This window comes from Lentzea sp. DG1S-22, from assembly GCF_036321065.1.
In the GTDB taxonomy this organism is placed as follows: Bacteria; Actinomycetota; Actinomycetes; order Mycobacteriales; family Pseudonocardiaceae; genus Lentzea; species Lentzea jiangxiensis.
Genome location: NZ_CP143276.1, coordinates 2,857,494 through 2,969,802 on the forward strand (window position 1 = coordinate 2,857,494; position 112,309 = coordinate 2,969,802).

A 112,309-nucleotide genomic window follows, 5' to 3' on the forward strand; every position below is an offset into this window, starting at 1 on the left:
GCAGCACGACGAGCTGCGCGGCCTCGTTGTCGTTGGGCGCCGGGATCACCGGTGACGCCTGGAAGCCCTCGGCCTGCTCGGCGAGGTACTTCCTGTCGTCCTCGGTCAGCCCGCCGGAGCGTTCCACCACGACGATCGCCGGGATGGCCTCCTCGCGCTGGAACTTCTTCTGCAGCTCGGCGACCTGGGTGGACTCGGCGGAGTTGGGCAGGAACGCACTGCTGTCGTTCTCCGCCACCTCCGACAACTTGCCCGCGTACGGGCCGGTGAAGCCGCCCAGGGCCAGCCAGACCACGAGCAGGACGCCGGCGAGGACTCGCATCAGATGTTCCTTCGATCGTCGAACGTTTCGATGGCCGAAACAGTAAGCTGTCCCCGTGAGCGATGCAACCGACTACGACCTGAGCATGATGTTGCGCGCGCTGGTGATGGAGTCGAACCGGTTCCTCGAGATCTTCAGCGCCGCTCACGAGCTGCACCCCACCGACATGACAGCGCTGAACCTCATCATGACCACTCCGATGACACCCGGCACGCTGGCGAGGGCGCTGAACCTCAGCGCCTCGGCCACGACGTCCGTCCTCGACCGCCTGGAAAGGGCGGGCCACGTCGTCCGCGACCGCGATCCCGGCGACCGCCGCCGCGTCGAGCTGCGGGTGCTCGACACGGCGACGGCGCTGGCGGCCACGTTCTTCCAGCCGCTGGCGCGGGAGTACTCCTCGGCCTGGTCGGGCATGAGCCCGGACGAGCGCGGGGTGGTGGCGAGGTTCCTCGCGTCGACGATCGAGGCGACCTCGCGGGTGCGGGAAGAGGTCAGCGGGACGGGCTGAGCCGCGGGACGCTCCGAAGCGACTCCCGGCGTTGTGGGGCCCGCTCGTGCGCGAGGAGGGCATCTGCCACGAAGGCGCTTTCGCACCAGCGAGCGGCGGGTGCACCGGACCGACGCCCGGCCCGGTCACCCCCGACGTCCTGTGCCCCGGCTACCGCTGACCCGGCAGCCGCCGCCCGCACACCAGCAGCAACAGGTTCTGCGCCTCGTCCCTGACCGGCCGCCCCTGCCCGAACGCCCACTCCAGGTCCGTGGCCTCCAGCCGCTTGTCCCGCAGGTCCGCGCCGAAGTACTTGACGTTGGCGGGTTTCATGCCGTCGAGGACCATCCGCAACCGCTCGGGGGGCACCTTGCGGTCCAGGCCGAGCGCCACCGTGATGTCCAGCCCGTGGATCACGTCGTGCGACAGCGCGCCCACCGCGCCTCCGCCGGGCGGCGTCCACGGGTGGTCGACGTTGGCCTTCAGCGTTCGCAGCAGGTCGTCCGTGGACAGTGCCGCCGCGTCCTGGCGGGCCATGCGGTCGGAGGCGTGGTTGAAGCGGCCCGCCGACTTGAGCAGCTCCCACAGCACGCGCCTGCCCGGCGAGCGGTACGGCAGCGTCGTGTGGGCGACGACGTGCTTGACGGCCCAGCCCTCGCAGAGGCTGGGGGCGTTCCACTGGTCCTCGGTCAGGCCGCTGAGGAGCTCGGCCTGCTCACGTCGTTCGGCCGCCACCGCGGCCCGGATGTCCTGCGTCATGGTCGTGTGTACGGATCGTCCGGCCCGGACTCATCGGTCCGCGTAGGGTCGGTGCGTGATCGACGCGCTGGAGCCGTTCCGGATCGAGCTGACCGGCTACTGCTACCGCATGCTCGGCTCGGGCTTCGAGGCCGAGGACGCCGTGCAGGAAACACTCGTGCGCGCATGGAAGGCGTACGACAGCTACGACCCGTCACGCGCGTCGCTGCGCACGTGGCTCTACCGCATCGCCACGAACATCTGCATCGACATGCAACGGTCGGCTCAGCGGCGTGCTCTGGCCGTTGACCTCGGGCCGTCGGGCGGGGAGATCGGCGCTCCCCTGCCCGAACGCCTCTTCGTGCAGCCGGTGCCGGACGCGGTGGTGCTGCCCGAGGACCTGGCGATCCGCCGCGAGACCGTGCGGCTGGCTTTCGTGGCGGCCCTGCAGCACCTGCCGGCCCGGCAGCGCGCGGTGCTGATCCTGCGTGACGTGCTGGCCTGGCAGGCCGCCGAGGTCGCCGCCCTGCTGGACATCTCCGTCGCCGCGGTCAACAGCGCGTTGCAGCGGGCTCGGGCGTCTCTGCGCGACGTCGACCCCGGGGAGCCGCTGGACCCGGCGGATCCTGTGCAGAAGTCGCTGCTCAGCCGGTACTGCGAGGCGTTCGAGCGGCACGACGTGCAGACGTTGGTCGCGTTGCTGCACGAGGACGCCACGATGTCGATGCCGCCGTTCAGCTGGTGGCTGCGCGGGCGTGAGGCGATCTCCCTGGCGTTGAGCGATCCGAACGCCTCGTGCGACGGTGCTTGGCTCGTACCCGTCGAAGCGAACGGGTCGCCCGCCTACTGGCAGATGCGGCCGGGGATGGAGCAGCCGTTCGGGCTGGTGTTCCTCGACGTGCGGGGCGGGTTGGTGACGGGGACGACGACGTACCTGAACGTCGACGGGTTGCTGCCGTTGTTCGGCGCACCGATGAGTTCCGGACGGCCGTCCCGTACCACCGTGGACGACTAGGAGGCGTTAATGGGGATCCAGCCCATCATCATCACCCCGGACCTGCCGGCCGTGCAGGCGTTCTACGAGCAGGTCTTCGGCGCGACCGAGGTCTTCCGGTACCCGGAGCAGGGCGAGGTGTTCTACAAGGCCCTGCGGATCGACGAGTCCGAGCTCGGCCTCGTCGCGGAGGACGCCGACCTCTCGGCGACGCCGCGGATCGCGCTGGACATCGCCGTGGCGGACGTCGACGCGGTGCTGCCGCTGGTCGAACCCGCGGGCGGGCGGGTGCGGGGACCGGCGAACGACATGCCGTGGGGGCGCCGGGTCGCGCACGTGTTCGACCCCGACGGAAACCCCGTGAACCTCACGCAGCAGCTCTAGGGTGGCCGGGTGATCCGGATCGCGCCGTCGGACGAGGTGCCCCGGGAGGACGTCGGCGCGGTCTTCGACGGTCCGAGCCCTCGAAGTGCCCACTGCCAGCGGTATGGCGGAGGCAGGTGTTCGAGCCGCTAGACCGCCCCGACCAGATCACGGCGCTCCGGTCGCGCGGCCGAGCGGATCCGGCCCCAGGGCTTGAACACCGACAGGAAGTAGGCGAACAGCAGCAGCGTCGGCGCCACCACGACCGGGTGCGCCAGGCCGGACGGCAGCACCGCGGACGGGTCGCCCGCCAGCATCCGCTCGCCGATCCGCGCCGCCTCCGCCACGCCCGGCCGCAGCGCGAAGGCGATCAGCAGCGACATGCCGACGTTCAGGAACAGCTTGAGAGCGACCCACCAGTACCGCACGAGCCCGTACTTGCTGCCCAGACCGAGAACGACGCCGGAGATCATGCACACGGCGCTGGCCCCGAACATCGGCCAGATCGCGAAGAGGTCCACGGCCCCGACTGCGATGCCCGCCACCGCAGTGTCCGCCGTGGACAGCGCGACCACGACGAGGATCCCGAACGCGAGGTCGATGCCGAGCCACGCCGCCGCCGACAGGACGTGCACGAGCAGCACCGCCTTGCGGGGCCGGCCACTGAGCTTGCGGGTGGAAGTCATCGCGGTGCGCTCCTTCTCTCGTGGTGTCGCGTCCCACTCTCGCCACCACGAGCGCCCGCATCATCCGCTCACGCAGGGATCCCGCGTACGTCAGTCTGCGTACGAGCCTCAGCCGCCCGGCGTCACGATCCCGCGCTCGTAGGCGAACACGACGGCGTGGGTGCGGTCGCGCAGGCCCAGCTTGGTCAGCACGCGCGATACGTGCGTCTTCACCGTGGTCTCCCCCAGGAACAGCGTGGCGGCGATCTCGGCGTTCGAGGCGCCCTTCGCGAGCTCCACCAGCACCTCGAACTCGCGGTCGGTGAGCTCCGGCGGACGGGTGCGCTCCCGCGCGGAGGTGCTGAAGCGCGCGATGACCCGGCGCGTCACCTCGGGTGACAGGAGGGCGTCTCCGCGGGCGACGACGCGGACGGACTCCACCAGGTCCTCCGGTGAGGCGTTCTTGAGCAGGAAGCCGCTCGCGCCCGCCTGCAGCGCCTCGAAGAGGTAGTCCTCGCGGTCGAACGTCGTCAGGATGACCACGCGGGTGCCGTGATCCGCGGAAAGGATCCGGCGGGTGGCCTCCAGGCCGTCCATGCGCGGCATCTGGACGTCCATCAGCACGACGTCCGGCTTCAGCTCCGCGACCAGCTCGACGGCCTGGGCGCCGTCGCCCGCCTCGCCGACCACCTCGATGCCGGGCTCGGTGCCGAGGATGACCCGGAAGCCGGCTCGGACCAGGTCCTGGTCGTCGGCCAGCACGACTCGCAAGCTCACGCCTTCTCCTCCGCAACCGTCGGCAGCGACGCACGGACCAGATAGCCCGCGTCACGCCGTGGTCCTGCTTCCAGCGAACCGCCGTGCACGGCCAGACGTTCGCGCATGCCGACGAGCCCGAAGCCCGGTCCGGACGGGGCGGAACGGCCGCGGCCGTCGTCGGTGATCTCCAGTTCCAGGGCGCTGTCGAGGAACCGCATCCGGACGTCGACGTGCTTGGCGTCGGCGTGCTTCACCACGTTCGTCAGCGCTTCCTGCACGACCCGATACGCCGACAAGGCGACACCGGGCGGTACGTCCCGAGGTGCTCCGTACACCCCGTGCGAGACGTTGAGGCCGGTTGCGCGGGCGTTCTCGAGCAGCTCCGGCAGGTCGTCGAGTCCCGGAGCGGCCTTCAGGTCGGATTCGGCGTCGGCGCGCAGAACGCCGAGCAGGCCGCGCAGCTCGCTGATCGCGGTCCGGGCTGTCTGCTCGACGGTCTGCAGCGCGTCGCGGGCCAGGGCCGGGTCGGAGTCCAGGACGCGGCGGGCGGCGCCTGCCTGGATGCCCATCACGGACACGTGGTGCGCCACGACGTCGTGGAGGTCGCGGGCGATGCGCATGCGTTCGGCCGCGATGGCGCCCTGGGTGTTCTGCTCCTGCGAACGCCGCAGCTCCTCCTGCTGGAACTCCAACTGGGCCAGGCGGCGGGCTCCCAGCCACGCCATCTCGCCGACGACGTAGGCGAACAGGAAGAAGAAGACGTTGAACTCGAGTCCGTAGAGGACGGACGCGAGCACGGGGTCGATCGGCCCCGCCGCGTTCTCGAAGTCGCCCCTCGGCCCGAGCAGCGCGCGGACCAGGTTGAACCCCAGCCACAGGAACATCGAGACGATGACGCCGACGCGCGACCACCGCGCCACGACGCGGTTCCTCTCCCACGCGCCGACGGTGAAGATCGCGAGGAAGAGGATCGCGGACGGCACCAGGTTGTCGCCGACGCGGTTCATCTGCGCCGCGATGAAGATCACGGACACCACGACCATCACCGCGAGCGGGTACCGGCGGCGCACCACCAGCGGCACGGACAGCGCGACCATCCACACGAGCTGCACGGCGAGGCTCGGCGGGTTCCTGAAGGTGAAGGCGCCCATGCTGTTGACCAGCGTCGTGACCTCGATCGCGCACAGCAGCACGATCACGGCGATGCCGATGTCACGCCGTCGTTGCGCGGGCGTCGGTCCGGGCCGCCGCCACTCGTTCCAGTCGGGCTCTTCCACGGGCTCAACGTACCTGCCGCCGGAGCCCGTTGATCTACGCTCTGCGGATGGACCTCAGCGTGACGGTGCTCGGCTGCGCGACGCCCTACCCGAGCGTGGACAACCCCTGCTCCGGCTACCTCGTGTCGCACGGCAGCACGCGCCTGTGGGTGGACGCGGGCACCGGCACGCTCGGCCCGCTGCAACGGCACACGCGCCTGCAGGACCTCGACGCGATCTGGATCTCGCACCTGCACGCCGACCACAGCGCGGACCTGCTCACCGCCTACTACGCCCTGTTGTTCGCGGACGTCGAGCGCGACCCGGTGCCGCTGTACGGGCCGCCCGGCATCGCGGACCGCCTCGCCGCGTTCCTCACCAACGGGCCGGAGCGCAGCCCGGTCGAGTCGGCGTTCGCGATCACCGAACTGCACGACGGCCACCAGGTCACCGTCGGCTCGGCCACCCTCACGACGGCCGCCGTCGAGCACGGCATCCCGGCGTTCGGCCTGCGCGTCGAGGCGGGCGGCAGGTCGCTCACCTACTCCGGCGACACCGCGCCCTGCGCGAGCCTCGTCGAGCTGGCGCGCGGCACCGACGTGCTGCTGTGTGAGAGCGAAAGCGCGGAACAGACCGCGGACATGGCCCACCACACGCCGGAACACGCGGGTCAGACGGCATCCGAAGCCGGTGCGGGCCGCTTGGTCGTCACGCACGTGGGCCGCTTCCTGACCCCGCGGGAAGCGGTCACCCGTGCCTCGTCGCGGTACTCGGGCGAGGTGTCCTACGCCGAGCCCGGCACGACGATCACAGCTGGTTGATGCGGACCAGGTTCCCGGCCGGGTCGCGGAACGAGCAGTCGCGCACGCCCCACGGCTGGTCCTCGGGCTCCTGCAGCACCTCGCCGGCACCGGACGACTCGACCCACGCCCGCGCGCGGTCGAACGTGCCCTGCAGGTCCTTCGAGGCGAGCGAGATGGCCGTGTAGACGCCCTTGGCCATGAGGACGGCGATCGTGCGGCGCTCCTCGTCGCTCACGCCGGGGTCGGCGGCGGGCGGGTGCAGGACGATGCCGGTCTCGGGCTGGCCGGGCGGACCGACGGTGATCCAGCGCATGGTGCCCTGGCCGACGTCCTGGCGGACCTCGAAGCCGAGGGCGTCGCGGAAGAAGCCGAGGGACTTCTCGGGGTCGTCTGCCGGCAGGAACGCCGAGGCGATGATGACTGACATGGCGGTCAACCTAATCCGCGGGCCCAGCGGCCGCTTCTCGATTCCTGATCGGCCGCATCACGGCCTTGGCCAGGCAGTTCGGGATGCCCTGGCCGTCGGTCGCGGCGACCTTGCGGTACTGGCTGGGTGACATGCCCACGAGTTCGGAGAACCTCGTGCTGAACGTGCCGAGCGAGGTGCAGCCGACCTCGAAGCAGACGTCGGTGACGGACATGTCGCCGCGGCGCAGCAGCGTCATGGCCCGCTCGATGCGGCGGGTCATGAGGTAGCTGTACGGCGACTCGCCGAACGCGGCGCGGAACGCGCGCGAGAGGTGGCCCGCCGACAGGTGGACGCCGCGCGCGAGTGCCGCCACGTCGAGCGGCTGGCGGTACTCGCGGTCGATCCGGTCGCGGACCTTGCGGAGCAGGACCAACTCCTGCAGGCGCGGGTCTTGGGCGGTCACGTTCGACAGCCTAGGGCCCGCGCCTGACAGGTCGCTGACGTTCGGGGACTAGCAGGCGCCCTGGTCGCGCCAGACGCCCCACTCACCGGTGGTGCCGGGCTCCTCGCCCTGCGTCCACCACTGGGCCCGCCACTTGCGGCCCTTGTGCGACACCTCGTTGCCTCCGTTGTAGACCTTCGCCCTGTCCCACGCCGGCAGCGAGCAGACCGGCGGGTTCGTGGTCGTGGTGGTGGTCGTGGTGGTGGTCGTGGTCGTCGTCGTGGTGGACGTGGTCGTGGAGGTCGGCGGGGTACCGCCACCGATGCGCGGGTAGTCCGCCGAGATCGCGTACGACTGGCCGCCGAACGTGAACACGAAGTTCGACGGCGTCGAGATCGGCAGCTGGTAGCTGACGGTCAGCTCGATCGACGCGCCCGGTGCGAGCGACTGCCACGACGGCAGCGCGAGCTCCACCTTCTGGAAGTCGCCCTTCAGGCCGCCGACGTTCGGCCCGGTGTGTCCCTTCGAGACGACCTTCAACCCGAAGCCGGACTGGTCGGCCATGCTGCCGGGGGCACTGGTGCCGTAGTCGAACGAGATCTTCGTGCCGCCGGGGATCGTGACGTTCGACCGGTTGGTGAACTTGATCTTCGGCGTGATCGGGTAGTTGTTGTCGCCCAGCGCGTAGCCGTGGATGTCGACGTCCACGGCCAGCGACTGCGTCTGCTGCGTGGTGGCCTTCAGCGCGCCGTAGGGCGCGGCGCCGTTCAGGCCGGTGTTGATGGTCGACAGCAGGGTGTCACCGATGAAGTACTCGTTCTTGGCGGAGTCGAACCGGTAGTCACCGGCGAGCTCCCAGATCATGATGCCGCCGAGACCCTTGTCCCGCACGTACTTCGCCTTCTCCGCGATCGACTGCTCGGTCTCGGTGGAGAGGAACACCTTCTTGTCGTTGTTCCACAGCCACGGCGACTTCAGCGTCGAGTCGTAGTGCGGCGTGTAGGTGCCGGTGAGGCGGTCGGTCGGGTCGTTGACCGGGTCGAGACCGTACTGCGGACCGTACGAGCCGGCGATCTTGGCTTCGAGGTTCTTGGTGTGCCACAACGGGTTCACGCCGGACGGGACCTCGGCGCCACCGGCGGTGACGTCGTGCCAGATGTTGTCGATGCCGGACGCGCCGTTGCCGCACGGCGTGGTCGAGCCGACCGCGGACCCGGTGCCGGGCGGGCACTGCGACTGGTTCGGCAACGCCGCCTTGCCCCACAACCCGTTCGTGCCACCGGTGACGCCCTGCCAGCCGCGCGAGTAGAACGGCACGCCGATGTTGATGCGTCCGGCCTGCATGGCGCCGCGGTAGTAGTGGTACGCCCAGTCGGTGTTGAGGTAACCCATGCCCTCGTACTGCGGGGCCGTGTAGACGCCACCGGCCGAGAGCTCGCCGTCCTTGCCGTCGTCGTAGAGAGCGGCGTTCGGGCCGACGAAGTGGTTCCACGAGCCGTGCAGGTCGTAGCTCATGACGTTGAGGTAGTCGAGGTACTTGACGACCTGGTACGCCTCCTGGCCGCGCAGCAGCCAGCCCGAGGCGGGCACGGCGGCGGTCAGCAGGTAGTGCTTGCCGTCGGCGGCACCGGCGCGGTCGAGCTTCTCGCGCAGGGTCTTCATGATCGCCTGGTAGCCGGCCCACAGCGTGCCGCGGTTGGCGTTGGAGATCCAGAAGTCGTCGGGGTTGCCGGCGTGGTTGTTCGACGTCGCGTACTCGTAGTCGATGTCAGCGCCGTTGAAGCCGTACTGGCGCAGGAAGGCCACGACGCTGTCCGCGAACGTGTCGATCGCCGCCTGGCTCTGGCCGAGCTTGTAGAAGCCGCCCGAGGCGGTGCGGGTGCCGTCGGCGTTGAAGAAACCGCCGGTCTCCGCCCAGCCGCCGACCGAGATCAGCGTCTTGACGTCCGGGTGCTGCTTCTTGAACTTCGTCAGCTGGTTGAAGTGCCCCTTGTAGGGCAGCGACGGGTCCATCTCGGAGCCCGCGACACCCGGCCACTCCATGCCGATCGACGAGTTGGCCGGGCTGTTCGCGCCGACCGAGATCTTGTTCTGCGCGTCGATGTGCGCGAACGCGTAGTTGAGGTGCGTGACCTTGTTCCAGGGGATGTCCTTCGCGAGGTACCCCGGCTGACCGTTCTTGCCGGTGCGCCAGCTCGTGAAGTACCCGATGACCCTCCGGGACTTGTCCCCCATGGTCTCGCGCCCGGCGGTGTCGTAGACCGTGCAGTACGGCGACTCGACACCCGGCGTCTTGTACAGCCCGTCCGGCCGGCAGTCCTCGTGGGCTGCGGCTGCGGTCGGCGCGGTGGTCACAGCTATCACGGTCCCGGCTAGCAGGGCTAGCACCGGAACCACTCTGGCGAGCAGTCGCAAGGGAAAGGACCTCCTGGCTAGGGCGGCGGCCACTGCCGGGAACCGTAAAATGGTCCAGACCTTTAGGTCAATACTCGATCACTGTCATTCCGTGTCAGTGAATCGGTTTAGCGTCCGTTTCCATGAGCGAGAACGATTTCGACTTCCTCCACGGCCGGTGGCACGTGGCCAACCGCAAGATCGCCGACATCCCTGGCCGCGGCACCGAGTGGGTCGAGTTCGACGCGACGGCCGAGGCGAGACCGCTGCTCGGCGGCGCCGCGATCATCGACGGCTTCTTCGCCGACGGCTGGGAGGGCATGACGCTGCGCCAGTACGACCCGGCTCACGACGTGTGGCGCATCTGGTGGGCTTCCACCCGCGCTCCCGGCCGGCTGGACCCGCCGCTGGAGGGGTGGTTCGCCGGGGAGCGCGGGGTGTTCCTCGGGGACGACGTGGTCGGTGGGCATCCGGTGAGGCTGCGGTTCGACTGGACAGCGGGGTCGGAGCCCGTCTGGCAGCAGGCGTTCTCGTACGACGGCGGGGAGACCTGGGAGACGAACTGGGTCATGCGGTTCACGCGCGCCTGATGGTGGCGGGCAGCAGGAGGAGACCGCCGAGAGGAAGGCGCTCCTCGGCTGACCGGTCCCGGTCAGCCGATCTGCGTCAGCGCGAGGCCGCCCGCCATCAGCACGGCGCACGCCAGCGCGTGCACGACGGGGTTGCGCACCAGCAGCGCCACGAACTCCCGCAGGAACGCGCTCGGCACGAAGTACCAGGCCGTGGGCGCGCCGATGACCTGCAGCCGCAGGCCCTGGTTGCGGGAGAGCACCGCGGTGCGGAACACGTGGTAGTTGTTCGTGACCGCGACGACCCGGCCGTTGAGACCCCGCTCGGCGAGCAACGCCTTGCTGTAGCGGAGGTTCTCCTCGGTCGTGGTCGCCCGGTCCTCCAGCACCACGTCGTCGGCGGGCACCTCGCGCTCGAGCAGGTACTCGCGCATGGCGAAGGCCTCGGACACGTCCTCGTCCGCGCCCTGCCCGCCCGACACCACGATCACGGGTGACCGCCCCGCCTCGCGGTCGCGCCGGTACAGCCGCAACGCGCGGTCCAGCCGGTTCGCGAGCAGGGGCGGCACCCGGGACCCGACCAGGCCGGCGCCGAGGACGACGATGCCGTCGAAGCCGTGGCGGCGGCCCGTCCGGCCGTAGATCACGGAGTACAGCAGCAGGCTCACGAACAGGAACGCGATGTACGCCGACACCAGGAACAACCCGATGGCGGAGCCGCGGATCCAGTCGTTGGGCTGGGAGATCCCCCAGAAGAAGTAGAGCATCTCGCCGATCAGGGCGAGGCCCGCGAGCAACGACAGCAGGTTGCCCAGCGATCGGCCCTCACGGCGCAGCATCACGACGCCGTTGGCCAGCAACGCGAGCGGGAGCAGCAACAGGCCGAGGACCGCCAGGACGAAGCCGAGCAGCAACGGCAGGCTCACCGCCGGGTTGTCCTGCCCGGCACCCGCGAGCCACAGCAGCAGCATCAGCAGCGCGATGCCGAGCCAGACCGCGTTGCTCAGGCGTCGGCGGTCGCGCGCCACCCCGACTAGGAAGAACGAGGCGGGGATGAGGAAGAGCAGGCCGGCGAGCACCGGCCAAGGATAGTGCCGGTGATCACTCGTCGCTCTCGGGTGCCGGAACGGGCTTCGGGCGCGGCCTCAAGCGGACCGCGCCCGAAGTCAGGTCGAGCGGACCGGTCTCCTCGTAGTCCTCACCCGTGCCCGCGTCCGTCGCCTCGCTGCGGAGCTTGCGGCCGGGGAACAACTCACCCAACTGTCCCATGTCCGCGAGGTTACCCTCAGAACAGGGCGATGAGCAGCAGGATCAGGGCGATCGCGATGACGATCAAGATCCACGTGCTGCCGGCCGGCCTGCGGTAGTGGCTGCGGACCGTGGTCGTGCGGAACCAGCTGTACGGGGCGCTGCGGCGGTGCCGGCGAACCCAGGGCATCTCGTCCTCCTGACAAGTCGCTGTTAGTGCGGGGATACCCCGTCTCCGAGCCGTTGCAGTACTCCAGCCAGCCCAACCTCCGCCAGCTCGCGATCACCGGTGGCGTTGCCGTGCAGCACCTCGTGCCACGGCCCCAGCCGGTGCCAGGTCAACGCACGCTCGCGCAGCTCCGCGGTCACGCCGTAGGTCTCGGCGAACGCGGCCGCGAACTCGGGCGGCGTGCAGTGCAGCGCCCACGCCAGGTCGATCGCCGCGTCACCGATGTGCAGGTCGCCGAAGTCGATCACGCCCGTCAGCACGCCGCCGCGGCCCAGCACGTGCTCGGGCCCCAGGTCGCCGTGCACGACCGTGTCCGCGGGCAGGCCGTCGAGCTTCGCCAGCAGCTCCTCGCCGCCGGGCACGTCGACCTCGGCGCGGAACCGCTCCACGGGGAGCGGCCTGGGGCCGACGCCCCGCCGCACGGCCTCGGCGACGGGTGCCGCGTGCAGCGCCCGCAGGAACTCCCCGAGCTGTCTGCCCTGCACGGCGCCGGGCGACGCCACCTCCCCGCCCGGCACCAGGTCGTGGCGCACCACCACCGGGTCCTCCGACACGACCACCGGAACCGGGACGGGCAACGGCAGCAGGGGCGCGAGCCACGGCATCACGACCGCCTCGCGCAGGAGCTGCGGCCCGATCTCCGGGCGGCGCGGCCGCCGTTCCACCCACCGCCCGCCGACCAGGACGGCGGTGCTGTCCCAGCCCTCACCGAGGTACGTCATGCGCCCAGTGTCGACGGCAGCGTCCGCGCGGCCGAAACGACTTTCCCCCTGCCCGCGCAGCTCGGCGAAGGCGAGCGCCTGGTGCGGGGCACGCAGCCCCTTCCCCCGGTGTCGCGGCCACCCGCCCGATCACGGGGGCGGCCGGTCCGGCGTGGAGCGTGCAGAATCTGCGGGTGGCCGCCACCGTCTCCTCCAAGCTGCTGTCACTGCTCGGCACGTTCGACGCCGGCCACCGCCGCCAGACCCTGAGCGGCATCGCGCGGCGCAGCGGGTTGCCGGTCAGCACCACGCACCGGTTGCTGGCCGAGCTCGCCGAGTGGGGCGCGGTGCGGCGGCTGGAGTCAGGTGAATACGTCATCGGGCGGCGGATCTGGCGGCTCGGCCTCCTCGCGGCGGGCGAGGTCGACCTGAGCCGGGTCGCGGAGCCGTTCCTGCACGACCTCCACGCGGCGACGCGGGCCGTGGTGCACCTGGCCGTGCGGGAGGGCACCGAGGTGCTCTACCTCGACCGGGTGTCGGGGCACGCGTCGGTGCCGATCGTGAGCTCGACCGGCAGCCGGTTGCCGCTGCACTCGACCGGGGTCGGCAAGGTGCTGCTCGCGCACGCGCCCGCGGAGGTCCAGGACGAGGTGCTGGAGCACGGGCTGACGCGCCTCACGGCCTACACGGTCACGGAGCCGGCGCGGATGCGGGCGCAGCTGCACCGCATCCGGCGGGACGGGTACGCGCAGACGTTCGAGGAGATGACGCTCGGGGCGTGCAGCGTGGCGGTGCCCGTCGAGGTGCAGGGGCACGTCGTCGCGGCGCTCGGGATCGTGGTGCCGGACCTGCGCAACGTCCGGGTGCGGCTGGTCGCGGCCCTGCAGGTGGCGGCGCGGGGCATCGCGCGGACGTTGGAGCCGAGTTTCCACCCACCGGAAGCCGGGCTTGGATGACCCACCGCCTGCCGCTTGAATCTCCGGTCGTGGCACGCGAAGAGCACCAGCTCCTGATCGGCGGCGACAGCGTTCCGGCGCTGGACGGCCGCACCACCGACGACCTCAACCCCTTCACCGGCGAGGTCCACGCCGTGGTCGCCGCCGCCTCACCGGCCGACGTCACGCGGGCCGTCGACGCGGCCGAGAAGGCCTCCGCGGAGTGGGCGGCCACCACGCCGTCCACGCGCCGCGCGGTCCTGCTGAAGGCCGCGGACCTGCTGGAGGAGAGGACGCCCGACATCGTCGCGCTGATGGCCGCCGAGGTCGGCGGTGTCGCCGGGTGGGCGGGGTTCAACGTGGCGCTCGCCGCCAACGTCCTGCGCGAGGCGGCCGCGGCGGTCACCCAGCCCGTCGGCGAGGTGCTGACGACGGAGACGCCCGGTCAGCTGTCGCTGGCGGTCCGGGAACCGCTGGGCGTGGTGGCGGCGTTCGCGCCGTGGAACGCGCCGGTCATCCTCAGCACGCGGGCCGTCGCCGCGCCGATCGCCGCCGGGAACACCGTGGTGCTCAAGCCGAGCGAGGACGCGCCGATCGCGGCCGGGCTGCTGATCGCCGGCGTGCTGCACGAGGCCGGGCTGCCGGCGGGCGTGCTCAACGTCGTGACGAACGCGCCCGCCGACGCGGCCGCCGTCGCCGAGGCCCTGATCACCGACCCGCGGGTGCGGGCCGTGAACTTCACCGGGTCCACGGAGGTGGGCCGGATCGTCGGAACGCTTGCGGCACAACACCTCAAGCCCGCCTTGCTGGAGCTCGGCGGCAAGAACTCGCTGCTGGTGCTCGACGACGCCGACCTCGCCCACGCCGTGAACGCGGCCACGTTCGGCGCCTTCCACAACGCGGGCCAGATCTGCATGTCGACCGACCGCGTCCTGGTGCACCGGTCGGTGGCCGAGGAGTTCACCGCGAAGCTCGCCGCCAAGGTGGGGTCGCTCCCGCACGGCGACCCCGCCGACCCCGGCACGGTCATCGGCCCGGTGATCAACCCGCGGTCCGCCGAGCGCGTCGCCGCCCTGGTCGCCGACGCGGTCGAGAAGGGTGCTCGCGTCCGCGCCGGTGGTGGTGGTGGTGGTGGCGCGACCGTGCTGGACGAGGTGACACCGCAGATGCGCATCTTCCGGGAGGAGATCTTCGGACCGGCCGTCGTCGTCGTTCCGGTCGACGGCGACGACGAGGCCGTGGCCATCGCGAACGACACCGAGCACGGGCTGACAGCGGGCATCATCACCGAAGACACACGGCGCGGGCTCTCTCTCGCGCGGCGCATCCGCACCGGGATCGTGCACGTCGGCAACCAGACAGTGGACGACGAGCCGCAGGCGCCGTTCGGTGGCGTGAAGGCCAGCGGCTACGGCAGGTTCGGCGGCCGGTGGGGCGTCGAGGCGTTCTCGGCGACGCGCTGGGTGACCGTGGCGAGCGAGCACGGCCACTTCCCGTTCTAGGCCGGTGATCGGCGCACCGGCGGAGTCGTGGCCGTGGCCCTGGACGGCGATCACCTGGTCCCCTTGGTGATCGCGACGGACCCGAAAGGCGGAGCGGCCCCCGACCGCGGAGGTCGAGGGCCGCTTGCACACCCGGTCAGTGACCGGCGGCCATCTCCGCCGCCAGCCGGTCGTCACCGCTCGTCTCCTTGAGCGGCTTCTCCTTGATGAACAGCACCGCCAGCAGCGCCAGCACCGCGAACGGCACGCCCACCAGGAAGATCTCCGCCGTCGCCGTCGCGTAGATCTCGGCGATCACGGCCTTGACCTCGGGCGGCAGGACCGAGAGGTCCGGCACCGCGTGGGCGGACGCCTCGGCGCCGGGGATCGCGCCGAACTTCTCCTCGGTCAGCGACGAGACCTTGTTGGCGAGCACGGCGCCCAGCGCCGAGACGCCGATCGCGCCGCCCAGCGAGCGGAAGAACGTCAGGGTCGACGTGGTGGCGCCCAGGTCGCGGGCCGGGACGTCGTTCTGGGCGGCCAGGACGAGGTTCTGCATCAGCATGCCGACGCCGACGCCGAGCACGAACATGTGCACGGACACCATGAACACCGACGTCTTGGCGGTGATCGTGGACAGCAGCAGCATGCCGCCGACCATGACCACGGCGCCGGAGACCAGGAAGGCCTTCCACCTGCCGAACTTCGTGATCAGCTGACCGGCCACTGTGGACGAGATCAGCAGACCGAAGATCAGCGGCAGGCCCAGCAGGCCCGCCTGCGTCGGGGTCTTGCCGAGCGAGAGCTGGAAGTACTGCGAGAGGAACACCGTGCCACCGAACATCGCGACGCCGACGAGGGCGCTGGCGACGGTGGTCAGCGAGACGGTGCGGTTGCGGAAGATCGACAGCGGCACGATCGGGTCGTGGGCGGTGGCCTCGACGCGCACGGCGGCGACGAGCAGCAGCACCCCGAGCGAGACCAGGCCGGCGGTCCAGCCGGACGCCCACTCGAACTTCTGGCCGGCGAGCGAGGACCAGATCAGCAGCGTCGAGACGCCGGACACGATCAGGAACGCGCCCAGGTAGTCGATCTTCGTCTCCTCCTTGCGCACGACCGGCAGGTTCAGGGTGCGCTGGAGCATGTAGATCGCGGCGAGGGTGAACGGGATGCCGATGAAGAAGCACCAGCGCCAGCCGAGCCACGAGGTGTCGACGAGCAGGCCGCCGATCAGCGGGCCCGCGACGGTGCCGACGCCGAACACCGCGCCGAACATGCCGGAGTACTTGCCGAGCTCGCGCGGCGGGATCATCGCGGCCATCACGATGGTCGCGAGCGCCGTGACGCCACCGGCGCCGAGGCCCTGCACGACGCGGCTGACGATGAGCATCTCGACGTTCTGCGAGAAGCCCGCGATCAGCGAGCCGACGACGAACAGGCTGAGCGACGCCTGGATCAGCAGCTTGCGGCTGTAGAGGTCGGCGAGCTTGCCCCACAGCGGCACGGTCGCGGTCATCGCGAGCAGCTCGGCCGTCACGATCCACGCGAAGATCGACTGCGAGCCCTTGAGCTCGGCGACGATGCGCGGCAGCGCGTTCGACACGATGGTGCTGGCGAGGATCGAGACGAACATGCCCATCATCAGGCCCCACATGGCCTGGACGACTTCGCGTCTGCCGTGCACTGGTGTCACTTCTGCGTCGGTGGTCATGAGGTTCCCCCTTCGTGGTGGTGCGGCGGTACGTGAGCCAGTCCGGCGCCGAACAGGTCGAGGGCCTCGCCGACGACGTCACCGAGCGCGAGGCTGTCGTCCGCGGCCCAGCGGGTCACGGCACAGCGGAACGCGGCGCTGCCGGCGGAGACCAGCAGGCGCGGGTACAGGTGGGACTCGGGCAGCCCCGCTCGCGCCGCCACCGCGCTCGCGAGCAGCTGTTCGGACTCCGCGCTGCTCGCGAACGCCCTGACCAGCAGGTCCGGCCGCTGCATCACGACGTCCTTGCGCAGCAGCCACAGGTCGCGGGCGTTGTTCAGCTCGTCGGTGATCTCCGCGAGGACCGAGCGCCGGTACGCGTCGAACGGCGTCACGTCGCCGGGGAAGGCGAGGATGCGCTCGGCCATGCGCGGGCCCACCTCGGGGTCCGCGCCGATGAGCGCCTCGTCCTTGCTCGCGAAGTAGTTGAAGAACGTGCGCACCGAGACGTCGGCCTCGGCGGCGATCTCCTCCACGGTCACGTTGTCGTAGCCACGCTCGGCGGCGAGCCGCACGGTCGCGCGCTCGAGCGCGGTGCGCGTCTGGCGCTTCTTGCGGTCGCGCAGGCTCTCCCCCGGCTGGTTCACGGGGTCAGCGTACGGATCTTTTTGCAGTCACTGCAAGTTTGCAGTGTGTGAACTAGGACTCTCTGCCGGCAGCTACGACCAGGGCGTGTTCGGCCGCTCCTGGAGCACGCCGTCGAGGAAGAGGTCGACCTTCTCACTGAAGAAGCAGGCCGTTCCAGCGATTTTCTGGCTCTCGGGCAGCGGCTCCCGGTAGATCCACACGAGGTCCTCGTGCAGCACGCCGTTCACTAGCACCGACCAGTAGGAAGCCGTTCCCTTGTACGGGCACCGCGTCCGCGTGCCCGACGGCCTCAGCAGATCGAACCGGACGTCGCTCAACGGCAGGTAGTAGCGCGGCGGGAGGCTCGTCTCGAACAGGATCCGCGGCTGCCCCGACGCCGCCAGCGTCACGCCGTCCAGCGCCACCCGCACGTGCCGCGAGCTGCTCAGGACGTCGACCCGCTTGTACGGGTCGCGCGGGTGGACGTAGATCGGCTCGTCCTCCTCGAGCCACTCGTCCATGGCCGCGAACTCGACCCGCACGAGGTCCCGCAGCTCCGGCGAGTCCGGACGGGTCAGCGCGGCGCCTTCGGCCGTGCCGCCCCGCGTGACGACGTCGTGGACCACGCCGTCGCCCTTGGTCTCCCCCGTCGGCTCCAGCTCGACGCGCACCGAGGACAGGGGCAGGTAGTAGGCCGGGTGGTGCGGGACCTCCCAGACCAGCCGCGGCTCGGTCGTGTCCGCGACCAGCTCGCCACCGAAGTACGCGCGGACCCGCTTCGCGGATCTTTCCACTCGCATGTCGCCCATGCCTCATGGCAGCACGGGACGCGCCACCGTGCTAGGCGTTGCCGTCGAACAGGCTCGTCACCGAGCCGTCCTCGAAGACCTCCTGGATCGCCCGCGCGATCAACGGCGCGATGCTCAGCACCGTCAGCCCCGGGAAGCGCTTGTCGTGCGGGATCGGCAACGTGTCGGTGAGGATCACCTCGCGCGCCTTGCTCTCCGTGAGCCGCTCGTACGCCTCGCCGGACAGCACGCCGTGCGTGGCGACGAGGACGACGTCCTTCGCGCCCTGCTCCAGCAGCTGGCGCGCGGCCGTCGTGCTCGTCATCGCCGTGTCGATCATGTCGTCGACCACGACGCACGTGCGGCCCTCCACGTCGCCGACGACTCGGTTGGCCACGACCTCGTTGGGGCGCAACGGGTCGCGCGTCTTGTGGATGAACGCGATCGGGCAGCCGCCGAGCAGGTCCGCCCACTTCTCGGCGAGCCTCGTGCGGCCGGCGTCCGGGGAGACGATCGTGAGGTGCTCGCCCCGGTAGCGGGCGCCGACGTGGTCGCAGAGCAGCCACATCGCGTGCAGGTGGTCGACCGGTCCGTCGAAGAAGCCCTGGGCCTGCGCGGTGTGCAGGTCGACCGTCATGATCCGGTCCGCGCCCGCCGTCTTGAACATGTCCGCGACGAGCCGCGCCGAGACGGGCTCGCGACCGGTGTACTTGCGGTCCTGGCGCGCGTACGGGTACGACGGCACGACCGCGGTGATGCGCTTGGCCGAGGCCCGCTTGAGCGCGTCGACCATCAGCAGCTGCTCCACCAGCCAGTCGTTGACGGGCGCGCTGTGGCTCTGCATGACGAACGCGTCCGCGCCGCGCACGCTCTCCTCGAAGCGGACGAAGATCTCGCCGTTCGCGAAGTCGTAGGCGGCCTGCGGGGTGATGGCCACGCCCAGGTCCTTGGCGACCGCCTCCGCGAGCTCCGGGTGCGCCCTGCCCGTGAGCAGGATGAGCTGCCGCTTGGCGACGCCGGGCTTGCCGCTGACCATGAGCACGCTCCACGTTCGTCCGCCGTTGAACCCGATCGTTCAGCATCGTCGCGAGATCGCGCAAACACCGTGTCCGTCCGATGAGATTCCATGTTGCTGCGCACTTCGGGTTAACCCCATCGAGGGCACCCACAGGGGTCTTATAGCAGGTCCGGACCCCAACGCTGGGTAGAGATCGGGGCGGCCGCTTTCACCTCTTGGGGTACGTCTCGTGTGATTCCTCGATCGGTGTGCTCGAGGGGTCGTTGACCATCCCTACGCTCCTCGCATGCCGGAAACCCAGGACGCACCTGGCACACCACCGCAGGCGCCCCCCGCGAACCCGGTCGTGATGGGCACGCCCATCCACGACCAGATCGCCGATCACCTGGGAGTTCGCCAAAAGCATCGACGGCCGGACTGAGGGCCGTTATGAACGCCGCATGCGTCTCTTCGTGCTCGGCGCCGTGGCGGCGCTCGTGGTCCCGCTCGTCCCGGTGGCTCACGCCGCTCCCCCGCCGCTCGCCTGGGGTGCGTGCGCGCCCGAACGGCCCGGTTTCGAGTGCGCCGTCCTCGACGTGCCGCTCGACCACGACGACCCGGACGGCCCGAAGACCTCGGTCGCGCTGACCAGGAAGCCGGCGACGGACCGAGCGCACCGCGTCGGGTCGCTGGTGTTCAACCCCGGCGGTCCCGGCGCATCGGGGATCGACTACGTCTGGGCGTGGGGCGAGCGCATGTCGGCCGGAGTGCGGGGGCGGTTCGACGTCGTCGGGTTCGACCCGCGCGGCGTCGGCCGGTCGAACCCGTTGCGCTGCTTCGCCTCCGAACAGGACCGCGCCGAGTTCCTGGCGCGTGGCCCGATCTTCCCCTACGAACGGGCGCAGGAGCGGCCGTTCTTCAACCGCTACCGCTCGCTCGCGTCCCGCTGCGACCAGCCGATCGCCCGGCACATGAGCACCGCCGACGTCGTGCGCGACCTCGACCTGCTGCGCCAGGCCCTAGGCGACCGCGAGCTGACCTACTTCGGCACCTCGTACGGCTCGTACATCGGCACGACCTACGCGAACATGTTCCCCCGCAACATCCGCGCGCTCGCGATCGACGGCGTGCTCGACCCCGTGCTCTGGTCCGGCGGCCGGCAGATCTCCTCGGACCGCAGGGCCACCGCCGAGGTGCTCGACGAGTTCTTCCGGCTCTGCGACGAGGCCGCGTGCGCGTTCGGCCCGGACTCGGAGAAGCGGTGGCAGGCCCTGCTCACCTCGGTGCGGGCCCGGCCGATCGTGCTGGGCGGGCAGACGTGGACCTACGACCGGGTGGTCGAGCAGGCGCTGTTCGCCGGGTTCGCCTCGGAGGCGTGGACGGACGTCGCGGCGGTGCTGGACCAGCTGTCGGACGCGGCCGCGGCTGCCTCATCGCCACCCGGGGCGTTCGAGGCGCCTGGGCCGTACGACAACTTCTTCGACGCCAACCTCGGCACCATGTGCGCGGACACCGAGTACCCGCGCACGTTCGAGGCGTACCGGGCGATCTCCCGCTACGCCGAGGCCGGGTCTGAGTTCGGCCCGTACTGGTGGTGGAGCACCAGCGCGTGCGCGGACTGGCCCACGAGTCCCGACCGCTACACCGGACCGTGGCGTGCCCGCACGTCGGCACCGGTCCTGGTGGTGGGCACCCGCTTCGACGGCTCCACCGACCTGCGCGGCGCCCTGGCCGTCGCGCGGCTGCTGCCGAACAGCCGGTTGCTGGAGTACGCGGGCTGGGGCCACATCGCCTACCGGCGCAGCCGGTGCGCGGCCGACCACCTCCACGAGTACCTGCTCTCCGGTGCGCTGCCCGCCGCCGGGACCGTGTGCCCCGCCAACCCCAACCCGTTCCTCGGCACGGGGTCCGAACACGACGTTCGGCGGTCGACGGCACCGGCCGGGAGCCGGTAGGAAGAGCGCTTCCGCGGACAAGAGGGGAGCTTGTCGATGCGTTCCACCGTCCTGGCCGCCGCGGCCGCGCTCATGATCACCGGCGCGCCCGCGGTGCAGGCCACACCGGGTCCCGCCGTCCCGAAGATCGCGTGGACGGCCTGCGGACCCGAACACCCCGGTTTCGAGTGCGCCTCCGTCGAGGTGCCGCTGGACTACGACGACCCGCGCGGCGCCACCACCTCGGTGGCCCTGGCGCGCAAGCCCGCGACCGACGGTGCCCGCCGGATCGGGTCGCTGTTCCTGAACCCCGGCGGTCCCGGCGGGTCAGGCGTGAACTTCGCGCTCGGTGCCGGCGACACGCTGTCGGCCAACCTGCAGGGCCGGTTCGACATCGTCGAGTTCGACCCGCGCGGCGTCGGCAGGTCCGACCCGCTGCACTGCTTCGCGAGCGAGGAGGACCTCGGGAAGTTCTTCGAGGGCATCCCCGGCTTCCCGTACCGGGCGGAGCAGGAGCGGCCGTTCTTCGACCGGTACCGCTCGCTCGGCCCCGAGTGCCGCGACGACCAGGAAATCGCACGGCACATGAGCACCGCCGACGTGGCACGGGACATGGACCTGCTGCGCCGCGCCGTCGGTGACGCCAAGATCAGCTACTTGGGGTTCTCGTACGGCTCGTTCCTGGGCGCCACCTACGCGAACCTGTTCCCGCGCAACATCCGCGCGCTCGTGATCGACGGTGTGCTGGACCCCGAGCTGTGGTCGAGCGGCCGCCAGGTCGAGTCGGACCGGATCGCCACGAAGGAGGAGTTCCGCGAGTTCCTGCGCACCTGCGACGAGGCGCGGTGCGCCTTCGGTCCGCAGTCGGAGAAGCGCTGGGACGCGTTGCTGGCCTCGGTGCGCGCCAAGCCGATCGAGCTCGGCGGCCAGGTGTTCACCTACGACGCGGTGATCAACGCCGCGATCGGCGCCATGTACTCGCCGAGCGACTGGCCGGACGCGGCCGCGTTCTTCGACCAGCTCTCGGACGCCTCGCTCGGCCTGTCGGTCACCGCGGAACCGGACTACCCGAACGGTTTCGACTCCTACAACGGCAACGTGTGCGCGGACATCGAGTTCCCGCGCTCGTTCGGCGCCTACCAGGCGGTTTCCCGTTACGCCGCAACGGGTTCGGAGTTCGGCCCGGCGTGGTGGTGGGGCAACGCGGCGTGCGCGAACTGGCCCACCAACCCGGACCGCTACACCGGGCCGTGGCGCACCCGCACGTCCGCGCCGGTCCTCGTGGTGGGCAACCACTTCGACGGCATCACGGACTTCCGCGGCGCGCAGGCGGCGAACCGCCAGCTCGCCGGAAGCCGTTTGCTGGCTTACGCGGGCTGGGGACACACGGCGTACGGGGTCAGCAAGTGCGCCACCGACCACACGAACGCCTACCTGCTGAACGGGACGTTGCCGGCTGCCGGAACCGTCTGCCCGGCGAACCCGAACCCGTTCCTGCCCTCGGCCGCGTCCGCCGAGCCGCTGTTCGAGCCCACGCGGAGGTAGAGAGGGTCCGGTGCGCCCGCGTCCCCGCGACGCGGGCGCGTCACCTCCGCGCCGAGTCGCGGTTCAGTTCCTGGGCCAGCTCCACCGCCGCCCGTGCGGGATCGCCCGCGAACCGGCTGCCGAACGCGTCGTGCACCCGCCATCCGGCGTGGCCGAGCGCGCGCCACCGGGCCAGGTGCGCCGCGGCGCCCTCGGGGTGCGGGCGCGTCTCGACCGCGACGGCGTCGTCCTTCTCCCCCACCACGAGGTCCACCCGCCACCGCCCCACCGGGTAGCCGGTCCGCACGGTCAGCCCGGCGGTCCGCAGCTCCCTCGCGAGGCTCGCGGTCCAGTCGTCGCCGGGCTCGGTCCCGGCGGTCTCGGTCGGCGCGATGTCCGCGTGCCGCAGGTACTCGCCGATCAGGCCGGGCGGTTCGGGCGCCGAGGTGATCACGTGCACCTTGCGGCGCGCGCGGGTCGTGAGGACGGCGAGCAGGTTGCGGTCGTTCACGAACCGCCAGCCGCCCGGCTTCCCGTCGGCGGCCAGGCTGATCACGACCTCGTCGAACTCGCTGCCCTGCACGCCGTGCACGGTGCCGACGCGCACACCACCGGTCGTGATCTCGTCCAGCGACAGCTCCCGCAGCAACGCGGCTTCCAGCGCGTCGGCCTGGGCGCGGAACGGCGTCACGACGCCGATCGACCGCACCCCCGCCGCGACCCGTTTGCGGACGTGGGCCAGGACGGCGTCCACCTCGGTGGAGTTGACGCCCTTCGCCGTGCGTTCACCGAGGACGCGTTCGGTGTCGATGCAGTCGACGTCGGCGATGGACGGGTGCGTGGTCAGCAGCGCGATCCTGCCGTCGTAGAACCTCGCCGCCGCGAACCCGATGAGGTGCGGCGCGCAGCGGTGGTGCTCGTCGAGCCAGTGCACGCCCGCGGTCGCCGCGCCCGCGTCGAACAGGCTCACCTTCGGCACGTCGAGCCGGTCGCGCAGGTCCTGCGTGCCCTCGGCGTCCAAGGCCGCCCGCACGGCCTGGTCGCTCACGAACGACACGTGCCGCAGCTGCCGGGGATCGCCGCCGATGACCGCGGACCGGCCGCGCAGCAGCGCCGGAGCGGCGAGCGGCTGGTCGGCGTGGCTCGCCTCGTCGATGACCACCAGGTCGAACATGCCCGGCACCGGCGGCAGGATGTCCTCGACGTCGGAGAGCGTGCCGACCCACAGCGGCAGTGCCGCCACCAGGTCCGCGCTGTCGATCTCGGCGAGGCCGCGGCGCCGGGCCGCGCGTCCCGACCGCAGCGCCTTCGCCAGCGCCGCGACGGCCCGGCGCGCGCCCGGTCCCCTGCGGCTCACGGAGTACTCCCCGAGCCACTCGGCCGTGGCCGTCCGGCTCAGCGCGTCCTGCTCGGCCAGCAACGGCCGGAGCTCACCGAACGCCGTGCCGCCACCGGCGCCGATCCGGACGGCCGCCGCGGTCTGCTCGGCCGCGTCGACCGCCGCGGACAGGTCTTCCGGCGACGCGTCTCCCGCCCCCGCCAGCCGCCGCGCCTTCCTCAGCGCCCAGCCCGTGCGCGGTCCACTGAGGAATCCTGTGCGCGGCCGCAGAAGTCCGCGCAGCACAGTGAAGTCCACGCCGGCTTCGAACGCGGCGGGCGCCACGGACCGATGTGCCGGCATCAGCGCCTGGTGCTTCTTCGCCAGCGTCGCCAGCTCCTCGTCCGCGAGCGCACCGCCGACCGCGCGTTCGACCCGGGCGACCGCCGCGGCCGCCGCGCGCCGGGCACCGTCGAGCCCGGCGAGGCGTCCGGGGTCGCTCTCGGCGGTCAGCCCGTCGCTGAGCTCGCGCGCCATCTCCTGCCGCAGCTCGGAGTCGCCGAACAGCACCGGCACCGGGCCGCCCGCCCGGCGCAGCGCGGCCCCGAGCACGTCGGCGGCGTTGCGCGTGCGGCTGGCGAGGAGCACGGACCTGCCCGCCGCCACGGCGTCGAGCGCCAGCGCGGCTAGCGTGTGGGTCTTGCCGGCACCGGGAGGCCCGCCGACGACCGTGATCCGGGCGCGCCGGGCGTGCTCGACGGCGCGCATCTGGCTGTGCGACAGGGGCAACGCCGAACTGATCGGCTCGTCGTGGTCCGCCGTCGTGGCACCGGCGCCGTAGAGGGCCGCGAACGCCGTGTCGTCGATGCCGCGCTTGACCGACCAGTCGTAGAGCGCCGTGCCGTGCTCGGTCTTCACGACCGGCTCGCCCGCGTGCAGCCCGGCACCCATCGCGACGACGAGCTCGTTGCCGGAAATCAGCTCCTTGGGGTCGTCGTGCACGACCGGCACGTTCTCGAAGCCGGCCAGGCGCAGCGTCTCCGCGATCCACTCCCCGGTCGGCGCGAGCGCGGCCTCCCGCTCCGCGCTCTTCGCCCAGTCGTCGATCAGCGGGAACACCCCGGCGTCACCGGCGACGTGGTAGGCGTAGCCCAGCCCGATGCCGTGGTGCAGCCGCACCGGCCGGGACACGAGCGGCAGGCAGACCCGCCGCCGCTGCCCGCCGATCTCCGCGGGCCCCGCGAGGAACGCCCAGCCCAGCCGCAGCAACCGGTCCTCCTGGTGCAGCGCGTCGAACGCCGCCAGGTGCGCGATTTCCTGCCGCGACCGCTTCGGCGCTGTCCACGGCACCGGCGTCCAGTGCGGGCCCTCCTGCACGAGCGTGATCGCCCGCCACGACGGCTCGTGGTCGCCCAGCCACAGCAGGCCGGCCGCCTTGCTGAGGTCGAGCTGGAGCTTCCGCGGCTGCTCGGCGGCGCTCAGGCGGGCCAGGGTGCGCAGGACGGCGGGCACGTTCACGCCGACATCCTCGCACCCGGACCGGTAGCTTCACGGGTCGTGGAGGATCTTCCGGCTGGACTGCCCGAGCACGAGCTGCGCGACGGACTCGCCCGGTTCGGCATCACCGGCAAACCGGTCCACGCCCCCGTCGGCTTCGGCGACCACCACTGGACCGTCTACGACCGGTGGTTCACCTCGGTCTCGGACCTGACGACCAAGCCGCTGTCGCGGCTGCGGCGGGCGATGGACACCGCGGCGGCCCTGGGCGAGCAGCTGCCGTTCGTGGTGGCACCGGTGCGATCGGACGACGGCGACACCGTGGTCCTGCTCAACGACCGGTACGCGCTGAGCGTTTTCCCCTACCGGGCGGGCAAAGCGGGGAACTTCGGCGATCCGGTCCACGAGGGTGTCGCCGAGCTGCTGACCGCGCTGCACCGCTGCGAGCCGCCGGAGAGCACCCCGGTCGCGCCGGTCGAGGTGCCGGGCACGGTCGCGCTGGCGGCGTTGCTCGACGAGCCCGGCGAGTGGTTCTCGCGGCAGGCGCGGGAGGTGTTCGTGGCGCACGCCGACGCCCTCCGCGCCGCACTGGCCGAACTGGACCGGCTCGCCGCGGAGCTGCCCGGCGAGCGGGTGGTCACGCACGGGGAACCCCACGCGTGCAACGTGATCCGGACGCCCGCGGGGCTGTGCCTGGTCGACTGGGACACCGTCGGACTGGCGCCGCCGGAACGCGATCTGTGGTTCCTCGGCGGGGGAACCGGCTTCTACGCGCTGCGCTGGGCCGTGGACGACATCGCGGGCTTCGCGGCGGAGCTCCGCGCCCCGCACGAGAAGTCACGGGACGCGGAGCTCGCGTTGCACTACTTCACCGAGACGCTGCGGAGCCTTTAGAGCGTCAGCGTCCAGGTGTCGATGCTGCCGACGTCGGCGGTGGCGGCGTCGCGGACCCGGAGCGTCCACGTGCCGTTGCGCGTCTCCGACGACAGGTTGACCGTGTAGGTCTGGTCGATGTTGTCGGCGCTGCCACCCGCGCGGTTGTGCAGGTTGTAGACCGAACCGTCCGGCGCGACCAGGTCGACGACGAGGTCACCCTTGTAGGTGTGCTTGATGTGCACCTCGACCGAGCTGCTCGCCGACGCCGTGCCGGTGCAGCCGCTGAACACGACCGTCGACGTCACCGTGGTGTTGTCGCGGATCGCGACGTCGGTGCCGTTGGTCTGCGGGGCGCAGGTGGCCGAGCCGACCGCCCACGTGAACGACGTGCTGCCCGAGCCGCCCGCCGACGCGGTGGCCGTGACGGTCACGTTGTAGGTGCCCGCGACCGTCGCGGTGCCCGAGACCACACCGGACGACGACCCGATCGACAGGCCGGTCGGCAGACCGGTCGCCGACCACGTGTACGGCGCGGTGCCGCCGGACGCGGACAGGGTGAGGTTCGCCGTGCCGCCGAGCGCGGTGCTCTGGTTGCCCGGGTTGGTCACGGAGACGCCGGGAACGCCGCCGGTGCCGGTGCGCAGCAGGCGGTTCGCCGAGTTGGCACCGGGGTTGGTGACCTTGTTCGGGGTGGCCTGGGCGATGATCGCCGCCTGCACCTCCGCCGGGGTCTTGGCCGGGTTGTCCGCGAGGTACAGCGCCGCCGCGCCCGCCACGTGCGGGGACGCCATCGACGTGCCGCTCATCGTGGCCGAACCGGTGTTGTTGCTGTAGGACGCGGAGACGATGTCCTGGCCGGGCGCGAACAGGTCGCTGCAGGTGCCGTAGGAGGAGAACGACGCGCGGGCGTCGGTGCGGGCCGTCGCCATGACGTTGATCGTCTCGGTGACCCGCTGCGGCGAGTACTTGCAGGAGTCGTCGTTGAAGTTGCCCGCCGCCACGACGTACGTGATGCCACGGGCGATCGACGCGCGCACGGCGTCGTCGAGCACGCGGCTCGGCTCGTTCGCCACGCCGGTGTAGAGGCTCATGTTCGCGACGGCCGGCAGGACGGCGTTCGCGGTGACCCAGTCGACACCCGCCGCCTCGGTCGAGACGGAGCCGCCGCCGGAGCAGTTGAGCACGCGGACGGCCTTGAGCTTGACCTGCTTCGCCACGCCGTAGGTCGAACCGCCGACGGTGCCCGCGACGTGCGTGCCGTGGCCCTGGCAGTCCTTGCCGTTGCGGCCGTCGGTGAACGCGTCGAACCCGAACGTCGCCCGGCCGCCGAAGTCGGCGTGGTCGTAGTTGATGCCCGTGTCGATCACGTAGGCGGTCACGTTGGAGGCACCGGTGCTGTAGCTGTACCTGCTGTCGAGCGGCAGGTCCGCCTGGTCGACGCGGTCCAGGCCCCACGACGGCGGGTTCAGCTGGTCCGCGAGCACCTGCACGGTCCGGTCCTGCTCCACGTAGGCCACCGACGGGTCCGCGGCGAGGCGCTTGGCCTGCTGCTTCGACATCGTGGCCGAGAAGCCCTTGAACGCGGCCTTGTAGGTGAAGCCCTTCTTGCCGCCGTAACGCGCGGCCAGGTCGTCGGCGCGGCCGCTGACCTCCGAGCGCGCGACGGCGTTGTCCTTCAGCACGACGATGTAGCTGTCCTGGACCGCGTTCGGCGCGCTTTCCGCGACGATCGGCCCCTCCGGCTGTGCGGCGACTGCCTGGGGGAGCGCCAGCACGGTGCCGGCGACGGCGATAGCCGCCACCCCGAGCGTGCGCAGGGTGCGTCGTCTCATCACTGCTCCTCATTCGCAGGGAACCGCGTGTGAACGCGGGCCGGCCCTCGACGGCCCAAGATGCGTTCACACGCGGTTGCGAAACAGCGTTAGTCCGTTGTCGGACGTGATGAGTCTTTAGTTGCGACAAGCCCGGGAACAAGCGACTTTCGTCGTGTTGTCAGCCGGCCAGTGCGAAAAGATCGTCCCGGTCACCCGACTGCTTGAGCTGGGCGAGCGACTGCTTCTCGAGCTGGCGGATGCGCTCACGGGTGAGGCCGAGCTCCTCGGCGACCTCCTGCAGGGTGCGGGCACGCCCGTCCTCCAGGCCGTAGCGCAGGCGCATGATCCGGCCCTGCCGTTCGGGGAGGACGTCCAACAGGGACCGCACGCCCTCGGTGAACTCCTGCTGCTCCACCAGGTCCGGCGCCGACACCCCGTCGGTGTCCTGGATCAGGTCGCCCAGCACCGAGTCGCCCTCGCCGCCGACCGGCGTCTCCAGCGACACGCACGTGCGGGCCGCGTCGCGCATGTCCTGCACGCGCTGCGGTGAGCACTTGGCCTCGGCGGCGATCTCCTCGGCCGTCGCCTCGCGGCCGAGCGACGCGGACAGCTTCTGCCCGATCTTCTTGAGCTTGTTGACCTCTTCGACCACGTGCACCGGCAGGCGGACGGTGCGGGTCTGCTCGGCGAGACCGCGCTCGATCGCCTGGCGGATCCACCACATGGCGTAGGTCGAGAACTTGTAGCCCTTGGCGTAGTCGAACTTCTCGACCGCGCGGATCAGGCCGAGGTTGCCCTCCTGGACCACGTCGCCGAACGGCAGGCCGCGGAACGAGTGCTTCTTCGCGACCGACACGACCAGGCGCAGGTTCGCGCGGATCATGTGGTCCTTGGCGCGCTCGCCCTCGGCCACGACGCGGCGCAGCAGCCGCGGTTCGCGATTTCCGGTGTCCCCGCTCTCCAGCAGCTGGGCCGCGTAGACACCGGCCTCGATGCGCCGGGACAGCTCGACCTCTTCCGAGGCGGTGAGCAGCGGCGTGCGGCCGACATCGCGCAGGTACTGGCCGACCGAGTCGCCGTCCTGCTGCCCGGATGCGCGGTTCTTCAGATCTGCAGGCATGACAAATCCCCCCGTTTCCGTTGGCAGGAGTGGGAGCCGAAGTGGCTCCACTGGTGTGTAACGGTTCAGAGGCCCGTCTCATTCCGCGGTTTCCGCTGTGACCTCTCCCTCATCTCGCTTCCGGTGCTTCAACCGCACCTGGGTGATCGCGTGGTGTTCGACCTCCAGCACCTCGATCGACCAGCCGGACACCTCCACCACGTCGCCCGGTTCTTCGGGGATGCGGCCGAGGAGCACCAGCACGAGGCCCGCGACCGTCGAATAGGGGCCCGCGGGCGGGTCCCGCAGCTCGACGCCGACGTCCACCAGGTCGTGGACCGGGAACGTGCCCAGCAGCTCGATCGATCCGTCGGGTTCGGCCTTCACCGCCACCACGTCGGAGTCGGTCTCGTCGTAGATCTCACCGACGATCTCCTCCAGCAGGTCCTCCAGCGTCACGATGCCGTCGACGGCGCCGTGTTCGTCGACCACGAGCGCCATCTGCTCGTGCTCGGCCTTCATGCGCCGCAACGCGTCCGTGACGCGCACCGAGTCCGGGAGCACCATCGGCGCCCTCGCCACGTCCGCGAGGGCCACCTCGTCGTCGAGCAGGTCGCGCAGGTTGGCCACGCCGACCACGTCGTCCAGGTGACCGTCCTTGGTCACCGGTGCCCGTGAATGTCCGGACTTCGCCAAGATTTCCCGCGCCACCGCCGTGTCCAAACCTGCGTCGAGAACGGTCACCTGCCTCCGGGGCACGAGGACCTCGCGCAGGCGCCGCTCGTGGATCTCCAGCGCACCGGTCATGATCGTGCGCTGCTCGGGGTTCAGGTGTTGTTGCACCTCAACGAGATCGCGCAGTTCCTCCGCCGACATCTGCTCCTCGTCGCGGTTCGGGTCACCGCCGAAGACGCGCACCACCAGGTCGGTCGACCTGCTCAGCAGCCACACCGCCGGCCGCGAGATCGTCGAGAGCAGGTCGAGCACGCGTGCGACGATCTTCGCCCAGCGCACCGCGTACTGCATCGCGAGGCGCTTGGGCGCCAGCTCCCCGAAGACCAGCGTGACGAACGTCAGCACGACGGTCACGAGCGCGATCGCGACTCCGTTGGCGGCGCCTCCCAGGAAGCTCAGCAGGGGCACCACCGGCGCCGCGAGCGAGACCGCCGCCGTGGCCGATGCCAGGAAGCCCGAGAGGGTGATGCCGATCTGCACGGTCGCGAAGTACCGGTTCGGGTCTCGTGCCAGTTTGACCAGCCTGCGGTGCCCCTCCCTCTCCAGGGAGCGCAGCTGGCCCTCCCGCAGCGACACGAACGCCATCTCGCTGCCCGCGAAGGCGGCGTTGAGCAACACCAGCAGCGCGACCAGCGCGAGGTCCAAGCCATACCCGTCCACACGTTTGGGGTAGCACGCACAGTGGTATTTCGCACTCTGACGGCCATCTTGAGCAGCCAGGAGGGCCTCAGCCGAACGAGGTGGGATGGATATGGACACCCCAGAGGTGCTGAGCATCTCCGCGAGGACCGTGCACACCCTGCCGGAGGGAACGCCCGACCTCGCCGCCGTGCGCGCGTGGGTGGGGGCGCTCTTGCAGGACCTGTCGGAAGACACCCGGCTCGACGTCCTGCTGGTGTGCACTGAACTGGCCAGCAACGCCTATGAACACGCGCAGGGACCTCGGGTCGTGCGTGTGCAACGCCACACTGACTTCGTGCGGGTCGAGGTCGACGACCACACACCCGCCGAACTGCCTCAGCTCGGCCAGTCCAGGCTCGGCGACTCCCGGGGACGCGGGTTGATCCTGATCGCCCAGATCTCCCGGTGCTGGGGCACGCGCGAGTTCACCGGCGGGAAGACCATCTGGGCCGAGATCGACGCATAGATCTTCTGTGCGTTTCGCACAGGCAGGTCATGACATCGCGCGGATGGGGCTTGTCCCCGATCTTCCCGATGCTCGGTGCATGACAACAACGGTCTCTCCCGCGGTTCGGCCGCTGGTGCGCCACGGAGCCGAGATGCTCGTGGCGATGCTCGTCGGGATGGCCCTGCTCGGGCCGCTGTGGACGCCGGAGCGCGTCGAGCTCGCCGCCCTGTGGATGGCGGTGGCGATGTCGGTGCCGATGGCGTTGTGGATGTCGTACCGGGGTCACGGCCGGATCGCCGAGATGTGCGCGGCGATGTTCGTGCCGTACCTGGTGGTGCTCGTGCCGTACTGGTTCGGGCTGCTCGACGGTCACGCCGTCGAGGTGGGCGGGCATCTGCTGATGCTGCCCGCGATGGCGTTCGTGCTGGTCAGGCACCGACACGACGTGCACGGGACGCCCAGTGCGAACCCGGTGGTCAAGGCGCTGGGCTCGCGCTGGCCCACCGTGGTCGCGCTCGCGGTGACGTTCGACTTCTGGCAGTCGCCGCTCGTGCCTCCCGTGTGGACGCTGCTGCTGTGCCAGGCCGTGTACCTGTTCTGGGGCCGGCGGGCGCCGGGAGTGCAGCTCGGGGTGTTCGGCCTCTACGCGGTGCTCGCCGCCGCGGTGGTCCTGGTGTCGCCCCCGGCCGGGGTCCTGCTGATCGCGTCCGGCTGGGGCGCGCACGCCGTCTGGGACCTCGTCCACCACGTGCGCAACGCGGTCGTGCCGCGCTGGTGGTCGGAGTTCTGCGGCGTGTTCGACCTGGTCATCGCGGTCACGATCCTGATGGTGTGGTTCTAGTCTGATGGCGATGACCGATCTTCCGCACACCGCTCTGCGCGGCACCCTGCACCTGCTGTGGGTGGCGTCGCTCGCCGTGCCGCTGGTCGCGGTGCTGCGCGAGCCGTCCGGGACGCGCTGGCTCGGCGTGCTGGGTCTGCTGGTGCTGGCCGTCGCGTACGCGGTGACGCTGCGCGGCGGTCCGCTGCGGGTGCTCGTGGCCGCGACCCTCGCGACGGTCCCGCTGGTCGCGCCGGTCGGCTCCGACGAGCTGCACACGTGGGCGTGGATCGGCGGCGCGGCGGCCGGCTTCGCGCCGTTGCTGCTGACCGGTCCCTGGCGGTGGCTCGCCGCGGTCGGCTCCGTCGTGCTGGCCGGGGTCGTCGGCTTCTTCGTCAGCCGCGACCACACGGCGTACCAGATGATCGCGGCCTCCGTCGGCGCGACGATCATCGCGATGGGCGGCCTGCCGATGTGGTTCGCCGGACTGCTCGGCGAGGCCCGCGCCGGCCGCGAGGCGCAGGCCGAGCTCGCCGTGAGCGAGGAACGCCTGCGGTTCGCCCGCGACGTGCACGACCTGCTGGGCCACCGCCTGACCGTCATCGCCCTGAAGTCCGAACTGGCCGGGCGCCTGGCCGCGACCGACCCCGAGCGCTCGGCCGCGGAGGCGTTCGAGGCGCAACGACTGGCGTCCACGGCCCTGGAGGAGGTGCGTGACGCCGTGCACGGCTATCGCGCCGTGAACCTGCCGGAGCAGTTGGAGGCAGTGCGCAACGTCCTGACGGAGGCGGGCATCCGCTGCACGGTCGCGGACGCCGACGTGCACGGCGAGCCGGCCACGCAACTCGCGCTGGCGTTGCGCGAGGCGTGCACCAACGTGCTGCGCCACAGCCACGCCACGTGGTGCATGATCGACGTCGCTGTGGCCGACGAGGAGGTGCGGATGACCGTGACGAACGACGGCACCGAGAAGCCTTCTCTGGAGGGCAACGGCCTGCGGGGCATCCGCGAACGCCTCGCGGCCGTGGGCGGCCGGGTGTCCGCCGAGAAGTCCGGCGACGTCTTCACGCTGCAGGTCGTGGTGCCCGCGTGATCAGGGTGCTGCTGGCCGACGACGAGGAGCTGATCCGCGACGCCCTCGCGGCCCTGCTGGACCTGGAACCGGACCTCGGGGTGGTGGCCCGCGCCGGTGACGGCAGGGCCGCTGTCGAGGCCGCGCGGGCCCACCGGCCGGACGTGGCCGTGGTGGACCTGCAGATGCCCTTCCTGGACGGCCTGGAGGTCACCGAGGAGCTGGGGCGGGTGCTGCCCTCGTGCGCGGTCGTGATCCTCACCGGCCGCGGCCGGCCACCGCACCTGCAGCAGGCCCTGCACGCCGGCGCTCGTGGCTTCCTGCCCAAGGGGTCCCCCGGCGGCACGCTCGCCGACGTGATCCGCCGCGTGCACTCGGGCGGGCGCTGGGTGGACCCGGCGCTGGCCGCCGACGCGCTGGCCGCCCCTCCCTGCCCGCTGACGCAGCGGGAGCTGGAGGTGTTGCGGCTCAGCGAGTTCGGGACGCCGGTGGCGCAGATCGCCTCCCGCACCTCGCTGTCCGCCGGGACCGTGCGCAACCACCTGTCGGCCGCGGTGGCGAAGCTCGGCGTGGCCAACCGGTCCGAGGCCTTCCAGCGGGCCGTCGAGCACGGGTGGCTCTAGCTTCCGCCTCCGGTTCGCGTCCGATGTGGACCGCGGCTCACGCCTCGGAGGCGAGCACGTCGAAGGCGTGCTTGCGGTGCACCGCGAACAGCTCCACCGCCGCCTCGACGTTCCGCGCCCGCAACGCCGCCACCAGCATGTCGTGCTCCAGCCGCACGTGGTCGAGGTAGCCGGCCGTGCTCGAGTTGATGCGCATGATCAGGAACAGGAACACCTGCGAGCGGATCCCGTACCAGGCCTCCAGCAACCGCGAGTGCTTGGCCGCCACGTACACCGCGTCGTGGAACTGGATGTCGCAGCGCACCATCCCGTAGGGGTCCTCGGCCCGCTCCATCGCCTTCGCGGCCATGGCGATCGCGACGAGGGCCGAGTCGCTGGCGTGCTCGACCACGCGGCGCACGGCCAACTCCTCCAAGGCACCGCGCAAGCTGTTCAGCTCGGCCACGTCCTCGTCCGACAACACCGTCACCGTGGCGCCCCGGTGCCACTCGCTGCGCACGATCCCCTCGCGCTCGAGCAACTGCAGCGCGTCCCGCACGGGACCCCGGCTGACCTGCAGCGCCTTCGACAACTCGACCTCGCGCAACGGGTCACCGGGCCGGAACATGCCGGTGAAGATCGTCGACCGGATCGTGTCCGCGACCTCGTTGCCCAGGCCCCGGCGACGGGCGGGCGCGAGGGTGAGCGGCTTGTCGTCCTTACCCATGTCCGAATGTTAACAACCGCACAATCCCGTCGATTGTAGGAATGTTAACATTCCTACATGCCGAACATCCCCCGCTTCCACCTCGCCATGCCCGTCGACGACCTCGCCGCCGCCCGCCGCTTCTACGGCGAGACGCTCGGCCTGGAGCAGGGCCGCAGCTCCGACACGTGGATCGACTGGAACCTGCACGGCCACCAGTTCGTCACCCACCTGGCGCCGAAGACCGAGCGCGTCAGCAACCCCGTCGACGGCCACGACGTGCCGGTCCCCCACTTCGGGCTGGTGCTGGAGGTCGACGAGTTCCAGGCGCTCGCCGCGCGGCTCACCGAGGCGGGCACGAAGTTCGTGATCGAGCCGTACGTGCGGTTCAAGGGCGAGGCCGGCGAGCAGTGGACGATGTTCCTGCTGGACCCGGCGGGCAACGCGCTGGAGTTCAAGGCTTTCGCGGACGACTCGCAGGTGTTCGCCGTCTGAAACCGGCTCACGACCGCGAGCGAGCCGGTGCCGGTTCACAGCCCGGGGCAAGCGCGGCTCCCATTTCCTCTCTCCCGGCCAAAGACACCGCAAAATCTTGCACGACGCGCAAGTTTGAGTAGCGTGGAGGTGACGCCGAGCCACGGCCCGATCACACCGGGTCAGACAGGGAGAGGCCATGACCACGGCCGAGCGGCAGCGCAACGCGGCACAGCTCCTCCGCCCGCAGTTGCCCGCCGAACTCACCGACAAGCGCGCAGGGTGCCCGTTCGACCCGGCCACGGGACTCACCGAGCTGAGCGGGCGCGGAGGGATCCACCGCGTCGAGCACAACGGGGACTCCGTCTGGCTCGTGACCGGGCACGACGAGGCGCGGGCCGTGCTGGCCGCGCCGCAGATGAGCTCGGACCGGATCAACAGCCCTCGTGCGAAGGCCCTGATCTCGCCCGAGCTGCACGCCGAGATGTTCCCGCCGGAGCGGCGGGCCGGGTCGTTCATCTTTATGGACGCGCCCGAGCACACGCGCTTCCGGCGGCTGCTGACCGGGCAGTTCACCGTGCGCCGGATGCGCGACCTCACGCCGCGGGTGCACGAGATCGTCACCGGCTGTCTCGACGCGATGGTCGAGAAGGGGCCACCGGCCGATCTGGTGCACGACTTCGCGCTGCCCGTGCCGTCACTGGTGATCTGCGAGCTGCTGGGCGTCGACTACGGCGACCGCGACGAGTTCCAGCGCCGCACGTCGAAGCTGCTCAGCCTGAACACCACCGTCGACGAGCAGATCAAGAACGCGACCGAGATGCGCCTGTTCATGCGCCAGCTCGTCGAGGAGAAGCAGCGCGACCCCGGTGACGACCTGCTGTCGGGGCTCGTGCGCGACACCGACCTCACCGCGGACGAGCTCGTCGGCATCGCGAACCTGCTGCTGATCGCGGGCCACGAGACGACGGCGAACATGCTGGCGCTCGGCACGTTCGCGTTGCTGGAGCACCCCGCGGAGCTCGAGAAGCTGCGCGCGGACCCCGGGCTGGTCGAGAACGCGGTCGAGGAGCTGCTGCGCTACCTGTCGATCATCAGCGCGGGCGTCTCACGCCACGCCAGGGAGGACGTCGAGATCGGCGGCGTCACCGTGCGGGCCGGGGAGACGGTCGTGGTGTCGGTGCCCGCGGTCAACCGCGACGAGCGCCAGTACGACGACCCGCACGCGCTCCTGCTCGACCGGCCGCGCGGGCACCACGTGGCGTTCGGGCACGGCATCCACCAGTGCCTCGGCCAGCAGCTCGCGCGCGTCGAGATGGCGGTGGGCTTCACCGAGCTGCTGCGCAGGCTGCCGTCGCTGGAACTCGCCGTGCCTGCACACGAGGTGCCGTTGCGCACCGACATGTCGATCTACGGCGTGCACAGGCTGCCGGTCACCTGGTGAACCCGGTGCCGAGCTGGTCGATCATCCGGCCGACCAGCTCGGCCGCCGTGTAGCGCTCCGAAGCCTGGGGCGTGTCGAGCCACCACTGCACCACGGCGCGCATCGACGCGAGGATCGTCGACGCCGTCACGGCCGGATAGGGGTCCACGGACGGATCGACGCCGCAACGCTCGGCGATCGCCGCCGTGAGGGCCTGTTCGCGGGCCGAGTAGGCGGCGAACACGTGCGGCAGCAGCGACGGGTGGCGGCGCAGCTCGCGCAGCTGGCGGAGCCGTTCGAGGTCGACGTGCTGCGGGTAGATCGAGTGCAGGGCCTCCCGCAGCGCGACCAGCACCGGTTCGCCGGGTGGGCGGGCGGCGAACTCCTCGACGAACGCGAGCGCGGTGGCCGTGTCGCCGGCGACGACCGCTTCCTCCTTGGAGGAGAAGTAGTTGAAGAACGTCCGCAGCGACACCCCGGCCGCCCGCGCGATCTGGTCCACCGTCACCCGGTCGAGGCCGTGCCGCACGCACAGGCTCCAGGCCGCGTCCCCCAGCGCCTCCCTGGTGGCGGCCTTCTTGCGTTCCCGCAGCCCCGTCATGGCGCAAAGATTAAAGCGTGCCGAAAATTGGTGTAGACCTTGTCACCCGAGTGAGCACCTCACTACGGTCCGTGGGATCGCTCTCACAGACCCACGGAGGACCGGGTGCGCCTACTCGGAGTCGTCGTCCTGACCGGTGCCCTGCTCACCGCCGCCCAGGCGCAAGCCGCTCCCGCCCCAGCGGTTCCGCACCGAGCCGCTCCACCCACGGCCGCTCCGCACGGTGCGGCGTCCGCGCCGACCGTCACGCTGATCACCGGTGACCAGGTCCTCACCGGACAGCGGGCCGTCAGGCCGGCACCGGGCCGCGAACGGGTCGTGTTCTCGACCTACACGGCGCAGGGCCACGAGTACGTGGTGCCGCGGGACGCCATTCCCCTGATCGCGAGCGGACGCCTCGACGAACGGCTTTTCGACGTCACCGAGCTCGCCACGTACGGCGGCGCGCTGCCCGTGATCGTCACCTACCCCGACGGCGCCCCGCGCACCCTGAGCACCGGGCTGCAGCTGCCGAGCATCAACGGCGTCGCGTTCGACGCGGCCCGGACGCCTCTTGTCGGAATGTCAACATTCCTACAAGAAGGGTCGCGGCCGGAGGCGGGAGCGCTGGAACGGGCCGGCCGAGCGCTGGGCGGCATCGAGAGGATCTGGCTCGACGCCCGGCGTCAGGCGACCCTGGACCGCAGCGTCGCCCAGATCAACGCCCCCGCCGCCTACGCCGCGGGCCTGACCGGCACGGGCACCACGGTCGCCGTCCTCGACACCGGCGTCGACAACACCCACCCCGACCTCGCAGACCGCGAGATCGGCGAGCGGAACTTCACCAGCTCACCCGACAACGGCGACCACCACGGCCACGGCACGCACGTGGCGTCGATCATCGCGGGCACCGGTGCGAAGAGCGGCGGCAAGTACCACGGGGTGGCGCCGGGTGCGCGCATCCTCGACGTGAAGGTGCTGGGCGACAACGGTTCCGGCCAGGACAGCGGCATCATCGCCGGCATGGAGTGGGCGGTCGAGCAGGGTGCCCAGGTCGTCAACATGAGCCTCGGCGGCTTCGACACGCCCGCCGTCGAGCCCCTCGAGGAAGCCGTCAACCGCCTCAGCGCCGAGAAGGGCACGCTGTTCGTCGTGGCGGCCGGCAACAGCGGCCCGAACGCGAAGACCGTCGGCTCTCCCGGCACCGCCGACGCGGCCCTGACCGTCGGCGCGGTCGACGACCAGGACCGCGTCGCCGAGTTCTCGAGCCGCGGCCCGACGCAGGCGGGCACGCTCAAGCCCGACCTCACCGCGCCGGGCGTCGGCATCGTCGCCGCCCTGCACTCGGACGGCAGGATCGGCGCGCCGGTCGCCGACGGCTACACCTCGCTCGACGGCACCTCGATGGCGACGCCGCACGTGGCGGGCGCGGCGGCTCTCCTGCGCCAGCAGCACCCCGGGCTCGGCGGCGCCGCGCTCAAGGCGCGGCTGACCGGCGGCACCACGCCGACCGCGGAGCTGACGCCGTTCGAGCAGGGCTCCGGGCGCGTCGACGTCGCCAAGCTGGTCGAGCAGAACGTGACGGCGAGCCCGACCGGCATCAGCTTCGGCTCGCACCAGTGGCCGCACACCGGTGAACCCGTGCTGTCGAAGGAGATCACGTATTCGAACGCGGGCTCCGAGCCCGTCACGCTCGACCTCACCACCGAGACGACCGGCGCGCTGTTCAGCGTCTCCCCCGCCACGCTCACGGTCCCGGCGGGCGGCACCGCGAAGGCCACGGTCACCGCGGACCTCGCGAAGCAACCGGCCGGCGGCGTGTTCGGCGGCGCGGTCGTGGCGAGCGGGGTGCGGACGGCCGTCGTCGCCGACCTGGAGGTCGAGAGCTACGACGTCGCGGTCGCCGGCGTCGAACGCTCCGGCGCCCCGGCGTCGTCGACCTTCGCGTTCCTCGTCAACGTCGACACCGGCGCCCGCGTGTGGCCGAACAGCGCGACGGGGGTGGCACGCCTGGCCAAGGGCCGCTACGTCCTGTCCGGCAGCGTCCTGTCGTCGGGCAGCGGCTACACGCACGACGCCATCAACTACCCGAACCTCACCGTCACCGGCGCGACGACGATCACGCTCGACGCCCGGCAGGCCAAGCCGATCAAGGTGACGCTCCCGGTCGCCGCCCAGCTGTCGTTGCTGCAGACCGGTTTCGAACGGGTCGTCAACGGCACGAGCTACACCATCGGCGACTTCTCGGTGGGCGGCGCGATCGACCACCTCGGCGTCGCGAGCCTCGGCCCCGACTCGGACGAGGTCACCGGCAAGATCGCGACGTTCTGGACCGCGGGCACCGACTTCTACGGACTCGCCTGGTACCGCAAGGGATCCGCGCCCAACGGGCTGACGAAGACGGTCGCGAAGAAGGACCTCGCGTCCGTCAGGGTCGACATGCCACCGCTCGGGCCCGGTCAGACCGCGAGCATCGGCCACACCTCCTCGCCGGAGGGCCGCGCCGACTGGACCTACGGCTCACTCGACAACTTCACGCCCGGCCCGCGCACCGAGTACTACGGCGGCGAGGGCGGCGACTGGTCGCGCCGGTTCACCCTGTTCGACGAGACCGGCTACATCGGTGGTCTCGTCACACCGCTGCGGCACTACCGGCCGGGCAGGTCGTACGTGGAACCCTTCCACCGAGCGGTGTTCGGCCCGGCGCTGCCACCGACGCGGGGCATGCCGCACTCGTTCCGCACCGGCGACTTCGTCCGGATCACCGTGCCGCTGTACGGCGACAGCACGGGCAACGAGGGCTACAGCCCCGTGTCCGAGGCGAAGACCACGGTGTACCGCGACGGCGTCAAGGCCGCCGAGACGGCCGAGGCGGGCTGGGCGGTGCTCGACGTCGAACCGGGCTCCGCGACCTACCGCGTGGAGACGTCCGCGACCCGCGACACCGCCTTGAGCACCGAGGTGTCCGGCGTCTGGACGTTCCGCAGCGACACCACCTCGAAGCAGACCGCGCTGCCGTTGTCGGTGATCCGCTTCACGCCGCAGCTGGACGACGAGGGCTACGGGAAGGCGGGCCAGATGTTGTCGGTGCCGCTGTCCACGCAGTCCCAGGTGGACTCGGTCCGCATCACGTCCGTCGAGGTCTCCTACGACGGCGGGACGACGTGGCGCCGCACGCAGATGACGGCCGGGCGCGTGCTGCTCGCCCACCCGAGGGACGCGAAGTCGGTGTCGTTGCGCGCCAAGGCGTCCGGCAGCGGCCAGACCGTGGAGCAGACGATCGTCGACGCGTACCTGCTCCGCTGACGAACGCGCCCGCGTGCTCGCGAGCCCACGAGGCGAACGAGCGCGCGGGCCTTCCCAGCACGTCCTCGACCCGCTACCGCGTGGCATTGGTCCTCAGCTCTGGCAGGTGGTCCGGGACTTGCGAGTGCCCGAACTTGCCACCTGTGGTTGTAACTATTACGGTTACGACTAGGGGCGGCGGCGAGAGGAAGAGGGCCTGACGTGAGCGCCAACAGCCGGCTGACCATCGCTGCGCACGCCCTGACGTGGATCGGGCTGTATCAGCGGCGCGGCAACGAGGTCGCCACCTCCGAGCAGATCGCGACGAGCGTCAACACCAACCCCGTGGTGATCCGTCGCCTGCTGGCCACGCTGAGCAAGGCGGGCCTGGCCGATTCGCGGCGGGGAGCGGGGGCCGGCTGGATGCTCACGCGGGACCTGGCGGCGATCACCCTGCTCGACGTCTACCAGGCGATCGAACCGGGACCGGTCTTCGCTCTGCACCGCTCGACACCGGACCACGAGTGCGTGGTGGGCCACGGCATCGGACCGGCGTTGACCGCCGTGTACGACGACGTGGAGGCCGCCCTGCGCAAGGTGCTGGCCAAGACCACGCTGGAGGACGTGCTGCGGGACGTCTTGCAAGCCGCCTGATCCCGGCCGTCCCGCTCCCCGATGCAGGGGGTCGCATCGGGCGCACGTCGATGTAACAAGAATGGTTACATCAAGGAATTGAGGAGCCTCACCGGACAAGACCGCCGTCGCCAGGACAACGGTTGCGACACAACAACAACATGAAGGACAAGGACGATGGCAACAGAGACGCAGACCTCGCGAACCGTGGCCGAGAAGTTCCTGGAGCGCCTCGGCAGGCAAGACCCCGACGGAATCCAGGAGCTGTTCTCCGAGGAGATCGACTGGCACGTCCCCGGCAGTGACGCACTGCCCTGGACCGGACGCCGCACCCGCCGCGAGGAGGTCGCGCCGTACTTCACCACCATGTGGCCGCACTTCGCGCACGGCAAGAGCAAGGTCGTGCTGGAGCGGGTCATCGTCGACGGTGGTGACGTGGTGCTGCTGGCGGTCTTCACGCACACCGCCGTGGCCAGCGGCGAGGAGTTCACCACACCGGTGGCCATGCACCTGGGGGTCGAGGGCGGCCGGATCGTTCGCATGCACCTGTACGAGGACACGCTGACCGTCGCCAAGGCGTTCAACGCCGGCTGAGCGGGTCGGCTGAACCGAACCGGACGTTCTTCGCCGAGCTCCGCCACTTGCGCAAGGCTTACGCAACCCGAGCAAGCGCTGAGCAAACCGCCGCAAGCGGACCCGTCAAGATCGAATCAATTTTGGAGGGCGATTCGGGTCCGAACCTCCCACGACACCCTGAGTCCAGCCGCTGGTGATCGACCTCATGCACGCTGCAACACTGCTCGTACACGGAGAGCAGCACCCGTCTTTCCTGTTCAGAGCTTTTGTCGTAAATTTGCGCAATCACGTCGAGATATTGCGGTAATCTGCTGGTCACTTCTACGGTGAGGCGCGCCACACCCCCTCGCGTCCCCACCGAGAAGGGCCAAGCACGCCATGTCACCGACGACACGCGCTCGCTCCCTGCTAGCCCCGCTGGTAGCAACGATCACCGCCGCGGCCACCCTGACGATCTCCCCCGCGGCACAGGCGGCACCGGTCAGCCTGGACCTCAGCAAGCAGACCCGCATCGACCGCGTCACGCTCTCCTCCCCGAAGAACGGCACCGAGACCTTCGCCGTGCAGACGAGCCTCGACGGCAGGGGCTGGTCGACGCTGGTCGCCGAACAACCGCACACCTTCCGCGACGGCAGGGTGACCTTCCAGGTCGACCCCACTCTCGTGCGGCACGTCCGGGCCACGAAGACGACGGCGAAGCTGGAGGTCCGCGAAGCCGCCGTCGGCGCGCGGCTCGCCGCCACCTTCACCGCGAGCAGCAGCACCCAGGACTACGGCGCCGCCAACGTCGGGGACGGCAACCAGGGCACCTACTGGGAGAGCGCGAACAACGCCTTCCCGCAGTGGATCCAGGCCGACCTGGGTTCCGCGGTCAAGGCCGACCGGGTCGTGCTGAAGCTGCCGACGGCGAACTGGGGAGCCCGCACCCAGACCTTCGCCGTGCAGGGTGGCACGGACGGCACGAACTTCACGGACCTGGTGGCGAGCAAGGGCTACGAGTTCACCCCGGCCTCGAACAACACGATCGCGGTCGAGTTCACCGCGGCCACCACGCGGTACGTCCGGCTGCGGATCACCGGCAACACCGGCTGGCCCGCCGGACAGCTGAGCGAGTTCGAGGTCCACGGGCCGACCGGCGGTGACGCACAGGCCCCCACCGCCCCGGCGAACCTCGTCCTGACCCAGCCGCAGGCCGGGCAGATCCGGCTGACCTGGAACGCCAGCACGGACAACGTCGGCGTCACCGGCTACGACGTCTACGCCAACGGCACCCTGCGCACGACGGTCACCGGCACGACCTACACCGACACCCAGCCCGACGGCCTGCGCGTGACCTACCACGTGGTCGCGAAGGACGCGGCCGGGAACCAGTCCCCCGCCAGCGGCTCCGCGACGCGCGAGGGCGCCACGGGCACGAACCTGGCGCAGGGCAAGCCCGTCACGGCGAACAACAACGTGCACGGCTTCGTCGCCGCCAACGCCAACGACGGCAACGTGCAGACCTACTGGGAGTCCGGCGGGTTCCCCGGCACGCTGACCGTCCGGCTGGGATCGAACGCGGACGTCGGCTCCGTCGCGATCAAGCTCAACCCCGACTCGGCGTGGGGTGCGCGCACGCAGCACGTCGAGGTCCTCGGCCGCGAGCAGAACGCCACCGGCTTCACGAGCCTCGTCGCCGGCCGCGACCACCGCTTCGACCCGGCGACCGGCAACACCATCACCATCACCGGCGGCGGCCGGGTCGCCGACGTCCAGCTGCGGTTCACGTCCAACACCGGCGCTCCCGGCGCCCAGGTGGCGGAGTTCCTGGTGTTCGGCACCCCTGCCCCGAACCCCGACCTCACCGTCACCGCCACGTCGTTCACGCCGGCGAGCCCCGTCGAGACCGACCGGATCACGCTGAACGCCACCGTCCGCAACGCGGGATCGGCGGCCAGCGGCGCCACCGACGTGACGTTCTTCCTCGGCACCACCGCCGTCGGCACCGCTGGGGTCGGCGCGCTCGCCGCCGGCGCGCAGGCGAACGTCAGCACCACGATCTCCGCACGTCCGGAAGGGTCCTACGAGTACACCGCCAAGGTCGACGAGACCAAGAAGGTGGCGGAGCAGAACGAGACCGACAACGCCCGCGTCCACCCCGACCGGCTCGTCGTGACGGCGGTCCCGAGCTCCGACCTGGTGGCCGTGCCGTCCTGGTCGCCGAGCAACCCGGCCCACGGCCAGAACACCACGTTCAGCGTCGCCCTGAAGAACCAGGGCACCATCGCGTCCGCGGCCGGTGCCCACGGCATCACGGTCACGATCGTCAACAGCAGCGGCCAGACCGTCCGCACGCTGACGGGCAGCCACAACGGCACGATCGGCGCGGGTGCGACCACCGCCGCGGTCGACCTCGGCACGTGGCCCGCCGCCAACGGCCGGTACACCGTCCGCACGGTGATCGCGAACGACGGCAACGAGGTCCCGGCCAAGCAGGGCAACAACACCGGCGAGCAGTCGCTGTTCATCGGCCGCGGCGCGAGCGTCCCGTGGCAGCACGTCGAGGCCGAGGACGCCACCGTCGGCGGCGGTGCGCAGGTGCTCGGCCCGAACCGCACGATCGGCGACCTCGCCGGTGAGGCGTCCGGCCGCCGTGCCGTCACGCTCAACTCCACCGGCCAGTCGGTCGAGTTCACGACGTCCGGTCCCACCAACACGCTCGTCACCCGCTTCTCCATCCCGGACAGCTCCGGTGGCGGCGGCATCACCTCGACCCTCAACGTCTACGTCAACGGCCAGCTCCACAAGGCCATCGACCTGACGTCGAAGTACATGTGGCTCTACGGCAACGAGGCCGAGCCGGGCAACTCGCCGGGAGCGGGCGGGCCGCGCCACATCTACGACGAAGCGAACCTGATGCTCGACCGGACGTTCCCGGCGGGCACGAAGGTCAAGCTGCAGAAGGACGCCGCCAACACCACGAACTACGCGATCGACTTCGTGAACTTCGAACAGGTGACGGCCGCCCGGAACCCCGACGCCGCGCGCTACGCCGTGCCCGCCGGGTTCACCCACCAGGACGTGCAGAACGCGCTCGACCGCGTCCGGATGGACACCACGGGGAACCTCGTCGGCGTCTACCTGCCCGCGGGCACGTACCAGACGGCGCAGAAGTTCCAGGTCTACGGCAAGGCGGTCCGCGTGGTCGGCGCCGGTCCCTGGTTCACCCGGTTCCAGGCCCCGCCGACGCAGGAGAACACCGACATCGGCTTCTCCGCGCAGTCGTCCGCGAGCGGCTCGACGTTCAGCGGGTTCGCCGTCTTCGGCAACTACACCGCGCGCATCAACGGGCCGGGCAAGGTGTTCGACGTCGCCGGAGTGCGGAACACGACCATCGAGAACATCTGGGTCGAGCACATGATGTGCCTGTTCTGGGGCAACAACGTCGACAACAACGTCATCAGGGACAGCCGCATCCGCGACATGTACGCGGACGGCCTGAACATGACCAACGGCTCGTCGGGCAACCGGATCGCGAACATCGAGGCCCGCTCGACCGGTGACGACGCGTTCGCGCTGTTCGCCGCGACCGACAACGGAGGAACCGGTCAGCAGGACAACGTCTTCGAGAACCTGTCCGTGCTCACCCCCTGGCGCGCGGCCGGTCTCGCGGTCTACGGCGGCAAGCTCAACACGTTCCGCAACATCTACGTGGCGGACACGCTCACCTACTCCGCCGTGACGATCAGCTCGCTCGACTTCGGTTACCCGATGGAGGACTTCGGGCCCGAGCCGACCACGTTCAGCGGCCTCACCCTGGTCCGCTCCGGCGGCCACTTCTGGGGCGCGCAGACGTTCGGCGCGATCTGGATGTTCTCCGCCTCCAAGAAGTACACGGGGATCCGGGTGAACGACGTCGAGATCATCGACCCGACCTACAGCGGGATCATGTTCCAGACCAAGTACAACGGCGCGGCCGAGAACGTCTTCCAGGACACCGTGCTGTCCGGCGTGAGCATCTCGGGTGCGCGCAAGAGCGGTGACGCGTTCGACGCCAAGTCCGGTTTCGGCCTGTGGGCCAACGAGATGCCGGAACCGAACCAGGGACCCGCCGTCGGCGAGGTCACCTTCACCGGCCTGAGGTTCCGCGACAACTTCCAGGACATCAGGAACACGACGTCCACCTTCAAGATCAACATCATCTGACACCCCTGCCGCGAAGGAAAACCACATGAAATCCACGCTCATGAAGCGTGCTGTGAGTGCTGCGGTCGTCAGCGCTCTCGCACTGTTCGGACTGACACCCGCGGCAGGAGCAGCGGTTGCCCGGCTGTCCGCGACCCTGACCGCGAGCAGCACCAACGGCCCGTACGGCGCGGGCAACGCCGGTGACGGCAACCAGGGCAGCTACTGGGAGAGCACGAACGGCGTGTTCCCGCAGTGGCTGCAGGCCGACCTGGGCGCCGCGGAGGACGTCAGCAAGGTCGTGCTGCGCCTGCCCTCCGGCTGGGAGCAGCGCACGCAGGACCTCGTCGTGCAGGGCAGCCAGAACGGCTCGCAGTTCAGCGACCTCGTGGGTGCGCGCAGCCAGGTCTTCTCCCCCGGCTCGAACAACACGGTGACGCTGGACTTCCCCGCCACCAGCGCGCGTTACGTGCGCGTCACGATCACCGCCAACACCGCCTGGCCCGCCGGGCAGCTCAGCGAGTTCGAGGTGCACGGCGAGTCCGGTTCCGCCGAACCGCCGCCCGGTGACGACCTCGCCAGGGGCAAGCCGGTCGAGGAGTCCGGTCACGTGCACGACTTCGTGGCCGCCAACGCCGTCGACGGCAACACCGGCACGTACTGGGAGTCAGGCGGCTTCCCCGGTCACCTGACCGCGAAGCTGGGCTCGAACGCCGACATCACCTCGGTCGTCGTGAAGCTCAACCCCGGCAGCGCCTGGGGTGCGCGCACGCAGAACTTCGAGGTGCTGGGCCGTGCGGCGGGCGCCACGGCGTTCACGACGCTGAAAGCACGTGCCGACCACCGGTTCGACCCGGCCACCGGCAACACCGTGACCATCCCGGTCACCGGCCGTGCGTCGGACGTGCGGCTGCAGTTCCACTCGAACACCGGCGCGCCCGGCGGCCAGGTCGCCGAGCTCCAGGTGTTCGGCTCCGCCGCACCGGCTCCCGACCTGACCGTCACGAACCTGACGTGGACCCCGCAGAGCCCGAGCGAGGCCGACGCGATCAGGCTCACCGCCACCGTGCGCAACGGCGGCACCGCGGCCTCCGGCGCGACGACGCTGAACGTCACGCTCGGCGGCACCGTCGTGGGCACCGCGCAGGTCGGCGGGCTCGCTCCCGCGGCGACGGCGAGCGTCACGGTCGACGCCGGCCGACGGGGTGCCGGCTCCTACGCGGCCGCGGCCACCGTCGACCCGGCGGGCCAGGTCTCCGAGACCAACGAGGGCAACAACACCTTCACCTCCGGCTCGCCCCTGGTCGTCGGCCAGGCACCGGGGCCGGACCTGCGGGTCACCGGCGTCACGCCGAACCCGTCGTCCCCGGCGGCCGGGCAGCAGGTGACGTTCGCCGTGCAGGTCAACAACCGCGGCACGTCCGCGGCGGGCGCATCGGTGACCCGCGTGTCCATCGGCGGTAGCACGGTGAACGCCACCACGGGGGCGATCAACGCCGGTCAGACCGTGACGGTCAACATTGGCCCCTGGACCGCCACGAACGGCGGCGCCACGGCCACCGCGACGGCGGACGCCACCAACGTCGTGGCGGAGACCAACGAGAACAACAACACCGCCACGCAGTCCATTGTGGTCGGACGCGGCGCCTCGGTGCCGTTCACCACGTACGAGGCCGAGGCGGGCCGCTACCAGGGCACGCTGCTGGAGGCCGACGCCAAGCGCACGTTCGGGCACACCAACTTCGGCTCCGAGTCCTCGGGCCGCAGGTCGGTGCGCCTCGACGCGCAGGGCCAGTTCGTGGAGATCACCTCGACGGTCGGCACCAACTCGATCGTCGTGCGCAACTCGATCCCGGACGCCCCCGCCGGCGGTGGCCAGGAAGCGACGATCAGCCTGTACGCGAACGACCAGTTCGTGCAGAAGCTGACCCTCTCGTCGCGGCACAGCTGGCTCTACGGCACGACCGACGACCCCGAGGGCCTCACGAACCGCCCCGGCGGCGACGCCCGCAGGCTGTTCGACGAGTCCCAGGCGCTGCTCGCGAACTCCTACCCCGCGGGGACGAGGTTCAAGCTGCAGCGCGACTCCGGGGACACCGCGCAGTTCTACGTGATCGACCTGGTCGACCTGGAGCAGGTGGCACCCGCGGCGCAGAAACCGTCGGAATGCGTCTCGATCACGCAGTACGGTGCCACGGCGAACGACCAGACCGACGACACGGACGCGTTGCAGCGCGCCGTGACGGCCGACCAGAACGGGGAGATCCCCTGCGTCTGGATCCCGGAGGGCCGCTTCCGCCAGGAGAAGAAGATCCTGACCGTGTTCAACAGCGGTGGCGACAACCAGGTCGGCATCCGCAACGTCACGATCCGCGGCGCCGGCATGTGGCGCTCGCAGCTGTTCTCGCTGATCCAGCCGCAGGACGCGGACACGATCAACCACCCGCACGAGGGCAACTTCGGGTTCGACGTCGACGACAACACGCAGATCTCCGACATCGCGATCTTCGGCTCCGGCCGGATCCGCGGCGGTGACGGGGGCGCCGAGGGCGGCGTCGGCCTCAACGGCCGGTTCGGCAAGAACACCAAGGTCACCAACGTGTGGATCGAGCACGCCAACGTCGGTGTCTGGGTCGGCCGCGACTACGCCAACCTGCCCGACCGCTGGAACCCCGGCGACGGCCTGCTGTTCAGCGGCATGCGCATCCGCGACACCTACGCCGACGGCATCAACTTCACCAACGGCACCCGCAACTCCACGGTGTTCAACTCGTCGTTCCGCACCACGGGCGACGACGCGCTGGCCGTGTGGGCGTCGAAGTACGTGAAGGACCAGAACACCGACGTCGGCAGCGGCAACGCCTTCCTCAACAACACGATCGCGCTCCCCTGGCGTGCCAACGGGATCGCCATCTACGGCGGGTCGGACAACCGCGCCGAGAACAACATCATCTCCGACACGGCGAACTACCCGGGCATCATGCTGGCGACCGACCACGACCCGCTGCCGTTCGGCGGGACGACGCTGCTCGCCAACAACGCCCTGCACCGCACGGGTGGCGCGTTCTGGGGTGAGGCGCAGGAGTTCGGCGCCATCACGCTGTTCTCCCAGAACCTGCCGATCCCCGGCGTCGTCATCCGCGACACCGAGATCCTCGACTCGACCTACGACGGGATCCAGTTCAAGGGCGGCGGCAGCGGCATGCCGGACGTGCGGATCACCAACGTGCGCATCGACAGGTCCACCAACGGCTCGGGCATCCTCGCGATGGCCCAGGCCCGCGGGTCGGCACGCCTGACGAACGTGACGATCACGAACTCGCGGGACGGCGACATCACCGTCGAGCCGGGTTCGCAGTTCGTCATCGGCTAGCTCACTTTTGGCGCCACCTCCGGCCGGGTATGCCCCAGCCGGAGGTGGTTTCCATGTCCACGGTCGTGGTCGGCTTCGACGGTTCCGACCTGTCGCGGCGGGCGGTGCTCTGGGGTGCCGAGGAGGCTTCCCGGCGCGGTGCGGCGTTGCAGGTGGTCCAGGCCGTGCGGGCTCCTCTGCCGGAGCCGGTGTTCACGCCGATGACGATCCCCGTGCCGGAGTTCGTCTCCGAGGAGACGATGTCGAAGGCCGCCGAGGACCACCTCGCCGAGCTCGCCGCCGAGGTGAGGCGGAACTGGCCGGGACTCGACGTCTCCGCGCACGTCCGCCTCGGCCGTCCGGTCGACGTCCTCGCCGACGAACCCGGCGAGCTGCTCGTGCTCGGCTCCTCCGGCCGCACCGGCATCCGCGAGATGTTCCTCGGGTCCACCGCCCTCGAGCTGGTGTCGGCCTGCGGGCGTCCGGTGGTCGTGACCCGTTCCGGCCCGCTGGAGGGCCGCGTGGTCGTCGGCGTCGACGGCTCCGAGACCTCGGCGGGCGCCCTCGCGTTCGCCTTCGACTTCGCCTCCCGCCACGGCCGCGAGGTGCTGGCGATCCACGCGTTCAACGACGCCGGCTGGGCCGAGCTGCCCGAGCCGGACGTCGGCCACGTCCGCGCCGACCTCGCCAGGCTCCTCGACGAACGGCTCGCGCCCCACGCCGCGCGGTGGCCCGGCGTGCACGTGGCGCGCGAGGTCGCGTTCGACGCTCCCGCCCGCGCGTTGCTGCGCGCGGCCGAGGGCGCGGCTCTCGTCGCGGTGGGCAGCCACGGCCGCGGCGCGGTGAGCCGTGCGATCCTGGGATCGGTCAGCCACGCTGTGCTGCACCACGCGCCGTGCGCCGTCGCGGTGGTCCATCGGAGGTGACGTGAGATGCGCGGGTTGGCGGCTGTGCTGCTGTGCCTGGTGCTTGCTTCGTGCGGTGCCACCGAACAGGCTCCCCTGCGGAGCCCCGCGTCGAGCACGTCCGACACACCCACGAGCACGCCGAGCGCCCCCGCACCGCTGCCCCCGTCGTCGGTGACGCCCACGCAGGCCCCGCCGCCGCTGCCCACGCCGTCGCGGGCGCTCGACCCGACCCTGAAGACGGTGCGGGGCACGGTGTCCGCCGGCGTCGAGCCGGGCTGCACGCTCCTCAGCACACCCGGCGAGCAGTACCTGCTGCTCGGCGCGGATCCCGCGATCGCGGTGAACGGCGCCGTCGTCGAGGTGTCCGGCAGGCCCGACCCCGGCGCTGTGACGACGTGCCAGCAGGGCACCCCGTTCGCCGTGACCCGCACCTCGCGGATCTGACTCCACGCGAACGGAGCACGCCGCGCTGGACCTTCCGGCGGATGCTGGGCGGGTGGAGCCGGACGAACGGCTCGAGCTGGTGTTCTCGGAGTCGCTGCGGGCCCTGAGCTACCAGCAGGGCGCGCTCGACGACCTGCGCTCCCGCGTCACCCTCCTGACCGCGGGAGCCGCTCTCGTGAGTTCCTCGTTCGTCGGCACCGCCCTGCAGAGCCCGCGCCGGGGCACGGCCACGGTCGTCGCGATCACCGCGATGACCGGCGTCCTCGCGCTGGCACTGGTGATCTGCGCACCGGTCTGGCGGTGGACGTTCCTGTCGAGCGCGTCCCGCCTGCTCGGCGCCGTCGACCTCGGGCACGACCTCGACTCGATGCGGCGGCACCTCGCGGCCGACTTCGAACGGTGGCTCGACGCCATCGAGAAGAAGCTCCGCAAGCTGCAGTGGTGCTTCGTGGCCGGGCTCGTGCTCCTGCTGGTCGAGGTGTCGGCGTGGTGCGTGCAGCTGGCGCAGTTGAAGGGGTGGTCGTGATGGCTCAGGGGTCCGGGGGACCGCCACCGGTGGCGAGGCCGCGAAGCCGTGGCCTCCGGTGGACCGCAGTATGATCAACTACGGGGTGCCCGCGCCGGTCCAGGCACCGGCGGCGGCCGTGCCGCCGCCGCAGTCCGTGCCGTTCCCGGCGCAGAGGCCGTCCGCGGGAGCGAGCCCGTTCCCGACGGGACCGATCCCGGTGCCCACCGGCTGGCCGCCCGTCGCCGGCGTGCCGGTCCGGGCGACCATCCAGCTCCCGCCCGTCGTCCACGTGCCGGCGGCGATCCAGCTCCCCGCCACGATCCAGGTCATGGCGACCATCCAGCTCTCGGCCGCGCCGCCCTCGGCCGCACGCCGCACCCCGCTCGTGCTCGCCCTGGCCGAGCTGGTGCTCCTCGCCGCGACCGCGGCGGTGCTCGTCCAACTGCTCCTCTGAACGCCGTTCGGCCCCGCTCCACCAGGGAGCGGGGCCGCGGAACGCCTGCGGTGCCTACTTCTTCAGCGCCTCGCGCAGGAAGGCGACGGCCTGGTTGATCGCGGCCTCGGCGGCGTGCGTGCCGCGCAGGGCGTTCAGCATCACGAAGTCGTGGATCGCGCCCGCGTACCGGACGGCGGTGACGGGCACGCCCGCCTCGCGCAGCTTGTCGGCGTAGGCCTCGCCCTCGTCGCGCAGGACGTCGGCCTCGGCGGTGATCACGAGCGCCTGCGGCAGACCGGCGAGCTGGTCGGGCGTGGCGCGCAGCGGGGAAGCGGTGATCTCGGCGCGCTCGACCGGGTTCGTCGTGTACTGGTCCCAGAACCACTGCATGCCGTCGCGGCGCAGGAAGTAGCCCTCGGCGAACTGCAGGTACGAGTCGGTGTCGAAGGACGCGTCGGTCACCGGGTAGAAGAGCACCTGGGCCACCAGGTCGACGTCACCGCGTTCCTTGGCCTGCAACGTCAGCGCGGCCGCCATGTTGCCGCCGACCGAGTCGCCGGCGACCGCCACGCGGGTCGCGTCGAGGCCGTAGGAGGCGCCGGAGTCCCGGATCCACCGCGCGGTCGCGTAGTTCTGGTTGATCGCGACCGGGTAGCGGGCCTCGGGCGAGAGCGAGTAGTCCGGGAAGACGACCGCGGCACCGGCACCGGCGGCGAGCTCGCGGACCAGGCGGTCGTGGGTGCGGGCGTTGCCGAAGACCCAGCCGGCGCCGTGGATGTAGAGGATGACCGGCAGGTCACCGGTGGTGCCGGCGGGCTTGACGACGCGGACCCTGAAGCCGTCGAGCTCGACCCACTGCTCGTCGACCTCGGGCGCCGCGATCTCGCCCGACTGGACCTCGTCGACGGCCTTGCGGCCCTCGGCCGGGTCGAGCTCGAAGAGGAACGGCCGCTGGGCGGTGGCGGCGGCGAACTCGGCGGCGGCGGGTTCGAGAACTGGGCGCTTCATGGCTTCCTCCTGGCGTTCCGGGGTGATGCCATAAAGCTAGTGCACGATTAAATCGTGCACAATGTAATCAGCGCCTCATCGGCACCGGGAACAGCGACGGCCCCTGCCCGCGAGAGGGCAGGGGCCGTCCGGGAAGAGCCTCAGCCGACGGTGAAGCCCGCCGTGGCGCCGGTGAAGCCGGTGATCCTGCCGGTCCACCCGGACTTCTCGTCACCGTGGTGCACGATCCGGTACGTGCCGGCCGGGGTGTCCGCCGGGATCTGCCAGGTGATCGTGGCGTTCGAGAAGGCGATGCCGACCCGTTCCCACCGGTAGCGCGTCGACCAGTCACCGTCGTCGGCGACGCGCACCCACCGGCCGTCCACCTGCCGCTGCACCTCCAGGAAGGTGTGGTTGCGGTGCAGGTTGTTCTTCGGGTGCCCGGTGACGAACACCGACGTGACGGTCTCACCGCGCCGGTACGAGGCCTTCGGCGCGGTCAGCACGTCGCCGTACCTCTTGTCGGCGGGCTTGTCGTCGAGCACGACACCGGTCTGCAGGTTGATCTCGGTGAACGGCGGCTTGCCCGGGTTCGGCCCGGCGGGCAGGGCGGTGCCGGCCCTCATCGACGCCGCGAGCTTCGCGAACTCCTGCTGGTACGCGGGCGTGGTGTTGCGGCCGAACAACGTCGAGCCGCCCTCGTACTGCTGCGAGTCGTACTCCTCGGGCGTGGTGACGTACTGGCTGTAGTCGTTGGCGTAGCCCTGGATCAGCACGTTGCGCACCGGAACACCGGCTTCGGCGGCCACCGCCTTGCGGATGCGCAGGCCCGCGGTGATCGTGACCTCACCGGGCACGGCGACGAGGTGCAGCTGTCCGATGCGGACGATCTGCAGCGGCACGACGTCCGGGGTGGCGCCGATCAAGCCCGTCGGCACCAGCGAAGCCTTGGGGAACTGGCAGTCCCGCAGCCACTGCGGGACCTCCATCTGCAACGGCTCGAAGAGCTTCTTCCACGGCGACTGCATGCCCTCGGAGAAACCGGGGATCGCCGGGCCGTCCTCGATGCTGCCCGCGATCGTGGACGCGCCGACGACGCCGGAGCAGGTGGTGCCGGGCTGGCCGGTGTCGGTGTAGCGGCCCTCGACCCGCACGGCCGACATGTCCACGAACCGCATCCGGTGGTCGACGCCACCGGTTACCGCGGCTTGCGGTCCGTTGTAGACCTCCTGCGCCTTGCGGTTCTGGCGCTCACCGATGATCCGGGCGTTCTCGAACTCGTTCTCGGTCGGGCCGGAGCCGGGCTTGAGGTTGAGGTTCGGCGACATGTCACCGGCGTTGGTGTTCGGGAACGCCGCCACGAAGCCCGCGGCGTCGTCCAGGTACCGCACGCCTTCGTCGTCGTGCTCCCACTGGTACGCCGCGTAGCCCTTGTTGTCCGGGCTGATCAGGGTGTTGGCGTTGGTGATCGACGTGTTGTGCGTGGCGAACCAGCTGATCGCGCCGACGTCGTCACCGGACTGCCGGAACCTCAGCACGGTCAGCTGCGGGTCGATGCCGCGCGGGAAGAAGCCCTTGTCCGGGTTGCGGTCGAACGCCACGCGCGACCGGTTGACCGACGCGTCGGTGAGCTCTCCGAAGCCGAGGCTGATCGAGCCGGGCTTCACGTCCTCGTGCGCCTCGACGACCGACTCGGTGATGCCGTCCACGACCGCCGCGAGAGCCTGCGGCTGCAGGCCGAGGATCGAGAGGTTGTAGGCGAGGTTGTGCGACTGGCCGCCGGGACCGCTGTGCGTGTGCGTGGCGGACAGCAGCAGGTTCTCGCGGGTGTAGGTGTTGCCGTACCTGGCCTGGAGCTTGGCGAGCACGCCCTCCTGGACCGCGCGGAAGATCATCGCGAGGTCGGCGTTGACGTACGCGACGCGCTTGTTCGTCGTCCGGTCGACCACGACGTAGGCCCGCGACCGCAGCCGCTGGTGGATGCCCGTCGTCTTCTGGTCGAACTTGGAGTAGCCCATCATGCCGTTCTCGGCGGCCGGGCCGGTGACGTCGGAGATGCCGCGGCCCACCAGGTACGGCTCGGGTTCCGCCCACGCGAACGGCCCGCTGACCAGCGCCGCACCGACGAGTGCGACGACCACCGTCAAGACTTTCGTCCGCATGACCACCCCGCCGAAGTGAATTGGATTCACATTTCAGGATCGACGGTAGGTGATCCAGACCACTTCGAGCAAGTCACCGCGAGTGCGTTGGCGGTGACGACGAGCAAGATCCCGGCCCAGTGGTGCACCTCGAGGGTCTCCCCCAGCACCACCAGACCGGCGAGGGCCGCCAGCACCGGGTGCACGCTCATCGCCAGTCCGAACAACCGCGCGGGCACCTTCCGCAGCGCGATCAGGTCGACGGCGTACGGCACGACGCTGCAGAACACGCCGGCGCCGATCGCGTACAGCACCGAGAGCCCTGTCAGCTTCCCGTGCACCACCAGCAGGACGACCACCGGGACGTACAGCGCCGCCGACATCGCGGTCGCCACCGCGGGCGCCTGCAGACCCGGCAACCGCGCGCCGACCAGGCGGTTGAGCAGGATGTAGGACGCCCAGCACCCCGCCGCGAGCAGGCCGAGCCCGACGCCGAGGTAGTCGCTGCTCGGGCCGGGCAGCACCAGCACGTACACGCCGGCGGCCGCGATCAGCACGAACAGGAAGTCGCGGCGCGTGCGCGACCCGGCCAGGGCGACGCCGAGCGGCCCGAGCACCTCCAGCGTGACGGCGAGACCGAGGCCGATGCGGTCGATCGCCACGTACAGGCTCAGGTTCATCGTCGCGAACACCAGGCCGAGCGCGATCGTCGGCCACCACTGCGCCCTGGTGAAGTTCCGGACGTCCGGGCGGGCCACCGGGAGCAGCACCGCGGCCGCCACGAACTGGCGCACCGCCACCACCCCGGCCGGGCCGATGGCGGCGAACGCGTGGGCGCCCACGGCGGCGCCGAGCTGGTTGCTGGCCGCACTCGCGGTCATCGTCGCGAACCCGCTGAAGTTCCTCATGTCGTCCAGCCTGCGGATCGAAGACCGATACGGGAAATGCATGAGCCGTGCGACCTATACGCTGGACGCATGGATCTGCGGCACGTCCGGGCGTTCGTGGCGGTGGCCGACGCGGGCACGTTCACCGACGCCGCACGGGAACTCGGCCTCACGCAGGCGTCGGTGTCGCGGTCGGTCGCCGCCCTGGAGGCGTCGCTGGGAGTGCGGCTGCTGCAGCGGACCACGCGGCACGTCGCCCTGACCGCGGTCGGCGCGAAGGTCCTCGCGGGCGCCCGCCGGGTGCTGGACGAGGTCGCGCACCTGCACCGGATCGCGTCCCGGTCGCTGACGGAGCTGCGGATCGGCTACGCCTGGGCGGCACTCGGCAAGCACACCCGGCGCGTGCAGAAGGCCTGGGCCGCCGAGCACCCCGGGCTGCCGCTGGTGTTCGTCCAGTCGAACTCCCCGACCGCGGGGCTCGCGGAAGGCACCGCCGACGTCGCCGTGGTGCGCAAGGCCCTCGACGACCCGCGGTTCGAGACGGCGCTGCTCGGCACCGAACGGCGCTACGGCGTGGTCGCGACGGACAACCCGTTGGCGCGCAAGCGTTCGCTCAAGCTGGCGGACCTGGCCCGGTACTCGCTGGCCGTGGACGACCGCACCGGCACGACCACCCTGGACCTGTGGCAGCCGGGCGGGGCACCGGCCGTCGTGCGCAACACCGGCGGCGTCGACGAGTGGCTGACGCTGATCGCGGCGGGGCAGGCCGTCGGCATGACGTCCGAGGCGACGGCGAGCCTCAACCCGCGACCGGGCGTGGCCTACCGGGCCGTGGTGGACGCGCCGCCGATCGCGGTGTGGCTGGCGTGGTGGAAGGACCAGCCGCCGCAGCACCTCACCGATCTGATCACGCTGGCGTGCGACGCCTATCGCGGGTGAGAAAACGCCTCCGGCACGGGGCGGATGAGTGGACAGCCGCCCCGTCACCCCCGCAGTGGACGACATCGCGCACACGCCCCGACGGCGGTGATGACGTGGTTCGCCGGCGTCCTGCCAGGCGCGCCTGGAGCTGCACCGAGCCGCCGACCGGCACGAGCCGGGAGGGCGGCGGGGTAACGGCGGCGGGCTCCGCGCAGATTCATGCAGGCATGAGGTTCTTGATCACACCCGTGCTCCTCACCGTCCTGGTGGCGGGCTGCACGCCGGAGGAGGTCACCGGGTCCGGCTCCGCCGCGGACCCCACGTCGTCCACGGGCACCGGGACGACCGCTCCGGAGACCACCACTCAGGAGACGACGACGCGGGAAACGACGACCAGGGCCGCCGCCAACCCGCTGCCCGGCGTGCAGCCGGACCAGTACGAGGGCCTGCCGTCGCAGTTCTGCGACCGGCCGTTCACCGGCGCGCTCGGCAAGCCGATGCTGGCCGTCGTGGTGGAGACCCCGCAGGGGAGGCTGAACTGCGACCAGGCCGGGGCGGTGCTGTTCGACTACTACGCCGAACGCTCCGACCCCAGGACCGGGCTGCCGCCGGTCGAGATCGGGCCGATGTCGTGCAACCAGGTCACCGAGGGGCTCATGCCCCAGGTCGTGTGCTCCGACGCGGAGAACCTCATCTACTCGATGTGGCCGCAGACGTGACGGGAGCGGGTGGGCGATCGCGTCGCCCACCCCGCTCCCTCCGGGGATCAGTCCGTGCCGAACTCCATGGCCGCCGCGTCGAGCAGCTCGTCGGCCTCGGAGACCTCACCGCGCGAGGCGATGGCCTCCGCGCCGCCGTCCGGCACGTCGCCGATCAGCTGGGTCGGTTCGGGCTGCGCCGAGATGAGCGCCGACTGCCGGGTGCCCACCATGCCGAGGCCCGCGAACAGCTCCAGCTTGGCGCGCGAGTCCGCGATGTCGAGGTTGCGCATGGTCAGCTGGCCGATGCGGTCGACCGGGCCGAACGCCGAGTCCTCGGTGCGCTCCATCGACAGCTTGTCCGGGTGGTAGCTGAACGCCGGGCCGGACGTGTCGAGGATCGAGTAGTCGTCGCCCCGGCGCAGCCGCAGCGTGACCTCGCCGGTGACGGCGGAGCCGACCCAGCGCTGCAGCGACTCGCGCAGCATCAGCGACTGCGGGTCGAGCCAGCGGCCCTCGTAGAGCAGGCGGCCGAGCTTGCGGCCCTCGTTGTGGTACGCCGCGACGGTGTCCTCGTTGTGGATCGCGTTCACGAGGCGGTCGTAGGCGATGTAGAGCAACGCCATGCCGGGCGCCTCGTAGATGCCGCGGCTCTTCGCCTCGATGATGCGGTTCTCGATCTGGTCGGACATGCCGAGACCGTGGCGGCCGCCGATGGCGTTCGCCTCCAGCACGAGGTCGACGGCGTCGCCGAACTCCTTGCCGTTGATCGTGACCGGACGACCCTGGTCGAAGCCGATGGTGACGTCCTCGGTCGCGATCTCGACCGACGGGTCCCAGAACTTGACGCCCATGATCGGCTCGACGATCTCGATGCCCTCGTTGAGCAGCTCGAGCGACTTGGCCTCGTGCGTGGCGCCCCAGATGTTCGCGTCCGTCGAGTACGCCTTCTCGACGCTCGACCGGTAGGGCAGGCCGCGCTCGAGCAGCCACTCGGACATCTCCTTGCGGCCACCGAGCTCGGTCACGAACGCCGCGTCGAGCCACGGCTTGTAGATCCGCAGCGACGGGTTCGCGAGCAGGCCGTAGCGGTAGAACCGCTCGATGTCGTTGCCCTTGTAGGTGGAGCCGTCGCCCCAGATCTGCACGTCGTCGTCGAGCATGGCGCGCACGAGCATCGTGCCCGTGACCGCGCGCCCGAGCGGCGTCGTGTTGAAGTAGGCACGGCCACCGGAGCGGATGTGGAACGCACCGCAGGCCAGGGCCGCGAGGCCCTCCTCGACGAGCGCCGAGCGGCAGTCGACGAGGCGGGCGATCTCGGCACCGTACGTACCGGCGCGACCGGGCACGGTGTCGATCTCGGGCTCGTCGTACTGCCCGATGTCCGCGGTGTACGTGCAGGGCACAGCGCCCTTCTCACGCATCCACGCGACCGCGACGGAAGTGTCGAGACCACCGGAGAAGGCGATGCCGACGCGTTCGCCGGCCGGAAGTGAAGTGAGCACCTTGGACACGTTGAGAATTATGCACGAGGATGTATGAGCATGCACTACCGGGTCTCTGTTAGCTGTGCCTCAAGCAGTGGGCGGCGATGTCGTCGCTGGTCGTGAGCCACACGTCGGGTGCGGCGGCGAGGTGAGCGAGCGCCTGGCACTCAACCCCTGAAGGAAGTCCACCGGCGTCCGATTGGGGAGAGCACGCCGTTCGGCTCGAGCAACCGCGAGGAAGGGGCGCATCCATCGGCACGGTCTCGGCCGTCGCCAACCTGGCCGGGTTCCGCCGCCCCGTGCCGCGCGGTCAGGGCGGGGGCATCACCGCTGCCAGGTGAACGTTGGTGGACCGACCCCGTCGCCGCGGCGGAAAAGCGCACGTGACCGATTCCGCGCCGGGGTGTGAAATTCCCGGACGGCAAAGATTCGGCGAACCACCTAGACGTGAACGCCGTTCATGTACCACCTTCTGCCTCGCAAGCCTCTCCGCTCCCCTGCCCACCGGAGGCTCCTGTTGAGGAAGAAGATCCTGCCCGCGCTCGCCGGCGCCCTGCTGATCACCGCCCTGTTCCCCGGCGTCGCGCTGGCGGACCCGCCCCGCGCCATCCCCGCCAACTTCGAGGCGTCGGACGGCAAGTGGCAGCCGGCGTTCGACTACGACGGCGACGGGTGCTACCCCACCCCGGCGATCTCGCCGACCGGTGACATCGCGCCCGGCCTGAAGAACTCGGGCGCGCTGAACGGCGACTGCCACGACCAGTCCGACCTGGACAACACCAACTCCTACAGCCGCTCCAAGTGCAACAACGGCTGGTGCGCCTACCTGTACGACCTGTACTTCGAGAAGGACCAGGCCGTGCCCCTGTGGGACTGCTGCGGCCACCGCCACGACATCGAGCACGTGGTCGTCTGGGTGCAGAACGACGTGGCCCAGTACGTCTCGACGTCGGAGCACGGCAAGTACAAGGTGCACCCACGTGCGAACGTGCAGTGGGAAGGCACCCACCCGAAGATCATCTACCACAAGGACGGCGCCAGCACGCACTGCTTCCGCCTCGCGGGGGCGGGTGAGGTGGCGGAGAACCACTACGGCGTCTACCAGTACCCCGACCTGGTCAGCTGGGACCGCTTCCCGGCCGGGGTGCGCGACAAGCTCGTGAGCGCGAACTTCGGCAGCGCGTCCCTCGCGATCAAGGACGGCGCGTTCAACCACAACCTGAGCATCGCGAAGCCCGCCGGGATCCCGTTCGACCCGAACGCCTGACGCGCTACCTCGCGACGCGGTCGAGCCACTCGGCCAGGAGGGCCCGTTCCGCCGGGGACAGCACCGGCGGTGGGTCCTCCTCCAGCGCCACCCTCAGCGCGATCGCCCTGCTCGGGATGTCCGTCGGCTCGTCCGGTGAGGCGTCCGCGGTGATCGCCCTGATCACGTTCTCGCGCGTGAACCCGATCAGCCCCAGGTCGCGGTCCTCCTCGGGCGTCGCGATCAGCGCCAGCACCACGCCCAGGCCCGCGGCGTGCACGAACTGCGCCGCCTGCTCGACGGGCACCGTCAACCGGCCCGCCGCCGCGATGCGGCTGATGATCCCGCGGAGCATCGCGTCCGCCTCCAGCCGCGCCTCCCGCTTGCGCGGTTCGCCGTACATCAGCAGGTAGAACGCGGGCCGCGCCAGGCCGAACCCGATGTGCAGGTCCCAGCCCCGGCGCAGGTCGCCGACCGGGTCCTCCGTCGCCCCCATCGCCTGCTTGGACGAGAGGTACCCGGCGAACCCGTGCGCCGCGACGGCGTCGAGCAGCCCGTCCTTGTCCCCGAACAGCCGGTACAGCGTCGGCGCCTGCACACCGGCGGCCGCGGCGACCGCGCGCGTGCTGACCGCCTCCTTGCCGCCCTCGACCAGCAGGTCGGCCGCGGCCCGCACCAGACGCTCCCTCGTGTCCACGTATCGACGATAACACATCAGCGATAGCACTGATTCGATATCAGTGCTACGTTCGTTGGCGTATCAATGGAAACAGCAGCTGGGAGCTTTGCCATGACTCGCGTTGCGATCGTCACCGGAGGATCGAGGGGCATCGGGCGGGCTGCCGCCGAACGTCTCGCCACCGGCGGAACCGCCGTCGTCGTCGTGTACGCCGGCAACAAGACGGCGGCCGACGAGGCCGTCGAGCAGATCAGGGCGAACGGCGGTCAAGCGGTCGCCACGCAGGCCGACGTGGGCGACGAGACCGCCGTCGCCGCCGCGTTCGACCTGGCCGAGGAGACCTTCGGCGGCGTCGACGTCGTCGTGAACTCCGCCGGCATCATGCCGTTGGGCACGGTCGCGGACATGGACCTCGACACCTTCGACCGCATCATGCGCACCAACGCGCGTGGCACGTTCATCGTGTCGCAGCAGGTCGCCCGCCGCGTGCGCGACGGCGGCGCGATCATCACCATCTCGTCTTCGGTGGTGGGCCTGCGGTTCCCGCAGTACGGCGCCTACGCGATGTCGAAGGGCGGCGTCGAGGCGCTGACGCTGGTGCTCGCCCGCGAGCTGCGTGGCCGTGACATCACCGTCAACACCGTCGCCCCCGGCCCCACGGCCACCGAGCTGTTCCTGAACGGCAAGGACCAGGCGACCGTCGACACCCTCGCGAAGCAGGCGCCGCTGGAGCGCCTCGGCGAGGCCGGCGACATCGCCGAGGTCATCTCCTTCCTGGCCGGTCCCGGCCGGTGGGTCAACGGCCAGACCATTCGTGCGAACGGGGGCATCATCTGATGGGCGAGGTCACCGTCGTCACGGGAGCGTCCAGCGGCTTCGGCGCCCTGGCGGTCCGCAGGCTCGGCCTCGCGGGCCACACGGTCTACGCGGGCATGCGCGCGACCACCGGCCGCAACGCCCGCGCCGTCGAGGAGCTCGCCGCGTTCGCCGCGGAGAACGACGCCGCGGTGCACGCCGTCGAGCTCGACGTGCAGTCGCAGGAGTCCGCGGACGCCGCGATCGCGACGATCATCGCCGAGCAGGGCCACCTCGACGTCGTGGTGCACAACGCGGGCCACATGGTCACCGGTCCCGCCGAGGCCTTCACACCGGAGCAGTACGCGGCCCTGTACGACGTGAACGTCCTGGGCACGCAGCGCGTGAACCGCGCAGCGCTGCCCCACCTGCGGGCGCGGCGGTCGGGTCACGTCGTCTGGGTCGGCTCCAGCTCGACCCGCGGCGGCACTCCCCCGTACCTGGCGCCGTACTTCGCGGCCAAGGCGGCGATGGACGCGGTCGCCGTCTCCTACCGCGCCGAGCTGCTGAGGTTCGGCATCGAGACCACGATCGTCGTGCCGGGCGCCTTCACCCGCGGCACCAACCACTTCGCGCGCAGCGGCACCCCCGCCGACACCTCGCGCGCCGCGGAGTACGAGGAGCTCTACCCCGGCCTGGTGGACCAGGTCGGCGCACGGCTCGCCGAACTGGAGCCCCCGTGGGCGGACGCCGGGGCCGTGGCGGACGCGATCGTGTCCGTGGTGGACAGCGCCTCCCGGCCGTTCCGCGTGCACGTCGACCCCTCGTCCGACGGCGCCGAGGTCGTGAACGCCGTCGCGGACCGGGTGCGCGGCGAGTTCCTGCGCCGCGTGGACCTGGCCGACCTGGTCTGACGCCTGCCCAGGAGCGCGGACGCGGTGACGAACCGGTAGCCGCGCCCCTTCAGCCCCGTGATGATCGGCTTCAGCGCCTGCCGGGTCTGCTCCCGCGCCGGGTACATGGGGTGCAGCAGGACGATCGAACCCGGCCGGGTCTCCCGCAGGGTCCGCTCCGCGATCTGCCCGGCGGTGTGCACGCCCTCGGAGTCCGGCTCGACGTCCCACATGACCGTCGTGCGGCCGTGCTGCCGGAGGTAGTGCGGCAACGCGAACAGCTTCTTGCCGTTGGGCGGCCGGAAGTGGATGTCACCGCTGTAGCCGGTCCCGCGGATCCGGGCGTCGGTGTCCTCGACCTCCCGTGCCACCGTGCCGGGCAGGACACCGACCATCCGCCGGTGGTGGTAGGTGTGGTTGCCGATCTCGTGCCCCGCCCGCGCGATCTTCCTGCCCAGGTCGGGGTGCTCCTCGAGGTCGCGGCCGACGAGGAAGAAGGTGGCGTGGACGTCCTCCGCCTCCAGGACGTCGAGGACCTGCTGGGTGCCGACGGGGTCGGGGCCGTCGTCGAAGGTGAGGGCCACGAGCTTCTCGCCGGTCTCGACGCGGTGGACCAGGTCACCGAAGAACTGGAAGGTGCGGGCGCTGCTGACGTTCCACAGGGAAGCCGCGGCGACCAGCACCAGGGCGAGGCTCACTGCGATGATGATCGTCGGTTTGCGGCGCGACCACGTCATGCGCCCACTATGGCCAACTCCGCTCCTCCGACGCGCAGCACCCCGTCGTCCAGCGGCACCGTGCGGATTCCTCCCTTGCCGCGCAACGCCTTGAAGGCACCGGGCGCGATCACCCGGTCCATCCAGGCGCAGGGGTTCGCGGGCCGGTGCACCTCGAACCGCACCGGCCCGTCCCCGCTGTCGAGGCTGAACACGGTGCCGCGCGGCAGCGCGTCCACGTCGAACCCGCGCACCACGATGTTCCGGCGTGCCACCAACGGGTCCACGGGCCACGCGGCGAGCGGCTCGGCCGCGATCAGGGTGACGGCGGCGTTGCGGTGCGCGGGGTGGCCGAAGTACCGGTCACCCACGACGCCGAGCCGGGCGCGGACCTCGACGAGGTCGCGCGAGACCGGTCCGGGATCGGGACGAGGGCCGTCCGACGGACGGCCCTCGTAGGCGTGCACGGGTGAGACGTGCAGCGCGACGATCTCGATCAACGCTCGCCGAGCTGCCACTCCGGCCGCACGTAGTGGCACGTGTAGCCGTTCGGGAAGCGCTCCAGGTAGTCCTGGTGCTCGGGCTCGGCCTCCCAGAAGTCCGACTCCTGGGTGACCTCGGTGACGACCTTGCCCGGCCACTTGCCGGAGGCGTCGACCGCGGCGATGACCTCCTCCGCGACCTCCTTCTGGGCGTCGTCGGTGTAGAAGATCGCCGAGCGGTAGCTGGCGCCGATGTCGTTGCCCTGGCGGTTGCGGGTCGACGGGTCGTGGATCTGGAAGAAGAACTCCAGGACCTGCCGGTAGCTCAGCTGCTCGGGGTCGAACACGACCTCGATGGCCTCGGCGTGGTTGCCGTGGCGGCGGTACGTGGCGTTCGGCGTGCTGGGGTCCCCGGTGTAGCCGACGCGGGTGGAGACGACGCCGGGGTGGCGGCGGAACAGGTCCTGCATGCCCCAGAAACAGCCGCCCGCGAGAACAGCCTTCTCCGTCACGGTGGTACTCCTCTGCTCGGTGTTCACTCAGGAGAACGTTCGGTCTCGGCTGGTTCATCCCCGCCGGGTTGTGACGTATCCATTACGGACCTCGACTCGATGACCTCGCCCAGGTAGCGGATGACGACCGCCACCGCCGCGGCGACCGGCACGGAGAAGAACGCGCCCGCGATGCCGTAGAGGCTGGTGCCTGCCGTGACGACGAGCAGCACGACCGCCGCGTGCAGGCGCAGGCTGCGCGACTGCAGGATGGGTTGCAGCACGTTGCCCTCGACCTGCTGCACCACGATGACGATCACCAGCATGATGAGCGCCGTGGTCAGCCCGTTGCTGACGAGCGCGACCAGCACGGCCAGCGCTCCGGCGATGAACGCACCCACGATCGGCACGAACCCGCCGAGGAACGTCAGCGCCGCCAGCGGGATCGCGAGCGGCACCCCCAGGATGATCAGCCCGAGCCCGATGAAGATGGCGTCGATCAGCGACACGACCGCCTGGCTGCGGATGAAGCTGCCGAGCGTCACCCAGATCCGCTCCAGCACCGTCGTGACGTGACCGCCGGCCCGTTCGCCGATGACACCGCGCAGCCACGGCGTGAAGCGCATGCCGTCCTTGACGAAGAAGAACGCCAGCAGCAGCGCCACCACACCGGTGACCAGCCCGGACGTCACCGCGCCCGCCCCGGTCAGCAGCCCGCCCGCGATCGACCCGATGCTCTCCTTGATCTGGTCGACGCCCTGGGCGATCAACCGGTCCAGATCACTGCCCCGCAGGTTGAACGGCGGCCCGCCCACCCAGTCCTGCAGCTGCGTGATGGCCTTCTGCGCGCTCTGGGCGATCTCCGGCACCCCGGACGCGATCGACGACGAGATGGCCGCGATGACACCGCCGAGCACCCCGAGCCCGAGGAGCAGCACGATCGTCGCCGCCAGCGCCGAGTTGAGCCCCTTGGACATGAGCCACCGGGCCGGTGGCCACAGCACCGTCGTGATCAGCAGGGCGATCAGCACGGGCATGACGACCACCCAGAGCTTCCCGACCAGCCAGAGCACCATCCAGAGGCCGAGCACGGCCAGCGCCGTCCGCAGACTCCACCGCGCGAGCCAGCTCACGCCGTGCCCGATGGCCTCACCCTTGTCCACCCACCTGCGTTCCCCTGTCACGCGCACAGTCTCTCGTTACCCGCGCTCGGGGGATCGCAGACATGCCGTTTCGTTGCCTCGGCCTCCCCGGTGCCGGGCGGCGGGCGGTTCGGGGACCTCGAAGCGGAGCTCGACGGCATCAGCGGCAAGGTCCTCACGGAGACGCTCCGGGATCTCGAACGGACGGCCTCGTCACGCGGCACGTGTTCGCCGAGGTGCTGGTGAACCGCGAGGCCTACGACGCGCGCTGACGCACCTCGACGTCCGGCACGACCGAACCGCGGATGAGGGAGCGCACCACGGGAAGGCCGGAGAGGCGGAAAGCCCAGTCGCGCACCGAGATCCGCCACTCCGACGACGGCGCCATCCAGCCGATGAAACGCCTCCCGAACTCCTGGGTGTGCTCCACGGCGGGCTTCATGCGGGCCTGGTAGCGCGAGAACGCGCCGTCGAAGCCGAAGGAGAGTTCCTCCGCCAGAACGGACGCGCCGGCCATCGCCAGCGAGGCGCCGTGGCCCGCGAACAACGAGACGGCCCCGCAGGCATCGCCGACGAGGACGACCTTGCCGCGGTGCCAGACAGGCATGTCCACCTGGGACACCGTGTCGTAGTAGACGTCCTCCGGCACGGCGGAGAGCAACGACGGCGTGACCCAGCCCAGGTCTCCGAACCGCGAGCGCAACGTCGCCACCGGGTCGGCGGGCAGAGCGGCGGACGGGGACCGGAACAGCATCAGGGCGGCCATCGACCCGTCCCGCACGGCGTAGCAGCCGACCATGCGGTGCGGGACGGTCAGCATCTGGTACCGGTAGCCGATCCGCTCGCTCAGCGAAGGGTCCCGGACCGAGAACGCCGCCGCGTGGTGCCCCAGGTAGCGCACGGGCGAAGGCCCGAAGACGAGTTCCCGGACCCGCGAGTGCACGCCGTCCGCGCCCACGACGAGGCCGAACGAGGCGCACGACCCGTCCGAGAACGTCACCTGCCCGTCGTCGACCGAGGAAACCGTTGTGCCGTAACGGATCGGTGACCGCAGGCCGTCGCGGACCACCGACGCGAGATCACCGCGCAGCAGGCTGATCACCCCGGTCGCGACCGCCTCGTAGGCGGACGCCGAGATCTCGCCGCGCCGCCGGCCGGCCGCGTCGACGCTCGTCACCGACGAGATCGGCGCGCGCCGCTCCTCCAGGGCCGGCAGCAGGCCCATGCGCCGCGCCACCTCGTGGCCGGGACCGAAGAAATCGATCATGTAGCCACCCGTGCGGAACGACGGCGCCCGCTCGACCACCAGGACGTCCCAGCCCGCGCGTTCCAGCCACCACGCGGACGTGAGCCCGGCGATTCCCGCTCCGACCACCAGCGCCCGCTGGGCGTTCGACTTAGGCATATGCCCAATTTAGCAGGACGCGTGCTTCCCGCGGGTGAATTCGGCGCCGCAAGCACGGGCTGGCCCATGAATCCACCGCGTTCGCCGAGCCGGGGCGAACCGCGCCCGTCAGCCCTCGACGAGACGCCGGAACGGGCCCGCGACCGCGCGGAAGTCGACCGAGGAGTCCAGCGCGCGGTGCAGCACCAACCCGTCGATGGCCGCGGCCAACAACAAGGCCACCTCATCGGCGTCACGAACACCAGCCGCCCGCAGCCAGTCCGCGACCCGCCCCCGGAAGTCCGCGACCAGCGCCGACAGGCCGGACCGCAGCTCGGGCAGCCGGTGCGCCGCCAGGAACGCCTCGGCCAGCAGCAACGACTCCGGGTCGGTGCCGGTGAAGCGGGTCAGGTCCTCGAAGATCCGCTCGACGCCCTCGGCCGGCTCCACCTCGCGCAGCGCGTCCGCGGACTCCTCCAGCACCTTCGAGGCGAACCGCAGCGCGGCCGTCGACAGCAGCTCCTGCACCGACGCGAAGTGGTAGTGCACGAGCGCGGGGTTGACGCCCGCCCGTTCCGCGACCAGCCGCGTGGTCACCGCGCCCCAGCCGACCTCGCCCACGAGCCGGGCGGAGGCGTCGATCAGTTGTTCACGGGTGCGGCGACCTCGGTCGGCTGAGTTGGGCACACGCCAAACCTAACGGCGTGGCTCAGGACATCGGTGGCGGATCCCGCCGATCGTGGGATGCGCCGCCCACGTCCCCGCCATCAGCTCTCGGCCCGCTTCGCGAACGCGTCGAGCACCTCACCCCAGCCACCCGTGTTGTCCCGGTGGGCCTTCGCGCGCAGCTCGGACGAGCCCGCGAGCGAGGCGAACCCGCTCTCGACGACCTTCAGCCGGGTCGTGGCGCCCTCGGGCGTGAGGGTGAACTCGACCAGCGTCGTGTTGTCCTCGCGCAGGTCCTGCCCCTCGAACGCGCTCGCCCACCGGTAGGACACGTAGGTCCGCGGCGTCACCGTCTCCACCCGCACCGGGTAGTCGCCGTACCGCTCGTTCCTGCACAACGTCGTCTCGCCCTCGACCGCCGCGCCCGACGGCTCGGAGGCCACCCAGAACCCCGGTTCGGTCACCAGCCGCCAGACCCGCTCCAGCGGCGCTTCGATCAGGGTCTCGCGTTCGATCCGGTCCACGCTCACGACAAACTCCCAGGTCCGCGAATAAGTGCAACCCTAGAGTTGCACATCTCTCTGCGGATGTGCAACCTCAAGGTTGCGGGTTATCGGGCGCCCTGGGAGCTGACGACCTCGGTGGTCACGGCGGACGGTGCCCTTCTCCACGCCGCCCCGGTCTCGCGGCAGGTCTGCGGCGACGGTCTCCCGGCGGCCGATGTGGCCCCCGTCGTCCGGGTCGATGATCATCTCGGTGAAGTCGTCGAAGTGCGCGAGCACCTCGGCGTCCGCCGCCACGCTCGCCCGGTCACCGATGTCGGCCTCGTCGGTGCGGGCGGCGTGCTCCTTGCTCCACGCCCGCAGCTTGCGTTCCTCGGCGCCCACGTGGCCGCGCAACAGGTTCGTCGCCACGCCGTAGAGCCACGCGCGCACGGCATCGGCTTCGTAGACCTGCCCGGCCCGCTGGTCCCACAGCACGAGGAACGCCTCGGAGACCACGTCCTGCGCGGTGTCGGCACCGGCGCGCCTGGCCACGTAGCGGTGCAGCCGCTCGGCCGTCGTCTCGTACAGCGCCAGCAGTGCGGCCTCGTCCAGCACCGCGGGCGGCCTCGTCTCGGGTTTCAGCGCCACCGGCGCCACGTCGCTTCGCACATCCCCACCTGGCCGCGGGACCCAGGAGCGTTCCCGGCGTGTGCTCACCGCCACATGGTGGGGCAGCTGATCAGACCACGCCGGGGCGGCGGCGTTCGCGGACCGGCAGCCGCCCGATCGTGTCGCGCCACCCGATCACTACTATCGCCCGATGACCGCCTACGACGATCTTGAGCTCGACACGACGGTGCTGCCGGAGCGCCAGCAGAAGATCCTGGTCGCCATCCGCGACTGGGTCGTCGAGCACGGCTACTCCCCCAGCACCCGCGAGATCGGCGAGGCGGTCGGGCTGAAGTCGTCGTCCAGCGTGTCGAAGCACCTGGCGGCGTTGGAGGACAAGGGTTTCCTCAAGCGCGGCGGTTCCGTGACGCGGCCGATGGACGTGCGGGTGTTCCTCAGCGGGGCGCCGGTCGTGCCGGGGCGGGGAGCGGGTGACTCGATCTCGGTGCCGGTCGTCGGCGACATCGCCGCCGGTGCCCCGATCTCCGCCGTCGAGCACGTGGACGAGGTGCTGCACCTGCCGCGCGGGCTGGTCGGGCGCGGCGGCAACGTGTTCGCGCTGCGGGTGCGCGGTGACTCGATGATCGACGCGGCGATCTGCGACGGCGACACCGTGGTGGTGCGCCAGACGCACGAGGCCTACAACGGGCAGATCGTCGCCGCGATGATCGAGGAGGAGGCGACGGTCAAGGTGTACCAGCGCCGCGGCGGTCACGTGTACCTCGAGCCGCGCAACGCGGCCTACCCCGTGATCGACGGCGACAGGGCCGTGGTCCTCGGCGTCGTCGTCTCGGTGCTCCGCAGCGTCTGACCACTGTGGACCGTCAGAGGACGCCCCAGTCGCGCGAGCGCAGGTGGTCCACGACGGCGTCGACGGCCTGGGTAGTCGCTCCGCGGGTGACGACGTAGAGGGTGTTGAGCGGTGGCACCTCCGGGTGGTGCAGCTGCTCGACCGAACCGGCGGCCAGCGCGGGTTCGGCGAGGTAGCGCGGCAGGGCGGAGACCCCGGCGCCGGCGATCACCGCCGCCAGCACCCCGCGCAGGTCCGGCACCGTCATCGCGGCCGTGGCGCGCGGGCGCCTGCCGAACTCGCTGCGCCAGTAGCGGCGGATGATCGGCAGCTCGTCGGAGTAGGCGACGAGCGGCAGGTGCTCGAGGGCGCGCGCCGGGTCCCGCGCGAGCAGGCCCGGATCGACGGTCCTGGCCAGCAGCGGCGGGCCGACCAGCAGGAACTCCTCGTCGGTGAGCGGGGTCGCGGTGAACCCGGCCGGCGGCCGCACCGAGGACAGCACGACGTCGAGCTGCCCGGCCCGCAGCGAGGCGAGCAGGTCCCCTGCCAGGCCGAACACGACGTCGAACCGGAGTCCGCGCCGGGTCAGCGGGGCGAGCGCGGGCAGGCCGCGGACGGTCAGGAACTCCGCCGCTCCCCCGATGCGCACGGTGCCGTCGAGCACCGGTTCGGGATCCAGCGCCGCCCTGAGCTGGTCGACGTGCTGCCCCACCCGCCGTGCGAGCTCGTCGGCGCGGGGCGTGGGCGTGACGCCACGGCTTCCCCGGACGAACAACGTCTGACCCAGGTGCTTCTCCAGCCTGGCGAGCTGGCCGCTCACGGCGGGCTGGGTGAGCCCGCGCCGGGCGGCCGCGGCGGTGAGGGAGCTGCTGCGGTGGATTTCCAGGAACGTCGCGAGCAGGTCTAGGTCCGTCAAGCCGTGAGCCATAAGGCACCTTATAGCTCCGTCGGCGGGTTCTGCGGATCTGTGATGTCCTGGACGCATGAAGAAGCTACTGATGGTCGTGTCCTCCGCCGACTCCCTCACCCTGGCGGACGGCACGAGCCACCCCACGGGGTTCTGGGCCGAGGAGGTCGTCGAGTCGGTTCGCGTGCTGCGCGAGGCGGGCGTCGAGGTCACGCTGGCGACGCCGGGTGGTGTCGTGCCGACCGTGGACAAGGCGAGCCTCGACGGCACGTTCGACGAGGCCGTCGCCTCGCTGGAGGACCTGCGCGCCCCGGCGTCGCTGTCGTCGGTGCGGGCCGCCGACTTCGACGCGGTCTACCTGCCCGGCGGCCACGGCCCGATGGCGGACCTGGCGTCCGACGCGACGCTCGGCGGCCTGCTCGCGGAGTTCCACGACGACGGCAAGCTCGTCGCGGCGCTGTGCCACGGACCGGCCGGGCTGCTGAGCGCGGTCCGCGAGGACGGCACGTTCGTCTTCGCCGGCAAGGAGATGGCGGTGTTCAGCGACGAGGAGGAGCGCCAGGGCGGCCTGGACGTCCCCTACTCGGTCGCCGGGCGGCTGGCGGAGCTGGGCGCGCGGCTGCGCACGGGTGAGCCGTGGTCGAGCACGGTGGTCGTGGACGGCAAGCTCGTGACGGGCCAGAACCCGCAGTCCACCGTGGCCACCGCGCAACGGGTCGCCTCCCTGCTCGCCTAACGCAGCGCTGCCGCGATCCGCCGCAGCAGAGCGGGTTCGTCGGCCTTGGTGACCGGCAGCTCGGACGGCGCGTTCTCCCAGTCGACGTCACCGAGGCGCGCCACCGACTCCGGCCCGAACCCGTTCGTGTCGTGCCCCCACTCCGGCCTGATCAACTCCCGCACCACGGCGGTGTCGACGGTGGTGTGGCCGGCGAGGAGCGCGGCGTCGTAGAGGTCCTTGGCCTGCGGCCACATGTCGGTCGCGAGCCACTGCACCTTCCACGCGAGCGACAGCTCCCTGCTCGCCGCGAGCAGGGTGGTGCCGGCGATCCGCACGGGCTCCGGCGCGATCGGCAGGTCCTCCTCGAACACGAGGTCGACCTGCACCGCGCCGTCCGGCAGCCCCTCGGCCTCGAACGGGAAGACGACGCGCAGGCCGGGGACGCGCTCGTAGGTCCAGATGGACTCGACGACCGACGGGCCCACCGCGGCCCTGAGGTCGTCGACGAGCTCGTCGGCCCGCGGGCTCCCGAACCCGATGTCGCGGGGCGTCACCACGAAGTCGAGGTCACCCGGTTCCCGTGCGGCGGCGCCGAACCACTCGCGCATCAGCACGCTGCCGCGCAGCACGAGGTTCGCCGACCACCGGGAGGTCCCGACGATCCGCAGGACCTCCGCCATCGCCCGGCGGCGGGCGGCGAGCCACCGCGCGCCGTCCGAGGGGTCGGCGAACTTCGGGTCGCCGCCGCGGAAGGCGTTGCTGAAGTGCTTCAACGCCGGGTCGAACACGGCGCGCTGACGGATCTGCTGCCCCGGTTCCACCGCGAGCGGCTGGTACGTCGACGGGAACCCCTCCTGACCGGCGGGTGCGCGCCGCATCCTCTCGTCGCGGTCGCGGTGCCAGTTGCCCGGCCCGCTGATCCAACCGTCGTCGATGTGCAACGCGTCGTCGTCGACCACGTACTCCTCCTCCACCTCCACCACCTCGAAGGCGCGGAGGGCGGCGAGGAGTGCGTCCAGCCGGCGCTTGGCGGTGACGCGCCCGACGCCGAAGCACCGCTGCGTGACGAACCGTTCCTCGGACCCGTCCGCTCGCGTCCGCCGCGCGTTCCGCGAGATGTGGGCCTCGTGCGGTGCGGCGGACCGGTACAGCTCCGGGTACCAGTCGCCCTCCGGCAGTCGCAGCTTCACGTGGTGCTCGAAGTACAGGGCGGCGTCGGCCTCCTCGTCGGTCTGCGGCACGCCCTCGTTCCACGGCGCCGCTTCGACCTTCACCCGCACCACGAACAGGTCCGCCTCGTGCATCCGCGCACGCCACTCCCGGGCGATCGCGCGCACCTCGTCGATGGTGCCCCGGGCACCGATGGTCAGCATCGGCTGCGACCACACCTTGCCCCCGTGCAGCTCGATGTGGCTGAACTTGACCTGGTGCGCCCGCGCGAACGCCGCCAGTTCCTCGACCTGCCACTCCGAGCCCGTCAGGTGCAGCTCGAACTCCCCCGCGTGCACGTTCCGTCCCCCTTGCCTCACAACGCCGTCTGCGCCACCGCGAGCACGGCCAGCAGCGCCGGGCCACGACTCAGCTGCACGACCAGCCCCAGCGGTGCCGGCCCGTAGAACCCGACGCTCACGATCGCGGCACCGTAGTCGACCGGCGGCCGCGTAGCGATCCGATATGCGGCCGCGACCGCGCCCACCGCCGAGACGACTCCGTTGAGCACGGTCACGTGCGGGGTGATCGCGGTCGTCACCGCGCACCACAGCACGGCACCGGCCGCGGGGAACGCGAGGTGCGCCAGGCGCAGCGTCCGGTCCGGCAGGCCCAGGGCGCGGCGCAGCGCGGGTGAGCGGCACACGGACTTCAGGCCCGCGGCGAGCCGGTCGGTGGCGAGGAACGCGGCGACGAGGTGGACGCCCGCGACGACCTCGACCTCGCCGCCCAGTGCCACGAGTGCGGGGACGGGGAGCAGGGCCGCCCAGACCAGCAGGGCGTTCGGGCTGCGGCGCAGGCGCAGGACGTCACTCCAGACCAGCACCACGAGACGAGAACCCCGCAACCGCGCGGACTTCACGCGGCCGAGGGCGCGCGCACGGCGTTCGGCGAGGATCGCGCCGAGCAGGGCGAGGTCGAACCAGCTCACCGAGACCCGCGCGACCCCGGCGAGGGCCGCGCCCGCCGCGAGATCGGACCGCCGCAGGTGGCGCACCGACTCGAGAGCGACGCCCGCGAAGGTGACCGCCACCGCCCACGCGACCGCGACCACGCCGGACGCGGGCTCCCGGACGTCCCAGTCCGGTGACACGAACAACGCCGGCACCGCGACGCCGGCCAGCACGCTCAACCACCTCTGCGGACGAACCCGCACGCGCTGCAGCACCACGGCGACAGCCACCACCGCCACCCCGGCGGCAGCCCCGATCCCCACGGCGACGAACGGCGGGAGGACGGTACCCACCACGCCGGACACCACCGCGGGCCACACGGCGCCTGCCGCGGCGCCGCCCGCGAGCAGCCAGGCCAACCGGGGCCGCAGCAGTTCCCCGCGCGGCACCGGAGAGCTGAACACCCAGAACAGCCGGTCGGCTCCGGCGAACACCGGCCCGACCGCGAGCAGCACCTTCAGCAGCACGGCAGCGGCCAGCACCGACAACCAGAGCGCGGCCCACGCGCTTCCCGGCCGCCCCGCCCCGGAGAGGCCGGCGGAAGCCCACCCGGCTCCGACGAGGCCGGTGATCGAGACGTTGACCAGCAGCGGGTAGGCGCGGACGACCCTGACACGCCACGGCACCGGCGCTCGCAACCGGCGCCGGACCGCCGTCACAGCACCACGGTCCGGCACGCCACCGCCTCCACCAGCTCCTGGTCGTGCGACGCGAAGACCACCGCCACCCCGGCGGCCTTCTCGGCCAGCAGCCGGGAGCGCAACCAGGCGCGACCGGACGCGTCGAGGCGCTGCTCCGGTTCGTCGAGCACCAGCACCGACCGCGGTCGGACGAAGCAGGAGGCCAGGCCGAGCCGGTGCCGCTGTCCCGACGAGAGCGCAGGCGGCAGCTGGTCGGCCACCGCGGCCAGACCGACCTCCTCCAGCAGCGCCAGCACGTCGAAGGGCGAGGAGTGCAGCGAGGCCAGCAGCCGCAGGTGCTCGACGACGGACAGGTCCGGGAAGTGGTCGGCGTCGTCGAGCAGGGACGCGACGGCGGTCCGGAACGCGGCTGACGACTCGTCCAGGGCCGCGCCGCCGATCAGCACGCTCCCGGAGTCGAGCACCTCGGCCCCGGCCAGGCACCGCAGCAGCGTCGACTTGCCGGCGCCGTTCGCGCCCACGACGGCGACGGCCTCACCGGGTGCCACGCTGAACGACAGACCTGCGAAGAGGGGAACCGGGCCGTAGCCGAAGCCGGCGTCCCCCACGGCCAGCGACATGTGATCAGGGTATCGGGAATGGATCGGGCGCCCAGGCGTTAAGGTAGATGCAAACGCATTAATCTCGAAGGACGAAGGAGGCGGGGACCGTGCAGTTCGGAATCTTCTCGGTGAGCGACATCACCAGGGACCCGGTGAGCGGCGAGACCCCCAGCGAGGCCGAGCGCATCGACGCGATCGTGCAGATCGCGGAGAAGGCCGAGGAGGTCGGTCTCGACGTGTTCGCCATCGGCGAGCACCACAACCCGCCCTTCTTCTCGTCCGCGCCCACGACGTTGCTGAGCCACATCGCGGCGAAGACCCGCAAGCTGATCGTCAGCACCGCGACGACGCTGATCACCACCAACGACCCGGTGCGCATCGCGGAGGAGTACGCGATGCTGCAGCACCTGGCGAAGGGCCGCATGGACCTGATGCTGGGCCGCGGCAACACCGCGCCGGTCTACCCGTGGTTCGGCCAGGACATCCGGCAGAGCCTGCCGCTCGCGCTCGAGAACTACAACCTGCTGCACCGGTTGTGGCGCGAGGACGTCGTGGACTGGGAGGGCAAGTTCCGCACCCCGCTGCAGGGCTTCACCTCCACGCCGCGGCCGCTCGACGACCTGCCGCCGTTCGTGTGGCACGGGTCGATCCGCACGCCGGAGATCGCGGAGCAGGCCGCCTACTACGGCGACGGCTTCTTCGCGAACAACATCTTCTGGCCGAAAGAGCACTACATGCGGTTGATCAAGTTCTACCGCCAGCGGTACGCGCACTACGGCCACGGCACGGAGAAGCAGGCCATCGTCGGCCTCGGCGGCCAGGCGTACATCGCCAAGCGGTCGCAGGACGCGATCACCGAGTTCCGCCCGTACTTCAACGAGGCCCCCGTCTACGGCCACGGGCCGCGGATGGAGGACTTCATGGAGCAGACGCCGCTGTCGGTCGGCAGCCCGCAGGAGGTCATCGACAAGACGCTGACCTTCCGCGAGCACTTCGGCGACTACCAGCGCCAGATGTTCCTGATGGACCACGCGGGCCTGCCGCTCAAGACCGTGCTGAACCAGCTCGACCTGCTCGGCGAGGAGGTCGTCCCGGTGCTGCGCAAGGAGATGGAGTCGCGCCAGGACCCGGAGACCGCCAAGCCGCCGACGCACGCCGGTCGCCTGAAGGAGAAGTACGGCGACAAGCCCGCGCGTCAGCCCAGGCCGAACGCCAACCGGGGTGACAACGTCACGGGTGGCTCGCCGTACCAGGACGAACGGTGACCCGTGCCAACGAGGCGTGGGAGTCGCTGATGCGGGCGTACGCCGTGTTGATGAAGCAGTTCAACGCGGAGGACGTCTGGGGCGAGTTGACCATGCGGGAGTACGACGTGCTGTACCAGCTGTCCAAGTGCGACGGTCCGCTCAGGATGAGTGAGCTGAACCGGCACGTGCTGCTGAGCCAGCCGGCCCTGTCCCGCATGGTCGACCGCCTGGTCGAGCGGGGTCTGGTGCGGCGCTGCCCCGACCCCGGCGACCGCCGGGGTGTGCGCCTGTCGCTCACCCCGGCCGGCCGGGACACCCAGCGGGCGATCGGCCGGCCGCACGCACGCAGCGTCACGCGCGCCCTGAGCGTGCTGACGCCGGAAGAACTCGACCAGCTCGCCGCCATCACCGGCAAGCTCAGCCAGAACGAGGAGCAATGAGCCAGAACTTCCAGCTGGTGGTCGTCTCCGCGGGTACCAGCGACCCGTCGTCCACCCGCCTGCTCGCCGACCGCGTCGCCGGGCGGGTCACCGCCCTCGCCGGCAAGCGCGGGCAGACCGTCGCCACGAGCGTCGTCGAGCTGCGCGAGCTCGCCTCCGAGATCGCGAACGCCCTGGTGTCGAACCACGTCGGGCCGAAGCTGCAGAAGGCGATCTCCGCCCTGCAGCACGCGGACGGCGTCGTCGCGAGCACGCCGGTCTACAAGGCGGGCGCCAGCGGGTTGTTCACCTCGTTCTTCCAGCTCCTCGACAACGACCTGCTGATCGCGAAGCCGGTCGTGCTCGCCGCGACCGCCGGCACCGCCCGGCACGCGCTCGTGGTCGACGACCAGATGCGCGGCCTGTTCGCCTACCTGCGGACCGTCGTCGTGCCGACGTCGCTCTTCGCCTCCACCGAGGACTGGCAGGACAACGGCCTGAACAAGCGCATCGACCGCGCGGCCCTCGAACTCGTGGCGCTCATGGCCGCCGGGTTCGAGAAGACCGTGCGCGAGGAGTCCTGGGGCAGCTACCAGCACGAGTTCGGCAGCGCGGGCGGCACCGAGCTGACGATCGACCTCGACTCCGACCTGATGAGGCTCGCGGCCGGCGGAGCGGCGAACTAGAAGTCCGCACCACGCGAGAGCACGTTCGTGCAGGGCGACGGCGGCGTCGTGAGCGGCGCCGTCGAGCCCCATCCGGTGCGGCGGAACGGGTGCGTTCATCGCGCTGATCACGGCCGCACCCCCGGTTCGGGATCGCCCGGCTGCCTGCCGTTCTCGCCCACCGAGTTCCTCCCCGATGGGGCCGCACGTCGCCGTGGAGGGGACGTGCGGCCCTGCCCGGGACTACCTGGCCTGGTAGGGCTCGACGTCCTCGGCCTCGGCGACCTGCCGGACCTCGACCGACATCTCCTCGACGCCCGCGAAGCAGGTGATGTACTCCTCGGCGACGGCCGTGGCCTCCGCGAGGTCCTTCGCGGCGATCAGCAGGAAGCCGCCGACGACCTCCTTGGCCTCGGCGAACGGCCCGTCCGTCGCCCTGACCGCCGCACCGCGCCTGCGCACCACCGCCCCGGTCCTGTGCACCCCCTCGGCGCCGAGCAGGACGCCGTTCGCGCCGAGCTTCCCGACGAACGCGTTCATCCGCTCGACGAGCTCGCTGTTCGGCTCCCAGGAGGCCGGGTCGTCCTCCATGACTCGGTGCGTGAGCATGAACCGCATGGTCTCTCCTCGATGTCGACTGGCGGCGACGTCCGCCGCCACCCCTGCGTCGATCGACGTCACGGAGCTTTCGACATCTTCGCGCGGAACTCCTTCAGCGCCTGCCCGACACGAGGTGCCCGGCGGTGCGCAGAGCCAGCGCCGCCATCGTGAGCGACGGGTTCGACGTGCCGAGCGAAGGCATGCTCCCGCACCCGACCGCGTACAGGTTCGGGTGGTCCCAGCAGCGCTGCCACTCGTCCACGACGGAGTCGCGCGGTGACGTGCCCATCACGTGCGTACCGCCGCTGTGCCCGGCGCCCCAGTAGCGGAGCGGCCGACCGTCGTGTTCGAAGTAGTGCCCGTCGCCCGGTTCGTACGCCGTGAAGTCCTCCGCGCCCAGCATCTCGAACAGCTGCTCCGACACCCTCCTCGCGGCGAGCAGGCCGTCCTTGACGTAGTCCGACAGTGCGTAGTGGACGGACGGGCGCGGGTTGCCCAGGGCGTCGCGCTCGTCCGCGAGGGTGACGCGGTTGGCGGGGTCCGCCTCCTGCTCGACCTCGATCTGCAGCGTGAACTGCCTGCCGACCCGCTCCGCGACCGCCTTCCTCAACTCGGTCCCGCGCAGACCGGCGGCGACGAGCTCGGCGGTGTCCGAGCCGGGGCTGCCCGCCGACCAGCCCCAGCCCCAGTTGCCGATCTCGATGCGGAACGGCGCCCGTGCGCGGCGCTCGGGGCCCGACCGGAAGGTCTCGATGCCGGTCGTCGAGCCCGGGCCGCGGAACGGGCCGATCGGGTGGGGCATCAGCCCCCACGTCAGCAGTACCGGGTGCCCCATGAGGTTGCGACCCACCTGCCCGCTGCTGTTCGCGAGCCCGGACATGAGCAGCAGCTTGGCGTTCTCGACGGCGTGCGCGGCGAGGACCACGACGTCCGCTTGCACCATGTGCCGCGTGTGCCTGCCGGAGGTGTCGTCCTCGTAGCGCTGGTAGGCGACCTCGGTGATGCGGCCGGACTCGTCGGCGTGCAGGCGGTTCACCACGCAGCGGGTGCGCAGCTCGACGGTGGCGGACCACCGCTTCTGCGTGCGGTGGGGTGTGTACTTGGCGCCCTCCGGGCAGACCGGCACGCAGCTCGCGAAACCCGCGCAGAGCCGTCCGTCCGGACGGTAGCCGTCGACCGGGACACCGTTGCGCGCCTGAGGTGTGCCCACGACCAGGAGCTCGTGGCCGTCGATCCGCCGTCCGTCCACAACGGACGCTATGGCGTGGTCGAGGAACGTGCGGGGCAGCGCGTGCATCGGGTAGCGGTAGCCGTCGGCGACGGGAACGTGCTGCCGCTGCTCGTCCGCGTCGGCCGCGATGCCGATCTCCCACTCCGCCGCGCGGTAGTGCGGTTCCAGGTCCGCGTAGGACAGCGGCCAGTTGCGGCCCCGGCCGAGGTCGCCGGTGCGGAAGTCGTCGGGACGCATCCGGGGTGTGATGCCGATCCAGAGGGTGCCCGTGCCACCGTTCATGCGCAGGTAGGGGCTCGCGAGCGAGTGCGGGCCGGTGGTGACCAGGTAGTCGCTGGACGGGGCGGCGGCGGTCGTGCGGTAGGGCGTGAGCGGCGACTTGACGAGCGCCGTGCGGAAGCGGCTGACCGCGTCGTCGTTCGGTTCCGCGCCCGCCTCCAGGACGAGCACGCGGAACCCGTTGTCCCCCAGCACCTTGGCGACGAGCGAGCCGGCGAACCCCGCGCCGACGACCACGGCCCTCACCGGGCGCTTCTTCGCGGTCTGCGCTCCCAGCTGCCGAAACCGGGCCCCGCCGTGCCCGGCGGCGCGACCCCGAGGGCCTTCCACGCCAGGCCTTCGGCGTAGGCGCGTTCGGCCGGGACCGCCCCACGCCAGACCCCGGTGTACCAGAGCTGGATGACCTCGGCCTCGGACGCGCCGTCGGCCAGCGCGCGGTACTGCTCGACCAGTCCGGTCGACCTCAGCTCCTCCACCGAGAACCCGGTCAGCTCGGCGGACAACTCCACGAAGGCGTCCATCCGGCCATCCTCAGCGGGGGAACTCCCGTGCGCCACACGATCCGGGCCGGGCTCACCCGCGTGGCGCAACCCGCATCTCGCCGAGCTCCGACCAGTCGTCCTGCTCGACGACCTGGCTCACGATGCGCGGCGTCTCGGCGAGGTACCGCGGCAGTTCCTCCTGGGCGGTCCTGAAGTGCTCCGACCGCACGTGCGCGCCACCGGCGTCGCCGTCGCGGAACGCCTCGACCAGCACGTACTCGTCGGGGTCGTCGAGGCTGCGCGACCAGTCGAACCACAGGCAGCCGGGCTCGGCGCGGGTGGCCTCGGTGAAGCTCCTGCTGAGGTCCGGCCAGGCCTCGGCGTGCTCCGGCAGAACGCGGAACTTGGCGGTGATGAAGATCAAGAGGGCCTCCTCGAGCTGGTCCGTCCGAGCCTAGACCGCCTGCGGACCGACGACCTGTTCGCGCCGAACGCCCCGGCCCCCACCCGTGTTCCTCCATCGCGACGGTGGCCGGGCCGTTGCTCGGCGGGCTGTTCGTCGACCACCTGGGCTGGCGGTGGGCGTTCTACGTCAACATCCGCCCTAGGCGTCGCCGTCGTGGCGGTCGCGATCGCCGCGCTGCCCGCGACCAGGACCGCGGGCAGGCCGAGGATCGACTACGCGGGCATCGCGCTGATCTCCCTCGCGGCGACCGGGCTGACGCTGGTCACGAGCTGGGGCGGCACCGAGTACCCGTGGACGTCGCCGACGATCCTGTGGATGGCGGCCGGGTCGGTGGTGCTGCTGGTCGCGTTCGTGTTCGTCGAGCAGCGCGCGGCCGAGCCGATGCTGCCGATGAGGTTGTTCCGCAGCAGGGTGTTCACGGTGTCGGCGTCCTGAGCTTCGTCGTCGGCTTCGCGATGCTCGGCGGCACCACCTACCTGCCGATCTACCTGCAGTACGTGCGCGGCGAGTCGGCCACGGCGTCCGGGCTGTGGATGCTGCCGCTCATCGCCGGCCTGATGGCGACGGCGCTGCCGACCGGCAGCACGATCAGCCGCACGGGCAGGTACCGGGTCTTCCCGCTGCTCGGCTCGGCCGGGCTCACGATCGGGTTGTTCCTGCTGTCCCTGCTGGACGCGTCGACCAGCTACTGGGTGATGGGCGCGTTCATGGTGGTGCTCGGCGCGGGCATCGGCCTGGTGATGCAGGTGCGCGTGATCGTCGTGCAGAGCACCACGAACCACACCGACCTCGGCGTCGCCACGTCCGGCATCAGCTTCCTGCGCACGATGGGCAGCTCGTTCGGCGTCGCGATCTACGCGAACCAGCTGCCGCACCACCTCGTGGCCCCGCCGGGCGTCGACCCGCGCGCGATCGCCGGCCCGGCCGCGGTACACGCTCTGCCGGACGCCGTGAAGGCGCCGGTCGTCGCCGGGTACGCCGAGACCGTGCACACGATGTTCCTCCTCGCCGCCCCGATCGGGCTCGTCGCGCTGGCTGTCGCGTTCTTCCTGCCGCAGGTGCAGCTGCGCGACACCTCCCGCGCCGCCGCGTCCGGCAACAGCGGGGTGGGCGAGAGCTTCGCCCCACCGCCGTCGAACTCCTGCGACGAGCTGCGCAAGCTGGTCTCCGCGGTGGTCGTGAAGTCCGAGGACGACCCCGGCCCGGCCGTGCCGCGGCGGTCCGGCGTCGACCTGCCGCTGGAACAGGCGTGGCTGCTCGGCCGCGTCTACGAGGCGTCGGCGGACGACGGGGTGGCCACGCTCGCCGAGATCGCCGAGCTGACCGGGGTGCCCGGCGGCATCTTCGAACCGACCGCGCGGGCGCTCGTGCGGTCCGGGCACCTGGCGTTCGGCGACGACGGCTACCGCTTCACCGACCTGGGCTCCGACGTGTTCACCCGGCTCGTCCGGGCGTGGCGGTGCTGGCTGCTCGACCAGCTGCGCGACTGGGACGAGCCGGACCACCGCGACTTCGCGCGGGTGCTCGACTCGTTCACCGGCGAGCTGGTGGAGAGCGGCCGCCGGCTGAGCCGCGTCCAGGTCCGCTGCCGGGTGCGTCCACCGTGGCCGCCGGGGCCCGCGCGGCCGAGGTGCGTCGTTGGGCCTCGTGCAGCGGCTCGGCCTCGCGGGTCTCCGTCAGGCCGGGCCCTCCACCACCGGCACAACCAAAGATCACCCGAGCGGACCAGGGCGTCTCCGTTCCTCCACCTGCAACCCTGAAACCGTGAGCACCACCCGCATCGGGTCGTTCAACGTGGAGAACATGTTCGAGCGCCCCAAGGTGATGGGCCGCAACGCGACCGAGCACGCGGCCCCGGTTCTGGCCGCCCACGCCCGATTCAACGAACTCATCGCCGCCGAGACCTACACGCCCGAAGTCAAGGAAGAGCTCAAGGAACACCTGGCGACCCTGCAGCTGCTGCGAGGTGACAGGAGCCGGTACGCGGTCCTGCGGCGCATCCGCGGCCGTTTCCTCGCGCGCCACCGCACCGGCGAAACGTCAGTGGTGGCAAGCGGTCGCGAGTCCTGGGTCGGCTGGGTCGAGCTCACCACCGAACCGATCAGCGAGCTCGCCACCCGCCACACCGCGCAGGTGATGCGCGACGTCGGCGCCCACGTCCTCGGTGTGGTCGAGGCCGAGTCGCGCGAGCTGCTGCACATGTTCTCCGCCTCGATGCTCAAGAGCGTCGGCTGGACCCCCTACGAGGAGGTCCACCTGATCGACGGCAACGACGAACGCGGCATCAACGTCGGCCTGCTGACGCGTGACGCCCACCAGGTCATCACGATCCGCACGCACGTGTACGCGCGGGACAACTCGGGCGTGGTCTTCTCCCGCGACTGCGCCGAGTACCACGTCCGCACGCCCGCGGGTCCCGAGGTCGTCGTGCTGGTGAACCACCTGAAGTCCAAGGGGTACGGCGCCCCCGGCGACCCGATCGGCGCCCGCCGCCGCTTCCGCCAGGCCGTCCGCATCGCCCGCATCGTGAACCGCCTGCGCGACGAGGGCCACGAGCACATCGCCGTCGTCGGCGACCTCAACGACACCGCGGACAGCGAGGCGCTGCGCCCGCTCTTCCAGCGCACGGGCCTGCGCGACATCAGCGAGCACGACGACTTCGACTGGGACCACCGCCGCGGCACGTACCGGGGCGTGAACGAACGCGGCAAGATCGACTACGTCCTGCTCACCCGTCCCCTGTTCGCGAAAGCGGTGGGCGGCGGCGTGTTCCGCAAGGGCGTGTGGCGCGGCCCGCGGACGCGAAACCGCTGGGAGGTCTACGAAACCCTGACCGACGAGGTGCACGCCGCGAGCGACCACGCCGCCATCTACGCCGACATCGACTGGACCCGCTAGACGACCTCGACCGTCACCTCGACGACGTCCCCGGGGCTGATGCCGTTCTTCTTGCGCACGGCCGCCTTGATCGGCAGCACGTAGCACCCCGACCGCTTGTCCGGGAACACCGACGTGGACCAGGTGCTGGCGCCGACGCCCACCCGCACCTTGACCGAGCCGAACCCGGCACCCGGCGTGGCGATGTCGCGGATCTGGTCCGAGACGTCCTCGGGCAGCGTCACGAACGTCCAGGTGTCCATGCGGCGGGCGTCCCAGAGCCACAGCTCCGCGTCGAAGACGAACATCCGGCCATTCTCGCAGCCGCGCTCACCACGCCCACCCCGCTGGCACGGTCAGTCACCACGCAGCGGGCATCACTCACCCGTTATGGTGACGAACGCCACCGACCACTTCGGTCGGTTTACCTACCGAATCGGTCGGTGAACGCCGTAAAGTCGAGGGCATGCCACGACAGCCCAGGACCGGGGTCGACGAGAGGATCCTCGACGCCGCCGCCGCGCTCTTCGCGCGGCACGGCTTCGAGCAGACCTCCGTGAAGGCCCTCGCCGACGCCGTCGGCCTGTCCAAGGCCGGCCTGCTGCACCACTTCCCGAGCAAGGAAGCTCTCTTCGAAGCGGCGTGGGAGCAGAGCCGCGTGATCTGCCGGCACGTCCTCGAGCTGGTCTCGGACCTGCCGGCGGGACCCGCTCGCGAGCGCCGGTCGGTCGAGCTGCTGACCGACTACGCGCTCGACCGGCCGGGCATGGTCTCGCTGCTGTTCCGGTCGATGACGGCGCCCGGTGAGGACCCCCAGCAGGCGCAGGACGAGCTGCTCCTCAACGAGATGTTCGTCATCGACCCGGCCACCGAACTGCCGCGCGCCATCCGGATCGTCGGCGCGCTCAGCGCCATGGCGGTGCTCACCCTCCTGGCCAACCAGGAGGGTGACAAGACGCTGTGGCGCCCCTTGATCCTCGCTACCTGTTATGACGCACTCGGGCACCGGGAGGCCTGACCACCATGGCGAAACTGCTCTACAGACTGGGTAGGGGTGCGCACCGGCACCGCCTTCCGGTCGTCCTGATCTGGCTCCTCGTGCTGATCGGCTCCGGGGTGGGGGCCTTCACGCTCGGCGGCGAGACGTCCAACTCGATGTCCATCCCCGGCCAGGAGTCGACGACCGCGCTCGAGCGGATCCAGGAGAAGTTCGGCACGGGCGAGAGCGCGTCGGCGCGGGTCGTCCTGCAGGCCCCCGCCGGGCAGAAGCTGCCGCAGCACGTCAAGACGATCACCGACCTGGTGGCGGACGAGTCCGCGCTGCAGGGCGTGCGGTCGGCGACGAACCCGCTCGACCCGGCCGCGCCGAGCGTCAACAAGGACCTCGACGTCGGCTACAGCACCGTCACCTACGACGTGAAGCCCGGCGAGGTCACCGACGCGCAGCGCGCCGACCTGCTCAAGGCCGTCGACAAGGCCCGCGCGGCCGGGTTGACCGTCGAGGTCGGCGGCACCGCGATGCAGGAGACGCCGCACGTCGGAGGCCCGGCCGAGGCCATCGGTGTCGTGCTGGCGCTCGTCGTGCTCGCGCTGACCTACGGCTCGCTCGTGACCGCGGGCATGAACCTGCTGAGCGCGGGCATCGGCGTCGGCATCGGCACGCTCGGCATCACGATCGCTACCGGGTTCATGGACCTGCAGTCGACCACGCCGATCCTCGCCTCGATGCTGGGCCTCGCGGTCGGCATCGACTACGCGTTGTTCATCATCAACCGCTTCCGCCAGGAGCTGCGCCGCGGCTCGGACGTCGGCCACGCCGTCGCGACCGCGGTGGGCACCGCCGGTTCGGCCGTCGTCACCGCCGGTCTGACCGTCGTGATCGCGCTGGTGGGCCTCGCGATCGCGGGCATCCCGTTCCTCACGCAGATGGGCGTCTCGGCCGCGGCCACGATCGTCGTCGCCGTGCTGATCGCCATCACGCTGGTCCCCGCGGTGCTGAGCCTGCTCGGTCGCCGCGTGCTGACCCGCAAGGAGCGCGGCGCCGAGAGCACCGAGCCCAGGGACCGCGGCGTCATCACCGGCTGGGCCGGTGCGATCACCCGCAACCGCCTCGTCGCGCTGCTGCTCTCGGTCGTGGCGCTCGGCATCGTCTCGATCCCCGTGGCGTCCATGGACACCACGCTGATCCAGAAGGCGCCGGCCGGCTCCACGCAGGAGCGCGCCGACCAGATCCTCGCGAAGGGCTTCGGCGAGGGCTTCAACGGCCCGATCATCGTCCTGGTCGAGGGTGACGGCGCCGCCGCCATCGCCGGCAAGGCGGCCGAGCCGATCTCGAAGCTGTCCGACGTCGCTCTCGTGACGCCCCCGCAGCCGAGCCAGGACGGCGGGTCCGCGATGGTCACGGTCATCCCGAAGTCCGGCCCGGACAGCACGGAGACCGAGCGGCTCGTCGCCGGCCTGCGCGCCGAACTGTCCGACCTCGACGGCGGCAAGGCCTACGTCACCGGCGCCACCGCGGTGAGCGTCGACGTGGCCACGTCCCTGGACCGCGCGCTGCCGATCTACCTCGCGGTCGTCGTGGGCCTCGCGCTCGTGCTGCTGGTCCTCGTGTTCCGCTCGCTGCTGGTGCCGGTCGTCGGTGTGCTCGGCTTCCTGCTCACCATCGGCTCCTCGCTCGGCGCGACGGTCGCGGTGTTCCAGTGGGGCTGGCTCGCCGACGCGGTCAACCTCGACGGCACCGGCCCGCTGATCAGCCTCACGCCGATCCTCGTGATCGGCATCCTGTTCGGGCTCGCCATGGACTACCAGATCTTCCTGGTGTCCCGGATGCACGAGGCGCACCACCGCGGCGCCAAGCCGATCGAGGCCATCACCACGGGCTTCCGCCAGGCGGCCCCGGTCGTCGTGGCCGCGGCGCTGATCATGTTCTCGGTGTTCGCTGGCTTCGTCCCGGCGGGCGAGCCGACCGTGAAGTCGATCGCCTTCGCCCTGGCGGTGGGCATCTTCGTGGACGCGTTCGTGGTTCGCATGGTGCTCGTGCCGGCCGCGCTGGCCCTGATCGGTGAGCGCGCCTGGTGGCTGCCGAAGTGGCTGCGGTGGTTGCCGGAGCTCGACGTCGAGGGCACGGCGCTCGACGAGATCGAGAAGGAGGACCGGCAGGAGCCGGTCACCGTCTAGCCGAACCGGCGGAAGGAGATCCGCCCCCACCCCCGTGTCACGGGATGGGGGCGGATCTTTTCGTCTGTCAGGCCACGTGTCCGGTGCGGGTCACGGAGACGGGCGAGCGGCTTGTGGAGAACTGGCGCCTCACCCACCGGGCCACCGTCCGCGGTGGCGGCTCCACCGCTCCGGCGAGATGGGCCACCACGACCAGTTCGGCACCGTCCTCGACGGCGATCGCCCACCCGTGTCCCTCGGTCCACAGCAGGGCGACGTCACTGCCGGGGTGGTCGGGGAGGCTGCCGTCCACGGCGATGTACACGCGCAGGGGCTTCTCCCGATCGATGCAGGAGGACTCGCCGCTCAGTCCGAGTTCCCGCGTGACCCTCAGCGCGTAGTCGAGCACTTGCGCCATCACGTCGCCACCACCCTCCGCTCACCGGGGCAACAGCGCCGACTGTTTGACGCAGAGCGCGGTTACCCCGGTGGAAGGCGCGCAAACGTCAATCGTTCTTCACGTATGCCCCGTGCAGCTCCACGGGCTTGGAGTTGCGCCGTGCGCGCATGCGCAGGTTCAGGAACTCCACGAACACCGAGAACGCGATCGGCCCGTACACGTACCCCTTCGGGATGTGCTGGTCGAAGCCCTCGGCGATGAGGCTGCCGCCGATCAGCAGCAGGAACGACAGGGCGAGCATCTTGACCGTCGGGTGGCGGTTCACGAACTCCGAGATGGCCTTGGCGGAGAACAGCATCACCACCATCGCGACGACGACGGCCGCGATCATGATGCCGAGCTCGTCGACCATGCCGACCGCGGTGATGACCGAGTCGAGCGAGAAGACGATGTCGAGCACCAGGATCTGGGCGATCACGCCGGCGAACGAGACGACCTTGCGCTCCTTCGCGTGGTCGGCGCCCTCGAGCTGCTCGTGGATCTCGAAGGTGGCCTTGCCGAGCAGGAACAGCCCGCCCAGCAGCAGGATCAGGTCACGTCCCGATATCTCCTGGCCCCAGATCGTGAACAGCGGGGCCGTCAGGCCGATCACCCACGCCAGCGACGCGAGCAGGACCAGGCGCGTCACCAGGGCCAGCGAGAGGCCCACGACCTGGGCCTTGCGCCGCTGCTCCTCCGGCAGGCGCCCGGCCAGGATCGAGATGAAGATGACGTTGTCGATGCCCAGAACGATTTCGAGCAGCAGCAGCGTCGCGAAGGCGACCCACAGCTCCGGGCTCGTCATCCACTCCATCAACGGGTCCTTTCCGGTCTTGGTCGGCGACCGCGCGGACGGCAGGGACTCGAGCCGTCTCCGGTCAGCTGCCGCAGACGGCCGCGGCAGACCGCCGTGCAGGCGAACTCCTGCGCGGCGAAAATCCCGTGGCCACCGTGAGAACCACGATGGGAGCAAGCCGGATGCGATCAGAAAAGAGCACCCGCGCACGCACTGCAGCCGTCCGCACCGGCTCCTTCAGGCATACTTCGACAGTAACACGTAGGACTGTACGGTTGACTGAGGGAGGTGACCGCTTTGTCCGAATCGTTGCTGAAGATCGGAGAGCTCGCCGCCCGCGCCGGCGTGAGCATCCGCACGGTCGACTACTACACGACGCTGGGCCTGATCAGCCCCGCTCAGCGGACCGCGAGCAACTACCGCCTCTACCGCGCCGACGACGTGGACCGCATCCACCTCGTCCAGCGCCTGGAGGTCCACGGGCTACCCCTGGAGGACATCGCCCGCGCGTTCGCCGCCGGTCCCGCCGACACCGCGGCGGTGCTCGGGCAGATCGACACGGACCTGCGCACGCTCCAGGAGGCGGCCGACGCGGCGTCCCCGGAGATGCACGGCCTGCTGGCGGTGATCGCGAACCGCGTGCACTCGCTGATCACCATCGCGCTGCAGCTCCCGCCCGACCTGCCGATGTAGCCGCGCGCCGATCAGGCGCGGTCGTGCAGCGTGACGTGGTAGCCGTCGGGGTCGGCGAAGGTGAACGTCCGGCCGAAGGGGCCGTCGACCGGCGCCGAGACGATGGCGTGGCCGTCGGCGGCCAGAGCGTCGTGGATTTCCTGGACGTCCGTGGCGTGCAGCCAGATCGCGGCGCCGATCCCGGGCCGGGAGGCCGAGGCGAGGTCCGTGCCGGGGACGACGTCGCGCAGGGCGAACGCGATCGGCTTCGTCTCGAAGACCACCGCGTGCGGAGGTCCGGCCGGCGAGCGGACGAGACCCAGGTAGTGCTCGTAGAACGCCCGCGAGGCGTCGAGGTCGCGCGCCTGCAGCGAGAGGAAGTCGGGACCGGTGACGGGCATGGTGTCTCCTCCATGTGTGTCAGTTTTCTGACACAGGAGAAGCTATGTCAGAATCCTGACATGAGTCAAGACGACGCCGGTGTCGACCTGGACACGTCGCTCGGGTACCTGCTCAAGGAGGCGTCGAGCGTCCTGCGGGCGGAGATGGAGAAGGTGCTGCGGCCGCTCGGGATGACCGTGACGCACTACTCCTGCCTCGAACTGCTGGCCCAGCGGCCGGGCCTGTCCAACTCCGAACTGGCGCGGCGCGCGTTCGTGACGCGGCAGTCGATGAACGTGCTGCTGCAGGCCCTGGAGCGGGACGGCGACGTGACCAGGCCCGCGGAGGCGCCCGTCGGCAAGGTCCTCCCCACCCGGCTCACGCCCCGCGGCCGGCGGAAGCTCGACAAGGCGTCCGCGGCGGTCCGGGCCGTCGAGGTGCGGATGCTGTCCGGGATGGCGGAAGCCGAGCGGTCGGCGGCGTTCCGGGCGCTGCGGAGCATGGTCCACTCGCTGCGCGACGGTGGTGCCTGAGCCCTTCCTCCCCCGTTATGGTCGGGAGGGACCGCGAGGAGGCGCAGTGGGACTTCGCAGCGAGCACTGGTACGCCGGGGAAGACCGCAACGCCTACATCCACCGCGCCTGGATGCGCCGCGGCACCCCGGACGACGCGTTCCGCCGGCCGCAGATCGCGATCGCCAACACCGCCTCCGACCTCACCCCGTGCAACGCGCACCTGGACGAGGTCGCGAAGTCCGTCTCCCACGGCGTGTACGAGGCCGGCGGCATCCCGCTCGACCTGCCCGTGGTGTCACTCGGCGAGACCAACGTGCGCCCCACCGCGATGCTGTGGCGCAACATGGCCGCGATGGCCGCCGAGGAGATGCTGCGCGCCAACCCGGTCGACGGCGTGGTGCTGCTCGGCGGGTGCGACAAGACGATCCCGGCGCTGCTGATGGCCGCCGCGTCCGTCGACCTCCCGGCGGTCGTCGTTCCCGGCGGGCCGATGCTGACCGGCACGTTCCGCGGCGTCCCGCTCGGGTGCGGCACGGACGTCTGGCGGCTGTCCGAGGAGGTGCGCGCGGGCACGCTGTCGCAGGAGCAGTTCGCGCGCTCGGAGTCGGCGATGATCCGCAGCCGCGGCCACTGCAACACGATGGGCACGGCGTCGACGATGGCACTGGTCGCGGAAGCGCTGGGCACCGTCGTTCCCGGTGTCGCGGGCACCCCGGCGGCGGACAGCAGGCTCCTCGAGGCCTCGCACGCCACCGGACGCCTCGTCGTCGAACTGGTCGAGCAGGACCGCAGGCCCAGCACGTTCCTCACGAAAGCCAGCTTCCACAACGCGATCGTGGCGCTGGCCGCGATCGGCGGGTCCACGAACGCCGTGGTGCACCTGCTCGCCATCGCCGGGCGCCTCGGCATCGATCTCACGCTCGACGACTTCGACCGCGTCGGCTCGGGCGTGCCGCTCCTCGTGGACCTCCAGCCGGCGGGCCGGTTCCTGATGGAGGACTTCCACCGCGCGGGCGGGCTCCCGGCCGTGCTGCGGGAGGTGCGCGACCTGCTCGACCCCGCGGCGCTCACGGTCACGGGCCGGCCGCTCGTCGAGCACCTCGGCGACGCGCCGATCTGGGACCCGCAGGTGATCAGGAGCCGCGCGGAGCCGATCATCGCCGAGGGCGGGATCGCGGTGCTGAGAGGCAACTTGGCGCCATCAGGAGCTCTGATCAAACCGGCGGCCGCGTCGGCGCACCTGTTGCAGCACCGCGGCAGGGCCGTGGTGTTCGACAGCATCGAGGACTTCCACGCCCGCGTCGACGACCCGGACCTCGACGTGGACGCGGACTCCGTGCTGGTGCTGCGGGGCTGCGGCCCGCGCGGCTACCCGGGCATGCCCGAGGTGTCGAACATGCCGCTGCCGAAGAAGCTGCTGGAGCAGGGCGTGCGGGACATGGTGCGGATCTGCGACGGGCGCATGAGCGGCACGGCCTACGGCACGGTCGTCCTCCACGTGGCGCCGGAGGCGGCGGCGGGCGGGCCGCTCGGACTGGTCCGGACGGGAGACGTCATCGTGCTCGACGTGGCGAACCGGCGGATCGACGTGGAGGCGCCGGACTTCGCGCGGCGCACCCCGAGCGAGGCGATGGCCAGGGCGTTCGCGTCACCGAAGCGCGGCTGGGAACGCCTGTACGTGGACCACGTCCTGGGCGCCGACACCGGAGCCGACCTCGACTTCCTGGTCGGCTCCAGCGGCAGCGACGTCGCTCGCGAGTCGCATTAGTGCGAGTGCTCGTGCTCCTCGACGTGTCCGGCGTCGTGCACGTGCGTGTGTGAGTGCGTCTCGCCGCCGTGCGTGTGGGTGTGCTCGTGTTCGACGTGCTCGTGCGTGTGCTCCCCGTGGGGATGCGAGTGAGTCGTGTCACCGTGGCTGTGCTCGTGGCTGTGCACTCCGTTGGTCATGACTCGATGCTGGCATGAGTTCTGCTCGAGCGCACTGATGCCAGATCTTGCCTATTGCAACATCATTGCTGTTAGCTGCACCAGGCAACACGGCCAACTGGGGAGGAACTGGATGCGGCGCGCGGCTCTGCTGGCCCTCGTTCTGCTGGCGGGGTGCACGTCACCCGACGGCTCCACCACCGCACCGGCGACGTCGATCGTCATCGGCGCGGGCAGCGAACCCGAAAACCTCAACCCCGTGCTCGGCTACGCCCCGGACGGCGCCGCGAAGATCTTCGACGGCCTCGTCGCGCGCGACGCCTCGCTGGCGCTGAGGCCCGCGCTGGCCGCGGAGCTCCCGAAGGCGTCGGCGGACGGCCTGTCGTGGACGGCGAAGCTGCGCAAGGACGTCACGTTCTCCGACGGCACGCCCGTGACCGCGCAGGACGTCGTGTTCACCTACAAGTCCGTGCTGGACAAGAAGGTGAACTCCACGATCGCCACGCGCTTCGACGCGCTGGCCGACGTGGTGGCGACCGACGACAGCACGGTCGAGTTCACGCTGTCGTACGCCTACGCGCCGTTCGCCCAGCAGCTCACGCTCGGCATCGTGCCCGCCGCGAAGCTCTCCGGCACCGACATCAACAGCGCGCCGTTCAACACCGCCCCGGTCGGCAGCGGCCCGTACACCGTCGCCGAGTGGCGCAAGGGCGACCGGATGGTGTTGAAGGCCAACGAGAAGTACTGGGGCGGCGCACCGGCGATCAAGACCGTCACCGTCGTCTTCGTGGCCGACGACAACGCCCGCGCGACCCGCATGGCCGCCGGCGAGTTCGACGGCACGGTGCTGCCCCCGAAGCTCGCGCAGACCTACCGCGACCGGTCCGGGTACAAGGTCGTGCGGAACCCGTCGGCGGACTACCGCGGCCTCGGCATCCCGTCCGAGCTGCCGTTCACCTCCTCCCCGCAGGTCCGGCGGGCGATCAACCTCGGCATCAACCGCCAGGCCATGATCGACGCGGTGCTGGCGGGCTCCGGCAAACCCGCGTCCACGCCGATCTCCCCGTACCTGACGGACTGGTACGACGAGGGTTCCGCGTTCCCGTACGACGTGGCGGAGGCGGAGGAGCTGCTCGACGAGGCGGGCTGGCGCAAGGGCGCGGACGGCAAGCGCGCCAAGGACGGCCAGCCCGCGAAGCTGCCCGTGCTCTACCCCGCCGCGGACGTGCTGCGCAAGGAGCTGGCGCTCGCCACGGCCTCCGACATCGCGAAGCTCGGCATCGACGCGCCCGTCGAGGCGACGACGTTCGACGTCATGCTTCAGCGCCGCAAGGAAGCGGCGTCGGTGTGGGGCGGCGGTGACCCGTACGACCCGGACACGGCCGCGTACACGTTGCTGCACAGCAAGTACGCGGGCCAGGACGGCTACGTCAACATGACGCTGTACCGCAACTCCACTGTGGACACCGCCCTGGACACCGCCCGCCGCAGCCTCGACCCCGCGGCCCGCAAAAAGGCCTACGACGAGTTCCAGAAGGCCTACTCCGCCGACCCGGCCTGGGCGTTCCTGGTGTTCCTCGACCACACGTACGTCATCCGCGACCGGTGGAACGGCCAGGAGACCCAGGTCGAGCCGCACGACCACGGCCTCGTGCACGCGGTGTGGTGGAACCTCGAGCGCTGGACGCCGAAGTCGTGACCAGGTCCATCGGCCGGCTGGCACTGCGGCGGCTGGCCTTCGCGGTCCCCGTGCTGCTCGTGGTCAGCTTCGCGCTGTTCGTGCTGGCCAAGGCCTCCCCGTTCGACCCGGTCGAGCGCTACTTCGGCGTGCGGATCATCGGCGCCTCGCCCGAACGCGTGGCCCAGCTGCGGGAGAACTGGGGCGTCGACGAACCGGTCGTCGCGCAGTACTGGGCCTGGCTGCGGCACGCCGTCACGGGCGACCTCGGCGACTCGCTGTCGTTGCAGCAGCCCGTGTCCGAGGTCATCGGCGACCGTCTCGGGTGGACGGTGCTGCTCGTGTCGGTCGGCTTCGCGCTGGCCCTGCTGCTCGGGCTGCTGCTGGGCACGTTCGCGGCGTGGCGGCAGGGCTCGTGGCTCGACCGGCTGATCACGGGCGGCTGCTACGCCCTGGAGGCGGCGCCGGTGTTCTGGGTGGGGCTCGCGGTGCTGTACGTGTTCGCGCTGCAGCTGCGGTGGCTGCCCGGTGGTGGCGTGACGTCCGGGTCCGAACCGGTGTCCGCCGGCGGGGTCGCGGTCCACATGGTGCTGCCGGTGGCGGTGCTGGCGATCTCGCAGGCGCCGTGGTTCGTGCTGTTCGTGCGGCAGAACCTCCTCGAGTCGTTCACGCAGGACCACGTGATCGGTGCTCGCGCTCGCGGTCTCCCTGACCACCTGGTGGTGTCGGGGCACGCGCTGCGCACCTCGCTGCTGCCGTTCCTGACGCTGCTCGGCGCCCGGCTGCCCGAGCTGATCACGGGGGCGTTGCTGGTGGAGACGGTGTTCTCGTGGCCCGGCATCGCTCGGGCGACCGTCGAGGCGGCGCTGAACGTCGACTTCGCGCTGCTGGGCGCGCTGACCGTGATGGCGACGGGCGTGGTGCTGCTGGGCAACCTGCTGGCCGACGTCCTGTACTCGCTCGCCGACCCGAGGGTGGCGCTCGATGGCTGACCTGACCTGGCGTCCCGCCCCGCGCAGCCGCCTGACCGCCGCGAGCCCGCCGCGCTCCCCGAAGTGGCGGCTGCTGCCCTCGGCGGTGATCCTCGTGCTCGTCGCGCTGACCGTCCTGGTCGTCCCGCTGGTCGTGGAGCTCAACGAGCAGTACGTCGACCTCGCGGTCGCCAACCGGCCGCCGTCCGCCGCGCACCTGTTCGGCACCGACGAGCTCGGCCGCGACGTGCTGCTGCGTTGCGTGTACGCGCTCAGGGTCTCGCTGACGGTCGGGCTGGTGGCCGCGGTGATCTCCGCGGTCGTCGGCACGGCGGTCGGCGCGCTCGCCGGTGCCGTCGGCGGCTGGTTCGACCGGGTCCTGATGCGCGTGGTCGACGCGATCGCCTCGGTGCCGCACCTGCTGCTGGGCATCGTGATCGTCGCGGTCCTGCGGCCGAGCCTCACCGCCGTGATCATCTCGATCGCCCTGACCCACTGGCTCACCGCGGCGAGGATCGTGCGCTCGGAGGTGCTGTCGCTGCGGTCTCGGCCGTTCATCGACGCGGCGGTCGTCGGCGGAGCCTCGCGGCTGCAGGTGCTCACGCGGCACCTGCTGCCGAACGTGGCACCGCAGGTCCTGCTCGCGACGACGCTGATGGTGCCGCACGCGGTGTGGCACGAGACGGCGCTGTCGTTCCTCGGCCTCGGCCTGCCGCCGCACGCGGCCAGCATCGGCAACATGATCAACGACGCCCAGCGGTCGCTGCTGACCGGCGGCTGGTGGATGTCGCTCGCGCCCGGCCTGCTGCTGATCATCACGACGCTCGCGGTGTCCGGGGCGAGCGGCGTGTGGCGGGACCGGCTGAACCCCAAGCGGCGCACGGAGCTGACGTGGTGAACCTGGAGATCGACCGGGTGTCGGTGCGGTTCGCGCTCAAGGGCGCGACCGTCGAGGCCGTGAACGACGTGTCGTTGCGGATCAGGCCCGGCGAGTGCGTGGCACTGGTCGGGGAGAGCGGCTGCGGCAAGACGGTGCTGGCGTCGGCGCTGCTCGGGTTCCTGCCCGGCAACGCCGAGACCAGCGGCAGCGCGCGGCTCGGTGACGTCGACCTGCTCGCGGCGAGCGACCGCGAACTCGCGACCACGATCCGCGGCCGGCGGATCGGGCTGATCCCGCAGAGCCCCGCGAGCCACCTCACGCCCGTCCGCACGGCCCGCTCGCAGCTCGAGGAAGCCGCCCGCGTCCTCGGCGGCGACGCGCGCAAGGCCGCCGAACGCGCCGGTCTGCTGCCCGAGCACCTCGACCGCTACCCGCACGAGCTGTCCGGCGGCATGGCGCAGCGCGTGGCGAACGCCCTGGCGCTCGTGGGCAACCCGCCGCTGCTGATCGCGGACGAACCGACCACCGGGCTCGACCGCGACCTCGTCGACGGGTTGCTCGACGAGTTCCGCAGGCTCGTCGGCGAGGGGCACTCCGTCCTGCTGATCACGCACGACCTCGCCGCGGCGCACAGGGTCGCCGACCGGATCGCGGTGATGTACGCGGGCCGGATCGTCGAGGTCGGCCCGGCCCACGCGGTGCTGGACAACTCCCGGCACCCCTACGCCCGCGGGCTCGCCAACGCGTTGCCCGACCGGGACTTCCTGCCCGTTCCCGGCCAGCCGCCCCTGCTCACCGACCTGCCGGCGGGCTGCGCGTTCGCCCCGCGCTGCGAGCAGGCCACCGCCGTCTGCGAGGACCGCCCCGTGCTCACCGACGACCCGCACGCCGTCGCGTGCCACCGCCCGTGCTGACCGGCACCGGCATCACCGCCGGCTACCGCGACCCGGTGGTCACCGACGTCAGCCTGACCGTCCAGCCGGGACGGACGACCGGCCTCGCCGGCCCGAGCGGTTCGGGCAAGTCCACTGTGGCGCGAGTGCTCGCGTTGCTGCACAAGCCCTTCTCGGGCACCGTGGAGATAGACGGCGAGACGGTCACCGGCTTCCGGTTCAAGGCGACCCAGCGCACGAAGATCGGCGTGCTGTTCCAGCAGCCCCGGCTCTCGGTCGACCCGCGCTTCACCCTGCGCCAGGCGATCGCGGAGCCGTTGCGGGGCGGGGACGTCACCGAGCTCGCCGACCTGGTCATGCTCACCGGCGACCTGCTGGACCGCCGCCCGCACGAGGTCAGCGACGGCCAGTTGCAACGCGCCTGCCTGGCCCGCGCGCTGGCGCTGAAGCCGCGCTACCTGATCTGCGACGAGATGACGACGATGCTGGACGCCTCCACGACGGCCGCGCTGGTCGGCGTGATCCGCGCCTACCAGCGGGAGTCCGGCGCCGGGGTGCTGGCGATCTCGCACGACGCCACGTTGCTCGCGCGGTGGGCGGACGAGACGGTCAGGCTTTCAGCACCGCTTCCACGATGACGTTGTCGCGGTAGCTGCCGGCGACCCGGTCGAACTCGCCTCCGCACGTCACGAGCCGCAGTTCGGACAACGGCGTCGGCCCGTAGACCACGGCCGTCGGGAACGCCGTCTTCTGCGTCGAGTAGGAGTTGTTCACGACGAACGTCAGCTTGCTGCCGTCCTCGCGTTCGACCAGCACCTCGGCGCCGGGCTCGAGCTCGGGCAGCCGGAAGAACACGCCGGGTCCGGTCTTCGAGTCGATGTGGCCGGAGATCATCGCGGGCCCGGCGTCCCCCGGCGCGACGCCCTTGGCGTACCACCCGGCCCTGTCCGCGCGCGTCGGCGGCTGCAGCGCCCCGGAGGAGTCGACGTCCAGCGCTTCGAGGGACGTCTCGACGCCGATCGACGGGATCCGGACCGTGACGGGCTCCGGCACCTCGTCCCCGCCGGGCCCTTTGACCACGTAGATCAGCGTGACCAGCACCGCCGCCCCCATGAGGAGCTTGCCCCTGGCCATCAGCCGAACCGGAACAGCCTGCCGCGCGCCGAGTGCATCGCGATGCCCACGATGAGCGCGATGACCAGCGCCGTCACCCAGTCCCAGCCGCCCGCCATGCCTCCGAAGCCGGTCTCCTGGCCGCCGCCGGGCACGACCTCCGCGCCCTCGGCGTCCGTGCGCAGCTCGATGCGCCGGGCGCTGACCAGCAACGAGTAGACGGCGCCGCTCTCCAGCGTCGCCTCCAGCCTCGTCGAGTCCTTGCCGCGCGGGAGCACCTGCAGGGCGTCCGAGCCGGGCAGCATCACGACGTAGCCGGTGGTCGAGGTCGGCTGCACACCCCGGTGCACGAACACGCTGCCGCGCAGGAGGTCCATCTCGGCATCGCCCGCGTTGATCACGCGCAGCCGCGCCTGCCCGTTCGGCGGCAGGCTGACGTCGTCCTCCAGCACCTTCATCGACGACGCGATGTCGACGACCGTGTACGCCTTGCCCGTCCCGGCCTGCACGAGCACCGACCGCAGCACCGGGCTGCCGGGATCGGAGCCGGCCGCGCGGAATTCGACGACGTGCTCGCCCGGTTCGACCCGGCGGTAGTCGTAGAGGTCGGCGTAGTCGAGGGTGCCGAGCTCGACACCGTCGAGTGAGGCGTCGACGCGGGCCTGGTCCATCGAGAAGTGCCCGAGCCGCAGGTACGTGCCCGCGGCGGCGTGCGCGGGCGTGGCAGAGAGCAGCAACAACAGCACCACGGCGAGCACTCGCACGCGGACCCCTCCCCTCATCGGACGCCGACAACGATAACGCGACTGATCAGCGTCCGGTGAGGTTCGGCCGTCCGCCGGGGTGCGTCACGGTGGCCCCGGACGCCTCCACGGCCAGCCGGGCCGCGTCCTCGGGACCGTCTCCCCGCGTGAGCGCGAACGTCAGCGCCGCCACGAACGCGTCGCCGCCGCCGGTCGTGTCGACGACCTCGACGTCGCCCAGGGGCACCACCAGCTCTCCCCCGTCCCAGACGAACACGTTGCCCACGTCGTCCACGGCGAACGCGACGAGCTCCTTGGGCATCAGCTCGCGAGCCGCGCTCACCGCGTCGTCCGCCGTCCCGATCGTCCGGCCGGTGAGCAGCTCGGCCTCCCGGTGGTCGGCGCGCACGACGTCGGCGCACTCCAGCAGTTCGGCTCGCAGCCGTTCGGGCGCGCCGTCGAGCACGACCCGGCCCCGCGCCGCCCGCGCGGCCTTCAGCGCGACCTCGGGCGGTTGCTGCAGCTGCACGACCACGGCGGCCGCGCCCTCGATCAGGTCGACCGGCAGGTCTTCCTCGCGCACCAGCAGGGCGTCCGGGAGGTGCTCCAGGTAGCGCCAGCCGTCCGCCACGACGTCGACGATCAGGCCGGTCTCCTGGTCCGGCCGGCGCACCACGGCTCCGGTCGCGATCCCGTCCGCGGCGGCCCGCGCGATCAGCCGCTCGCCGACGTCGTCGTCACCGACCACGCCCACGAGCGCGACCGGCGCGCCCAGCTGCGCCAGGCTGACGGCGATGTTCGCGCCCTTGCCGCCGAGCATCTCCCGGCGCTCCCGCACGGGCGCGGTGCCCCCGGCGTCCGGCACCTCGTCGACGACGAGGACCAGGTCCCGCGCGATCTGTCCCACCACGACGACTTCCTCCACGGTGCAGGACTACCCGGCCGGGCACCGATCAACTCCGCGAGAACCGATCGGTGACGTCCTCGCCGCCGGGAAGCACGGCGAAGAGGTCGACCGGCGTCCGCGGCGACACCATCTCGCCGCGGTGCTCGCGCTTGAGCCGGTCCCTCGCGACGGCGACCTGCTCGCCCGGCGCGGCCAGCACGAGAACCGGCACGGCGCCCTGCGAGACGTGCGCGCCCACCCCGTCCTCGCTGCCGCGCCCGAACTTCAGCACCTTGCCGTACCGCACGAGGTAGAGCAGTGTCTCCTCCCCGCGCGCACGCTTGAGCTGCTGCACTTCGCCCGTCTCGTCGTTGCGGCCCCACGTGCCGTGCGACTTCATGAGCCAGCGGAAGCCCGTCCACGGCAGCCCGTGCACGTCGGTCGCGAGCACGGTCCAGCCGGGCCGGGCGTACCTGGCGAGCCGGACCTTGACGGTCGTCGCGGCGATGAGCTCCGAGTTCTCCCGCCAGGTGCCGTCGAGCTCCAGCCGGTGCGCGATCTCCTGCACCGCCGGGTCCGGCACCGACCTGTCGTCCAGGCACACCAGGCACCGCGTGCGCGCCCCGGTACCGCAGGACCGCGCGACACCGCACCAGCCGCACTGCTGGATCTGCACGGGCGCACCACCGGGCCTGTCGTGCAGCACCTTCATCTGGTCCGCCACGACCCGCAGGCACGGCGCGCACAAGGCACACCACGCGACCTCGGTGACCTCTTTGCGCGGCAACTTGGTCATGCAGTTGATGCACTGCTTCACTTGCCCTCCCCTTGCGGGAAAGCCTATTCCAGCGCCCTTCTCAGGCGCGAGGACACAAGAGCGTGACGGGGGTCGGTGACGGGCAGCAACACCCGCAGGCGTTCGAGCACCTCCGCGTCCTCCCCGCTGTCCGCGAACGCCAGCAGCGCGTCGAGGTCGCCTCGCTCCAGCACGCCCTTGCGCACCGCGGCGGCCAGGTCGGCCCGTTCCTCGCGGACCACCGGGGCGTCCGAGCGCGGCAGCAGATCACCGCTGTAGTGCCGGGTCGCCTCGCCCGCGTCGCCGGACCGCAGTGCCGTCCGCACGTCCAGGAAGTCGCCTCGCACCACCGCGTCGAGCCGGTACGGCCTCGTCAGCAGGACACCACCGAGCTGCGCGCGCAGCCTGTGCAGCTCCGCGCGGACCGTGGTCGGGTTCCCCCGCTCGCCGTAGAGCCACAACGCGAGCTGCTCGGCCGTCAGCCCCCTGGGGTGCAGGGCGAGGGCGGTCAGCACCTCGGCGTTGCGCAGCGTGAGCGCGAGCGGCCTGCCGTCCAGGTCGGCGTGCAACCCGCCGAGGAACTCCAGCGTCAGCACGTGCCGGCGCGGGGCGAACTGCCGCAGGTGGTGCGTGGCGAGCTGGGCGGCCGCGGACACGAGCCGCGCGACGGCCGGGTGCATGGTCTCCAGCGGCCCGCTGATGTCGACGACGCCGAGCAGGACGCCGGTGTGCGGGTCGTGGATCGGGCTCGCGGCGCACGTCCAGCCGTGGTAGGTGCGCACGAGGTGTTCACGCGAGTGGACGGTGACCGGACGGCCGGTCGCGAGAGCGGTGCCCATCGCGTTCGTGCCGATGACGTCCTCGCTCCAGTGCGAGCCCTCGGTGAGGCGGACCCGGTCGGCCCGGTGGCGGATCCGGTTGTCGCCCTCGCACCACAGGATGTGCCCGCGCGCGTCGGTGACTATCATGATCGTGTCGTCCACCGACAGGGTGCCGCGCAGCAGCGGGATGGCGTGCGCGAGCGGGTGCGCTCCCCGCAGGTCCGCGATCTCGTCGGGCGCGTAGACGACCGGCGCCTCGTGCCGGTCCGGGTCGACGCGCGCGGCGAGGGACCGCCGCCACGACTCGAAGATCACCGGGCGGGCGTCCCCCAGCTCAGCTGGGTGCATCAGTCAAGGATGCAGGCCGTGTTGCCGCACCCGCAAGCACCTCGTTGCTCCGATCGGATGCAACGCGGGTGAAACGTTGCCGGTTCTACGTTCGCCGCCTGTTCGCAACGACGCGGGAGGAACGCCCATGGCGAAGTACGCGGCTCCGGGACAACCGGACAGCGTGGTCACGTACCGCGACCAGTACGACCACTTCATCGGAGGCGAGTACGTACCGCCCGCCAAGGGCGAGTACTTCGCCAACCCCACCCCGGTCACCGGTGAGGAGTTCACCGAGATCGCCCGGGGCACCGCCGAGGACGTCGACCGCGCGCTCGACGCGGCCCACGGCGCCGCCCGCGCGTGGGGCAGGACCTCACCAGCCGAGCGCGCGAACGTCCTCAACAGGATCGCCGACCGCATCGAGGAGAACCTCGAGAAGCTCGCGGTCGCCGAGACGTGGGAGAACGGCAAGCCGGTCCGCGAGACGCTGGCCGCGGACCTGCCGCTCGCGGTGGACCACTTCCGCTACTTCGCGGGCGTGATCCGCGCCCAGGAGGGCGGCATCTCGCAGATCGACGAGGACCTGGTCGCCTACCACTTCCAGGAGCCGCTGGGCGTCGTCGGGCAGATCATCCCGTGGAACTTCCCGCTGCTCATGGCGACGTGGAAGCTCGCCCCCGCCCTGGCTGCGGGCAACGCGGTGGTGCTCAAACCCGCCGAGCAGACCCCGGCGTCGATCCACGTGCTGATGGAGCTGATCGCCGACCTGATCCCGCCGGGCGTGCTCAACGTCGTCAACGGCTTCGGCGTCGAGGCGGGCAAGCCGCTCGCGTCCTCGCGCCGCGTGGCGAAGGTGGCGTTCACCGGCGAGACGACCACCGGACGGCTGATCATGCAGTACGCCAGCGAGAACATCATCCCGGTCACGCTGGAGCTCGGCGGCAAGTCGCCGAACGTGTTCTTCAACGACGTGGCCGCGCAACGGGACGCCTTCTACGACAAGGCTCTCGAGGGCTTCACGATGTTCGCGCTCAACCAGGGCGAGGTCTGCACGTGCCCGTCGCGGGCGTTGATCCAGAGCGACATCTACGACCAGTTCCTCGGTGACGCCGTCGAGCGCACCAAGGCCGTCAAGCAGGGCAACCCCCTCGACACCGAGACGATGATCGGCGCGCAGGCGTCCAACGACCAGTTGGAGAAGATCCTGTCGTACATCGACATCGGCAGGCAGGAGGGCGCCCGCGTGCTGACCGGCGGCGAGCGCGCCGACCTCGGCGGCGAGCTGTCCGGCGGCTACTACGTGACGCCGACGGTGTTCGAGGGCGACAACAAGATGCGGATCTTCCAGGAGGAGATCTTCGGCCCGGTCGTCTCCGTCGCGCGGTTCTCCGACTACGACGACGCCGTGAAGATCGCCAACGACACGCTCTACGGCCTGGGCGCCGGCGTGTGGTCGCGCGACGGCTCGGTGGCCTACCGCGCCGGCCGCGACATCCAGGCGGGCCGCGTGTGGGTGAACAACTACCACACCTACCCGGCGCACGCGGCGTTCGGCGGTTACAAGCAGTCCGGCATCGGCCGCGAGAACCACCGCGTGATGCTCGACCACTACCAGCAGACCAAGAACCTGCTCGTCAGCTACTCGCAGAACGCCCAGGGCTTCTTCTGATGCCCCGCGTGGCCCTGACCCCGGAGGCGGCGGCTCTCCTGCGCCGCCTCCGGGCTGACCACGGCGAGCTGATGTTCCACCAGTCCGGCGGGTGCTGCGACGGCTCCGCCCCGATGTGCTACCCGCTCGGGGAGTTCCGCACCGGCTCGTCGGACGTGCACCTCGGCGACCTCGACGTGGACCCCGACCCGCCCGCGGAGGCCTTCACGGTTCCCGTCTGGATGTCCGCGGCGCAGTTCGAGCACTGGAGCCACACGCACCTGACGATCGACGTCGTGAAGGGCCGTGGGAGCGGTTTCTCCCTGGAGGCACCACTGGGAGTGCGCTTCTTGGTGCGTTCCCGTTTGCTCTCGGACGAGGAGCTCTAACATGCGCGCATGACCGTCCAATGCGGATGCTGCGGAGCCGAGATCACGTCCACCGACCGCATCGACTACCGGCTGAACCGTCCGGAGCAACTGATCGGCGTACCCGGCGGGCAGCTGGGCGCGCCGACGGGCGGACTGCTCGTCGGACCGGACGGTGACTCCTACATCCGTTGTCTGCTCCCGGTTCGGCTGACCGGCGGAACGGAGCTCGTGTTCGGCGCGTGGACGCAGATCAGCAAAGTCGACGCGATGTACGCGCACGCCGTGTGGGACAACGACGAGCAGTACGCGAACCTGCGCGTCGCCGGCAGGTTCGCGAACGTCATCAAGCCGTGGGACGTCTTCGGCGTGCCGGTCGAGGCGGCCGTGCTCAACACCGACGAGCTCCCCTACTTCACCTCGCACCCGTTGCTGGACAGGGAATGGGACCGCGACGAGGTGCTGTGCCGCATCCGGCACCCGCTGCCCGTTCCCGTGCGCGAGACGCTCGGCGAGGTCTGGTCCGTCGAACGCTCCGAGGGCATGCGGTGCGCGGTCGAGGGCCGCACGGTCAGGTTCACGAGCCCCGGCCGCCGCGTGGCGCTCGACGTCTACGCCGACCTCACCGGCGGCAGCGTCAGCGACTTCCTCGGCGCGGTCCTCGACGGCTACCCCGCGACCGCCGAGCACTCGGTCTCCCACGACGGCCCGGAGCTGCGGCACGCGTTCTGGCTCAGCGAGGTCATCGACGGCCACGAGGAACAGGTCTTCCACGGGCACGTCGTCCGTCCCGGCACGATGATCTCCGTGCGCTGCGTGTACCGCTATCCGGCAGACAGCGCGTGGGCACAGCACGTGCTCAACAGCGTGCGGTACATCGGATGACGGCCTGCGCGTGCTGCGGCGCGGAGGTCGACGAGTCGGGCGCCCTGGACCTGGACCTCGGCCTGCCCGCCGGCGCGGCGGGAGCCGAACGCCTCGCGGACGGCAACGTGCTGCTGGGCGAGCAGGCGTACGTCCGGTGCGCGCTCCCCGTCGAGCTGACCGGTGACCTGGAGCTGTGGTTCGACGCGTGGATTCGGGTCACCGCCGCGGCCGCCCGGCGCGCCGCAGAGGCGTGGGGCGACCCGTCGCTGCGGCTGACGGGCACGTTCGCGCACGCCATCAAGCCGTGGGACGACCTGCACGGCGCCGAGGTCGTCGCGGAGGTCGTCGAACCCGGCACGCCGCCCGAGCTCGTCGAGCACCCGTTGCTCGGCACGACCTGGGACCGCGACCGGGTGCTCAGCGCCGTCCCGGTCGCCCTGCCGATCTCGATCCGGCAGAAGGTGCGCGGCCCGTGGAGCGTCGAGCGCACCGCCGGGCTGACACCGCACCTGCTCCCGGACGGCCTGCGGTTCGCCGCACCCGGCAGCGCGGTGTTCGTCGACACCCGCAAGCTGCAGGGCATGCCCGCCGACCGGTTCCTCGCGATGGCGCTGGAGAACGCGCCGACCGTGCCCGCCGACCAGCAGTTCCTGGTGCGGGACGGCGTCGAGCTGCGGCACGGGCTGTGGCTCACCACGAACCGGCGCGAGTTCTACGGCCACGTCGCGCGGTTCGGCGAACTGCTGCTCGTGACGTGCCTTCACGACGACCCGGCCGACCACGCCTGGGCGCGGCACGTGCTGAACAGCGTCCGCTACGAGCCCTGACCGAACGTCAGCCTCATGTCGTCCATCGCGACGCTCACCACCGGTGTGCGTCCGGTCAGGTAGCCCAGCGGCCCGCCGGCCGGCACCAGCCACGCGGCCTTGACCAGGCGGTAACGGCCGGACATGACGGCTCGGGCGCGCACGTCCCTGCCGTCGAGGTGCTGGGCGATCGGACCCGCGAACCGCCACCTGCCCGGCAGCGGCAGAAGGCTCTTGACCGCGACCGCCGCGATCGACGAGCCCGCGCCGAAACGGGCGAGCTGCTTCGGGATGGCCCACAGCTCGCGGCCGCCCCGCCGCGACGCCTCGCTGTCGACCCAGATCTGCGGCACGGACACGGCCACCGCCCCGCGGTCCAGGACCGGCACCGCCACGAGCAGCTCTTCGTAGGTGAGCACGCTGCCCGGTTCGTACGACACGAACGCGACGGCGACGAAGGCACTGCCCGCCAGTGTGATCGGTCTCGCGCCGCGCGGCAGGTGCTCCTGCGGCACCTCGTCGCGCGGTACGCGGAACACGGAGATCACAGCGGATCCCCTCATGTGCCAGGGCTCAGGTGGGTACCGCACGCCCCTGATCGTAACGTCAGGGAAATCCCAAGTTCGGGCGAGTGAGCTGGACCACTCTTCGCGGCGGGCTGACGATTCCCGCCATGAACGTCCTGCTGGCATTCGCACTCACCGCGAGTCTCACGTCGCCGGTGCACCTGCCCCCGACCGCACCGTGCCCGGAGAACGTCCCCGCCGGCACCACCTGCTACGAGGGCCGGGACGCCAACGGCGCGTACTACACGATCGCCGTGCCGAAGAAGTGGAACAAGGCGCTGGTCGTGCACTCGCACGGCGGCCCCGACCTCGGCGCCCCCACGCCCGAGCGCACCCGCGACGACCTGAACCGCTGGGCCGTCATGGTCAAGGAGGGATATGCCTGGGCCGGCACGTCCTACCGGCGTGGCGGCTACGGCACGCGGATGGCGGCGGAGGACACGGACAACCTGCGCCGCATGGTCAGCGGGATGCTCAAGCCGCACAAGGTGTTCCTGCACGGGCAGTCGTGGGGCGGCAACGTCGCGGCCAAGACCGTCGAGCTCTACCGGGGCTACGACGCGGCGCTGCTCACCAACGGCGTGATGGCGGGCGGCTCGCGCGGCTACGACTACCGCGTCGACCTGCGCGTGGTCTACCAGTACCACTGCGGCAACCACCCGCGCCCGTCCGAGGTGCAGTACCCGCTCTGGCAGGGCCTGCGGCCCGGCTCGACGATGACGTCCGCCGGTCTGCGCGGCCGCATCGAGGACTGCCTGGGTATGGCGGGCAGCCGCACCCCCGAGCAGCAGCAGAAGCTCACCGACATCCTCGCCGTCACCAAGATCCCCGAGGAGACCCTGAACTCGCACCTGAACTTCGCGACGTTCACGTTCCGCGACATCGTCCACAACCGACTGGGCGACCGGAACCCGTGGAGCAACGCGGGCGTGGTCTACAAGGGTTCGCACGACGACCAAGCCCTGAACGCGGGCGTCGAACGCTTCGCCGCCGACCCCGCGGCCCGCGCCGAACTGGCGTACGACAGCGACCTCACGGGCAAGATCGACATCCCGGTCCTGTCCCTGCACGCGATCGGCGACCCGACGGCGTTCGTCGAGCACGAGTCGGCCTACCGCGACACCGTGCGGAAGGCGGGCCGCTGGTACAACCTCGTGCAGACCTTCACGACCGAGGCGACGCACAGCTCGTTGAGCGACTCCGAGTACGCCGCGGCCATGCAGTCCCTCGCCACCTGGGAGAAACGCGGCCTGCGCTCCAACCCGTTCCTGATCGCCGCCTCCTGCGCCGACCACGACCGGGAGTACGGCACGGGCTGCTTCTTCGACCCCCGGTACAAGCCCGCGCCGTACGAGTCGCGGGTCGCGCCCCGCTGACTCCCGCCGGCCCGGCCGCGGTGTCCGCGGCCGGGCTTGACCTCCAGCCAGGTCGAGACACCACCATCTCGACCATGACCGACATCTCCGGCATCGAGAAGCTCGTCGCCACCGTCGAGCACTCCCGGCAGAACGAGCTCGCGGAGGAGTTCATCGACCTCTTCCGCCCCGACGCGATCTGGACCACCGCCCACGGCAAGCGGCTCACCGGCCGTGACGAGATCGCCTCCTTCGCCCGCCGGGTCCTGCCCGGCGCGACGAAGGAGGCGACCGCCACCTACGAGGTGGCGCACGTGCTGTTCATCCGCCCGGACGTGGCGGCCGTGAAGATCCGCCAGCGCCCGATCCGCCCCGACGGCACACCGCTGTCCGGCCAGAACGAGGGCTCGCCGCTCCACGTCCTGTCCGAAGAGGACGGGGAGTGGCGGATCGCCGCGGGCCGGAACACCATCGTGCTCTGAGAACCTGCTCGCGAACCGGAGTGGCGGACGCGCGGCTGACGGCCTCTCGGCACGTGCCGACGAGGGGCAGCCGTCCGATGGCTCCTTCTGCGTTCCTACCGCCCCTGCAACGACTTCACGTTGTCACCGAACGTCCAGCCCCTCGAACCGTCCCAGTTGACCGACCAGGTCATCAACCCCTTGAGCCGGCCACCGAAGCTGTTCCACGCCTGCCCCACCAGCGAAGGGCTCATGTACCCGCCACCGGCCCCCGGCTGGGCGGGCAACCCGGGAACCTGCTTGTCGTAGGGCACCTTGATCGTGGTGCCCTGCACGACCAGCCCCTTGTCGAGGCACTGCGTCTGCGCCACGAACCCCTGCACCGTCCCGGCCTGGTAGCTGTCACCGGAACACCCGTACATGGACCCGTTGTAGTACTGCATGTTCAGCCACCACAGACGCCCGTTGTCCGCGTACTTCTTGATGATCGGCAGGTAGGCGCCCCAGATCGAGCCGTACACGACGCTGCCACCCGTCACGTACGCGGTCTCCGGTGCCATGGTGAGCCCGAACCCCGCCGGCATCGCGGCCAGCACCCCGTCGATGATGCGGACGAGGTTCGCCTGAGACGCCGACAGCTGGTTGATGTTGCCGCTGCCCACCAGCCCGGTCTCGATGTCGATGTCGATCCCGTCGAAGTTGTACTTCTTGAGGATCGGCACCACGGTCGCGATGAACCGGTTCGCCACGGCCGTCGAGCTCAGGTCGATGCCCGCGGTGGCGCCCCCGATCGACAGCAGGACGGTGGCCCCGGCGGCCTTCGCCGCGCACATCTCGGCCGGGGTGGCGACCTTGACGCCCGCGTCCATGCCGTCCTCCCACAGCACGGTGCCGTCGGAGCGGATGACCGGGAAGGCAGCGTTGATCACGTTGTAGCCGTGCTGCTGGATGCGGGCGTCGGTGATCGGGGTCCAGCCGAACGGCGGGTGCACGCCGTTCGCCGCGCCGTCCCAGTTCTCCCAGTAGCCGTGGAGGACTTTGCCCGCGGGACGCGGTTTGAGGGTGCAGGTGTCGGCTGCCCGGGGCTGCGGTTCGGTCTGGGCCTGTGCCTGGGCGGGGATGAGGGTGCTCAGGAGCAGAAGCAGGGCTGTCAGCGCCCTGGAGAACGTACGGGCAGACATTCGCTCACCTTTCGCTTACAGGCGGCGACCCTGTGTCATTGAAGCACGAAATGGTCCAGACCTCTAGCGCGTGAGCTTGCAGGCGGGGAGGCCGGTGGTGGTTGCTGGACGCCGAAGGCAGGCCATGACGGCATGGAGGCGGCGGCAATCCTGCCTCGCCACCCGCGAGCGGACTCCTCCGAGCCGTGGGACGGAGCCAGCCGACGCGGCACAGGACCGCAAGGTCCCCACCATCAACCCCAACGGAGGCCTGCGGCACCGCTTCCCGGCATGGAGTCGGGCAGCGCACCTCCACGCCGGACAGCGAAGCTGCCCTCCCGCACGGCCGGTCAGCGGTCGCCCTTCCCCCAGCCTGTGCGTGGCGTCCGATGGCACCGCCCCTGCGGCCTCAGGCCGCCACCAGAGGGTTTCCTCGGACACCTCCCGCAACCGGGCAGCCGACTCCGGATCCTGCGCGTAGGGACCCACCGCAGAGGTGCGAGCCGCCCGCGACAGACACCGCCTCCCCCCAGGCGTGGGCGCGGCGTCCAGCGGCGCCACGCCCCGCGGGCCTCAGGCCGCCTTCAGCGACCACAGGGTTTCCTCCGACACCTCCCACAACCGGGCAGCCGACTCCGGATCCTGCGCGTAGGGAGCCACACCGCGAAGGTGCGAGTCGCCCGTGACGGGCGCCGCCTCGGCGCAGTCCTCGAAGTACCGGCCGGAGATGCCGTCCAGCAGGGGCGAGGTGGCGACCACCAGGGTGGTGGCGGCGCCCTGTTCCGGCGTTTTCACGCGGCGGGTGGCCGTGGCGCCGCTGCGGCGGATGCGGTCCTGGAGTTCCTCCGTGGTCAGGTGGCGCTGGAGGTTCGTGGCGATGCTGCCGGGCATCAGGGCGTTCATCGTGACGCCCTCGCCGGCCCAGCGGCGGCCTGCCTCCACGCCGAAGAGGATGTTCGCGGTCTTCGACTGGCCGTAGGCCTGCCAGCGGTCGTACTCGCGGCGGGCGTAGTGGAGGTCGTCGAAGACGACGTCGCTCATGAGGTGGGCCGAGGAGCTGACGTTCACGACCCGGGCGCCTTCGGCTCGCAGGGAGTTGAAGAGGCCGTGGGTGAGGGTGAAGTGGCCGAGGTGGTTCGTGGCGAACTGGAGCTCCCAGCCCTCCGGCGTGCGGGTCAGCGGCGTGGCCATCACACCCGCGTTGTTGATCAGCAGGTGCAGCGGGCCGTCCCAGTTGCGGGCGAAGGCCTTCACCGACGCCTGGGACGCCAGGTCGAGCTTGGCGACCGAGATGGCGCTGTTCCCGGTGGACCTCGCCAGGGACGCGGCCACCCGGTGGCCCGCGTCGACGTCGCGCGCCGCGATGGTGACCTCGGCCCCCGCGGCGGCCAGCGCCCGCACGGTCTCGACGCCGATGCCCGACGCCCCACCCGTGACCACGGCGCGACGGCCGGAGAGGTCGACCCCCTCGACGACCTCGAGAGCGGTGCTCTCGAAGCCGAACGGGGTGGTGATGCGCTCACTCATCCGATTCCCCTGCCTGTGTCGTACACTGAAACGGAGGTTCCTCCGGTTCGGGTTCCACCGTAAACGGAGGAACCTCCGTTTGGCAAGTGACCACAGGAGTGATGAAGTGCGCGCTGACGCCGTCCGCAACCGGGGACTGCTGCTCGAGGTGGCACTGGACGCCTTCACCCACGGCGGGGACACGACGCTGGGCGCCATCGCCAAGCAGGCCGGCGTCGGCATCGGCACGCTCTACCGGCACTTCCCCACCCGAGAAGCGCTGATCGAGGCCGTCTACCGCACGGAGCTGGAGAAGCTCTGCGACGCGGCCCCCGAGCTGCTGGAGAGCAACGACCCCGAGGCGGCGCTGCGGGAGTGGATGAACCGCTTCATCGCCTACATCACGACCAAGCGCGACCTCAAGGACGCGCTGCAGGCCGTGATCGCCCTGGGCGTCAACCCGTTCGAGCACAGCCGCGCCAAGCTGACCGAGGCGATCACGCGGCTGCTGGCCCCGCTGGGCGCCACCGCGCAGCCGCTGGACGTGATGACGCTGCTGGTCGCGGTCGCCCAGAACCAGGACGCCGATCAGGCGAAGCGGCTGCTCGACCTCGTCATGGCCGGGATCCTCCACGGCGCTGCTCGAACCGCTCGATGATCGAGGGCACCTCGCCGAGCAGGAACTCGTAGAAGTCCCGCATGTACTCCAGCCGTTCGCGGGCGGGCCCCGGCCCGACGGACCGCACTCCGGCCGAGACGGCGGCGAGGATGTCGTCGATCGGGGCGTGCTGCCTGCCGTACAACGTCGTCCACGCCCGGTCGCGCATGCGGTAGTGCTCACGTCGGCTGCCGGGCGCGGGCGCCCGCTCGACCAGCCCCATCTGCAGCACCATCTTGATCGCGCCGGACACCGATCCCGCGCTCGCCCCGAGCTCCTCGGCCAGGTCCCCCGCGGTCAGCGACGGTTCGTCGGTGAACAGGAACGCCGCCAGCACCCGCGCCGCCATCCGCTGCATCCCCGCACCGCTCAGCGTCAACGCCAGGTGCTCCGCCGCGTGCCTGCGCCCTGTCTCGCCCGTCACAGCCACCCTGTCTTCAGAAATTTCTGAACATTCGCTAGCCTCGATCCTAGGGGGAAGGGGCTGGCATGGCCACAGATCTCACAGCTTTCGCGCGCACCGCGCTCGTCGTCGGCACCGGGATCGCCGGCCTGGCCGCCGCGCTCCGGCTCACGCACAACGCGTGGCAGGTGGTCGTGCTGGACCACGGCACCCACCACGACCCCGTGCCCATCACCGGCCCGGACCGCCACGCCGCGCGACGGCTCGCCGCGCTTCCCCACGACCTGCGCTTCGAGACGCGGCACAGCACCGTCACCGCCCTGCGCCCCGACCGCTTCGGCGTCACGGTCGCGTTCAACGACCACGACGACGAGTGGTTCGACGTCGTGGTGTGCGCCCAGCCGTGCTGCCGGGCGGAACGATTACCCGGCCTGGGCGTCGACGCCTGGTCCCGCGACCACGTGGCCCTGCTGCACCGCGCCGTCCGCGACACGGGCCTCCCGCTGAGCGCGGCCGAGCTGCTCGCCGACGCGTTCGACGTGCACACCGACGAGCACGCGGCTTTCGCCTGGTGGGAAACCACCCTGCAGCCACACGCAATTAGGCGGGCCTTTACCCGCGTCCGGTAACTGTGCGGGTCATGACCACGTTACGGAGACGTACCTTCATCGTGGGCGGGCTCGCGGGAGCGAGCGCCGGAGTTCTGCTTCCCGCACTGGCCAACGCGATCGGCTACCCGTTCACCCTGGGCGTCGCGTCCGGCGAACCGGCGGCCGACGGGTTCGTGATCTGGACCCGCCTCGCCCCGAACCCCCTGAACGCCGACGGTCTCGGCGGCATGCCCAACACCAACACCGCCGTCGAGTGGCAGGTCGCCACCGACGAGCGCTTCACCGCCATCGCCCGCACCGGCACCTTCACCACCACCCAGGCGGGCGGGCACGCCGTCCACGTCACCCTCACCGGCCTGGAACCAGGCCGCGAGTACTGGTACCGCTTCCGCACCGGCGGTCACATCTCGCCCGTCGGCCGCACCCTCACCGCACCGGCCGTGGGGACCCAGCCCGAGCTGACGATGCTCTTCGCGTCGTGCTCGCACTACGAGGAGGGCTACTTCACGGCCTACCGCCGCATGGCCGAGGAGCACCCCGACCTGGTCCTGCACCTCGGCGACTACATCTACGAAGGCGGCGCCACCACCACGAAGGTCCGGCAGTTCGCGCCCTCCGCGGAGATCAGCACGCTGGCGAACTACCGCGTCCGCCACGCCCAGTACAAGACCGACCCGGACCTGCAGGCCGCGCACGCCGCGGCGCCCTGGCTGGTCGTCTGGGACGACCACGAGGTCGAGAACAACTACGCGAACCTGATCCGCAACGACACCAACCCCGCCGGTGACTTCAAGGCCCGCCGCGCGGCCGCCTACAAGGCGTACTACGAGCACATGCCGCTGCGCAGCGCCCAGGCGCCCACGGCCGAGAACATGCTGCTGCACCGCAGGGTCCGCTGGGGCAGCCTCGCCACGTTCCACATGCTCGACACCCGCCAGTACCGCAACGACCAGGCCTGCGGTGACGGCACGAAGGTCTGCCCGGCCGCCGACGACCCCGCGCGCACGCTCACCGGCACGTCGCAGGAGACGTGGCTGATCGACGGCCTGCGGCAGAAGCTCGGCACGTGGGACTTCCTCGGCCAGCAGGTGTTCTTCGCGCAACGGCTCGCCGCGGCGGACGGCTCGAAGAGCATGGACGCCTGGGACGGCTACACCGCCAACCGCACCCGCATCCAGAACGCGTGGGACACCAACGGCAACAAGGGCACCGTCGTGCTCACGGGCGACGTGCACCGCAGCTGGGCCGCGAACCTCATGCAGAACTACGGCACCCAGAACCGGATCATCGGCACCGAGCTCGTCACCACGTCGGTCACGTCCGGCGGTGACGGCAACGCGGCCGACAACAGCCTCAACCCGACGCTGAACCCGCACGTCAAGTACTTCAAGAACCTGCGCGGGTACGTGAAGACCCGCACGACCTCAGCGGAGATGCGGGTGGACTTCCGCGCCGTCGACAAGGTCACCGTCCGCGACTACCCGGTCAAGACCGTCGGCAGCTACGTCGTCGAGTCGAACAACCCCGGATTGCAGGCGCCGTGAAGACACTGCTGATCGCGAGCCTGCTGCTCGCCCCCACCCCGATGACGTGGTCGACGGTCAACAGCGACTCGACCGGCGACCAGGACAACGCGTCCGTCTCCTCCTCCCGCAACGGCTACACGGCCGTCGTGTGGGAGGACGACCGCGACACCACCGCCCCGGAGGACCCCGTCCACTCCGACGTCTGGATCCGCCTCTACAAGGAGGGCGCGTCGGTCTACGAGAAGAAGCTGAGCACCGGCGGCACCGGCACGTGGCGGCACTGGCAGCCGGACGTGTCGGTGCGCGAGGACGGCAGCGCCGTCGTCGTCTGGTCCGAGGACCCGGACGGCAACGGCTACTACAACATCGCCGTCCGCTCCGTCAGCGCGAGCGGCACCGTGTCCGGTTCCGGCACGGCCAACGCGAACGCCGACGGCCAGCAGTACTTCCCGAGCGTCGCGGCGGACCCGGACAGCGCGGGCTTCGCGGTCACGTGGGAGGACAAGCAGGGCACGAACGCATCCACCACCCGCGTGAGCATGTTCGCGTCGATCAGCTCCAAGTCCTACGAGGCGCAGGTCAACAACGCCGGTGGCACCCACGCCAAGCCGCAGGTCGCGATGGGCGCGGCGGGCAACGCAGTGATCGTGTGGGAGGCGGACGCGAACGTCGCCCGCAAGATCGTCACCCCGGCCGGTGGCGTCAAGCAGGCGCAGACCACGACGGGGCAGGGGAAACGCCCCGCCGTGGCGGCCGGCTTCAACGGCGACTTCGCCGTCGCCTGGGAGCAGTCCGGCGTCCGCGTCCAGTCGTTCACGGCGGCCGGGACCTCACGCGGTGCCGTCGCCCAGACCACCGGCGCCGACCCGCAGATCGGCATCGACGACCAGCTCGGCGTCGCGGTGACCACGGCGGAGGCGCAGGACGTGCACACGAGCGTCTACAACCCCGACGGCACCACGACCGGACGGCCGGAGCGGCAGCTCACGGTCTCCAACTCCACCGGCAGGCAGGACGAGCCGGCCGTGGGCGTCGACCCGTGGGGCCGCATCACCGTCGTCTACACCGACGACAACGACGGCAACTCCTACGACCAGATCTACCTGGGCACCGGTCTGAGCACCCAGCGGTGGTGAGTCAGCGCTGATCGAGCGGCCTGCGTCGCTGGTGGACGTCCACCAGCGACGCGGGCTTCCAGCCCCCGCTCACGTCGTAGGTGTCGACGCCGGGCGGCACGATCTCGTCGACGCGGTCCAGCACGTCGTCGGTCAGCACCAGCGAGGCGCCCTCCAGCAACGACTCCAGGTGCTCCATCGTGCGCGGACCGGTGATCGCCGAGGTCACGGCCGGGTGCGTCGTCACGAACGCGACGGCCAGCGCCGGCAGCGACACCCCCATCTCGCCGGCGAGCTCCGCGAACTGCTCCACCGCGTCGAACTTCGCCGTGTTGCCGGGCAGCGACTCGTCGAACCGCTCCGGGGTGAGCGTCGCCCGGAACGCCTCGGCCACCCCGCCGCGCCGGTGCTTCCCGGACAGGAACCCGCTGGCCAGCGGACTCCACACCAGCACACCCATCCCGAGCCGCCGCGCCGTCGGCAGCACCGACCGCTCCACCCCGCGCGCCAGCAGCGAGTAGGGCGGCTGCTCGGTCCGGAACCGCATCAGCCCGCGGTCGCGCGCCACCCGGTCGGCCTCGACGAGCTCCTCCGCCCCGAAC

Annotated in this window: 115 protein-coding genes and 1 pseudogene (2 of these 116 only partly in view); 58 read left to right on the top strand and 58 right to left on the bottom strand. The window is 71.0% G+C overall.

The genetic code is table 11. From position 1 onward, the window contains the following. On the bottom strand, window positions 1-322 hold the 5' end (the start) of the coding sequence (locus tag V1227_RS12250) for an MMPL family transporter (RefSeq protein WP_329792631.1). The gene continues 1,655 nt to the left of window position 1, outside the view; only the first 322 of its 1,977 coding nucleotides appear in the window; it begins with the start codon at window positions 320-322; the stop codon falls past the left edge of the window. Window positions 323-377: 55 nt separating this feature from the next. Here V1227_RS12250 and V1227_RS12255 point away from each other — a divergent pair, with 55 nt between their 5' ends. Beyond that, window positions 378-830 (top strand): MarR family winged helix-turn-helix transcriptional regulator, encoded by a 453-nt coding sequence (locus V1227_RS12255; RefSeq protein WP_329792632.1) that lies wholly within the window; start codon window positions 378-380, stop codon window positions 828-830. A 150-nt stretch (window positions 831-980) separates the two neighbouring features. Here the strand turns inward: V1227_RS12255 and V1227_RS12260 are convergent, their stop codons facing one another. After that, window positions 981-1,568, bottom strand: coding sequence for a maleylpyruvate isomerase family mycothiol-dependent enzyme (locus V1227_RS12260; RefSeq protein ID WP_329792633.1), 588 nt, complete (start codon window positions 1,566-1,568; stop codon window positions 981-983). A 55-nt stretch (window positions 1,569-1,623) separates the two neighbouring features. Between V1227_RS12260 and V1227_RS12265 the strand changes: the two genes are divergently transcribed. After that, entirely contained in the window at window positions 1,624-2,562 is a 939-nt protein-coding gene (locus V1227_RS12265; RefSeq protein ID WP_329792634.1) for a sigma-70 family RNA polymerase sigma factor, read from the top strand. 9 nt (window positions 2,563-2,571) lie between these two features. Then, entirely contained in the window at window positions 2,572-2,925 is a 354-nt protein-coding gene (locus V1227_RS12270) for a VOC family protein (protein ID WP_329792635.1), read from the top strand. Between the two features lie 128 nt (window positions 2,926-3,053). On the opposite strand, the gene V1227_RS12275 is transcribed toward V1227_RS12270, so the two are convergent. From V1227_RS12275 to V1227_RS12285, 3 genes are all read right to left on the bottom strand, one after another. Beyond that, a complete protein-coding gene (locus V1227_RS12275; RefSeq protein WP_329792636.1) occupies window positions 3,054-3,590 on the bottom strand; it encodes a hypothetical protein in 537 nt (178 codons plus the stop codon). 108 nt (window positions 3,591-3,698) lie between these two features. Further along, a complete protein-coding gene (locus V1227_RS12280; RefSeq protein ID WP_329792637.1) occupies window positions 3,699-4,346 on the bottom strand; it encodes a response regulator transcription factor in 648 nt (215 codons plus the stop codon). Beyond that, window positions 4,343-5,605 carry a sensor histidine kinase gene (locus V1227_RS12285; RefSeq protein WP_329792638.1) on the bottom strand — a complete coding sequence of 421 codons (1,263 nt, stop codon included), beginning with the start codon at window positions 5,603-5,605 and terminating at the stop codon, window positions 4,343-4,345. The genes V1227_RS12280 and V1227_RS12285 overlap by 4 nt, the downstream gene beginning before the upstream one ends. A 47-nt stretch (window positions 5,606-5,652) precedes the next feature. Here V1227_RS12285 and V1227_RS12290 point away from each other — a divergent pair, with 47 nt between their 5' ends. Continuing rightward, entirely contained in the window at window positions 5,653-6,405 is a 753-nt protein-coding gene (locus V1227_RS12290) for an MBL fold metallo-hydrolase (protein ID WP_329792639.1), read from the top strand. Here V1227_RS12290 and V1227_RS12295 read toward each other — a convergent pair. From V1227_RS12295 to V1227_RS12305, 3 genes are read right to left on the bottom strand one after another with little or no spacing between them, the layout of a single operon-like run. Then, a complete protein-coding gene (locus V1227_RS12295; RefSeq protein WP_090099058.1) occupies window positions 6,392-6,814 on the bottom strand; it encodes a VOC family protein in 423 nt (140 codons plus the stop codon). The two genes, V1227_RS12290 and V1227_RS12295, sit on opposite strands and share 14 nt — an antisense overlap. 10 nt (window positions 6,815-6,824) lie before the next feature. Beyond that, window positions 6,825-7,259 carry a helix-turn-helix transcriptional regulator gene (locus tag V1227_RS12300; protein WP_442916487.1) on the bottom strand — a complete coding sequence of 145 codons (435 nt, stop codon included), beginning with the start codon at window positions 7,257-7,259 and terminating at the stop codon, window positions 6,825-6,827. 48 nt (window positions 7,260-7,307) lie between these two features. Then, window positions 7,308-9,593, bottom strand: a complete 2,286-nt coding sequence (locus tag V1227_RS12305; protein WP_442916488.1) for a glycosyl hydrolase family 18 protein — start codon at window positions 9,591-9,593, stop codon at window positions 7,308-7,310. Between the two features lie 182 nt (window positions 9,594-9,775). Here V1227_RS12305 and V1227_RS12310 point away from each other — a divergent pair, with 182 nt between their 5' ends. Continuing rightward, the gene (locus tag V1227_RS12310; RefSeq protein WP_329792640.1) at window positions 9,776-10,222 is read left to right on the top strand and encodes a hypothetical protein; all 447 of its coding nucleotides are present in this window, start codon (window positions 9,776-9,778) and stop codon (window positions 10,220-10,222) included. 62 nt (window positions 10,223-10,284) lie between these two features. Here the strand turns inward: V1227_RS12310 and V1227_RS12315 are convergent, their stop codons facing one another. From V1227_RS12315 to V1227_RS12330, 4 genes are read right to left on the bottom strand one after another with little or no spacing between them, the layout of a single operon-like run. Beyond that, on the bottom strand, window positions 10,285-11,280 hold the full coding sequence (locus V1227_RS12315; protein ID WP_329792641.1) for a YdcF family protein: 996 nt from the start codon (window positions 11,278-11,280) through the stop codon (window positions 10,285-10,287). A gap of 22 nt (window positions 11,281-11,302) precedes the next feature. Next, window positions 11,303-11,470: a hypothetical protein gene (locus V1227_RS12320; protein ID WP_329792642.1), complete on the bottom strand. Its 168-nt coding sequence runs from the start codon at window positions 11,468-11,470 to the stop codon at window positions 11,303-11,305. Between the two features lie 16 nt (window positions 11,471-11,486). Next, window positions 11,487-11,639 (bottom strand): hypothetical protein, encoded by a 153-nt coding sequence (locus tag V1227_RS12325; RefSeq protein WP_329792643.1) that lies wholly within the window; start codon window positions 11,637-11,639, stop codon window positions 11,487-11,489. Window positions 11,640-11,662: 23 nt separating this feature from the next. Continuing rightward, window positions 11,663-12,400 carry a phosphotransferase gene (locus V1227_RS12330; RefSeq protein ID WP_329792644.1) on the bottom strand — a complete coding sequence of 246 codons (738 nt, stop codon included), beginning with the start codon at window positions 12,398-12,400 and terminating at the stop codon, window positions 11,663-11,665. Window positions 12,401-12,573: 173 nt separating this feature from the next. On the opposite strand from V1227_RS12330, the gene V1227_RS12335 reads away from it, so the two are divergent. Continuing rightward, window positions 12,574-13,335, top strand: a complete 762-nt coding sequence (locus V1227_RS12335; protein WP_236224811.1) for an IclR family transcriptional regulator — start codon at window positions 12,574-12,576, stop codon at window positions 13,333-13,335. A 29-nt stretch (window positions 13,336-13,364) separates the two neighbouring features. Continuing rightward, entirely contained in the window at window positions 13,365-14,816 is a 1,452-nt protein-coding gene (locus V1227_RS12340) for an aldehyde dehydrogenase family protein (protein WP_329792645.1), read from the top strand. A 136-nt stretch (window positions 14,817-14,952) separates the two neighbouring features. On the opposite strand, the gene V1227_RS12345 is transcribed toward V1227_RS12340, so the two are convergent. The 4 genes from V1227_RS12345 to V1227_RS12360 form a co-directional block, all read right to left on the bottom strand. Beyond that, window positions 14,953-16,506 carry an MDR family MFS transporter gene (locus tag V1227_RS12345; RefSeq protein ID WP_329792646.1) on the bottom strand — a complete coding sequence of 518 codons (1,554 nt, stop codon included), beginning with the start codon at window positions 16,504-16,506 and terminating at the stop codon, window positions 14,953-14,955. Beyond that, complete coding sequence (locus tag V1227_RS12350) at window positions 16,503-17,132, bottom strand: TetR/AcrR family transcriptional regulator (RefSeq protein ID WP_329792647.1); 630 nt, start codon at window positions 17,130-17,132, stop codon at window positions 16,503-16,505. Before V1227_RS12350 ends, V1227_RS12345 begins: the two co-directional genes overlap by 4 nt. Window positions 17,133-17,204: 72 nt before the next feature. Then, on the bottom strand, window positions 17,205-17,912 hold the full coding sequence (locus V1227_RS12355; RefSeq protein ID WP_329792648.1) for a DUF427 domain-containing protein: 708 nt from the start codon (window positions 17,910-17,912) through the stop codon (window positions 17,205-17,207). 40 nt (window positions 17,913-17,952) lie between these two features. Beyond that, on the bottom strand, window positions 17,953-18,936 hold the full coding sequence (locus tag V1227_RS12360) for a ribose-phosphate diphosphokinase (RefSeq protein WP_329792649.1): 984 nt from the start codon (window positions 18,934-18,936) through the stop codon (window positions 17,953-17,955). Between the two features lie 422 nt (window positions 18,937-19,358). Between V1227_RS12360 and V1227_RS12365 the strand changes: the two genes are divergently transcribed. Together V1227_RS12365 and V1227_RS12370 are read left to right on the top strand one after the other, a co-directional pair. Next, entirely contained in the window at window positions 19,359-20,852 is a 1,494-nt protein-coding gene (locus V1227_RS12365) for an alpha/beta hydrolase (protein WP_329792650.1), read from the top strand. 36 nt (window positions 20,853-20,888) lie between these two features. Continuing rightward, window positions 20,889-22,376: an alpha/beta hydrolase gene (locus V1227_RS12370; protein ID WP_329792651.1), complete on the top strand. Its 1,488-nt coding sequence runs from the start codon at window positions 20,889-20,891 to the stop codon at window positions 22,374-22,376. Window positions 22,377-22,416: 40 nt separating this feature from the next. On the opposite strand, the gene V1227_RS12375 is transcribed toward V1227_RS12370, so the two are convergent. Next, on the bottom strand, window positions 22,417-25,191 hold the full coding sequence (locus V1227_RS12375) for an AAA domain-containing protein (RefSeq protein WP_329792652.1): 2,775 nt from the start codon (window positions 25,189-25,191) through the stop codon (window positions 22,417-22,419). Between the two features lie 39 nt (window positions 25,192-25,230). Between V1227_RS12375 and V1227_RS12380 the strand changes: the two genes are divergently transcribed. Further along, window positions 25,231-26,064 (top strand): phosphotransferase, encoded by an 834-nt coding sequence (locus V1227_RS12380; RefSeq protein ID WP_329792653.1) that lies wholly within the window; start codon window positions 25,231-25,233, stop codon window positions 26,062-26,064. On the opposite strand, the gene V1227_RS12385 is transcribed toward V1227_RS12380, so the two are convergent. From V1227_RS12385 to V1227_RS12395, 3 genes are all read right to left on the bottom strand, one after another. After that, a complete protein-coding gene (locus tag V1227_RS12385; protein WP_329792654.1) occupies window positions 26,061-27,878 on the bottom strand; it encodes a S8 family peptidase in 1,818 nt (605 codons plus the stop codon). The two genes, V1227_RS12380 and V1227_RS12385, sit on opposite strands and share 4 nt — an antisense overlap. Before the next feature lie 160 nt (window positions 27,879-28,038). Then, on the bottom strand, window positions 28,039-28,980 hold the full coding sequence (locus tag V1227_RS12390; protein WP_329792655.1) for a sigma-70 family RNA polymerase sigma factor: 942 nt from the start codon (window positions 28,978-28,980) through the stop codon (window positions 28,039-28,041). A gap of 78 nt (window positions 28,981-29,058) precedes the next feature. After that, window positions 29,059-30,354 carry a hemolysin family protein gene (locus V1227_RS12395; protein ID WP_236224799.1) on the bottom strand — a complete coding sequence of 432 codons (1,296 nt, stop codon included), beginning with the start codon at window positions 30,352-30,354 and terminating at the stop codon, window positions 29,059-29,061. 91 nt (window positions 30,355-30,445) lie between these two features. On the opposite strand from V1227_RS12395, the gene V1227_RS12400 reads away from it, so the two are divergent. The 4 genes from V1227_RS12400 to V1227_RS12415 all read left to right on the top strand — a co-directional run bounded on the left by V1227_RS12400 (window position 30,446) and on the right by V1227_RS12415 (window position 33,338). Beyond that, complete coding sequence (locus V1227_RS12400; protein ID WP_329792656.1) at window positions 30,446-30,841, top strand: ATP-binding protein; 396 nt, start codon at window positions 30,446-30,448, stop codon at window positions 30,839-30,841. A 79-nt stretch (window positions 30,842-30,920) separates the two neighbouring features. Then, a complete protein-coding gene (locus tag V1227_RS12405) occupies window positions 30,921-31,664 on the top strand; it encodes a hypothetical protein (RefSeq protein WP_329792657.1) in 744 nt (247 codons plus the stop codon). A gap of 10 nt (window positions 31,665-31,674) precedes the next feature. Next, window positions 31,675-32,736: a sensor histidine kinase gene (locus tag V1227_RS12410; RefSeq protein ID WP_329792658.1), complete on the top strand. Its 1,062-nt coding sequence runs from the start codon at window positions 31,675-31,677 to the stop codon at window positions 32,734-32,736. Then, the gene (locus V1227_RS12415; protein ID WP_329792659.1) at window positions 32,733-33,338 is read left to right on the top strand and encodes a response regulator transcription factor; all 606 of its coding nucleotides are present in this window, start codon (window positions 32,733-32,735) and stop codon (window positions 33,336-33,338) included. The genes V1227_RS12410 and V1227_RS12415 overlap by 4 nt, the downstream gene beginning before the upstream one ends. A gap of 37 nt (window positions 33,339-33,375) precedes the next feature. Here the strand turns inward: V1227_RS12415 and V1227_RS12420 are convergent, their stop codons facing one another. Then, window positions 33,376-34,044, bottom strand: a complete 669-nt coding sequence (locus V1227_RS12420) for a GntR family transcriptional regulator (protein WP_329792660.1) — start codon at window positions 34,042-34,044, stop codon at window positions 33,376-33,378. Between the two features lie 57 nt (window positions 34,045-34,101). Between V1227_RS12420 and V1227_RS12425 the strand changes: the two genes are divergently transcribed. Further along, window positions 34,102-34,518: a VOC family protein gene (locus V1227_RS12425; protein ID WP_329792661.1), complete on the top strand. Its 417-nt coding sequence runs from the start codon at window positions 34,102-34,104 to the stop codon at window positions 34,516-34,518. 178 nt (window positions 34,519-34,696) lie between these two features. Further along, window positions 34,697-35,941, top strand: a complete 1,245-nt coding sequence (locus V1227_RS12430; protein ID WP_329792662.1) for a cytochrome P450 — start codon at window positions 34,697-34,699, stop codon at window positions 35,939-35,941. On the opposite strand, the gene V1227_RS12435 is transcribed toward V1227_RS12430, so the two are convergent. Further along, window positions 35,931-36,521, bottom strand: a complete 591-nt coding sequence (locus tag V1227_RS12435) for a TetR/AcrR family transcriptional regulator (protein WP_329792663.1) — start codon at window positions 36,519-36,521, stop codon at window positions 35,931-35,933. The genes V1227_RS12430 and V1227_RS12435 overlap by 11 nt on opposite strands. Before the next feature lie 105 nt (window positions 36,522-36,626). Between V1227_RS12435 and V1227_RS12440 the strand changes: the two genes are divergently transcribed. From V1227_RS12440 to V1227_RS12480, 9 genes are all read left to right on the top strand, one after another. Further along, window positions 36,627-39,806 (top strand): S8 family peptidase, encoded by a 3,180-nt coding sequence (locus V1227_RS12440; protein ID WP_329792664.1) that lies wholly within the window; start codon window positions 36,627-36,629, stop codon window positions 39,804-39,806. A 201-nt stretch (window positions 39,807-40,007) separates the two neighbouring features. Beyond that, window positions 40,008-40,439: an Rrf2 family transcriptional regulator gene (locus tag V1227_RS12445; RefSeq protein WP_329792665.1), complete on the top strand. Its 432-nt coding sequence runs from the start codon at window positions 40,008-40,010 to the stop codon at window positions 40,437-40,439. A gap of 156 nt (window positions 40,440-40,595) precedes the next feature. Further along, complete coding sequence (locus tag V1227_RS12450; protein ID WP_329792666.1) at window positions 40,596-41,012, top strand: nuclear transport factor 2 family protein; 417 nt, start codon at window positions 40,596-40,598, stop codon at window positions 41,010-41,012. 360 nt (window positions 41,013-41,372) lie between these two features. Next, window positions 41,373-45,179, top strand: coding sequence for a discoidin domain-containing protein (locus V1227_RS12455; RefSeq protein WP_329792667.1), 3,807 nt, complete (start codon window positions 41,373-41,375; stop codon window positions 45,177-45,179). Window positions 45,180-45,231: 52 nt separating this feature from the next. After that, window positions 45,232-48,531: a CARDB domain-containing protein gene (locus V1227_RS12460; RefSeq protein ID WP_329792668.1), complete on the top strand. Its 3,300-nt coding sequence runs from the start codon at window positions 45,232-45,234 to the stop codon at window positions 48,529-48,531. 53 nt (window positions 48,532-48,584) lie between these two features. Then, window positions 48,585-49,436: a universal stress protein gene (locus tag V1227_RS12465; RefSeq protein WP_329792669.1), complete on the top strand. Its 852-nt coding sequence runs from the start codon at window positions 48,585-48,587 to the stop codon at window positions 49,434-49,436. Window positions 49,437-49,442: 6 nt separating this feature from the next. Beyond that, window positions 49,443-49,862: a hypothetical protein gene (locus V1227_RS12470; RefSeq protein WP_329792670.1), complete on the top strand. Its 420-nt coding sequence runs from the start codon at window positions 49,443-49,445 to the stop codon at window positions 49,860-49,862. A gap of 52 nt (window positions 49,863-49,914) precedes the next feature. After that, entirely contained in the window at window positions 49,915-50,388 is a 474-nt protein-coding gene (locus tag V1227_RS12475; protein ID WP_329792671.1) for a hypothetical protein, read from the top strand. Window positions 50,389-50,458: 70 nt separating this feature from the next. Continuing rightward, window positions 50,459-50,824, top strand: a complete 366-nt coding sequence (locus V1227_RS12480; RefSeq protein WP_329792672.1) for a hypothetical protein — start codon at window positions 50,459-50,461, stop codon at window positions 50,822-50,824. 54 nt (window positions 50,825-50,878) lie between these two features. On the opposite strand, the gene V1227_RS12485 is transcribed toward V1227_RS12480, so the two are convergent. From V1227_RS12485 to V1227_RS12495, 3 genes are all read right to left on the bottom strand, one after another. Then, window positions 50,879-51,814, bottom strand: coding sequence for an alpha/beta hydrolase (locus V1227_RS12485; protein WP_329792673.1), 936 nt, complete (start codon window positions 51,812-51,814; stop codon window positions 50,879-50,881). A gap of 140 nt (window positions 51,815-51,954) precedes the next feature. Beyond that, window positions 51,955-53,955 (bottom strand): neutral/alkaline ceramidase, encoded by a 2,001-nt coding sequence (locus tag V1227_RS12490; RefSeq protein ID WP_329792674.1) that lies wholly within the window; start codon window positions 53,953-53,955, stop codon window positions 51,955-51,957. A gap of 26 nt (window positions 53,956-53,981) precedes the next feature. Then, window positions 53,982-54,842, bottom strand: coding sequence for an EamA family transporter (locus tag V1227_RS12495; RefSeq protein ID WP_329792675.1), 861 nt, complete (start codon window positions 54,840-54,842; stop codon window positions 53,982-53,984). 69 nt (window positions 54,843-54,911) lie between these two features. On the opposite strand from V1227_RS12495, the gene V1227_RS12500 reads away from it, so the two are divergent. Next, a complete protein-coding gene (locus tag V1227_RS12500) occupies window positions 54,912-55,760 on the top strand; it encodes a LysR family transcriptional regulator (RefSeq protein WP_329792676.1) in 849 nt (282 codons plus the stop codon). A gap of 209 nt (window positions 55,761-55,969) precedes the next feature. Beyond that, window positions 55,970-56,461 (top strand): hypothetical protein, encoded by a 492-nt coding sequence (locus V1227_RS12505; RefSeq protein WP_329792677.1) that lies wholly within the window; start codon window positions 55,970-55,972, stop codon window positions 56,459-56,461. Between the two features lie 47 nt (window positions 56,462-56,508). On the opposite strand, the gene argG is transcribed toward V1227_RS12505, so the two are convergent. Beyond that, the gene (gene argG / locus V1227_RS12510; protein WP_329792678.1) at window positions 56,509-57,954 is read right to left on the bottom strand and encodes an argininosuccinate synthase; all 1,446 of its coding nucleotides are present in this window, start codon (window positions 57,952-57,954) and stop codon (window positions 56,509-56,511) included. Window positions 57,955-58,444: 490 nt separating this feature from the next. On the opposite strand from argG, the gene V1227_RS12515 reads away from it, so the two are divergent. Further along, window positions 58,445-59,194: an NPP1 family protein gene (locus tag V1227_RS12515; RefSeq protein WP_329792679.1), complete on the top strand. Its 750-nt coding sequence runs from the start codon at window positions 58,445-58,447 to the stop codon at window positions 59,192-59,194. Window positions 59,195-59,198: 4 nt separating this feature from the next. On the opposite strand, the gene V1227_RS12520 is transcribed toward V1227_RS12515, so the two are convergent. Beyond that, entirely contained in the window at window positions 59,199-59,888 is a 690-nt protein-coding gene (locus V1227_RS12520) for a TetR/AcrR family transcriptional regulator (RefSeq protein WP_329792680.1), read from the bottom strand. A 75-nt stretch (window positions 59,889-59,963) separates the two neighbouring features. Here V1227_RS12520 and V1227_RS12525 point away from each other — a divergent pair, with 75 nt between their 5' ends. Beyond that, window positions 59,964-60,689, top strand: a complete 726-nt coding sequence (locus V1227_RS12525; protein ID WP_329792681.1) for an SDR family oxidoreductase — start codon at window positions 59,964-59,966, stop codon at window positions 60,687-60,689. Beyond that, window positions 60,689-61,561 (top strand): SDR family NAD(P)-dependent oxidoreductase, encoded by an 873-nt coding sequence (locus V1227_RS12530; protein WP_329792682.1) that lies wholly within the window; start codon window positions 60,689-60,691, stop codon window positions 61,559-61,561. Before V1227_RS12525 ends, V1227_RS12530 begins: the two co-directional genes overlap by 1 nt. A gap of 227 nt (window positions 61,562-61,788) precedes the next feature. Here V1227_RS12530 and V1227_RS12535 read toward each other — a convergent pair. From V1227_RS12535 to V1227_RS12570, 8 genes and pseudogenes are all read right to left on the bottom strand, one after another. Further along, window positions 61,789-62,277 (bottom strand): annotated as a pseudogene (locus V1227_RS12535) (polysaccharide deacetylase family protein); the annotation flags it as partial. Then, a complete protein-coding gene (locus V1227_RS12540) occupies window positions 62,274-62,774 on the bottom strand; it encodes an MOSC domain-containing protein (protein WP_329792683.1) in 501 nt (166 codons plus the stop codon). The gene V1227_RS12540 and the pseudogene V1227_RS12535, both read right to left, overlap by 4 nt. Beyond that, the gene (msrA, locus tag V1227_RS12545; RefSeq protein WP_329792684.1) at window positions 62,753-63,250 is read right to left on the bottom strand and encodes a peptide-methionine (S)-S-oxide reductase MsrA; all 498 of its coding nucleotides are present in this window, start codon (window positions 63,248-63,250) and stop codon (window positions 62,753-62,755) included. The genes V1227_RS12540 and msrA overlap by 22 nt, the downstream gene beginning before the upstream one ends. A 23-nt stretch (window positions 63,251-63,273) precedes the next feature. Then, window positions 63,274-64,413 carry an AI-2E family transporter gene (locus V1227_RS12550; protein WP_329792685.1) on the bottom strand — a complete coding sequence of 380 codons (1,140 nt, stop codon included), beginning with the start codon at window positions 64,411-64,413 and terminating at the stop codon, window positions 63,274-63,276. Between the two features lie 214 nt (window positions 64,414-64,627). Further along, complete coding sequence (locus V1227_RS12555; RefSeq protein WP_329792686.1) at window positions 64,628-65,776, bottom strand: FAD-dependent oxidoreductase; 1,149 nt, start codon at window positions 65,774-65,776, stop codon at window positions 64,628-64,630. 108 nt (window positions 65,777-65,884) lie between these two features. Next, the gene (locus V1227_RS12560) at window positions 65,885-66,442 is read right to left on the bottom strand and encodes a TetR/AcrR family transcriptional regulator (RefSeq protein ID WP_329792687.1); all 558 of its coding nucleotides are present in this window, start codon (window positions 66,440-66,442) and stop codon (window positions 65,885-65,887) included. An 80-nt stretch (window positions 66,443-66,522) separates the two neighbouring features. Next, window positions 66,523-66,951, bottom strand: a complete 429-nt coding sequence (locus V1227_RS12565; protein WP_329792688.1) for an SRPBCC domain-containing protein — start codon at window positions 66,949-66,951, stop codon at window positions 66,523-66,525. 33 nt (window positions 66,952-66,984) lie between these two features. Continuing rightward, window positions 66,985-67,575 carry an RNA polymerase sigma factor gene (locus V1227_RS12570; protein WP_329792689.1) on the bottom strand — a complete coding sequence of 197 codons (591 nt, stop codon included), beginning with the start codon at window positions 67,573-67,575 and terminating at the stop codon, window positions 66,985-66,987. A 151-nt stretch (window positions 67,576-67,726) separates the two neighbouring features. Between V1227_RS12570 and lexA the strand changes: the two genes are divergently transcribed. Further along, window positions 67,727-68,386, top strand: a complete 660-nt coding sequence (lexA, locus tag V1227_RS12575; protein WP_329792690.1) for a transcriptional repressor LexA — start codon at window positions 67,727-67,729, stop codon at window positions 68,384-68,386. A 13-nt stretch (window positions 68,387-68,399) separates the two neighbouring features. Here lexA and V1227_RS12580 read toward each other — a convergent pair whose 3' ends face one another. Further along, window positions 68,400-69,281, bottom strand: a complete 882-nt coding sequence (locus V1227_RS12580; RefSeq protein ID WP_329792691.1) for a LysR family transcriptional regulator — start codon at window positions 69,279-69,281, stop codon at window positions 68,400-68,402. 67 nt (window positions 69,282-69,348) lie between these two features. Here V1227_RS12580 and V1227_RS12585 point away from each other — a divergent pair, with 67 nt between their 5' ends. Beyond that, window positions 69,349-70,008 carry a type 1 glutamine amidotransferase domain-containing protein gene (locus tag V1227_RS12585; RefSeq protein WP_329792692.1) on the top strand — a complete coding sequence of 220 codons (660 nt, stop codon included), beginning with the start codon at window positions 69,349-69,351 and terminating at the stop codon, window positions 70,006-70,008. Here V1227_RS12585 and V1227_RS12590 read toward each other — a convergent pair. From V1227_RS12590 to V1227_RS12600, 3 genes are read right to left on the bottom strand one after another with little or no spacing between them, the layout of a single operon-like run. After that, window positions 70,005-71,498 carry a nucleotidyl transferase AbiEii/AbiGii toxin family protein gene (locus V1227_RS12590; protein WP_329792693.1) on the bottom strand — a complete coding sequence of 498 codons (1,494 nt, stop codon included), beginning with the start codon at window positions 71,496-71,498 and terminating at the stop codon, window positions 70,005-70,007. The genes V1227_RS12585 and V1227_RS12590 overlap by 4 nt on opposite strands. Window positions 71,499-71,515: 17 nt before the next feature. Next, the gene (locus V1227_RS12595; RefSeq protein WP_329792694.1) at window positions 71,516-72,811 is read right to left on the bottom strand and encodes a DUF6297 family protein; all 1,296 of its coding nucleotides are present in this window, start codon (window positions 72,809-72,811) and stop codon (window positions 71,516-71,518) included. Continuing rightward, window positions 72,808-73,413, bottom strand: a complete 606-nt coding sequence (locus V1227_RS12600; RefSeq protein ID WP_329792695.1) for an ABC transporter ATP-binding protein — start codon at window positions 73,411-73,413, stop codon at window positions 72,808-72,810. The genes V1227_RS12595 and V1227_RS12600 overlap by 4 nt, the downstream gene beginning before the upstream one ends. An 89-nt stretch (window positions 73,414-73,502) precedes the next feature. Here V1227_RS12600 and V1227_RS12605 point away from each other — a divergent pair, with 89 nt between their 5' ends. From V1227_RS12605 to V1227_RS12615, 3 genes are read left to right on the top strand one after another with little or no spacing between them, the layout of a single operon-like run. Further along, entirely contained in the window at window positions 73,503-74,660 is a 1,158-nt protein-coding gene (locus V1227_RS12605) for an LLM class flavin-dependent oxidoreductase (protein WP_329792696.1), read from the top strand. After that, window positions 74,657-75,082, top strand: a complete 426-nt coding sequence (locus tag V1227_RS12610; protein WP_329792697.1) for a MarR family winged helix-turn-helix transcriptional regulator — start codon at window positions 74,657-74,659, stop codon at window positions 75,080-75,082. Before V1227_RS12605 ends, V1227_RS12610 begins: the two co-directional genes overlap by 4 nt. After that, entirely contained in the window at window positions 75,079-75,747 is a 669-nt protein-coding gene (locus V1227_RS12615; protein ID WP_329792698.1) for a CE1759 family FMN reductase, read from the top strand. The genes V1227_RS12610 and V1227_RS12615 overlap by 4 nt, the downstream gene beginning before the upstream one ends. A 222-nt stretch (window positions 75,748-75,969) precedes the next feature. Here V1227_RS12615 and V1227_RS12620 read toward each other — a convergent pair whose 3' ends face one another. The 4 genes from V1227_RS12620 to V1227_RS12635 form a co-directional block, all read right to left on the bottom strand. Beyond that, a complete protein-coding gene (locus V1227_RS12620; protein WP_329792699.1) occupies window positions 75,970-76,344 on the bottom strand; it encodes a YciI family protein in 375 nt (124 codons plus the stop codon). A 94-nt stretch (window positions 76,345-76,438) separates the two neighbouring features. Continuing rightward, window positions 76,439-78,082, bottom strand: a complete 1,644-nt coding sequence (locus V1227_RS12625; protein WP_329792700.1) for a GMC family oxidoreductase — start codon at window positions 78,080-78,082, stop codon at window positions 76,439-76,441. After that, window positions 78,079-78,357, bottom strand: coding sequence for a hypothetical protein (locus V1227_RS12630; protein WP_329792701.1), 279 nt, complete (start codon window positions 78,355-78,357; stop codon window positions 78,079-78,081). Before V1227_RS12630 ends, V1227_RS12625 begins: the two co-directional genes overlap by 4 nt. Window positions 78,358-78,409: 52 nt before the next feature. Then, complete coding sequence (locus tag V1227_RS12635) at window positions 78,410-78,742, bottom strand: putative quinol monooxygenase (RefSeq protein WP_329792702.1); 333 nt, start codon at window positions 78,740-78,742, stop codon at window positions 78,410-78,412. Window positions 78,743-78,937: 195 nt separating this feature from the next. Between V1227_RS12635 and V1227_RS12640 the strand changes: the two genes are divergently transcribed. The 3 genes from V1227_RS12640 to V1227_RS12650 are packed head-to-tail and all read left to right on the top strand — an operon-like array spanning window position 78,938 to window position 81,682. After that, on the top strand, window positions 78,938-79,219 hold the full coding sequence (locus V1227_RS12640; protein ID WP_329792703.1) for a hypothetical protein: 282 nt from the start codon (window positions 78,938-78,940) through the stop codon (window positions 79,217-79,219). A gap of 20 nt (window positions 79,220-79,239) precedes the next feature. Continuing rightward, complete coding sequence (locus V1227_RS12645; protein ID WP_329792704.1) at window positions 79,240-80,544, top strand: hypothetical protein; 1,305 nt, start codon at window positions 79,240-79,242, stop codon at window positions 80,542-80,544. Window positions 80,545-80,548: 4 nt separating this feature from the next. Then, entirely contained in the window at window positions 80,549-81,682 is a 1,134-nt protein-coding gene (locus V1227_RS12650; protein WP_329792705.1) for an endonuclease/exonuclease/phosphatase family protein, read from the top strand. Here V1227_RS12650 and V1227_RS12655 read toward each other — a convergent pair. Beyond that, window positions 81,679-81,969 (bottom strand): DUF1905 domain-containing protein, encoded by a 291-nt coding sequence (locus tag V1227_RS12655; protein ID WP_329792706.1) that lies wholly within the window; start codon window positions 81,967-81,969, stop codon window positions 81,679-81,681. The two genes, V1227_RS12650 and V1227_RS12655, sit on opposite strands and share 4 nt — an antisense overlap. Before the next feature lie 158 nt (window positions 81,970-82,127). Between V1227_RS12655 and V1227_RS12660 the strand changes: the two genes are divergently transcribed. Continuing rightward, a complete protein-coding gene (locus V1227_RS12660) occupies window positions 82,128-82,679 on the top strand; it encodes a TetR/AcrR family transcriptional regulator (protein ID WP_329792707.1) in 552 nt (183 codons plus the stop codon). A 5-nt stretch (window positions 82,680-82,684) separates the two neighbouring features. Then, window positions 82,685-84,838 (top strand): MMPL family transporter, encoded by a 2,154-nt coding sequence (locus V1227_RS12665; protein ID WP_329792708.1) that lies wholly within the window; start codon window positions 82,685-82,687, stop codon window positions 84,836-84,838. A 67-nt stretch (window positions 84,839-84,905) separates the two neighbouring features. Here the strand turns inward: V1227_RS12665 and V1227_RS12670 are convergent, their stop codons facing one another. After that, window positions 84,906-85,235, bottom strand: a complete 330-nt coding sequence (locus tag V1227_RS12670; RefSeq protein WP_329792709.1) for a DUF6292 family protein — start codon at window positions 85,233-85,235, stop codon at window positions 84,906-84,908. Between the two features lie 88 nt (window positions 85,236-85,323). Continuing rightward, window positions 85,324-86,070 carry a TerC family protein gene (locus V1227_RS12675; RefSeq protein ID WP_329792710.1) on the bottom strand — a complete coding sequence of 249 codons (747 nt, stop codon included), beginning with the start codon at window positions 86,068-86,070 and terminating at the stop codon, window positions 85,324-85,326. Between the two features lie 270 nt (window positions 86,071-86,340). Between V1227_RS12675 and V1227_RS12680 the strand changes: the two genes are divergently transcribed. Continuing rightward, entirely contained in the window at window positions 86,341-86,745 is a 405-nt protein-coding gene (locus tag V1227_RS12680) for a MerR family transcriptional regulator (RefSeq protein WP_236224743.1), read from the top strand. 11 nt (window positions 86,746-86,756) lie between these two features. Here V1227_RS12680 and V1227_RS12685 read toward each other — a convergent pair whose 3' ends face one another. Beyond that, window positions 86,757-87,125, bottom strand: a complete 369-nt coding sequence (locus tag V1227_RS12685) for a VOC family protein (protein WP_329792711.1) — start codon at window positions 87,123-87,125, stop codon at window positions 86,757-86,759. A 60-nt stretch (window positions 87,126-87,185) separates the two neighbouring features. On the opposite strand from V1227_RS12685, the gene V1227_RS12690 reads away from it, so the two are divergent. Together V1227_RS12690 and V1227_RS12695 are read left to right on the top strand one after the other, a co-directional pair. Further along, window positions 87,186-87,638 (top strand): MarR family winged helix-turn-helix transcriptional regulator, encoded by a 453-nt coding sequence (locus V1227_RS12690; RefSeq protein ID WP_236224741.1) that lies wholly within the window; start codon window positions 87,186-87,188, stop codon window positions 87,636-87,638. 46 nt (window positions 87,639-87,684) lie between these two features. Continuing rightward, a complete protein-coding gene (locus tag V1227_RS12695) occupies window positions 87,685-89,388 on the top strand; it encodes an IlvD/Edd family dehydratase (protein WP_329792712.1) in 1,704 nt (567 codons plus the stop codon). On the opposite strand, the gene V1227_RS12700 is transcribed toward V1227_RS12695, so the two are convergent. Next, the gene (locus V1227_RS12700; protein ID WP_329792713.1) at window positions 89,385-89,567 is read right to left on the bottom strand and encodes a zinc transporter Slc39a7; all 183 of its coding nucleotides are present in this window, start codon (window positions 89,565-89,567) and stop codon (window positions 89,385-89,387) included. The genes V1227_RS12695 and V1227_RS12700 overlap by 4 nt on opposite strands. A 112-nt stretch (window positions 89,568-89,679) precedes the next feature. Here V1227_RS12700 and V1227_RS12705 point away from each other — a divergent pair, with 112 nt between their 5' ends. From V1227_RS12705 to V1227_RS12725, 5 genes are read left to right on the top strand one after another with little or no spacing between them, the layout of a single operon-like run. After that, on the top strand, window positions 89,680-91,245 hold the full coding sequence (locus V1227_RS12705) for an ABC transporter substrate-binding protein (protein ID WP_329792714.1): 1,566 nt from the start codon (window positions 89,680-89,682) through the stop codon (window positions 91,243-91,245). Beyond that, entirely contained in the window at window positions 91,242-92,216 is a 975-nt protein-coding gene (locus V1227_RS12710) for an ABC transporter permease (protein ID WP_329792715.1), read from the top strand. The genes V1227_RS12705 and V1227_RS12710 overlap by 4 nt, the downstream gene beginning before the upstream one ends. Then, window positions 92,209-93,093 carry an ABC transporter permease gene (locus tag V1227_RS12715; RefSeq protein ID WP_329792716.1) on the top strand — a complete coding sequence of 295 codons (885 nt, stop codon included), beginning with the start codon at window positions 92,209-92,211 and terminating at the stop codon, window positions 93,091-93,093. The genes V1227_RS12710 and V1227_RS12715 overlap by 8 nt, the downstream gene beginning before the upstream one ends. After that, on the top strand, window positions 93,087-93,989 hold the full coding sequence (locus V1227_RS12720; protein ID WP_329792717.1) for an ABC transporter ATP-binding protein: 903 nt from the start codon (window positions 93,087-93,089) through the stop codon (window positions 93,987-93,989). The genes V1227_RS12715 and V1227_RS12720 overlap by 7 nt, the downstream gene beginning before the upstream one ends. Then, window positions 93,971-94,606, top strand: a complete 636-nt coding sequence (locus V1227_RS12725; protein ID WP_245733703.1) for an ABC transporter ATP-binding protein — start codon at window positions 93,971-93,973, stop codon at window positions 94,604-94,606. Before V1227_RS12720 ends, V1227_RS12725 begins: the two co-directional genes overlap by 19 nt. Here the strand turns inward: V1227_RS12725 and V1227_RS12730 are convergent. From V1227_RS12730 to V1227_RS12750, 5 genes are read right to left on the bottom strand one after another with little or no spacing between them, the layout of a single operon-like run. Then, window positions 94,578-95,102: a class F sortase gene (locus tag V1227_RS12730; RefSeq protein ID WP_329792718.1), complete on the bottom strand. Its 525-nt coding sequence runs from the start codon at window positions 95,100-95,102 to the stop codon at window positions 94,578-94,580. The two genes, V1227_RS12725 and V1227_RS12730, sit on opposite strands and share 29 nt — an antisense overlap. Then, on the bottom strand, window positions 95,102-95,845 hold the full coding sequence (locus V1227_RS12735; RefSeq protein WP_329792719.1) for a DUF4397 domain-containing protein: 744 nt from the start codon (window positions 95,843-95,845) through the stop codon (window positions 95,102-95,104). Before V1227_RS12735 ends, V1227_RS12730 begins: the two co-directional genes overlap by 1 nt. A 46-nt stretch (window positions 95,846-95,891) precedes the next feature. Continuing rightward, window positions 95,892-96,749, bottom strand: coding sequence for a PfkB family carbohydrate kinase (locus V1227_RS12740; protein ID WP_329792720.1), 858 nt, complete (start codon window positions 96,747-96,749; stop codon window positions 95,892-95,894). A 28-nt stretch (window positions 96,750-96,777) separates the two neighbouring features. Then, complete coding sequence (locus tag V1227_RS12745) at window positions 96,778-97,506, bottom strand: hypothetical protein (RefSeq protein WP_329792721.1); 729 nt, start codon at window positions 97,504-97,506, stop codon at window positions 96,778-96,780. 44 nt (window positions 97,507-97,550) lie between these two features. Beyond that, window positions 97,551-98,675: a GAF domain-containing protein gene (locus V1227_RS12750; RefSeq protein ID WP_329792722.1), complete on the bottom strand. Its 1,125-nt coding sequence runs from the start codon at window positions 98,673-98,675 to the stop codon at window positions 97,551-97,553. Between the two features lie 127 nt (window positions 98,676-98,802). On the opposite strand from V1227_RS12750, the gene exaC reads away from it, so the two are divergent. Genes exaC through V1227_RS12770 form a run of 4 tightly spaced genes read left to right on the top strand, consistent with a single transcriptional unit; the run spans window position 98,803 to window position 102,367 of the window. After that, the gene (exaC, locus tag V1227_RS12755; RefSeq protein ID WP_329792723.1) at window positions 98,803-100,326 is read left to right on the top strand and encodes an acetaldehyde dehydrogenase ExaC; all 1,524 of its coding nucleotides are present in this window, start codon (window positions 98,803-98,805) and stop codon (window positions 100,324-100,326) included. Next, window positions 100,326-100,694 carry a DUF779 domain-containing protein gene (locus V1227_RS12760; RefSeq protein ID WP_236224728.1) on the top strand — a complete coding sequence of 123 codons (369 nt, stop codon included), beginning with the start codon at window positions 100,326-100,328 and terminating at the stop codon, window positions 100,692-100,694. Before exaC ends, V1227_RS12760 begins: the two co-directional genes overlap by 1 nt. A gap of 9 nt (window positions 100,695-100,703) precedes the next feature. Further along, window positions 100,704-101,558, top strand: coding sequence for a hypothetical protein (locus V1227_RS12765; RefSeq protein WP_329792724.1), 855 nt, complete (start codon window positions 100,704-100,706; stop codon window positions 101,556-101,558). Further along, window positions 101,555-102,367, top strand: coding sequence for a hypothetical protein (locus V1227_RS12770; RefSeq protein WP_329792725.1), 813 nt, complete (start codon window positions 101,555-101,557; stop codon window positions 102,365-102,367). Before V1227_RS12765 ends, V1227_RS12770 begins: the two co-directional genes overlap by 4 nt. Here V1227_RS12770 and V1227_RS12775 read toward each other — a convergent pair. After that, entirely contained in the window at window positions 102,355-102,936 is a 582-nt protein-coding gene (locus tag V1227_RS12775; RefSeq protein WP_329792726.1) for an acetoacetate decarboxylase family protein, read from the bottom strand. The genes V1227_RS12770 and V1227_RS12775 overlap by 13 nt on opposite strands. Window positions 102,937-103,019: 83 nt before the next feature. Here V1227_RS12775 and V1227_RS12780 point away from each other — a divergent pair, with 83 nt between their 5' ends. After that, on the top strand, window positions 103,020-104,288 hold the full coding sequence (locus V1227_RS12780; RefSeq protein WP_329792728.1) for an alpha/beta hydrolase family protein: 1,269 nt from the start codon (window positions 103,020-103,022) through the stop codon (window positions 104,286-104,288). Window positions 104,289-104,362: 74 nt separating this feature from the next. Further along, the gene (locus V1227_RS12785; protein WP_329792729.1) at window positions 104,363-104,749 is read left to right on the top strand and encodes an SgcJ/EcaC family oxidoreductase; all 387 of its coding nucleotides are present in this window, start codon (window positions 104,363-104,365) and stop codon (window positions 104,747-104,749) included. A gap of 95 nt (window positions 104,750-104,844) precedes the next feature. Here the strand turns inward: V1227_RS12785 and V1227_RS12790 are convergent, their stop codons facing one another. Then, window positions 104,845-105,909: a chitinase gene (locus V1227_RS12790; protein WP_329792730.1), complete on the bottom strand. Its 1,065-nt coding sequence runs from the start codon at window positions 105,907-105,909 to the stop codon at window positions 104,845-104,847. A gap of 552 nt (window positions 105,910-106,461) precedes the next feature. Then, window positions 106,462-107,415 carry an SDR family NAD(P)-dependent oxidoreductase gene (locus V1227_RS12795; RefSeq protein ID WP_329792731.1) on the bottom strand — a complete coding sequence of 318 codons (954 nt, stop codon included), beginning with the start codon at window positions 107,413-107,415 and terminating at the stop codon, window positions 106,462-106,464. 106 nt (window positions 107,416-107,521) lie between these two features. On the opposite strand from V1227_RS12795, the gene V1227_RS12800 reads away from it, so the two are divergent. Continuing rightward, complete coding sequence (locus tag V1227_RS12800) at window positions 107,522-108,052, top strand: TetR/AcrR family transcriptional regulator (RefSeq protein WP_329792732.1); 531 nt, start codon at window positions 107,522-107,524, stop codon at window positions 108,050-108,052. On the opposite strand, the gene V1227_RS12805 is transcribed toward V1227_RS12800, so the two are convergent. Continuing rightward, window positions 108,009-108,476, bottom strand: coding sequence for a GbsR/MarR family transcriptional regulator (locus V1227_RS12805; RefSeq protein ID WP_236224717.1), 468 nt, complete (start codon window positions 108,474-108,476; stop codon window positions 108,009-108,011). The two genes, V1227_RS12800 and V1227_RS12805, sit on opposite strands and share 44 nt — an antisense overlap. 65 nt (window positions 108,477-108,541) lie before the next feature. Here V1227_RS12805 and V1227_RS12810 point away from each other — a divergent pair, with 65 nt between their 5' ends. Genes V1227_RS12810 through V1227_RS12820 form a run of 3 tightly spaced genes read left to right on the top strand, consistent with a single transcriptional unit; the run spans window position 108,542 to window position 111,728 of the window. Beyond that, the gene (locus tag V1227_RS12810) at window positions 108,542-109,084 is read left to right on the top strand and encodes an FAD-binding protein (RefSeq protein WP_236224716.1); all 543 of its coding nucleotides are present in this window, start codon (window positions 108,542-108,544) and stop codon (window positions 109,082-109,084) included. A gap of 11 nt (window positions 109,085-109,095) precedes the next feature. Beyond that, window positions 109,096-110,610 (top strand): alkaline phosphatase D family protein, encoded by a 1,515-nt coding sequence (locus V1227_RS12815; protein ID WP_329792733.1) that lies wholly within the window; start codon window positions 109,096-109,098, stop codon window positions 110,608-110,610. Then, window positions 110,607-111,728, top strand: a complete 1,122-nt coding sequence (locus tag V1227_RS12820) for a hypothetical protein (RefSeq protein ID WP_329792734.1) — start codon at window positions 110,607-110,609, stop codon at window positions 111,726-111,728. Before V1227_RS12815 ends, V1227_RS12820 begins: the two co-directional genes overlap by 4 nt. 1 nt (window position 111,729) lies before the next feature. On the opposite strand, the gene V1227_RS12825 is transcribed toward V1227_RS12820, so the two are convergent. Then, on the bottom strand, window positions 111,730-112,309 hold the 3' portion of the coding sequence (locus V1227_RS12825; RefSeq protein ID WP_442916530.1) for an aldo/keto reductase. The gene runs 455 nt beyond the window's last position; 580 of the gene's 1,035 nt are visible here — the last part of the coding sequence; the start codon falls outside the window, past its right edge — the gene reads right to left on this strand; the stop codon is at window positions 111,730-111,732.

What these genes read in the sequence shown, in the direction of transcription:
- V1227_RS12260 (WP_329792633.1), bottom strand. Translation starts at nt 1,568, where the DNA reads ATGACGCAGGACATCCGGGCCGCGGTGGCGGCCGAACGACGTGAGCAG.
- V1227_RS12270 (WP_329792635.1), top strand. Translation starts at nt 2,572, where the DNA reads ATGGGGATCCAGCCCATCATCATCACCCCGGACCTGCCGGCCGTGCAG.
- V1227_RS12275 (WP_329792636.1), bottom strand. Translation starts at nt 3,590, where the DNA reads ATGACTTCCACCCGCAAGCTCAGTGGCCGGCCCCGCAAGGCGGTGCTG.
- V1227_RS12290 (WP_329792639.1), top strand. Translation starts at nt 5,653, where the DNA reads ATGGACCTCAGCGTGACGGTGCTCGGCTGCGCGACGCCCTACCCGAGC.
- V1227_RS12295 (WP_090099058.1), bottom strand. Translation starts at nt 6,814, where the DNA reads ATGTCAGTCATCATCGCCTCGGCGTTCCTGCCGGCAGACGACCCCGAG.
- V1227_RS12310 (WP_329792640.1), top strand. Translation starts at nt 9,776, where the DNA reads ATGAGCGAGAACGATTTCGACTTCCTCCACGGCCGGTGGCACGTGGCC.
- V1227_RS12320 (WP_329792642.1), bottom strand. Translation starts at nt 11,470, where the DNA reads ATGGGACAGTTGGGTGAGTTGTTCCCCGGCCGCAAGCTCCGCAGCGAG.
- V1227_RS12325 (WP_329792643.1), bottom strand. Translation starts at nt 11,639, where the DNA reads ATGCCCTGGGTTCGCCGGCACCGCCGCAGCGCCCCGTACAGCTGGTTC.
- V1227_RS12330 (WP_329792644.1), bottom strand. Translation starts at nt 12,400, where the DNA reads ATGACGTACCTCGGTGAGGGCTGGGACAGCACCGCCGTCCTGGTCGGC.
- V1227_RS12345 (WP_329792646.1), bottom strand. Translation starts at nt 16,506, where the DNA reads ATGACCACCGACGCAGAAGTGACACCAGTGCACGGCAGACGCGAAGTC.
- V1227_RS12355 (WP_329792648.1), bottom strand. Translation starts at nt 17,912, where the DNA reads ATGCGAGTGGAAAGATCCGCGAAGCGGGTCCGCGCGTACTTCGGTGGC.
- V1227_RS12360 (WP_329792649.1), bottom strand. Translation starts at nt 18,936, where the DNA reads ATGGTCAGCGGCAAGCCCGGCGTCGCCAAGCGGCAGCTCATCCTGCTC.
- V1227_RS12365 (WP_329792650.1), top strand. Translation starts at nt 19,359, where the DNA reads ATGCGTCTCTTCGTGCTCGGCGCCGTGGCGGCGCTCGTGGTCCCGCTC.
- V1227_RS12370 (WP_329792651.1), top strand. Translation starts at nt 20,889, where the DNA reads ATGCGTTCCACCGTCCTGGCCGCCGCGGCCGCGCTCATGATCACCGGC.
- V1227_RS12385 (WP_329792654.1), bottom strand. Translation starts at nt 27,878, where the DNA reads ATGAGACGACGCACCCTGCGCACGCTCGGGGTGGCGGCTATCGCCGTC.
- V1227_RS12390 (WP_329792655.1), bottom strand. Translation starts at nt 28,980, where the DNA reads ATGCCTGCAGATCTGAAGAACCGCGCATCCGGGCAGCAGGACGGCGAC.
- V1227_RS12400 (WP_329792656.1), top strand. Translation starts at nt 30,446, where the DNA reads ATGGACACCCCAGAGGTGCTGAGCATCTCCGCGAGGACCGTGCACACC.
- V1227_RS12405 (WP_329792657.1), top strand. Translation starts at nt 30,921, where the DNA reads ATGACAACAACGGTCTCTCCCGCGGTTCGGCCGCTGGTGCGCCACGGA.
- V1227_RS12410 (WP_329792658.1), top strand. Translation starts at nt 31,675, where the DNA reads ATGACCGATCTTCCGCACACCGCTCTGCGCGGCACCCTGCACCTGCTG.
- V1227_RS12420 (WP_329792660.1), bottom strand. Translation starts at nt 34,044, where the DNA reads ATGGGTAAGGACGACAAGCCGCTCACCCTCGCGCCCGCCCGTCGCCGG.
- V1227_RS12425 (WP_329792661.1), top strand. Translation starts at nt 34,102, where the DNA reads ATGCCGAACATCCCCCGCTTCCACCTCGCCATGCCCGTCGACGACCTC.
- V1227_RS12430 (WP_329792662.1), top strand. Translation starts at nt 34,697, where the DNA reads ATGACCACGGCCGAGCGGCAGCGCAACGCGGCACAGCTCCTCCGCCCG.
- V1227_RS12435 (WP_329792663.1), bottom strand. Translation starts at nt 36,521, where the DNA reads ATGACGGGGCTGCGGGAACGCAAGAAGGCCGCCACCAGGGAGGCGCTG.
- V1227_RS12450 (WP_329792666.1), top strand. Translation starts at nt 40,596, where the DNA reads ATGGCAACAGAGACGCAGACCTCGCGAACCGTGGCCGAGAAGTTCCTG.
- V1227_RS12455 (WP_329792667.1), top strand. Translation starts at nt 41,373, where the DNA reads ATGTCACCGACGACACGCGCTCGCTCCCTGCTAGCCCCGCTGGTAGCA.
- V1227_RS12465 (WP_329792669.1), top strand. Translation starts at nt 48,585, where the DNA reads ATGTCCACGGTCGTGGTCGGCTTCGACGGTTCCGACCTGTCGCGGCGG.
- V1227_RS12470 (WP_329792670.1), top strand. Translation starts at nt 49,443, where the DNA reads ATGCGCGGGTTGGCGGCTGTGCTGCTGTGCCTGGTGCTTGCTTCGTGC.
- V1227_RS12480 (WP_329792672.1), top strand. Translation starts at nt 50,459, where the DNA reads ATGATCAACTACGGGGTGCCCGCGCCGGTCCAGGCACCGGCGGCGGCC.
- V1227_RS12485 (WP_329792673.1), bottom strand. Translation starts at nt 51,814, where the DNA reads ATGAAGCGCCCAGTTCTCGAACCCGCCGCCGCCGAGTTCGCCGCCGCC.
- V1227_RS12490 (WP_329792674.1), bottom strand. Translation starts at nt 53,955, where the DNA reads ATGCGGACGAAAGTCTTGACGGTGGTCGTCGCACTCGTCGGTGCGGCG.
- V1227_RS12495 (WP_329792675.1), bottom strand. Translation starts at nt 54,842, where the DNA reads ATGAGGAACTTCAGCGGGTTCGCGACGATGACCGCGAGTGCGGCCAGC.
- V1227_RS12500 (WP_329792676.1), top strand. Translation starts at nt 54,912, where the DNA reads ATGGATCTGCGGCACGTCCGGGCGTTCGTGGCGGTGGCCGACGCGGGC.
- V1227_RS12505 (WP_329792677.1), top strand. Translation starts at nt 55,970, where the DNA reads ATGAGGTTCTTGATCACACCCGTGCTCCTCACCGTCCTGGTGGCGGGC.
- V1227_RS12520 (WP_329792680.1), bottom strand. Translation starts at nt 59,888, where the DNA reads ATGTGTTATCGTCGATACGTGGACACGAGGGAGCGTCTGGTGCGGGCC.
- V1227_RS12525 (WP_329792681.1), top strand. Translation starts at nt 59,964, where the DNA reads ATGACTCGCGTTGCGATCGTCACCGGAGGATCGAGGGGCATCGGGCGG.
- V1227_RS12530 (WP_329792682.1), top strand. Translation starts at nt 60,689, where the DNA reads ATGGGCGAGGTCACCGTCGTCACGGGAGCGTCCAGCGGCTTCGGCGCC.
- V1227_RS12555 (WP_329792686.1), bottom strand. Translation starts at nt 65,776, where the DNA reads ATGCCTAAGTCGAACGCCCAGCGGGCGCTGGTGGTCGGAGCGGGAATC.
- lexA (WP_329792690.1), top strand. Translation starts at nt 67,727, where the DNA reads ATGACCGCCTACGACGATCTTGAGCTCGACACGACGGTGCTGCCGGAG.
- V1227_RS12585 (WP_329792692.1), top strand. Translation starts at nt 69,349, where the DNA reads ATGAAGAAGCTACTGATGGTCGTGTCCTCCGCCGACTCCCTCACCCTG.
- V1227_RS12600 (WP_329792695.1), bottom strand. Translation starts at nt 73,413, where the DNA reads ATGTCGCTGGCCGTGGGGGACGCCGGCTTCGGCTACGGCCCGGTTCCC.
- V1227_RS12615 (WP_329792698.1), top strand. Translation starts at nt 75,079, where the DNA reads ATGAGCCAGAACTTCCAGCTGGTGGTCGTCTCCGCGGGTACCAGCGAC.
- V1227_RS12620 (WP_329792699.1), bottom strand. Translation starts at nt 76,344, where the DNA reads ATGCGGTTCATGCTCACGCACCGAGTCATGGAGGACGACCCGGCCTCC.
- V1227_RS12630 (WP_329792701.1), bottom strand. Translation starts at nt 78,357, where the DNA reads ATGGACGCCTTCGTGGAGTTGTCCGCCGAGCTGACCGGGTTCTCGGTG.
- V1227_RS12645 (WP_329792704.1), top strand. Translation starts at nt 79,240, where the DNA reads ATGCTCGGCGGCACCACCTACCTGCCGATCTACCTGCAGTACGTGCGC.
- V1227_RS12655 (WP_329792706.1), bottom strand. Translation starts at nt 81,969, where the DNA reads ATGTTCGTCTTCGACGCGGAGCTGTGGCTCTGGGACGCCCGCCGCATG.
- V1227_RS12660 (WP_329792707.1), top strand. Translation starts at nt 82,128, where the DNA reads ATGCCACGACAGCCCAGGACCGGGGTCGACGAGAGGATCCTCGACGCC.
- V1227_RS12665 (WP_329792708.1), top strand. Translation starts at nt 82,685, where the DNA reads ATGGCGAAACTGCTCTACAGACTGGGTAGGGGTGCGCACCGGCACCGC.
- V1227_RS12670 (WP_329792709.1), bottom strand. Translation starts at nt 85,235, where the DNA reads ATGGCGCAAGTGCTCGACTACGCGCTGAGGGTCACGCGGGAACTCGGA.
- V1227_RS12675 (WP_329792710.1), bottom strand. Translation starts at nt 86,070, where the DNA reads ATGGAGTGGATGACGAGCCCGGAGCTGTGGGTCGCCTTCGCGACGCTG.
- V1227_RS12685 (WP_329792711.1), bottom strand. Translation starts at nt 87,125, where the DNA reads ATGCCCGTCACCGGTCCCGACTTCCTCTCGCTGCAGGCGCGCGACCTC.
- V1227_RS12690 (WP_236224741.1), top strand. Translation starts at nt 87,186, where the DNA reads ATGAGTCAAGACGACGCCGGTGTCGACCTGGACACGTCGCTCGGGTAC.
- V1227_RS12700 (WP_329792713.1), bottom strand. Translation starts at nt 89,567, where the DNA reads ATGACCAACGGAGTGCACAGCCACGAGCACAGCCACGGTGACACGACT.
- V1227_RS12705 (WP_329792714.1), top strand. Translation starts at nt 89,680, where the DNA reads ATGCGGCGCGCGGCTCTGCTGGCCCTCGTTCTGCTGGCGGGGTGCACG.
- V1227_RS12715 (WP_329792716.1), top strand. Translation starts at nt 92,209, where the DNA reads ATGGCTGACCTGACCTGGCGTCCCGCCCCGCGCAGCCGCCTGACCGCC.
- V1227_RS12730 (WP_329792718.1), bottom strand. Translation starts at nt 95,102, where the DNA reads ATGGCCAGGGGCAAGCTCCTCATGGGGGCGGCGGTGCTGGTCACGCTG.
- V1227_RS12745 (WP_329792721.1), bottom strand. Translation starts at nt 97,506, where the DNA reads ATGACCAAGTTGCCGCGCAAAGAGGTCACCGAGGTCGCGTGGTGTGCC.
- V1227_RS12750 (WP_329792722.1), bottom strand. Translation starts at nt 98,675, where the DNA reads ATGCACCCAGCTGAGCTGGGGGACGCCCGCCCGGTGATCTTCGAGTCG.
- exaC (WP_329792723.1), top strand. Translation starts at nt 98,803, where the DNA reads ATGGCGAAGTACGCGGCTCCGGGACAACCGGACAGCGTGGTCACGTAC.
- V1227_RS12760 (WP_236224728.1), top strand. Translation starts at nt 100,326, where the DNA reads ATGCCCCGCGTGGCCCTGACCCCGGAGGCGGCGGCTCTCCTGCGCCGC.
- V1227_RS12765 (WP_329792724.1), top strand. Translation starts at nt 100,704, where the DNA reads ATGACCGTCCAATGCGGATGCTGCGGAGCCGAGATCACGTCCACCGAC.
- V1227_RS12770 (WP_329792725.1), top strand. Translation starts at nt 101,555, where the DNA reads ATGACGGCCTGCGCGTGCTGCGGCGCGGAGGTCGACGAGTCGGGCGCC.
- V1227_RS12780 (WP_329792728.1), top strand. Translation starts at nt 103,020, where the DNA reads ATGAACGTCCTGCTGGCATTCGCACTCACCGCGAGTCTCACGTCGCCG.
- V1227_RS12785 (WP_329792729.1), top strand. Translation starts at nt 104,363, where the DNA reads ATGACCGACATCTCCGGCATCGAGAAGCTCGTCGCCACCGTCGAGCAC.
- V1227_RS12790 (WP_329792730.1), bottom strand. Translation starts at nt 105,909, where the DNA reads ATGTCTGCCCGTACGTTCTCCAGGGCGCTGACAGCCCTGCTTCTGCTC.
- V1227_RS12795 (WP_329792731.1), bottom strand. Translation starts at nt 107,415, where the DNA reads ATGAGTGAGCGCATCACCACCCCGTTCGGCTTCGAGAGCACCGCTCTC.
- V1227_RS12810 (WP_236224716.1), top strand. Translation starts at nt 108,542, where the DNA reads ATGGCCACAGATCTCACAGCTTTCGCGCGCACCGCGCTCGTCGTCGGC.
- V1227_RS12815 (WP_329792733.1), top strand. Translation starts at nt 109,096, where the DNA reads ATGACCACGTTACGGAGACGTACCTTCATCGTGGGCGGGCTCGCGGGA.